The sequence below is a fragment of the Paenibacillus sp. LBL genome (genome assembly GCF_029893715.1).
GTDB classification, from domain to species: Bacteria; Bacillota; Bacilli; order Paenibacillales; family Paenibacillaceae; genus Paenibacillus_AQ; species Paenibacillus_AQ glucanolyticus.
This window is the reverse complement of the sequence record NZ_JARXYU010000009.1, coordinates 1-115,343: the sequence shown is the minus strand read 5'-3', so window position 1 is coordinate 115,343 and position 115,343 is coordinate 1. Positions and strand designations below refer to the sequence as shown.

104 protein-coding genes and 1 riboswitch are annotated in these 115,343 nt (G+C 50.2%); of the genes, 32 read left to right on the top strand and 72 right to left on the bottom strand.

The genetic code is table 11. From position 1 onward, the window contains the following. Window positions 1-62: 62 nt before the first annotated feature. The 4 genes from M2277_RS19300 to M2277_RS19285 all read right to left on the bottom strand — a co-directional run bounded on the left by M2277_RS19300 (window position 63) and on the right by M2277_RS19285 (window position 3,216). A complete protein-coding gene (locus M2277_RS19300; protein WP_040680246.1) occupies window positions 63-623 on the bottom strand; it encodes a hypothetical protein in 561 nt (186 codons plus the stop codon). A gap of 172 nt (window positions 624-795) precedes the next feature. Continuing rightward, window positions 796-993, bottom strand: coding sequence for a YwbE family protein (locus tag M2277_RS19295; RefSeq protein WP_006208161.1), 198 nt, complete (start codon window positions 991-993; stop codon window positions 796-798). A gap of 189 nt (window positions 994-1,182) precedes the next feature. Then, window positions 1,183-1,938: a C40 family peptidase gene (locus tag M2277_RS19290; RefSeq protein ID WP_235187332.1), complete on the bottom strand. Its 756-nt coding sequence runs from the start codon at window positions 1,936-1,938 to the stop codon at window positions 1,183-1,185. Between the two features lie 513 nt (window positions 1,939-2,451). After that, the gene (locus tag M2277_RS19285) at window positions 2,452-3,216 is read right to left on the bottom strand and encodes a pirin family protein (RefSeq protein ID WP_036638711.1); all 765 of its coding nucleotides are present in this window, start codon (window positions 3,214-3,216) and stop codon (window positions 2,452-2,454) included. Between the two features lie 237 nt (window positions 3,217-3,453). Here M2277_RS19285 and M2277_RS19280 point away from each other — a divergent pair, with 237 nt between their 5' ends. Together M2277_RS19280 and M2277_RS19275 are read left to right on the top strand one after the other, a co-directional pair. Next, window positions 3,454-4,140, top strand: a complete 687-nt coding sequence (locus M2277_RS19280) for a response regulator transcription factor (RefSeq protein WP_036638709.1) — start codon at window positions 3,454-3,456, stop codon at window positions 4,138-4,140. Further along, window positions 4,137-5,630: a sensor histidine kinase gene (locus M2277_RS19275; RefSeq protein ID WP_036638707.1), complete on the top strand. Its 1,494-nt coding sequence runs from the start codon at window positions 4,137-4,139 to the stop codon at window positions 5,628-5,630. Before M2277_RS19280 ends, M2277_RS19275 begins: the two co-directional genes overlap by 4 nt. On the opposite strand, the gene M2277_RS19270 is transcribed toward M2277_RS19275, so the two are convergent. Beyond that, window positions 5,627-5,842: a nitroreductase family protein gene (locus M2277_RS19270; RefSeq protein ID WP_280755381.1), complete on the bottom strand. Its 216-nt coding sequence runs from the start codon at window positions 5,840-5,842 to the stop codon at window positions 5,627-5,629. The genes M2277_RS19275 and M2277_RS19270 overlap by 4 nt on opposite strands. Then, on the bottom strand, window positions 5,830-5,973 hold the full coding sequence (locus M2277_RS19265) for a hypothetical protein (protein WP_234972781.1): 144 nt from the start codon (window positions 5,971-5,973) through the stop codon (window positions 5,830-5,832). The genes M2277_RS19270 and M2277_RS19265 overlap by 13 nt, the downstream gene beginning before the upstream one ends. Window positions 5,974-6,301: 328 nt before the next feature. Here M2277_RS19265 and M2277_RS19260 point away from each other — a divergent pair, with 328 nt between their 5' ends. The 6 genes from M2277_RS19260 (at window position 6,302) to M2277_RS19235 (ending at window position 12,860) form a co-directional block, all read left to right on the top strand. Then, the gene (locus tag M2277_RS19260; protein ID WP_076150655.1) at window positions 6,302-7,003 is read left to right on the top strand and encodes a response regulator transcription factor; all 702 of its coding nucleotides are present in this window, start codon (window positions 6,302-6,304) and stop codon (window positions 7,001-7,003) included. Continuing rightward, complete coding sequence (locus M2277_RS19255) at window positions 7,000-8,007, top strand: sensor histidine kinase (protein ID WP_280755380.1); 1,008 nt, start codon at window positions 7,000-7,002, stop codon at window positions 8,005-8,007. Before M2277_RS19260 ends, M2277_RS19255 begins: the two co-directional genes overlap by 4 nt. Before the next feature lie 198 nt (window positions 8,008-8,205). Continuing rightward, entirely contained in the window at window positions 8,206-8,976 is a 771-nt protein-coding gene (locus tag M2277_RS19250) for an ABC transporter ATP-binding protein (RefSeq protein WP_036638703.1), read from the top strand. Next, window positions 8,951-10,900: an ABC transporter permease gene (locus tag M2277_RS19245; protein ID WP_036638701.1), complete on the top strand. Its 1,950-nt coding sequence runs from the start codon at window positions 8,951-8,953 to the stop codon at window positions 10,898-10,900. Before M2277_RS19250 ends, M2277_RS19245 begins: the two co-directional genes overlap by 26 nt. Before the next feature lie 43 nt (window positions 10,901-10,943). Then, window positions 10,944-11,555, top strand: a complete 612-nt coding sequence (locus tag M2277_RS19240) for a DedA family protein (protein ID WP_280755379.1) — start codon at window positions 10,944-10,946, stop codon at window positions 11,553-11,555. A gap of 462 nt (window positions 11,556-12,017) precedes the next feature. Continuing rightward, window positions 12,018-12,860, top strand: coding sequence for an undecaprenyl-diphosphate phosphatase (locus tag M2277_RS19235; protein ID WP_006208144.1), 843 nt, complete (start codon window positions 12,018-12,020; stop codon window positions 12,858-12,860). Window positions 12,861-13,998: 1,138 nt separating this feature from the next. Here the strand turns inward: M2277_RS19235 and M2277_RS19230 are convergent. The 3 genes from M2277_RS19230 to M2277_RS19220 form a co-directional block, all read right to left on the bottom strand. After that, window positions 13,999-14,901: a helix-turn-helix domain-containing protein gene (locus tag M2277_RS19230; protein WP_006208142.1), complete on the bottom strand. Its 903-nt coding sequence runs from the start codon at window positions 14,899-14,901 to the stop codon at window positions 13,999-14,001. A gap of 211 nt (window positions 14,902-15,112) precedes the next feature. After that, window positions 15,113-16,108, bottom strand: coding sequence for a Gfo/Idh/MocA family protein (locus M2277_RS19225; RefSeq protein ID WP_063478546.1), 996 nt, complete (start codon window positions 16,106-16,108; stop codon window positions 15,113-15,115). After that, a complete protein-coding gene (locus M2277_RS19220; RefSeq protein WP_280755378.1) occupies window positions 16,105-17,103 on the bottom strand; it encodes a Gfo/Idh/MocA family protein in 999 nt (332 codons plus the stop codon). The genes M2277_RS19225 and M2277_RS19220 overlap by 4 nt, the downstream gene beginning before the upstream one ends. Before the next feature lie 270 nt (window positions 17,104-17,373). Here M2277_RS19220 and M2277_RS19215 point away from each other — a divergent pair, with 270 nt between their 5' ends. Then, window positions 17,374-18,837 (top strand): carboxylesterase/lipase family protein, encoded by a 1,464-nt coding sequence (locus tag M2277_RS19215; protein WP_063478544.1) that lies wholly within the window; start codon window positions 17,374-17,376, stop codon window positions 18,835-18,837. Window positions 18,838-18,936: 99 nt separating this feature from the next. Here the strand turns inward: M2277_RS19215 and M2277_RS19210 are convergent, their stop codons facing one another. The 3 genes from M2277_RS19210 to M2277_RS19200 all read right to left on the bottom strand — a co-directional run bounded on the left by M2277_RS19210 (window position 18,937) and on the right by M2277_RS19200 (window position 22,009). After that, window positions 18,937-19,755 (bottom strand): carbohydrate ABC transporter permease, encoded by an 819-nt coding sequence (locus M2277_RS19210; protein ID WP_006208139.1) that lies wholly within the window; start codon window positions 19,753-19,755, stop codon window positions 18,937-18,939. After that, window positions 19,755-20,621, bottom strand: coding sequence for a carbohydrate ABC transporter permease (locus M2277_RS19205; RefSeq protein WP_006208138.1), 867 nt, complete (start codon window positions 20,619-20,621; stop codon window positions 19,755-19,757). Before M2277_RS19205 ends, M2277_RS19210 begins: the two co-directional genes overlap by 1 nt. 167 nt (window positions 20,622-20,788) lie before the next feature. Next, window positions 20,789-22,009, bottom strand: coding sequence for an ABC transporter substrate-binding protein (locus M2277_RS19200; protein WP_280755377.1), 1,221 nt, complete (start codon window positions 22,007-22,009; stop codon window positions 20,789-20,791). A gap of 207 nt (window positions 22,010-22,216) precedes the next feature. On the opposite strand from M2277_RS19200, the gene M2277_RS19195 reads away from it, so the two are divergent. Continuing rightward, complete coding sequence (locus M2277_RS19195) at window positions 22,217-22,969, top strand: RNA polymerase sigma factor (protein ID WP_036638683.1); 753 nt, start codon at window positions 22,217-22,219, stop codon at window positions 22,967-22,969. Window positions 22,970-23,036: 67 nt separating this feature from the next. After that, on the top strand, window positions 23,037-23,447 hold the full coding sequence (locus M2277_RS19190; RefSeq protein WP_036638681.1) for a VOC family protein: 411 nt from the start codon (window positions 23,037-23,039) through the stop codon (window positions 23,445-23,447). Window positions 23,448-23,539: 92 nt separating this feature from the next. Here the strand turns inward: M2277_RS19190 and M2277_RS19185 are convergent, their stop codons facing one another. From M2277_RS19185 to M2277_RS19160, 6 genes are all read right to left on the bottom strand, one after another. Next, window positions 23,540-24,763: a sn-glycerol-1-phosphate dehydrogenase gene (locus M2277_RS19185; RefSeq protein ID WP_280755376.1), complete on the bottom strand. Its 1,224-nt coding sequence runs from the start codon at window positions 24,761-24,763 to the stop codon at window positions 23,540-23,542. After that, window positions 24,760-25,527 (bottom strand): glycerophosphodiester phosphodiesterase family protein, encoded by a 768-nt coding sequence (locus tag M2277_RS19180; protein WP_036638677.1) that lies wholly within the window; start codon window positions 25,525-25,527, stop codon window positions 24,760-24,762. The genes M2277_RS19185 and M2277_RS19180 overlap by 4 nt, the downstream gene beginning before the upstream one ends. 25 nt (window positions 25,528-25,552) lie before the next feature. Further along, window positions 25,553-26,866 (bottom strand): ABC transporter substrate-binding protein, encoded by a 1,314-nt coding sequence (locus M2277_RS19175; RefSeq protein WP_036638676.1) that lies wholly within the window; start codon window positions 26,864-26,866, stop codon window positions 25,553-25,555. 62 nt (window positions 26,867-26,928) lie between these two features. Further along, window positions 26,929-27,762, bottom strand: a complete 834-nt coding sequence (locus M2277_RS19170) for a carbohydrate ABC transporter permease (protein WP_280755375.1) — start codon at window positions 27,760-27,762, stop codon at window positions 26,929-26,931. A 31-nt stretch (window positions 27,763-27,793) separates the two neighbouring features. After that, complete coding sequence (locus M2277_RS19165; RefSeq protein ID WP_006208128.1) at window positions 27,794-28,672, bottom strand: carbohydrate ABC transporter permease; 879 nt, start codon at window positions 28,670-28,672, stop codon at window positions 27,794-27,796. After that, the gene (locus tag M2277_RS19160; RefSeq protein ID WP_280755374.1) at window positions 28,665-29,720 is read right to left on the bottom strand and encodes an ABC transporter ATP-binding protein; all 1,056 of its coding nucleotides are present in this window, start codon (window positions 29,718-29,720) and stop codon (window positions 28,665-28,667) included. The genes M2277_RS19165 and M2277_RS19160 overlap by 8 nt, the downstream gene beginning before the upstream one ends. A 363-nt stretch (window positions 29,721-30,083) precedes the next feature. On the opposite strand from M2277_RS19160, the gene M2277_RS19155 reads away from it, so the two are divergent. After that, window positions 30,084-30,845, top strand: coding sequence for a DeoR/GlpR family DNA-binding transcription regulator (locus tag M2277_RS19155; protein ID WP_036638670.1), 762 nt, complete (start codon window positions 30,084-30,086; stop codon window positions 30,843-30,845). Between the two features lie 106 nt (window positions 30,846-30,951). Here the strand turns inward: M2277_RS19155 and M2277_RS19150 are convergent, their stop codons facing one another. The 3 genes from M2277_RS19150 to M2277_RS19140 form a co-directional block, all read right to left on the bottom strand. Then, the gene (locus tag M2277_RS19150) at window positions 30,952-32,181 is read right to left on the bottom strand and encodes a sensor histidine kinase (RefSeq protein ID WP_280755373.1); all 1,230 of its coding nucleotides are present in this window, start codon (window positions 32,179-32,181) and stop codon (window positions 30,952-30,954) included. 144 nt (window positions 32,182-32,325) lie between these two features. Further along, window positions 32,326-33,363 (bottom strand): lytic polysaccharide monooxygenase, encoded by a 1,038-nt coding sequence (locus tag M2277_RS19145; RefSeq protein WP_006208124.1) that lies wholly within the window; start codon window positions 33,361-33,363, stop codon window positions 32,326-32,328. 378 nt (window positions 33,364-33,741) lie between these two features. Then, window positions 33,742-34,041 carry a hypothetical protein gene (locus M2277_RS19140; protein ID WP_040680245.1) on the bottom strand — a complete coding sequence of 100 codons (300 nt, stop codon included), beginning with the start codon at window positions 34,039-34,041 and terminating at the stop codon, window positions 33,742-33,744. 204 nt (window positions 34,042-34,245) lie between these two features. On the opposite strand from M2277_RS19140, the gene M2277_RS19135 reads away from it, so the two are divergent. The 3 genes from M2277_RS19135 to M2277_RS19125 all read left to right on the top strand — a co-directional run bounded on the left by M2277_RS19135 (window position 34,246) and on the right by M2277_RS19125 (window position 36,852). Further along, a complete protein-coding gene (locus M2277_RS19135; RefSeq protein WP_280755372.1) occupies window positions 34,246-35,661 on the top strand; it encodes an NAD-dependent malic enzyme in 1,416 nt (471 codons plus the stop codon). Next, window positions 35,654-36,259, top strand: coding sequence for a class I SAM-dependent methyltransferase (locus M2277_RS19130; RefSeq protein WP_063478533.1), 606 nt, complete (start codon window positions 35,654-35,656; stop codon window positions 36,257-36,259). Before M2277_RS19135 ends, M2277_RS19130 begins: the two co-directional genes overlap by 8 nt. 77 nt (window positions 36,260-36,336) lie before the next feature. Next, window positions 36,337-36,852: a DinB family protein gene (locus tag M2277_RS19125; protein WP_280755371.1), complete on the top strand. Its 516-nt coding sequence runs from the start codon at window positions 36,337-36,339 to the stop codon at window positions 36,850-36,852. Between the two features lie 105 nt (window positions 36,853-36,957). Here the strand turns inward: M2277_RS19125 and M2277_RS19120 are convergent, their stop codons facing one another. The 7 genes from M2277_RS19120 to M2277_RS19090 form a co-directional block, all read right to left on the bottom strand. After that, entirely contained in the window at window positions 36,958-38,022 is a 1,065-nt protein-coding gene (locus M2277_RS19120; RefSeq protein ID WP_280755370.1) for an anti sigma factor C-terminal domain-containing protein, read from the bottom strand. 126 nt (window positions 38,023-38,148) lie between these two features. Further along, entirely contained in the window at window positions 38,149-39,573 is a 1,425-nt protein-coding gene (locus M2277_RS19115) for an alanine/glycine:cation symporter family protein (protein WP_063478531.1), read from the bottom strand. A gap of 237 nt (window positions 39,574-39,810) precedes the next feature. Next, window positions 39,811-40,584, bottom strand: coding sequence for a MerR family transcriptional regulator (locus M2277_RS19110; RefSeq protein WP_280755369.1), 774 nt, complete (start codon window positions 40,582-40,584; stop codon window positions 39,811-39,813). 224 nt (window positions 40,585-40,808) lie between these two features. Then, a complete protein-coding gene (locus M2277_RS19105; protein ID WP_280755368.1) occupies window positions 40,809-41,576 on the bottom strand; it encodes a hypothetical protein in 768 nt (255 codons plus the stop codon). 261 nt (window positions 41,577-41,837) lie between these two features. Next, a complete protein-coding gene (locus M2277_RS19100; RefSeq protein ID WP_006208115.1) occupies window positions 41,838-43,034 on the bottom strand; it encodes an acyl-CoA dehydrogenase family protein in 1,197 nt (398 codons plus the stop codon). Between the two features lie 85 nt (window positions 43,035-43,119). Beyond that, on the bottom strand, window positions 43,120-43,899 hold the full coding sequence (locus M2277_RS19095) for an alpha/beta fold hydrolase (RefSeq protein ID WP_063478529.1): 780 nt from the start codon (window positions 43,897-43,899) through the stop codon (window positions 43,120-43,122). A 25-nt stretch (window positions 43,900-43,924) separates the two neighbouring features. Beyond that, window positions 43,925-44,518, bottom strand: coding sequence for a TetR/AcrR family transcriptional regulator (locus M2277_RS19090; protein WP_006208113.1), 594 nt, complete (start codon window positions 44,516-44,518; stop codon window positions 43,925-43,927). Between the two features lie 187 nt (window positions 44,519-44,705). Between M2277_RS19090 and lacZ the strand changes: the two genes are divergently transcribed. Next, complete coding sequence (lacZ, locus tag M2277_RS19085; RefSeq protein ID WP_280755366.1) at window positions 44,706-47,828, top strand: beta-galactosidase, LacZ type; 3,123 nt, start codon at window positions 44,706-44,708, stop codon at window positions 47,826-47,828. Window positions 47,829-48,021: 193 nt separating this feature from the next. On the opposite strand, the gene M2277_RS19080 is transcribed toward lacZ, so the two are convergent. The 10 genes from M2277_RS19080 to M2277_RS19035 form a co-directional block, all read right to left on the bottom strand. Next, complete coding sequence (locus tag M2277_RS19080) at window positions 48,022-49,089, bottom strand: hemolysin family protein (RefSeq protein ID WP_006208111.1); 1,068 nt, start codon at window positions 49,087-49,089, stop codon at window positions 48,022-48,024. Window positions 49,090-49,169: 80 nt separating this feature from the next. Next, on the bottom strand, window positions 49,170-50,468 hold the full coding sequence (locus M2277_RS19075; RefSeq protein ID WP_280755364.1) for a hemolysin family protein: 1,299 nt from the start codon (window positions 50,466-50,468) through the stop codon (window positions 49,170-49,172). Window positions 50,469-51,004: 536 nt separating this feature from the next. Further along, window positions 51,005-51,499 (bottom strand): pyridoxamine 5'-phosphate oxidase family protein, encoded by a 495-nt coding sequence (locus tag M2277_RS19070; protein WP_063478526.1) that lies wholly within the window; start codon window positions 51,497-51,499, stop codon window positions 51,005-51,007. A 239-nt stretch (window positions 51,500-51,738) separates the two neighbouring features. Next, window positions 51,739-53,772, bottom strand: a complete 2,034-nt coding sequence (locus M2277_RS19065) for an alpha-L-arabinofuranosidase C-terminal domain-containing protein (RefSeq protein ID WP_280755362.1) — start codon at window positions 53,770-53,772, stop codon at window positions 51,739-51,741. Between the two features lie 68 nt (window positions 53,773-53,840). Beyond that, entirely contained in the window at window positions 53,841-54,734 is an 894-nt protein-coding gene (locus M2277_RS19060) for a carbohydrate ABC transporter permease (RefSeq protein WP_063455983.1), read from the bottom strand. Between the two features lie 16 nt (window positions 54,735-54,750). Beyond that, window positions 54,751-55,713 carry an ABC transporter permease gene (locus tag M2277_RS19055; RefSeq protein WP_006208107.1) on the bottom strand — a complete coding sequence of 321 codons (963 nt, stop codon included), beginning with the start codon at window positions 55,711-55,713 and terminating at the stop codon, window positions 54,751-54,753. A gap of 33 nt (window positions 55,714-55,746) precedes the next feature. Continuing rightward, window positions 55,747-57,318 (bottom strand): extracellular solute-binding protein, encoded by a 1,572-nt coding sequence (locus M2277_RS19050; RefSeq protein ID WP_036638633.1) that lies wholly within the window; start codon window positions 57,316-57,318, stop codon window positions 55,747-55,749. Between the two features lie 197 nt (window positions 57,319-57,515). Then, complete coding sequence (locus M2277_RS19045) at window positions 57,516-59,162, bottom strand: response regulator (RefSeq protein ID WP_063478524.1); 1,647 nt, start codon at window positions 59,160-59,162, stop codon at window positions 57,516-57,518. A gap of 3 nt (window positions 59,163-59,165) precedes the next feature. Further along, window positions 59,166-60,965 (bottom strand): sensor histidine kinase, encoded by a 1,800-nt coding sequence (locus M2277_RS19040; protein WP_280755360.1) that lies wholly within the window; start codon window positions 60,963-60,965, stop codon window positions 59,166-59,168. 88 nt (window positions 60,966-61,053) lie between these two features. Next, complete coding sequence (locus M2277_RS19035) at window positions 61,054-61,908, bottom strand: AraC family transcriptional regulator (RefSeq protein ID WP_006208103.1); 855 nt, start codon at window positions 61,906-61,908, stop codon at window positions 61,054-61,056. Between the two features lie 125 nt (window positions 61,909-62,033). Here M2277_RS19035 and M2277_RS19030 point away from each other — a divergent pair, with 125 nt between their 5' ends. From M2277_RS19030 to M2277_RS19010, 5 genes are all read left to right on the top strand, one after another. Then, window positions 62,034-63,572 (top strand): sulfatase family protein, encoded by a 1,539-nt coding sequence (locus tag M2277_RS19030; RefSeq protein WP_280755359.1) that lies wholly within the window; start codon window positions 62,034-62,036, stop codon window positions 63,570-63,572. Then, window positions 63,572-64,219 (top strand): chromate transporter, encoded by a 648-nt coding sequence (locus tag M2277_RS19025; RefSeq protein ID WP_006208101.1) that lies wholly within the window; start codon window positions 63,572-63,574, stop codon window positions 64,217-64,219. Before M2277_RS19030 ends, M2277_RS19025 begins: the two co-directional genes overlap by 1 nt. A 26-nt stretch (window positions 64,220-64,245) precedes the next feature. Next, entirely contained in the window at window positions 64,246-64,776 is a 531-nt protein-coding gene (locus tag M2277_RS19020) for a chromate transporter (protein WP_006208100.1), read from the top strand. 20 nt (window positions 64,777-64,796) lie between these two features. Continuing rightward, complete coding sequence (locus M2277_RS19015; protein ID WP_280755407.1) at window positions 64,797-65,774, top strand: formylglycine-generating enzyme family protein; 978 nt, start codon at window positions 64,797-64,799, stop codon at window positions 65,772-65,774. A 122-nt stretch (window positions 65,775-65,896) separates the two neighbouring features. Then, window positions 65,897-68,068 carry a peptidase G2 autoproteolytic cleavage domain-containing protein gene (locus tag M2277_RS19010; protein WP_280755357.1) on the top strand — a complete coding sequence of 724 codons (2,172 nt, stop codon included), beginning with the start codon at window positions 65,897-65,899 and terminating at the stop codon, window positions 68,066-68,068. Window positions 68,069-68,673: 605 nt separating this feature from the next. Here M2277_RS19010 and M2277_RS19005 read toward each other — a convergent pair. From M2277_RS19005 to M2277_RS18945, 13 genes are all read right to left on the bottom strand, one after another. Then, window positions 68,674-69,978, bottom strand: coding sequence for an ABC transporter permease (locus M2277_RS19005; protein WP_280755355.1), 1,305 nt, complete (start codon window positions 69,976-69,978; stop codon window positions 68,674-68,676). After that, window positions 69,971-70,873: an ABC transporter ATP-binding protein gene (locus tag M2277_RS19000; RefSeq protein WP_006208095.1), complete on the bottom strand. Its 903-nt coding sequence runs from the start codon at window positions 70,871-70,873 to the stop codon at window positions 69,971-69,973. Before M2277_RS19000 ends, M2277_RS19005 begins: the two co-directional genes overlap by 8 nt. Window positions 70,874-70,894: 21 nt before the next feature. Continuing rightward, entirely contained in the window at window positions 70,895-71,797 is a 903-nt protein-coding gene (locus M2277_RS18995; protein WP_280755354.1) for an ATP-binding cassette domain-containing protein, read from the bottom strand. A gap of 6 nt (window positions 71,798-71,803) precedes the next feature. Then, a complete protein-coding gene (locus tag M2277_RS18990) occupies window positions 71,804-72,205 on the bottom strand; it encodes a GntR family transcriptional regulator (RefSeq protein ID WP_006208093.1) in 402 nt (133 codons plus the stop codon). A gap of 74 nt (window positions 72,206-72,279) precedes the next feature. Continuing rightward, window positions 72,280-73,005 (bottom strand): hypothetical protein, encoded by a 726-nt coding sequence (locus M2277_RS18985; RefSeq protein WP_006208092.1) that lies wholly within the window; start codon window positions 73,003-73,005, stop codon window positions 72,280-72,282. Window positions 73,006-73,321: 316 nt separating this feature from the next. Beyond that, on the bottom strand, window positions 73,322-73,786 hold the full coding sequence (locus M2277_RS18980; RefSeq protein ID WP_006208091.1) for a DUF420 domain-containing protein: 465 nt from the start codon (window positions 73,784-73,786) through the stop codon (window positions 73,322-73,324). A 25-nt stretch (window positions 73,787-73,811) separates the two neighbouring features. Further along, the gene (gene ctaG / locus M2277_RS18975; protein ID WP_280755352.1) at window positions 73,812-74,720 is read right to left on the bottom strand and encodes a cytochrome c oxidase assembly factor CtaG; all 909 of its coding nucleotides are present in this window, start codon (window positions 74,718-74,720) and stop codon (window positions 73,812-73,814) included. A gap of 100 nt (window positions 74,721-74,820) precedes the next feature. Continuing rightward, window positions 74,821-75,150, bottom strand: coding sequence for a cytochrome C oxidase subunit IV family protein (locus tag M2277_RS18970; RefSeq protein ID WP_006208089.1), 330 nt, complete (start codon window positions 75,148-75,150; stop codon window positions 74,821-74,823). A 3-nt stretch (window positions 75,151-75,153) separates the two neighbouring features. Then, window positions 75,154-75,774: a cytochrome (ubi)quinol oxidase subunit III gene (locus M2277_RS18965; protein ID WP_006208088.1), complete on the bottom strand. Its 621-nt coding sequence runs from the start codon at window positions 75,772-75,774 to the stop codon at window positions 75,154-75,156. Further along, complete coding sequence (gene ctaD, locus M2277_RS18960; RefSeq protein WP_051449340.1) at window positions 75,771-77,618, bottom strand: cytochrome c oxidase subunit I; 1,848 nt, start codon at window positions 77,616-77,618, stop codon at window positions 75,771-75,773. Before ctaD ends, M2277_RS18965 begins: the two co-directional genes overlap by 4 nt. An 83-nt stretch (window positions 77,619-77,701) precedes the next feature. Then, window positions 77,702-78,751 carry a cytochrome c oxidase subunit II gene (gene coxB / locus M2277_RS18955; RefSeq protein WP_006208085.1) on the bottom strand — a complete coding sequence of 350 codons (1,050 nt, stop codon included), beginning with the start codon at window positions 78,749-78,751 and terminating at the stop codon, window positions 77,702-77,704. A gap of 445 nt (window positions 78,752-79,196) precedes the next feature. Next, complete coding sequence (gene map / locus M2277_RS18950) at window positions 79,197-79,946, bottom strand: type I methionyl aminopeptidase (RefSeq protein ID WP_063479737.1); 750 nt, start codon at window positions 79,944-79,946, stop codon at window positions 79,197-79,199. Between the two features lie 262 nt (window positions 79,947-80,208). Next, a complete protein-coding gene (locus tag M2277_RS18945) occupies window positions 80,209-80,397 on the bottom strand; it encodes a hypothetical protein (RefSeq protein ID WP_006208082.1) in 189 nt (62 codons plus the stop codon). A gap of 383 nt (window positions 80,398-80,780) precedes the next feature. Here M2277_RS18945 and M2277_RS18940 point away from each other — a divergent pair, with 383 nt between their 5' ends. The 4 genes from M2277_RS18940 to M2277_RS18925 all read left to right on the top strand — a co-directional run bounded on the left by M2277_RS18940 (window position 80,781) and on the right by M2277_RS18925 (window position 84,728). Beyond that, a complete protein-coding gene (locus M2277_RS18940; RefSeq protein ID WP_152824785.1) occupies window positions 80,781-81,830 on the top strand; it encodes a serine hydrolase domain-containing protein in 1,050 nt (349 codons plus the stop codon). Window positions 81,831-81,986: 156 nt separating this feature from the next. Next, the gene (locus M2277_RS18935; RefSeq protein ID WP_006208080.1) at window positions 81,987-82,265 is read left to right on the top strand and encodes a hypothetical protein; all 279 of its coding nucleotides are present in this window, start codon (window positions 81,987-81,989) and stop codon (window positions 82,263-82,265) included. Between the two features lie 65 nt (window positions 82,266-82,330). Continuing rightward, window positions 82,331-84,289: an electron transport protein gene (locus tag M2277_RS18930; RefSeq protein WP_280755351.1), complete on the top strand. Its 1,959-nt coding sequence runs from the start codon at window positions 82,331-82,333 to the stop codon at window positions 84,287-84,289. 100 nt (window positions 84,290-84,389) lie between these two features. Beyond that, window positions 84,390-84,728: a DUF4870 domain-containing protein gene (locus M2277_RS18925; protein WP_006208078.1), complete on the top strand. Its 339-nt coding sequence runs from the start codon at window positions 84,390-84,392 to the stop codon at window positions 84,726-84,728. A gap of 851 nt (window positions 84,729-85,579) precedes the next feature. On the opposite strand, the gene M2277_RS18920 is transcribed toward M2277_RS18925, so the two are convergent. From M2277_RS18920 to M2277_RS18895, 6 genes are all read right to left on the bottom strand, one after another. Beyond that, window positions 85,580-86,944 (bottom strand): nucleobase:cation symporter-2 family protein, encoded by a 1,365-nt coding sequence (locus tag M2277_RS18920; protein ID WP_063478516.1) that lies wholly within the window; start codon window positions 86,942-86,944, stop codon window positions 85,580-85,582. Between the two features lie 38 nt (window positions 86,945-86,982). Beyond that, window positions 86,983-87,552, bottom strand: coding sequence for a xanthine phosphoribosyltransferase (locus tag M2277_RS18915; RefSeq protein WP_006208073.1), 570 nt, complete (start codon window positions 87,550-87,552; stop codon window positions 86,983-86,985). Window positions 87,553-87,694: 142 nt separating this feature from the next. Next, a riboswitch (purine riboswitch) is annotated at window positions 87,695-87,795 on the bottom strand. Between the two features lie 196 nt (window positions 87,796-87,991). Further along, on the bottom strand, window positions 87,992-89,089 hold the full coding sequence (locus M2277_RS18910) for a metallophosphoesterase (protein ID WP_006208072.1): 1,098 nt from the start codon (window positions 89,087-89,089) through the stop codon (window positions 87,992-87,994). A 126-nt stretch (window positions 89,090-89,215) separates the two neighbouring features. Beyond that, window positions 89,216-89,521, bottom strand: coding sequence for a hypothetical protein (locus M2277_RS18905; RefSeq protein WP_370511138.1), 306 nt, complete (start codon window positions 89,519-89,521; stop codon window positions 89,216-89,218). 234 nt (window positions 89,522-89,755) lie between these two features. Then, on the bottom strand, window positions 89,756-90,658 hold the full coding sequence (locus M2277_RS18900) for a TrmB family transcriptional regulator (protein ID WP_063478514.1): 903 nt from the start codon (window positions 90,656-90,658) through the stop codon (window positions 89,756-89,758). Window positions 90,659-90,753: 95 nt separating this feature from the next. Further along, the gene (locus M2277_RS18895) at window positions 90,754-91,605 is read right to left on the bottom strand and encodes a zinc ribbon domain-containing protein (protein WP_006208069.1); all 852 of its coding nucleotides are present in this window, start codon (window positions 91,603-91,605) and stop codon (window positions 90,754-90,756) included. A 384-nt stretch (window positions 91,606-91,989) separates the two neighbouring features. Here M2277_RS18895 and M2277_RS18890 point away from each other — a divergent pair, with 384 nt between their 5' ends. Next, complete coding sequence (locus M2277_RS18890; RefSeq protein ID WP_006208068.1) at window positions 91,990-92,358, top strand: hypothetical protein; 369 nt, start codon at window positions 91,990-91,992, stop codon at window positions 92,356-92,358. Between the two features lie 168 nt (window positions 92,359-92,526). Here M2277_RS18890 and M2277_RS18885 read toward each other — a convergent pair whose 3' ends face one another. The 3 genes from M2277_RS18885 to M2277_RS18875 form a co-directional block, all read right to left on the bottom strand. Next, on the bottom strand, window positions 92,527-93,405 hold the full coding sequence (locus tag M2277_RS18885; RefSeq protein WP_063479736.1) for a M15 family metallopeptidase: 879 nt from the start codon (window positions 93,403-93,405) through the stop codon (window positions 92,527-92,529). 186 nt (window positions 93,406-93,591) lie between these two features. Beyond that, window positions 93,592-94,326, bottom strand: coding sequence for a hypothetical protein (locus tag M2277_RS18880; protein WP_280755349.1), 735 nt, complete (start codon window positions 94,324-94,326; stop codon window positions 93,592-93,594). Window positions 94,327-94,394: 68 nt separating this feature from the next. Beyond that, window positions 94,395-97,496, bottom strand: coding sequence for a DEAD/DEAH box helicase (locus M2277_RS18875; protein ID WP_280755348.1), 3,102 nt, complete (start codon window positions 97,494-97,496; stop codon window positions 94,395-94,397). 346 nt (window positions 97,497-97,842) lie between these two features. On the opposite strand from M2277_RS18875, the gene M2277_RS18870 reads away from it, so the two are divergent. After that, entirely contained in the window at window positions 97,843-98,058 is a 216-nt protein-coding gene (locus tag M2277_RS18870; RefSeq protein ID WP_006208063.1) for a PLDc N-terminal domain-containing protein, read from the top strand. Between the two features lie 986 nt (window positions 98,059-99,044). Here M2277_RS18870 and M2277_RS18865 read toward each other — a convergent pair. From M2277_RS18865 to M2277_RS18855, 3 genes are all read right to left on the bottom strand, one after another. Further along, entirely contained in the window at window positions 99,045-100,334 is a 1,290-nt protein-coding gene (locus tag M2277_RS18865; RefSeq protein WP_006208061.1) for an ABC transporter substrate-binding protein, read from the bottom strand. 149 nt (window positions 100,335-100,483) lie between these two features. Continuing rightward, window positions 100,484-101,320: a carbohydrate ABC transporter permease gene (locus M2277_RS18860; protein ID WP_006208060.1), complete on the bottom strand. Its 837-nt coding sequence runs from the start codon at window positions 101,318-101,320 to the stop codon at window positions 100,484-100,486. Continuing rightward, window positions 101,320-102,201, bottom strand: coding sequence for a carbohydrate ABC transporter permease (locus M2277_RS18855; protein WP_006208059.1), 882 nt, complete (start codon window positions 102,199-102,201; stop codon window positions 101,320-101,322). The genes M2277_RS18860 and M2277_RS18855 overlap by 1 nt, the downstream gene beginning before the upstream one ends. Before the next feature lie 164 nt (window positions 102,202-102,365). On the opposite strand from M2277_RS18855, the gene M2277_RS18850 reads away from it, so the two are divergent. The 3 genes from M2277_RS18850 (at window position 102,366) to M2277_RS18840 (ending at window position 106,629) form a co-directional block, all read left to right on the top strand. Beyond that, complete coding sequence (locus M2277_RS18850; RefSeq protein WP_006208058.1) at window positions 102,366-104,150, top strand: sensor histidine kinase; 1,785 nt, start codon at window positions 102,366-102,368, stop codon at window positions 104,148-104,150. Between the two features lies 1 nt (window position 104,151). Beyond that, complete coding sequence (locus M2277_RS18845; RefSeq protein WP_280755347.1) at window positions 104,152-105,768, top strand: response regulator; 1,617 nt, start codon at window positions 104,152-104,154, stop codon at window positions 105,766-105,768. A gap of 96 nt (window positions 105,769-105,864) precedes the next feature. Further along, window positions 105,865-106,629: a tryptophan-rich sensory protein gene (locus M2277_RS18840; RefSeq protein ID WP_280755346.1), complete on the top strand. Its 765-nt coding sequence runs from the start codon at window positions 105,865-105,867 to the stop codon at window positions 106,627-106,629. Window positions 106,630-106,737: 108 nt separating this feature from the next. Here the strand turns inward: M2277_RS18840 and M2277_RS18835 are convergent, their stop codons facing one another. From M2277_RS18835 to M2277_RS18795, 9 genes are all read right to left on the bottom strand, one after another. Further along, window positions 106,738-107,781: a serine hydrolase domain-containing protein gene (locus M2277_RS18835; protein WP_280755345.1), complete on the bottom strand. Its 1,044-nt coding sequence runs from the start codon at window positions 107,779-107,781 to the stop codon at window positions 106,738-106,740. Between the two features lie 150 nt (window positions 107,782-107,931). Next, on the bottom strand, window positions 107,932-108,312 hold the full coding sequence (locus M2277_RS18830) for a RidA family protein (protein WP_006208053.1): 381 nt from the start codon (window positions 108,310-108,312) through the stop codon (window positions 107,932-107,934). Between the two features lie 68 nt (window positions 108,313-108,380). After that, complete coding sequence (locus tag M2277_RS18825) at window positions 108,381-109,055, bottom strand: NAD(P)H-binding protein (protein WP_006208052.1); 675 nt, start codon at window positions 109,053-109,055, stop codon at window positions 108,381-108,383. Between the two features lie 74 nt (window positions 109,056-109,129). Next, the gene (locus M2277_RS18820) at window positions 109,130-110,389 is read right to left on the bottom strand and encodes an MFS transporter (protein WP_387799724.1); all 1,260 of its coding nucleotides are present in this window, start codon (window positions 110,387-110,389) and stop codon (window positions 109,130-109,132) included. A gap of 173 nt (window positions 110,390-110,562) precedes the next feature. Further along, the gene (locus M2277_RS18815; protein ID WP_006208050.1) at window positions 110,563-110,835 is read right to left on the bottom strand and encodes a hypothetical protein; all 273 of its coding nucleotides are present in this window, start codon (window positions 110,833-110,835) and stop codon (window positions 110,563-110,565) included. 32 nt (window positions 110,836-110,867) lie between these two features. Then, window positions 110,868-111,071 (bottom strand): CsbD family protein, encoded by a 204-nt coding sequence (locus tag M2277_RS18810; RefSeq protein ID WP_006208049.1) that lies wholly within the window; start codon window positions 111,069-111,071, stop codon window positions 110,868-110,870. 256 nt (window positions 111,072-111,327) lie between these two features. After that, window positions 111,328-111,543 carry a twin-arginine translocase TatA/TatE family subunit gene (locus M2277_RS18805; protein WP_006208048.1) on the bottom strand — a complete coding sequence of 72 codons (216 nt, stop codon included), beginning with the start codon at window positions 111,541-111,543 and terminating at the stop codon, window positions 111,328-111,330. A 91-nt stretch (window positions 111,544-111,634) separates the two neighbouring features. Beyond that, the gene (locus tag M2277_RS18800) at window positions 111,635-112,180 is read right to left on the bottom strand and encodes a RidA family protein (protein ID WP_148248268.1); all 546 of its coding nucleotides are present in this window, start codon (window positions 112,178-112,180) and stop codon (window positions 111,635-111,637) included. Between the two features lie 19 nt (window positions 112,181-112,199). Next, the gene (locus tag M2277_RS18795) at window positions 112,200-113,810 is read right to left on the bottom strand and encodes a flavin monoamine oxidase family protein (protein ID WP_006208046.1); all 1,611 of its coding nucleotides are present in this window, start codon (window positions 113,808-113,810) and stop codon (window positions 112,200-112,202) included. A gap of 282 nt (window positions 113,811-114,092) precedes the next feature. Here M2277_RS18795 and M2277_RS18790 point away from each other — a divergent pair, with 282 nt between their 5' ends. After that, entirely contained in the window at window positions 114,093-114,338 is a 246-nt protein-coding gene (locus M2277_RS18790; RefSeq protein WP_006208045.1) for a MerR family transcriptional regulator, read from the top strand. A gap of 22 nt (window positions 114,339-114,360) precedes the next feature. Continuing rightward, window positions 114,361-115,128, top strand: coding sequence for a twin-arginine translocase subunit TatC (gene tatC, locus M2277_RS18785; protein WP_152824796.1), 768 nt, complete (start codon window positions 114,361-114,363; stop codon window positions 115,126-115,128). The last annotated feature ends 215 nt before the right edge of the window (window positions 115,129-115,343 follow it).

Sequence of the window (115,343 nt, the reverse complement as noted above, 5' to 3'; positions counted from 1 at the left end):
CGACTCGCATGTAAGATCTCTCTCTATGAAATTCCGTCATCCTTGTTCATTGCTTCTTGTTTCTACTTCGATTCATCGCTTACACTGAATTCGATCTCTGCTTGAATCTTGTACCTCTTCGGCTCTTCCCTGTTCGAATCACGCTGCGCCTTCGAATCAATCATAAAGTCCGCAGATCCGTACACCACATACTCTCCTTCAGGAAAACCATTCCTCAGGGAATGAATAAACGCTTTAAACTGTTTATCATCCCCGCCGTTGTATCCGCCACCGCCGCTATAATACTCGCGCAGGGGCTCTCCCTTTTTCAACGTGGTCGTAATATACGGTTCATTCATCGCATAGCTGATGTTATAATCCCTGATGAGCTCCTTCATCGGAAAATAAAAAGCGGAGGCTGCATGGCCGATCGTAATCTCAGCCTCTTCGCCCACATATTCCAGTTCCCCGTATACTTGAACTTTTTCATTTGGCTCGTAATGCTCCTTCTCGCTAACCAGGCGATACACAAAATCCCCATCGGGAACCTCCGCATGACTATCCCTGTCCGCTTTATTCAATGAAAGATTAGACTGAGCCGCCCCCGACATCTCCTGCTCCGCGCAACCTGTAAGAATAAACATCAATATAAACCCCAAGCAAAGGTATCTTCTCATCTTTGATTTCACCTCAACCTCCAGACGGCTCGTGTGGTTACAAAGTTGCATAGATATGCAAAAAAGCCGTTTCCAATAGTCCGCATATCTGCGAAGTTTTGGAACAGCTCCTCAACTGGTGCATATCAATAAACCGAATCTACGATTCGTAAATGTTCTTAACCCGTCCAACCTGGCCGTCTTGAAGACGTACTTTGATGCCGTGCGGATGGTTCGGCGAATTGGTCAGGATATCCTTAACCACTCCACGGGTTAGCTTCCCCGTTCTTTGATCCTGCTTCAATACAATATCAACCTCAAGTCCCGGTCTGATGTTGGAACGCTGCCCACCATTCATCATCGTCCCTCCTGTTCTCATCATTCATGCTGTTCATTGCGCTATGTCCACCTTACTGAAATCAAAAGCCAAAAGCAAATCTCAACAACAAAGGACTGCCCGTTACGGATCCTTTCAGATCTCATAACTGGGCAGTCCCTCTATCTCATTCCAAGTATGGGGTAACCCCCTATGAATGGATTGGCATTGTTACAGCACACTTCCGCCATACAGGAAGCGGTTTTTCCAAGAGTCGCCGAAGCTGCCTACCAGGACGCCGCCGGATTCTTTCGAATACGTATGCAGCAGCTTGTTGTCTCCCAGATAGATAGCAACATGCGTAATTCTCTGCTTGGACTTGTCCAGTCCCGCATAAGCCGAAGCTGATGATCCTTTATAACTCATGAAGAATACTAGATCTCCGCGTTTCAGTTGATTTACGTTTGTAACCGCTGTTCCTTTATCTTTAACATATTGTCCTTGAGTACGTGAATTACTTGGCAGCGTAATGTTAGCCCCATCCATGAATGCGCGGCGGACAAAGGCCGAGCAGTCAAAAGTTTTCGTTGAACTGCGGTTAGAACCGAATTCATACGGCGTGCCCAGATACTTCATGCCTGCACTGATAACTTTTTCAACGCTGGCATTGGTAGAAGGGGTAGTTGTTCCCGAATTGCCGGAGTTGCTGCCCGAGTTATTTCCAGAGTTGCTGCCGGAATTGTTTCCGGAATTGTTAGAAGAGCCGTTGCTTGGGGTAATCAATTTAGATGAAGCGTACCCTTGCTTGCCACTAGAAGTTTTAATCTTATACCAGCCGGAGCTGCTGCCCAGAATTTGAACGCTGTCTCCTTTATAGACACGATCAACGACTTTACCGGAAGTCGAAGGCTGACTGCGCATATATACATTCGAGCTTGCTACACCTTTGGTTACAGACTGCGCAGTGGCAGCAGAGACTTCATTCACAGACCCATATCCGTAAGAACCAAGAACTGCTGCTGACAGAAGCGCTCCGGCCATCAATTTTTTAAAGCTTTTTTGCGAGAAAATAAGTATCTCCCCCATCTCGTTAGATTGTGGGATGACGAAATTGTCATTTTTCGTGATCCCACAATCATTATAGACAGGCTATGTCTTGGGACGCATGCTACCATTCTCACAAAAACGCATGCCAACTATTGGTAAAGAGTAGGACTTTAGTCTCTTTTTATACTTTAATTTAGTATATATAGATTATAATAGAAATAAAAAACGCCAAAATAACCCAACGGGCCCGGTGAATAAACTTCCGGATCGCTCTGTTGGGTCTATCTGCTTATTAAATATACGAATGTATTTCTTACATTTGTGCATGGGGCACCTGATTCAGGTTCTCTTACACCTAAAAAAGAGCCTGTCCAGACGGTATCCCATCTGACAGACTCTAGTTTATCGTACATATTAAATTTCATTCCACTACAATATTGTAAACTTTTCGCTTTACGGTCTCTTGGAATAGAGCGGATATCCAGGGTTTTCCGGTACATCGATCAGAATGACCCGTACATTCTCTTGCGCCTTAAGGTTTATCGTCTCCCCCTGCTTCGTATCCATTACCATAAAGTCCCGATGTTCAAATAGAAGTTTCTCCTCTTCGGAGCTAAAACTGCCGGACCCCCTGACTGCGAGCGCAGCAGCACGTCTGCCGGATTTCAATTCATACTGGGCCTCATGCCCGGCCAGTATCTGGATATCCAGCATCCTCACGTCTACGGATAGATCCGTTGGGGCAGAACCGCCAATCATCGTTTTGACCAGTCCGCCCTGAATGCGGGTTACCGGAAATGAATCCGGTCGATACTGACGACAGGCCGGATTCTGTTTCAACGAATCCCTAAGATACGGCTCGAACCATAATTGGAGCCCTTCTGCATCAGGTCCGGTCAAACGTTCCTCATGCGTAAGTCCAGATCCGGCCCTCATCAACTGCAGGCCTCCAGGCCCCAATTCGCTGTGCATTCCCTGTGAATCCTTGTGTACACCCTTACCCTGCATCATATACGTCACGATTTCAAAACCTTGATGGGGATGGGGTGCAATATAACCTTCAACAGGCGAGCGGAACCAGGACCAATAGAAAAGAGGTCCCACCCGGGTCACAGCCGACCCTTCTCCAGAGAAACCGATCGGCTTCAGCTCTGTTATCCTTCCTCCGTCGAGAGAGCCCTTGCTCTGATTCTCAGGTGGATATACATTTCCTATCATGTCCAGTCTCCTCCTTTCACCCATCCATGATTGACCTTGAACAGGTGTTCACCTTGATATCTCGGCTTTAAGATAGTATTAACGATAACAGAATATATATCAACATCCTTATTTTCCCTGATTGAGAATGCATATTTGCGAATCACCTTCAGTTTATTTTCAGTTCGCTTTCAGACTTCATTCAGTTAGAGAACGTATGATACAGTTAAAGGAACGAAATAAGAGGAGTTTTGAGTTATGGAATCTGTTCACCGTATTCGCATTTTGCTTGTCGATGACGAGCCGCATATCCTGCAATTTTTGGAGTTGGGATTAAGAAATGAAGGCTTTGAGGTGCGCTCGGCCCCCGATGGAGAACAAGCAGTTATAGTAGCAAGCAACTTCGAGCCGCATGTCGTCGTGCTGGATGTGATGATGCCGGGGATGGACGGTCTGGAGGTGTGCAGACGCTTGAAGGAAGAGGGCAAGGATGTCGCGGTGATTATGCTAACGGCCAAGGATGAGATTGATGACCGGGTAAAGGGGCTAACCATCGGTGCGGATGATTATATGGTTAAGCCTTTCAGTTTTGAAGAGCTGCTTGCCAGAATCCAAGCACGGCTGCGCAATCAATTTCCAAACCTGCTGGGTGAAATCCGGCTGGGTTCCTTCACCATTGATGACCGCAAGAAGGAAATTGCATACCAGGGTGAGGCGCTGGAGCTGTCACCTACGGAATACAAGCTGTTGAAGCTGCTTGTGACCAAACACGGCAGCGTTCTGAGCAAATCCAACATTTTGAATATTGTGTGGGATTATGATTTTGGCGGAGAGGATAACATTGTTGAGGTCTATATCCGTTCCCTGCGCGAGAAGCTTGGAGATAAGGAGCACCGGGTTATTCGCACCCTTCGCGGTGCCGGTTACCGGGTGGACTTGTTATGAGAATCCGCGACCGGATACGCTCATCAGGTCCTGGTTCTCTAAGGACGCAGCTGCTGTCGCGTTCCCTTATCGTATTGGCGCTTCTACTGGTGCTGATCGGTGCGCTGCAATATGTATTGATGAAAAATGCCATGTTCCGTAATCAAGCCGAGGCGCTTGCTCTTCAGGTCCGCTCGCTCCCCAAGGAGCTCTGGGAACCTGACCGCGAGCCTCGTAACCGGCCTGCACTTCCGGATAAAGACACCGATCAGGAGAACCCTCGCCAGCAAGACAAACCCCTGTTCTTTCTGCCGAATATGTCGCTTGCCAAGATTGATATCGATGGGAGCTACTCGGACTTGGCCGCCGACAACGGGCTCATCGCCCCGCAGCTGCCCTCCGAGGATTATACAGCAGTCCTGGCCCAGCTCAAGGAGCGCCACCCCCTTCGATATGAAGTGATCGAAAATGCCGAAGGCACAGAGCAGATCGTTGTCTTTCGCCCTTACGGCAGCCCTGACAGCCCTTCCGGCCTGCTGCAGCTTGGTATGGATACGCAGCCGCTGCACGCGGTTCTTATGCGGCAGCTGATGATTTTTGCTCTTCTGGCCTTGCTTGCCATGGCGGGTGGAATCGCGTTGTATCTGCCTTTACTGCGCCGAACGCTCAATCCGCTCAGCCGAATGGTGGAGACGGTAGAACGCACCGATGCCGGAAATCTGGCCGAGCGTTTTCCCGTTATGCAAGGGCAGCAGGAGATCGACCGCTTGGCCGAGTCGTTTAACGGCATGCTGGAAAGGCTTGAGGATGCATTTCAGGCCGAACGTGAAGCCAAGGAGCAGATGCGGAGGTTTATTGCGGATGCTTCCCATGAGCTGCGGACGCCGCTCACTTCGATTCACGGGTTTCTGGAGGTGCTTGGCCGCGGCGCTGCCGACAACCCGCAGCAGCTGCATGCTGCGTTATCCAGCATGCACGGTGAATCCAAACGCATGAAGAAACTGGTCGAGGACCTGCTGCTGCTCGCCAAGCTTGACCGCAAGCCTGAGCTGCACCTTCAGGAAACCCGGCTCGATCAGCTGCTGCATGAGATGGAGCCCCATCTGAAGATGCTTGCCCAAGGACGGGAGGTATTCTTCCAATCGGCCCCCCTTCTATGCCGATGCGATCCCGACAAGATCAAGCAGGTTATCTACAATCTGTTCCTTAATGCGGTGCAGCACACGAATCCTGACAGGGGGCAGATCCATGTGACGCTTGATAGGGCTGCGGATCATGCCGTACTGCTGGTTCGCGACAACGGGACCGGGATTCCGAAGGAGCATCTTCCCCATCTGTTCGAACGTTTCTACCGGATCGATGAATCCCGGACCAGACAGCAAGGCGGATCGGGTCTTGGACTCGCCATAACCCAGTCCATCATTGCCGCGCAGGGCGGCTCGTTGAGTGTGGACAGTACAGTTAACCTAGGTTCTGAGTTCCGTGCCGAATGGCCGGGGATTATTCCCTAGCCTAAAAACACAGCTTCAAACACCAGCTCATTCAAGGAACGGCGGCCTGTAGGAACCTCGCGCTCCTGCAGCGCCTCCGGAAGTGCCGATTTGTCTCCCGGATAACCAAGCGTAATGACCGCGAGAAGCTCATATTCTGCCGGAATATGCAAAGCTTCGCGGGCAAGCTCACGGTCATAACCGCCAATGGCGCGGGTGTTCAGGCCGAGCAATGCTGCCTGTGAGGCGATTGTGCCCCAGGCTGTTCCCTCATCAAATGCATGACTGCCGCTGGGCGTCCGGCGGGACCGCCGCCGATCACGAGGACATCCGCCGTCAGTTTCAGCTCATCAATCGCGTTCAACTCATCATCTCCCCGCTCCCTTTTGTCAGTTAGATAAACCTGGATAAAACAACAAAAGGAGATCATGAATAGGGCTCATGATCTCCAGTGGACTGGTCGTTTGCAAATTTATCATAGTTATTCGATTGGAATTATCAAGAATTTTATCAGGTGAGGACACCAGCGTCAAAATATTTTTTTGCAGTGAAGCATTGGTTATACGAGGTATGAACTCCACCCAGTCACCCCTATGTACGCTGCCTTGACTCACGCGTTTTTTCCTTATATCCCGACAATTTGGTACAATACAATCGGTAGTAGAATGTCAGATGAAGGGACTATTAACGATATGTTCAAAATTTTCATTGTCGAGGACGATGCCGGGCTGGTCAGCCTGCTGAAAGAGCATCTTCATAAATTCGGTTATATGACGGAGTCCGTTCATGACTTCGAAACGGTACGTGAGCAATTTGAATCGTATGACCCTCACCTCGTGCTTCTTGATATCAATCTGCCGAAATATGACGGCTATTACTGGTGCCGCCAGTTCCGCAGCCTCTCCACCTGCCCGATCATCTTCATCTCCGCCCGCGACGGCAAAATGGAGCAGGTGATGGCACTGGAGAACGGTGCGGACGATTATATTACCAAACCTTTCGATTATGAAATTGCGATGGCCAAAATCAAGAGCCAGCTGCGCCGCGCCTACGGCTCGTATGCCGCCGGACAGAACGAGCGCATCCTGAGTGTCGCCGGACTAACGCTCGACGTTGAACGCCTCTCCCTTTCACTGGAGCAAACACAGACGGAGATCAGCCATACCGAGGCCAAAATATTGGACGAGTTAATGAAGAAACCCGAGATGGTGGTCAGCCGCGACAGGCTCCTGGAGAAAATATGGGATGACCAGGCCTTTGTAGACGATAATACGCTGAATGTGTACATCACCCGGGTCCGCAAAAAACTCGCCAACCTCGGGATCGAGGAAGGCCTTCAAACCGTGCGGGGACGCGGCTACCGGCTGATTCCGAACTGGAGGGATGAAGCTTGAGATTATTTCTGCAGGAGCAGCGTCCCCTAATCATTGTTTATATTGCACAGCTTCTTGTCGTATCGCTGATCTACAGACTTGACGGCTTCCGGAATTTCACGGTCACCCTGTACGCCGGCATCATCAGCCTGCTGCTGCTTCTCGGCTACCTGATCTTCCGATATATTGCCAACCGTTCCTTCTATAAACGACTGGAGCAGCCTCTCCCGGGAGAATCTCTCACCGGCGAATCCTCTGCAGAATCCTCCCACACTCCGCTCGCCGAAGCACTTCATCAGTTGCTTAGAACCCAGTTCCGGCAATACACAACGGATCTGCATAACTACAAGCACAAAATCGAGGGCCATCTTCAGTTCATCAACCAATGGGCCCATCAGATGAAAACACCGATATCGGTCATTCACCTGATTCTTCAGGATGACGATGATCCCCGTTTTGCAGCGATTGGCGACGAGCTGGATCGACTCAAAAAAGGGCTTGATCTGGTGCTGTATACCGCCAGGCTCGATACGTTCGAGCACGATTTCTATGTCGAGAACCTGCCGCTTGAACGCATCGTCCGAGGTGTCACCTCAGAGCAAAAACGGCTGTTTATCCGGCGCCGAATTTACCCCTCCATCCGGATGGAGAGCCGATTAACGGTCGCTACGGACGAGAAATGGCTCTCTTTCGTGCTGACTCAGCTGCTGACTAACGCAGTCAGGTATACCCTGGAGGAACAAGGGCGCTTGTATTTTGACGGTTATGCCCGGGAGGGTAAGGTTGTGCTTGAGATCCGGGATGAGGGCATCGGCATCCCTCCAAGCGATCTGCCCCGGGTGTTCGATCCCTATTTTACCGGAGAAAACGGGCGCCGATTCCGGGAATCGACGGGCATGGGGCTGTTTCTGGTCAAACAAATATGCGATAAGCTCGGACATGCCTTCGAGATCGAATCCAAGTTGGATGAGGGAACGACGGTGCGCCTTATTTTTGAAGGTACCGGCAGCCATAACTCGCACTGATCCCGTATCTGAAGATAAGGGATTGGCTTTGTGCCGGTTCAAATCCTGGTTAAGATGCTTTAACTCAGGTTCCCGAAGCACCGGCTTGCGATGCAAATAGAAACCTTACAAGGTTGTAAGGTAACTGTAAGTTACGAACATGGCATGGACGCGGTCAATTATTTTACAATGATACCATCGTATTAGAGGAGTGAAGATATGCCCATCCTGAGCGTCAAGCATCTATCCAAAATCTACGAGGGCAAAGTGGCGTTTCAAGCGCTGAGCAACATTCACTTCAACGTCACCCAAGGGGAATTTGTCGGCATTATGGGTCCTTCGGGCAGCGGGAAAACCACGCTCCTCAATCTGATTGCCACCATTGATCAGCCCACCGCGGGCGAAGTTATCATCAATGGACGAAACCCTCATCTTCTCAGCAGAAGTGACACCGCTCTGTTCCGGCGCCGGGATCTGGGTTTTGTCTTCCAGCATTTCAATCTGCTGGATACGCTGACAGTTGAGGAAAATATCGTTCTTCCGCTAACGCTGGAAGGTATGGCTCTAGGTGAAATGGACAGCAGGCTGGGCCGGATTGCCAACCAACTCGGCATCGAGTCTATTCTGAACAAACACACATATGAGATCTCCGGCGGGCAGATGCAGCGAACGGCCATTGCCAGAGCGCTCATTCAGGAGCCCTCCCTGATTCTTGCCGACGAGCCCACGGGCAATTTGGACTCCAGGGCTTCCAAAGAGGTCATGCAGACGCTCTCTGCTTCAAGCAAAGAGGCTTCTGCAACGATCCTCATGGTCACTCATGATCCGGTAGCAGCCAGTTACTGTGATCGCGTCTTGTTCATTAAGGACGGACAACTATATAATGAAATGTATTGCGGCGACAACCGGCAAGCCTTTTTCCAGAAAATCATCGATATGCTGGCTCTGCTGGGAGGGGGAAGTCATGACCTTTCGACAATTCGCTTTTAGGAATGTCCTGAGGAATAAGCGGACCTATGCAGCCTATTTCCTAAGCAGCGCATTCTCCGTCATGATTTTCTTTGTCTGTGCTTTGTTCCTGTTCCATCCTGCCATTGCAAATGAGATGTTCTATCCGGTTGTAATTCAGGCCATGGTCGGAGCAGAGCTGATTATGTATGTGTTCTCGTTCTTCTTCGTGCTGTATTCCGTCGGGGCTTTTCTCAAGACACGCAAACGCGAGTTCGGCATTCTGTTCATGCACGGGATGACAGACCGCCAGTTTAACAAGATGGTGTTTCTCGAAAATATGATCATCGGCTTAAGCGCCATAGCAACGGGTATCGTATTCGGCATCATTACAGGCAAGCTGTTCCTGATGGCCGGTTCGGCATTCCTTGGCATTCCGCCCCTGCCGTTTCGATTGCCGCTGCGCGCGCTTGGGCTGACCGTTGCAAGTTATGTACTGCTGTTCATCATTATCTCGCTGTGCACATCCTGGCTAATTCGGCCCAAAGCGTTAATCGAATTGTTTCAATCCGGGCAACGTCCGAAAACCGCACCCGAGACATCACCATGGCTATCGGCACTGGCCGCTGTCCTGCTGATCGTCAGCTACAGCCTGGCGGCCACGACAACGGCCTCAACCCTCGAGCTGCGCATGTTCCCGGTAACCATAATGACGATAATCGGCACCTATCTGATCTATTCTCAGCTCGGGGTTGCTCTCGTTCGCAGGCTGAAGCGGAGCCGCAGGTTAACCTGGAGGCGAACCAAACTCATCTCGCTTTCGAGCCTGCAGTATCGGCTCAGGGATCACGCCCAGATGTTCTCGATGGTGACCATCGTGCTGGCCGTGTCTTTTTGCTCGGTTGGCGTATTTGCCTCCATCCCGGTGCTTACGAAACAATTCAACGAGGATTATCCTGCCGCCATCGGCTATCTTGCCAAAGCAGGTGATACCTTCGAGAAACAGCATTTGAATGAAATCAAGCAGGAGCTTGAATCTAAAAAAATACCGTTTGAAACGCTATCGTTTCGCGTTAAATATACGGAAGCCACATCGGCCTCCGCTCTGGATCAGCCTGTGGAGAATCCGTTAGCCTTGATATCCTTCTCCGACTACAAGGCAGCGGTGCTGATGGCGGGGCTGCCGTTCGACGAACAGCCGCTTCGGGGCGAAGATGCGCTTGTTCTGATTGCTTCTCAAAATGACAGAGCCTATACCCGCAACCGGGAGCACGCCTCTTACCAGCTTCAGGATTCCGGAATCAGGGTGCACGAAATCGGTTATTCCGATCATGTCGGCGTGCCGGAATATTTGCTGCCGGAGATGGATGACGATTCCCGCTTCGGCGGGCTTGTCGTCCGTGATGCGACCTTCGCCGCCATCACGGACCCGGTACGACAGGAACGGTACACCGGCTTTTACGTGGATGATTTCACGAAAACGGAAGGCATCGTTCCCCATCTCGCGCCGCGAGGGGCCGTACGTTATGAGATGGGCCAGCCTTACGCGCTGGCGGTCAGCGGCACGCTGTTTGCCCTGCGGGACAGCCTGTATAATATGCTGCTCTTCGCGGCACTGCTTGTGGGCACGGTGTTTTTTATTGCGGCAGGCAGTTTCCTGTATTTCCGCCTCTATGCCGACCTGGATTATGACCGCAGGCATTATGCCACGATATCCCGGCTCGGGATGACCGATAAGGAGTTCCGGCGAATCGTAACCGGACAGCTGGCGCTGCTGTTTTTTGTGCCGATTGGCCTTGCGATTGTGCACAGCATCTTTGCGTTTATTGCGCTGCAGAGCTACTTCTATCTATCCATTGCAGCTGAGATGGGGATTGTGCTGATCAGTTTCCTGATGATGCAGGTCCTGTACTTCTTCTTCATCCGCAGTCAATATCTGCGCAAGCTGAAGCAGTCACTTATATAAAGGGTGGAAGAGACGTCCTTATCTTTTGAAAGAGGTGTAACTTTTGGAAAACTGGATTACGGATATTATGGAGCAATTCGGCTACATCGGCATTCTGCTCATGATTGCTCTGGAAAACGTGTTTCCTCCGATCCCCTCCGAGGTCATTCTTACCTTCGGCGGATTCATGACAACCTATACGAAATTGACGGTGCCCGGCGTCATTATTGCCGCTACGATCGGCTCTGTGGTCGGTGCGGTTATTCTGTACGGCATTGGCCGTCTGCTCGATGTCGAGCGGCTTGAGAAGATTGTGGATCGCTGGGGACATATCCTCCGCGTGAAAAAAGAAGACATCCGCAAAGCGGATGCGTGGTTTGATAAATACGGCTACTGGACGGTGCTGTTCTGCCGCATGATCCCGCTGATCCGGAGCTTGATCTCCATCCCGGCGGGCATGTCCAACATGAAGTTCGGCATGTTCCTGCTCTTCACCACCATCGGGACCTTGATCTGGAACATCATCCTGGTGTCCGTTGGAGCCGCCGTCGGCGATTCATGGGAGAATATCGTGGCCTTCATGGACGTCTACTCCAATATCGCTTATGCTGTAATTGCTGTGGCAGTTATTGCGTTTTTGTTCTTTTTCTTCCGCAAGCGGAGAAAATCCGCATAACGTCAACTTGGGATTACGACATGAAATGACCATGAGATTCGATTGGGCTCGTGTTTGAGTGCGAATTGATCAAGCGTTGGTGATTACGTATTTGGTCGCATGGATCACTTATTCGGCAAAATATTAGTCAGGCGTTTGGCGCGCAGTTCGCACGCATGGGTCGCGTAATTGATCATGCATTCGGTCGTTTTGTTCCACGCATGGGTCACGCGTTCGGTTGGCATTCGCGTTCGATCGCATTGATTCACGCATGGGTCACACGCATTTGATCACGCACTCGGTCGTTTTGATACACTCATGGGTTACGCATTCAATCATACATTCGGTCGTTTTGATCCACGCCTGGGCACGCACTTGTCGCACATTCGATCACCCATTGCTCAGGTTATTTCATGCCATACATCATTAACATCATTACGGTTTAACATTTTATATTATCATGTAAGGGAGAGGCTGTAGGTCATGGATTTTTTAACCATCCTCAAAGCAATTATTCTGGGAATCGTCGAGGGACTGACCGAGTTCGCTCCTGTATCCTCAACCGGTCATATGATCATCGTTGATGACATGTGGCTTAAATCCGAGGAGTTTCTGACGAAATACGTAGCTAACACATTCAAGGTTGTCATTCAGCTTGGCTCCATCCTGGCGGTCATCGTTGTGTTTAAAGACCGTTTCCTGGACCTCTTGGGACTTAAGCGCAAAAAGCCTGAAGCTGGCGCTCCGGCTGATACAGGCAGACTGAAACTCAGCCAGGTTATCGTAGGATTGATTCCTGCGGGTATCCTCGGCGTATTGTTCGAAGATTTCATCGATGAACATTTATTCTCTACCGAAACAGTGCTTATCGGACTTGTGATCGGGGCCATTTTCATGATCGTTGCCGACAAAGTCAGCTCGAAAAAAGAACCGAAGGTTGTGTCCGTCGACCAAATTACGTACAGGCAGGCCTTCAGCGTCGGACTGATCCAGTGTCTGTCGCTCTGGCCGGGCTTCTCACGCTCCGGCTCCACCATCTCCGGGGGCGTCATGCTCGGAATGAGTCACCGCGCGGCAGCGGACTTTACCTTCATCATGGCTGTACCGATTATGTTCGGGGCCAGCTTCCTGTCGCTGCTGAAGAACTGGGAATACTTCACCCTGGAGGCCCTTCCGTTCTTCATCGCCGGATTTGTAGCGGCCTTCGTATTCGCTCTGATCTCCATCCGCTTCTTCCTGAAGCTGATTAACCGGATCAAGCTGGTACCGTTTGCGATCTATCGGATCGTGCTCGCTGCTGTAATTGCGTTGGTGCTGTATCTGTAAGTAAGTTGGGTAACTCTGTGGGTGATTTGTGGGTGATTGGTAAGTCTCTGCGTTTGAGTCTCTATGAACCCGTTAGACTGTGGAGACGCTTAGCAAACATACCGTTGCTCCAACTACTGTAGTTCCCCGGATTGCTGATATGACTCATCATACGAAGAAATCCGGGGCAAAGGTGACCACTCCGTTTTTCCGGAATCGATTCGTTCGCTTCGCTGATTCATGTGAGTTACGCTCTTTTTAGAGTAAAAAGGCAGGTCAAGATCTAAAAATCTTGCCCTGCCTTTTGTTATTTCAGCTGCCAGGTTCCCACGAGTTATTGGGTTCCTCTATTCGAACACCTTGACCTTGATTACTGATAACCGTGATTCCTAATGCGTACTGTGCCTAATGCATACTGTGCCTAATGCATACTGTGCCTGCTGTGTTACTGTGCCTAATGCGTTACTGTGGACGAAGGTATGGAGACTGGAGTATTGCAAGGCTAACAACGGAGGCTGTTCCGGACCAGAGATCCGTTATTTTCGAAAAATCGACTCATTTTTAAAATGAGCGGACACCAGAGCCGTTATTATACAAAATTATGCTCAACAACTGCTCGTTTTCGGGGAATAGCGGATCTCTTGTCCGTAACCTTTGCGAAAATGCCTAGTTTCCACCAAATAAGGTACTCTGTGTCCGCTAGCGATTCACGATTTTAATTTTGCCTATTAGGGTGTATTGTTCCCATACACAAGCTCGTGGTCCGGAGCATGCGTGGATGGTTGTTGGTCCCACACAGCTTCAGGACCTCGATCATACCAACCACACGTCTATAGCTCCACCTATAACAACAGGCTGTTTCCCCATACAAGGCCATATTGTGCCCCCCCCATACTGTGCCTCGTGCATTATTATCCCCTGTACAGCTCCTCGCACTGCTCCTGTACCGTTTACCGCACTACTCTCCTTGCATAGCTACATAACTGCCTGTACACTCCCGGTGTGCCAACTCCTATCATCATGATTGCACACTCCGAATAACGGCTACGCTTGTCCCCCATCCCCATCATCCATCAATAAGAACAAACCTTCCCCTTCGGGAAGGCTTCTGTTTCTGATCTCAAGGATCTAACATGAATTCACGCTGGTCAGCCTCGCTTCACTCTTCAAACGATAAATTGGCGGGCTCCTCCAGCATCTCGTATTGAACCTCGAGGTTGGTCGTTGGTACACTCCGATCCACCTCTTCAAAGCGGAAGCTGTCCACCCATACCTGACCTGCTCCCATCAGCAGCACACCGATCGAGATCGTGGCACTATCTTCTGGCACGTCCAGCACGATCGCATAGTGATTCCAGTTCGTGCTGCCAACAATGCGCCGATCGTTCATATTGTCGAATTGAAGCACATCCTCTGAATGGCTGTCGACACGCATCCACAGCCCGCAATATTCCTTGACATTCTCGGTTTTGACAAAACCGGAGAATCGCATCCGTTTGCCGACGAATTTCCCGGCTTTAAACTGCTGCATCATGGTCGCAAAAGCACCCATGTCCATGGGCGTGACAGCTTTAAGATAGCCCGAAGTGCTTCCTTGATGGACGGTGGTCCGGTCGATGCCGATTTCATAATCCTGAGGATGGCTTCCGCTCAGGAACCAGCCCTTTAATGCGGACTGAGACTGTTGCTGCTGCATAGAATCATCTCCTTGTTCAAAAATGGAATGGTGAGCGTGCGCCGCGAAGATTTTCCGATAACGTCCCGGGGGCATGCCGTACAATTTCTTGAAGGCTCTCGTAAAAGACTCCTGGCTCTCGAAATGGCAGTGAAAGGATATGTCGATGATCGCAGCCTCGGAGTGCAGCAGAAGCTGCGCCGCATAACAAAGCCTTCGTTTTCTAAGGTAATCCGCGATATTCATACCGACCTCCTTCCGAAACAAACGGTGGAAGTGATATGGAGAAAAACCGGCATGAGATGCAATATCTGCGAGGGTCAGCTGCTCCTCCAGATGCTGCTCCATGTACGCTATGCTCTTTTGGATGATTAGCTGGGTACTCAAGGTTAAGCCCTCCTTTGTTTATAAGGATACCAAAAGGAACCAGCGCGGTTTTGATCTTTTTTGCCAACATAACAAACCCCTTCGAATATACGTTTCGAAGGGGCTTATTTAACGATTTATTCAAGTCACTCCGGTCCTGATAATGGAATGACTCCTTATAGCGCCAAAGACTGCGCCGTGAACAAAGGCACGGCCCTATCTACAAACCATATTACCCCTGCGCCTTCAGCTGGACGGTGCGCTTGGTGCTTGCGGACTCGTACGCTGCAATGGCGACACGGGCAGAGTAGTAACCGTCCTCACCGGTTATTTCAACCGGTTTGCCGTCGCGGATGCTTTCCACAAAGCTGTTCACAAGACCTTCGTCCATATCGTCGCCCCAGAAGCTCCATGCGGCCTTACCTGTCACATCGCTGTAAACGTCGTTCTTCTGGGCGAAGGAATCGATGTTCAGCACACCCTTGGTGCCAATAATCTCAAGTGTCACATCTCCCCAGGTCGGGAAGGTGCGGTTACGGGACCAGCTCGGGTCCAGCACGGCTACAACGCCATTCGCGAATTTGACGTGCACCATGCCTGCATCATCAATCTCCGTGTCATTGAACAGGGTCTCCGCATGGGCATAGACTTCCTCTGCTTTGCTGCCGGTAAACCAGTGCATCAGATCCATGACATGGACGGTATGATCCAATACGGCTCCGCCACCCGATTTGTCCCGTTCAATAAACCAGCCCCCGGGCATGCTGCCCCGGTTGGTCCCCTTCATGGCCAGAATATCGCCGATCTGTCCGGCGTCAATCGCTTCCTTGGCCTGACGTACGGACGTAATGTAACGGCAAGGAAAAGCGGTCATAAGCTGAACACCGTTATCCTGGCACACTTGGATCATCTCCAGCATCTCCGATTCAGACAAGCCTAAAGGCTTCTCGCACAGGACATGCTTGCCCGCTGCAGCAGCGTGCTTGGTGATTTCCGCATGACGCGAATTTTCCGAACAGATCACGACGGCATCCAGTTCCTCTGCCAGCAGCTCGTTATAATCCGCATAGTACCGAATCCCTCGATCCACGGAGTATGGTCGCACGCGTTCCGCGTCTTCATCCGCGATTCCGACTACCTCGACATCATCCCGCTTCAGCATGCCCAACAAATAACTTGCTGCATGCATATGGGCGAAGCTGATAAATCCTACTTTTACTTTCTTCATGAAACCGTCCCTCCGATCGTCACGGGCTGTCCGGTCTGAGCCGATTGCTCCGCTGCTTGAGCGATTTGAACAGCATAACAAGCATCCTTGATGCTTACGAGCGGCTCGCTGCCGTCACGGATACACTCGATGAAATGCAATACCTCTTTATAATAAGGGTCATGGAGGCTTGGACTTGCGGGAACCTGTACCGCTGCTCCATCCCCTGCCTCTGCGCTTACCCGTTTAATGTCCAGGGACTGCACCTGATTGCTATCGAATCTGATGATTCCTTGATCTCCTGAAATCTCGAACTGTGTCGTAAACGGTCCGGGATACCCCCAGTAGCCGGTTAAACTCGCAATTGAGCTATTTTTAAAATGAAGCGTCAGCTGGGCGTATTCCATCTCGGGCTCGGCCCGTTTAACGATGGTAGCATATACCGACTCCACCTCCCCGAACAGCCAGCAGGCGAAATCGATGTCATGAATCATGAGATCCATGATAACGCCGCCGCTTTTGCCAGGGTCGTTATACCATAAATCCATGCCCTGCGGATAGGACCCGTACCGCTTAAAGTGAGCCATCTTCGGCGTTCCGATATGACCGGAGTGGGCCTTCCGATAAGCATCCTGATAGTTCGGAAAGAATCGGACGACATGTCCGATAAACAAACGGACTCCGTGCTTTTCGCAGGCCGCCTTCATCTCCTGTGCATCCTCCAGCGTTAAAGCTGCCGGTTTTTCACAGATGACGTGCAGCCCTTTTTCCGCCAACCTCAGTACAAACGGTTTATGGAGATAGGTGGGCAGACACACCGCAACCGTTTCCAAATCTTTTTGCTCCAACAGCGAATCTACATCCGTGTATGCCTTCGCCCCGGTCAAGGCAGCAGCCTGCTCAGCCCGTTCGGCGTTCAGATCGACCACGCCCGTTACTGTTACGCCCGGCATTTTCGCCAAATTATGCGCATAGGCCGTCCCCATCGTTCCACAGCCCAATATCGCTATGTTCATGCTTATCCCTCCAGTATGCCTATAATGACCTGAATCAATAGGTGATGCCGTATCCACGAACCGCGAATACTTTCCACCCTGTTTACATTCTTCATGTGACATGACATTCCTGCCTGTTTTTCAGGATTCGTGCTTTTTTGAACTTATGCCGCTAACTTGGTAAAGTGTATATAGTAAGTAGTAGTAATAATAACATCCCTTAGCGCTGCAAATTCGAAATTGGGATGCGTTCCAATCCAGCACAATAGAGAGAAAGGGTGTAGAGAGAACATGTCAGAACTTGTCGTACAGACGAAAGACGGGCGTATTCAAGGCATTTTGGAAAACGGAGTGCGTGTTTGGAAAGGCATTCCGTATGCGAAGCCCCCGATTGGACCGCTTCGGTTCCGTGCCCCCGCAGCTCCCGAGCCTTGGGACGGGATAAAAGACACCACCGCCTTCAGCCCCATGTGCCTCCAGCCGTTGGAATCCACATCAAGCATGCTTGGAGGAGGCGTAACCAAGACCGTGTCGGAAGATTGCCTTTACCTCAATGTGTGGGCACCCCGGAACGCTCCTGCTGAGCCGCTGCCAGTCATGGTATGGATTCATGGCGGCACGTTTGTCACCGGCTCTGGCAGTTTGCCAAGCTATGACGGTTCGGCCTTCGTTCTCCGCGGCAGCGTTATTATGGTTACCATTAATTACCGCCTGGGCCCTCTCGGATTTCTTCATCTGGCTCCGTTCGGTGAATCTTATGCCTCCAACACCGGCTTGTTGGACCAAATCGCAGCTTTGCAGTGGGTGCAGGACAATATTGGCGGCTTCGGTGGAGACCCGGATCGGGTTACAGTATTCGGCGAGTCAGCCGGCAGCATGAGCATTGCCGCCCTGCTGGCCATGCCTGCGGCAAAGGGGCTGTTCCACCGGGCCATCATGGAAAGCGGTGCTGCCCAAGTTATCACATCGGAAGAGGCACAGATGATTACGGCAGGTTTATTGAAGGAGCTTGATATCCCGCGAGCAGAGATGCATCGGCTGGAATCCCTCACCGGAGAGCAAATATTCGAAGCCGGGGAACGGCTGAAGAAGCGGGTGGGTCCTGGTGTAAGCATGCTCTTCCAGCCCGTCCTGGACCCGGACACACTCCCCCAGGATCCGCTGCAAGCTGTTCAGGAAGGCTCGGCCAAGGATGTACCCATCCTGATCGGAACGAATCTCGATGAAGGCGCTTTGTTCTTCCGGCCGGACATGCCCCTGGTGAAGGAGAGAGATCTGGTCCACGTCGTTGAACGGATGACCGGGATCCCCGATGCGGCTCCCCTTACCAAGGATTACCCTTATACCATTGACGGACATGCCCAGATTATGACCGACCTGTATTTCTGGCGTTCGGCCCTGCAGTTCGCTTCAGCTCAGATCGGACATGCACCGGTATGGATGTACCGATTCGACTGGACACTGCCGAATCACCCGATTCTCGGAAAAGCGATGCATGCACTCGAAATTCCATTTGTATTCAATACGCTGGCGCTGTTCCGGAATATCGGCGTTCAGGTGGATGCTCAAACGCAGGCCTTGTCCGACCGGATGCAGGATGCATGGATTGCCTTCGCACGGGGCGGCTCACCGGATACGGAGGGACTGCCGTGGCCGACTTATGAGCCAGCGTCGCGCTCAACGATGATATTCAACTCCGATTGCTCGATCATCGAGGACCCGGATGCGGTAAAGCGCATGAATATGGGTTTATAGCATATATCACACATCTTGCCGCAGCAAAAAGCTGTACTCCGCGCATCTCGAATCGCGCAGAGTACAGCTTTTCATTTGTCTTCGTCTATTCTTCACTCATTATTTTACGGCACCCTGCGTAATGCCGTTGATGATCCACTTCTGCGCGAACAGATAGATGATAATCATCGGCAGCATCGCCATCAGATACGAAGCAAAGGCCAGATTGAAGTCCGTATTGAACTGCCCTTGGAATATATACTGCACCAGCGGCAGCGTGTAGGAATTCGTATCGCTGATGATGATCAGCGGCAGCAGGAAGTCATTGTAGGTGGAGAGGCAGATCAGAATCCCTACCGTTGCATTGATCGGTGCCATGATCGGGAATATGATTCTCCAGAACGTTCCCCAAGTCGATGTGCCGTCCACTCTGGCCGCTTCCTCCAAGGCAACCGGAATGGATTTGATGTAACCCACATACACAAATACGTTAAATGCCAAAGCATATACGGTATGCAGGATCGTAAGCCCGACCAGATTGGTCATATGGAGCCCGGCCGTCAATTTGACCAGCGGCAGCATGATGATCGGGAACGGAATGAACATCGCGCTGATGAAATAGAAGTACAGTCCCTTGAAGAATCTACGATTCATATTGCGAGCGATGGCATACGCCACAAGTGAATTGGTCAATAGCGTCAGCACCACCGTTGCCGTTGTTACCATCGCGCTATTGCCCAGCGCATTGAAGAAATTGGTCATTCGTATCGCATTGGTAAAATTCTCGAAATGAAGCTCCTTCGGCAAACCGAACAGGGAGGTAAGCATGTCCTCCGGCGTTTTGAGCGCAATAGTGATTGTCATGTACAGCGGGAACAGGATGAGGATGGTACCCAGTGTGATGAGAATCATCACCGTCCAATTGGTTTTGGTCCGCATTACATCTCCCCCTCCCTTCTCTGCAGGAATCGGATTTGCACGATCGAGATCGTGGCAATCAGAATGAAATAGATCACGGAGTTAGCCGATTGATAGGCAAACTCCCCTCCCTCGAAGCCGCCGGTGTAGATCAGATGGGAGATGGACTGTGTCGCCCGTCCCGGCCCCCCGTTGGTGAGGGCAACGATCTGGTCAAACACCATCAGGGAATTCTTCATCGCAAGCACCATGTTAATCGTAAAGAACGGTGCAATCAGCGGGAACGTAATCCTCCAAAACTCCTGCCAGCGGTTGGCTCCATCCAGATTGGAAGCCTCGTACAGCGTATGGGGAATAGTCTGCAGCCCGGCCAGATACAGAATCGTGTTATAGGCAATACCCTGCCATACCGCTACGACTACGATACCAATCCAGGCATGCTGCTCGCTGCCCAGAATATTGGTGGACAGCCACTCGATCCCCAGGTTTTGTCCCCAAATGGTGAATACATTCGAGAACAGGTAATTGAATATGTAGCCTACAATCAGCACACTCAGAATATTCGGCAGGAAGTAGATGCCTCTGAAGAAATTCCTCGCCTTGATTTTGGCATTAAGCCCCATGGCAATCAGCAGGCTGAAGATATTGATGAGGATCGTTACTACCACCGCGAATTTAAATGTGAACCAGTACGCATTGCCCACGTTGCTGTCCTTGAACAGGTTCGCATAATTCTTGAATCCGATGAAATCGAAGTTGTCCCCGAATCCGTTCCAGTTCGTGAAGGAGTAATACACCCCTTGCAGCGCCGGCAGTGTCAGAAATACGAAGAACAGTATCACCGCAGGCACGGTCATCAAATAGTAAGGCATAAGCCGCTTGTTCATGTTGGGTCCTCCTCAGTGCATCTTGGATATCGTGTATGTCACAGAAAACTCGCTTGAGAAGCTTACCGGGGAATGATCGTACTGCAACATGGCAACGTTCCTCCGTCTCTTCATTATGGAGCCCTTCTTCTCATGTTGCCGCACTTCATTCTCTCGTGCTGCAACTGTTAGCGCCTGTCTGCTACCTTGTCCCATTCGGTGTCCAGTTTCTTCAAATACCCATCAATGTCCCGGTTCTGTAAAAAGGACTGGATAACCGAGTTCAGCTGCACTGCGGCAGGTATGTAATGGTCGGCAAAGTCTATCACTTGCCCCCGCTCCAGGTAAGGCAGCAGCTCTGCAACGGCAGGATCGTCCTGCGTTACACCCTCAACGGTGGAGAACAGTGTTTGCTCCGTTATATATTGCTTGCTATTTTCAGGCTCCAACAGAAATTGAATGAACTGCTGGGCCTCCTCTTTATGCTTCGAATCCTCGGATATAGCCAGCAGGGTGTCCACTCCCGAAATCAGCTTGTTCTCTTCCGGATTGTTGCCGGTCGGCAGCGGAAAGAAGCCGATCGGTGCATCCGGATTGGCTTTCCGAATCTCCGGAATCGCCCAGGTCCCTTGGATGTACATGGCGGATTCACCTCTGGCGAACTCCCGGTTACCATCTGCATAATTCTTGCCGATGTTATCCCCATGACCATAATCCATCAGCGCCAGCTGCTTCTCTGCAATCTCTTGGTATTTGTCGGCAAAGGTTACAGTGCCTTCCCGCCGCTCCATATAAAATTCGATGCCTTCCAGGTTGGACGCCAGCGCATTGAACGGAAGCACCGTCTGCCAATCGTCTTTATAGGTAAGATAGAACGGGATTTTGCCAGCATCCTTGGCCTTCTGTGCTGTAGCCAATAACTCATCCCATGTCTTCGGAACGCTAAGTCCCAGTTCTTTAAAAATTTCCGTATTGTACATTACGCCGTTAGCGTTCGTGGAATATGGAATGCCCGTAACCTCGTCCATGCCCGCTACGTCTTTCAGCATCTGAACATAAGTCTCATCCACCTGACTCAGCAGCGGGTTATCTGTCAAATTCATAAAGATGCCGCTCTGTGCCAGCAATGAATAGGTATCCGTTGCACCCATGCCGATAATGTCAGGAATGTCATTCTTGACAACTCTCGTCTTAAGCACCGTCTCTGCATCCGGTGGATTAACCTGTACCACCTTAATCTCGGATTGGGATGAATTAAACTTCTCAATCAGTGCATCAAAAGAGCCCTTCGCCTCAGGTTTATTCTGAAAAAACTCTACCTGTACCCGTCCGGATTCCTCTTTAGCTCCGCAAGCGGTCAGCACCAATACAGTCAACAAACATGCAGCGATATATTTACCAAGCTTCATGGTCTGCCCCCACTTCCTATCCTGATGTAATTTAGGTCAATGCCCATATCTATTTACTACCCTTATTGCTTGGTTGGTAAACGTCCGCTCCCTCACGTGTGGCCCCGTAGACCCATCGCCGTGGAGGCCTTGTCCCCTTGTCTGCCCAGCAGGAAATGGCCTACAGGTTATGGAATGTATAGGGAACCTGATAGGAGTGATCCCGATTTGTCATCCCCATTCTCTGAAGCCATATCCTCTTACCTCCCGGACCTCCGGCGTTACTGCATGCAGCTTGCATCAGGGTCCAAGTGGGATGCAGAGGACATCGAGCAAGAATCCTTAATAAAAATTCACAAAGCCCTTGAGCAGTCCCCTGACCGGCCCATCACCAAAGCCTATCTGTATCGGATAGCGCGGAATACGTGGATCGATTCCTACCGTAAGCACACCGGGAAACCCGTTCTGCTGCCCGATGCCGGCAATGATCGGGAATATCATGAGAGCCGCTTCTTGGTAAGGGAGACGCTGGAGCTGCTCGCAGCCCAACTCACGGCACATCAGACGGTATTGATCATTCTGATCGACATTTTCTCGTATACGGCCAGGGAAGCTGCCCAACTGATACAAAGCACCGAGGGAGCCGTGAAAGAAGCATTGAAACGGGCCCGTAAACGGTTGAAGGGAATTCGGGCAAGCGGAGAAATTCATGGTTACGCCCTGCCATCCGAGCGGAATCAGGAGAGCCGTGACACTTTGGAATGGATGGAATCCTTGATACGCGGCTTTCAATCTGCCAATCCGTACGCCATTGCCAACGCCTATCTGTCCATGCAATCTCGGCGTATTCAGCTGCAGCGGGTGCAGCGTGCCGGGGAGAGGCTTCTTTTTACCTTCCGTGATCCGGACGGTCATCTACTTACCATGACAACAGAAATTTTTTGGGACCCCGTTTCTTATGCACCCTCTTCTTCCGTTTAATTTAATTGAGATCGCATATATAGCGAAGTCCTCAGGATAGAACTATCAAAAAAGGAGTGTATAATCAATGGCAGCAACCCCCCACCGGATAGCTGTAATTCAGTGGCCTGTAAAAAATGTAGAGCGATCGCTAAAGTGGTACCAGGATGTGCTCGGCGTTACGCTGACCTTCCCTTTTACCCCGGGAGATCCTGCGGCCTGGCTCTGCATTGGCGATGCCGGGTTCGGTCTTGTGCAGACAGAAGATGTTCCTCGGCTGGAATTTACGGATTCACAAGGCAATCTTCAATCCATCGTTCAATTGCAGGTGAATGAAATTCACGAGGTATACCAGGACCTGCAAAATAAAAAGGTAGCCGTCAGCGATATGAAATATATTCCGGATGGCGGCTACAGCTTCAGCCTCACCGATCCGGATGGAAATACCGTCAGTCTCTGGGGCGGCTGGCCTTCACCCGGCGAAGAACAAGCGGAATAAATTTCCCAGATGAGCAAAAAAGGCTGTTCCTTCAAAGCAGATTAATCTGCTATGAGGAACAGCCTTTTACTTCTTTAACAACGTTCGCAGCCTTACTTAATCCACGAATAAAACATCTGTTCATTGTATGCACGAAGAAGTGTGTACCGGCTGTACCGAACCTTGTGGGCTTCACGCAGGCTCCGCATCAGCAGCTCGCTCTGGATCGGGAGCTCCGACACGGCTGCTGGGCCGCCCACCATTGACATCAGATCGCCAAGCTCGGACGGTTCCGGGATCCCTTTAATCCCTTCGCTGATATCATCCCAATGACGGGAGATGCGCTCAGCCACAGAATCAACGTCTGTGGCAACATTACGGACGATCCCGAGTTTCTGCTCACCGAGGCGGTGATACAGCTTCGAGATTTCAATGCTGGCAGCGCCTACCTTAGCCCCGTGCAGCAGCTGCTTCTCCCCGAGCCGGATGAACTCCATCTCCCAGTAGTGGGACAGATGATGTTCAGCACCCGAAGCCGGATGGGATTGACCGAACAGCAGCATAGCCAGGCCGGATTCAATGAGTGCGCCCATTAAGGTGCGCACCCCCTCCTCGCTCCGCCGGGCAATCTGTTCCACCCCACTCACACATTGGCTGAGCGCGAATTTCGTAATGTCCGCCGAAAGCTGCAAATATGGCTCCTCTGCCACCAGGCTTCCAAACTTCCAGTCGAACAGGGACGTATACTTGCCCAGCATATCGCCAAAGCCAGCTGCGGTAAGCTCGGTGGGAGCAGACATGAGAATATCGACGTCGGCAAAAATCGCACTTGGCCCAATAGCCGGTATGGTTTTCTTCTGTCCCCGGATCATGATGGGAGCTCCCTTGGAATTGAAACCATCCACTGACGCGGCCGTTGGTATCGAGAGGAATGGAATCCCAGTGGTATAAGCCGCGTACCGGCTAATATCGTGGATCGTCCCTCCGCCAACTGCAAGCACAGCCTTCGCCCTGCTCTGCTGGATATCCAGTATGACCTGGATCAGGGAGGGTTCATCCGCGATGACATCCCCCTTCTGATCCGAAGAAAGCTTGGTAACCTGGACCTGAATAGCGGATTTCGTGAGCAGTCTCTCCAACGACTGGCCAGCCGCATCATAGGTATTGCCATCAACCACGATCACGACCACCGTCCATTGCTTCGTCTCTAGATAACCGGCGACCTCGCGTAGGGCTCCGGCTTGAATCCGGACAGAATCCACTTCATCCAGATTTGCATGCTGATGGACCGGCAAACCTGCCGCCAAGCTTCGGATGTTCGATAATAGATCGGTCATATCAGGGTGTCCTTCTTGCCTGTAACCGCCAGGGCCGGGAGCGGGTCGTTGCAGGTCATGCCGGTAACTCCACACTCCAGCGAGTACCTGACACCCTCCTCTTCGTCCGGGCAATAGCTCCAGACTAACAGCCCCTGTTCCTGGAACCGGGCAACAAGCGCTGGTGTAAGCAGCGACATCTCCACACCGATCGCCCACATCCTGGTATAGGTTCCTGCTTCGCCAGAGACAAAATGGGACATTTTCTCGCCGAGGAACCCTTGCGTCTTCAGACCATACGTATCGTGAATATAGGTCAGAACTTCTGCATCGAAGCAGGTGAATACACAGCGTGGCAGGTATCCGTATCGGCCCAGTATGGCAACGGCCCGATCAGCAGCCTCTATGGCGTCGGGACTTGGCTTAATCTCAATGTTGCACAATACCTCAGGATATTCCTTGAGCAGATCGCAGAGCTCTCCAAGCGTCGGAATTTTCAACCCTTCAAACTCATGTGCGAACCAGCCTCCCGCATCCAGAGACTTCAGCTCCTCCAGGGTAAAATCCCGAACCGCGCCCGAACCGCTCGTCGTACGCTGAACGGTTGCATCATGGATGACCACCACTTCATGGTCCTGTGATAGCCGGAGATCAAATTCCAGCATATCCACACCTAATTCAAGCGCCTTGCGAAAGGCCAGCAGCGTATTTTCCGGATAAGCTGCTTTGTACCCGCGATGTGCAGCCACCATCATACAGGATGGTTCCTGTAGTCGTTCGATCATATGTCCTGCACTCCTTTACCGATTGTTATTGGGCGAGAATCCGCTCCGTCTCTTTCTTGAAGGTATCCAGCGTAGCCGGAATATCCTTGCTATCGTACATAATCGCTTCAATAGCCGAGAAGAACTCATGCATAATTTCTGGCCATGCCACATCCTTATTGGTATCTACGGCAAATTCCAGCTGATCATAGGCGACTTTGCGATTCGGTTCTTTGGCCCACAGCGCTTGCATCTTCTCCGACTCCACCATCTTCTTCGTGAAGGGCAGGTATCCCGATTGCAAAATAAATTCCAGACCGCCTTCCTCCTCCATCTCCATCCACCGGATGAACTCCCACGCCGCTTCCTTGTTCTTGGAAGAAGAGAGCATTGTCACATTCGCGCCCCCGGTCGGATTCGCGTACACTTCGTCCTTCGGCAGGAATGCCGTCACGTAATCAAAATCCACCGTGCTGGACAGCCCGCCGATCGACCCCGTGGATTGATACATCATGCCGACCTTGCCTTCCACAAACATGCTGTTTACAATGTTGCCGGAATCCTGTGCCGGCGGATAATACAGTGCGCCCGTGCTTTGCAGGTCTTTAAGGTATGCAAACATTTTGGTGCCGGCTCCGTTATCGCCGAATCCTATCGACGAATGGTCATCATTGAAAAAGGTGCCGCCCGCCTGCGAGATCATGGCAATGGGATACCAGGTGTCATAAGGCATCGTAACTCCGTAACGTTTATACTCGCTGCCTTCTTTGACAACCAGCGCATTTGCGACTTCCTTCATCTCCTCCCACGTGGTCGGAATTTGCAGCCCCAGCTCATCCAGCAGCGTTTTATTCACATGCAAAATCGGGGTGGAACGGTTAAGCGGCAGTGACACCAATTGATCATTGAAGGTGGAGTGCCCCATCAGCCCCGGCGTGAAATCATCGACACTGATGCCGGAGCCTTCAAGATAAGGCGTCAGATCCTCCAGCACCTCCGAATCGGCGAACATCTGAACGTAGGCGCGCTCCAGCATGCTGACATCGGGACCGGTACCGGAGGCAATCGCCTGCTGGAGCTTGGTAACCGTCTCGTCATAACTTCCCTGGAACGTGCCGACAACTTCAATATCTTCATGGGATGCATTGAAGCGCTGAATAAGCGCGTCCATGTACTCCCCGTTCTTGCCTCCGAGCGAGTGCCAGAACTGAACCGTGGTCTTCCCCTTATCACCGGACGGAGCTTCGGTGCCCCCGCCTCCCGGCGCTTCGCCAGTCTCCCCGGAACCTCCTCCACTGCACGCGGCAAGCAAACTGAACAGCAGGATGACGGATAGCAGTGAATACCATTTGGATTTCATTCGATTCATTCCTCCATTTAATTATTCGATTATGATTTGTATAAACCTGTCATTTCCTGTAATTATTTAATGCCTGAATAAACAAATGCCTTCACGATATGCTTCGAGCAAAACAAATACACAAGCAGGATAGGCACCACCAGAATGACGTTTCCGGCCATAATGATATGCCAGTTGCTGATGCCCTCCGTCTCCCGGAGCATGGCAATGCCCAAGGTCAACGGCCGGACAGCAGCCGAATCCGTCATGACGAGCGGCCAGAAATAATCATTCCAGTGACTGACAAAACTGAACAGCGCAATGGTAGCAAGTGCCGGCTTCGACATGGGGATCATAATTTTCCGCATAATTTTGAATTCATTGGCGTTATCAAGACGGGCCGCTTCGATAATCTCTTCCGGGATCTGCATGAAATATTGCCGCAGCAGGAAGATGCCAAAGGCATTCGAGATGAACGGTATGATCTGCGGCAGCAAGGTTTTTACCAGGCCCCAGTCCGCCATCATCAGATACACCGGAATGAAGGTAACCTGTCCCGGAATCATGAACGCCAGCAGAATCATGCCAAACAGCAGGGTTTTGCCAGGGAATTTGTATTTGGCAAAGGCATATGCAGCCGGAATCATGATCAGGAACTGCAGAACGATGATGGAACCCGTAACCACAACGGAGTTCTTAAAATAGGTCAGGAAAGGACCGGCATTCATGGCCTCCATGAAATTGCCCCATTGCGGCGAAGCCGGAATCCAGGTCGGCGGAAACGTCATCGTCTCCCGAAATGTCTGGAGCGAGGTGGAGATCATCCACAGAAACGGGAAGATAAAAATCATGAGAACCGCAGCCTTCAGTACATAGCCGAGCATGATCCATACGGTTTTTAATTCAAAGGTCTTCAAACTGTGCCTCCTTTCTGCATGGACGCGCCCTTTATTGATAGTGAACCTTCTTGGACAGCAGCCGGAAATAGATGAACGTCAGCAGACCGATAATCGCCATGAGTACAACGCCGGTTGCTGCCGAGTACCCGATATTGGTCGTTCGGAAGCCGTATATGTAGTACACAAGCGTGGTTGTTGCATTGTTCGGTCCACCGCCTGTCATCACCTGAACCGTATCAAATACCTTGAAGGAACCAATCGTCATGATGATCAGGATAAAAAACAGCTGTGGCGAAATCATCGGCAGTGTGATTTTATAAAACACCTTGAACTTACTGGCGTTATCCAGCGCAGCCGCTTCATAAATGCTCGGCGAAATGCTCTGCAAGGCCGCTACGATAATCAGCGTGTAGTAGCCGATGGCCTGCCAGACCGATACGATAATGATCGAGATTAATGCTGTCTTGGAGCTTTGCAGCCATGCAGACGGCGGGAGCCCGACCAGCTTAAACACATAATTAAGCAGACCTTGATTCGGCTCCATCAGCCACAGCCACACCAGCGAGATCGATACGATGGATACGACATGAGGCGTGAAAATCCCGGCCTGAACGACGGAGTTGAAACGGCTTTTTTTGTTAAGCCATACCGCAATCAGCAGAGACAGCAGCATGGTCAATACCACAACGCCGGCTGTATAGATGGTCGTGTTCCAGAGCGCCTTGTAGAAATCGCCGCGGCCCAGAATCTGCGTGAAATTATCCCATCCGACAAACTTGCTCTTGTCTTTGTTCATCAGATTGTATTTGAACAAACTTAAGTAAATCAGATACCCTACCGGATACATCACGAACAGCATAATGCCCGCCATCGCCGGTGCGATCAGCACATAAGGTCTGAGCCCCTCCCATATTCGCTTCTTATCCATGTACCAGCCCTCTCAGCCGCTCCATGAACTCCCGGTAACGAGCATCCTGCTCCTCGACCCGCTTCTCGTCTGCACCGAAAAAAAACAATTTATCGGCTGGCACGCCGAGATAAACCTCCTGATCCACATGGAACTCATCTTCCAGGCACTTCACCATGAATGCCTGACCCTCCGTCGTTTTCACCTGATAAATGGTCTCGGCGCCCAGCATTTCACGCGTGATGATCTCACCCTTAGCCTTATAATGAAACGAGCCGGGCTCTTTACCAACCACGACACTCTCCGGACGGAAGCCGAATGTTGTGTTATCGTTGCCAAGCGGCGCAATGTTCATCGGAGGAACCCCGATAAACTGTGCGGCAAACCGATTGCTGGGCTTGCGGTATACTATCTCCGGCGGCGCCTCCTGCTGAATGACGCCTTTGTTCATAAGCACGATGGTATCGGCCATCGACATCGCCTCTACCTGATCATGGGTCACGTACACAAAGGTTGTTCCGAGCTTCTTGTGCAGCTCAATCAGTTCAATCCGCATCTGAACCCGCAGTTTTGCATCCAGATTAGACAGCGGTTCATCCATTAGGAATACCGACGGGTTCTTGACCATCGCCCGGGCTAAAGCCACCCGCTGCCGCTGTCCGCCGGACAAGGTGGATGGCCTGCGGTCCAGGTAATCGTTCAATCCGACGGTTTCTCCAATGGTCTCTACCAGACGTGTCCGCTCCGCTTTGGGAACCTTGTTGTTCACAAGACCGAACTCGATATTTTCGCGGACCGACATGGTCGGATAGATTGCATAGTTCTGAAATACCATGGCCACGCCACGTTTACCCGGTGCAATCCGTGTAACGTCCTGGCCATTGATGAGAACGGAACCGGAGGTTTGAGGGTCAATGCCCGCAATCATCCGCAGGAGCGTGGTTTTCCCGCACCCTGACGGACCTACCAATACGGTGAATTTGCCATCCTCAATGGTTAGATCCAAATTCTGAATGACGGGTTGACGATCAAACCACTTGCTTACTTTCACAAATTCAATAGATGCCAAGAGCGATCCCCCTCACGAAAATGTAATGATGCTATCATGACAAGCAAATAATGAACAAAATTCATTGAAATGAAAACCTTTACATGCTCTCGATAATAAATACGCATCAAATGCACATGTAATGATCATTTTTGCTCATTTTTATTTAGTTTGATTGTAAATCTGCAATATTAGGGGAGTGTTAGGCCTTCGTACGGATTTTGTAAATTCGCATAGCATCAAGGGGTTTAACATTGCGTTAACATAGTGAGGGTACACTGTAGAGACATGGAATCCATAAGCATAAAAGAGCAAAAGTGCGCATTGTATGTACAAACGCATCTAATTCATTCATCGTCTTAATAGGAAGGGAGATATCATCGATTGCTGGCACATGAACGAAAAAAAAGAATCATTGATTATGTAAGACAATACCGTACGGCAACGGTTGCTGCACTGGCATCGGAATTCGGCGTTCATACGGCCACCATCCGCCGGGATCTGGCGGAGATTGAACAGGAAGGCGCTTTAAAGCGTACGCACGGCGGCGTCATCATGGAGCAATGGACGCATAACGAGCCATCATTTAATGAACGAACCAACTTTCATCGGGATGAGAAGATTCGGATTGGCCAGCTCGCGGCATCACTTGTGGAGGACGGCGAGAATATCATCATTGATTCGGGGACAACTACCCTTCATATTGCTACACATCTGGTACACCGCTCGGACATTACCGTCATTACCAACGACATGAACGTGGCTGTCGAACTTCGCGATGCTCCAGGCATCAAGGTTATTCTGACCGGCGGGGAGCTCTACCCGTCCAGTTATATGCTGAATGGCATGTTCACCGATCATGTACTGAAATCACTGCATGTGGAAAAAGCGTTCATCGGGACCCCTGCCCTTCATCCGCAGTATGGCTTAATGCACCCGGAGGCACTGCTCGTCCCGGCCAAGCAGAGCATGATTCAGGCTGCCGGTGAGATCGTTGTTGTCACAGACCACAGCAAGATTGGCAAGCTGTCCCTGCATACCGTTGCACCCAACAGCGCCATTCACACCCTTGTAACCGGCGCTTCGGCATCCGACTCGGATATTAAGCCATTTCAAGAACGGGGCATCACGGTATACCGGGCTTAAGGATGGTTTCCTTCTGGTTCACCTGCGAAAAACACAAAAAGCACCCGTATGGGTGCCCTGATTAAGCTGCTGCCAGCCAGCAGCTTTCCTATTTATTATTATGAAATCATGTATTTACCGGTTCCATCATGCCTATTAAAGGGATTGTAAAGGTAAAACATGCTCCTTCGCCAGAAGTCTCCTCCAGCCAGATTCGACCATTCATCAGCTCCGTTAGCTGTTTGCAGATCGACAGGCCAAGACCCGTTCCGGTGTATTCCCTGGTCACTTCAGCATGGTGGGCTTGAGAGAAGGACTTGAACAAGCGATGTCTCCGGTCAGCTGGAATGCCTATTCCCGTATCTCGAACGGATATCTTGATGGCTTGCGTTTCTGGAGAGATCCCAACAGCGACCGATACCTCTCCTTCACTCGTGAATTTGATGGCGTTGGAGATCAAATTGATAAGCACCTGCCTAATCTTATTGGCGTCTGCTGTCACCTTCTCAGGCACTTCATCGCCAATAACGACATGGAGTCGGATCCCCTTACGCTGCACGTCATTCATAAATAGGCTGGTCACCTGCTTCATCAGCGGACGGAGGTAAAACGGCTCCATAACCAGCTCCATCTTGGTATTCTCGACCTTGGAATACTCCAGGATATGTTCGATCATGGAGAGAAGCGATTCGCCGCTCTGCTCAATCAGCTCCACGTATTCCCTCTGCTCCTCATCAAGCGAGGTCAACTGCAGCAATGCCGACATCCCCATAATCCCGTTCATCGGAGTGCGGATTTCATGACTCATCACGGCCAGCAGCTCTGACTTCTCTTGCAAAATTCGGTCGTTCTCATCTTCCATCTGCTTCAATTCATCGATGGTGGACTCCAATTCAAGCATATCTCCAAAGAATGCCGAGAGTGATAACAGCAAATCAATATCCTCTTGGCTGTACTCGTAAAAGTTATGATCGAAAGCACACAAAGAGCCATAGATCTCGCCCGAGCTTGTAACGATCGGAACGCCCATAAACGAGCATCCGCCAACAAACCGCGTGGCATCCATGTCCTTCGTCAACGCATGCGTCAAATTATTCGGTATCACAAGCGGTCCTTCCGATTTCTCAATAACAAGATGACAATAGGAATCCTCGTTCGCTACGATCAAGCCTTCCTCAAGCATAATCGTTTCCCGGTTAAACGATTTCAAAACGGTTGTTGTATGCCGGTCGTTCAGTGCGATGCAGAAGGTATTGGCCTGCATTAATCGGCTGGAAGTCTGGATCACTCTAGCTGCAGAATCATATAATTTCGTGGATATTACGGTCAGTACATCAACATAATCCGTCTTTAACATGATTCTCCTCTCGTTCTAACAAAATGCCGCCTTCTTACCTTCATATCATAGCATTCTCATAACAAAAGTAAAGTTTGGACGTTTCTGCCATTGCATAAAAAAAGATCCGGCAGTCATAGGACGCCGGATCTCTCGTACTGTTGGTTAAGGGATTACCTTCCATACTTCGGCAGATCCAGGAGTTTCACCTTGTGTCCACCATTTCGCTTCATAGTTCACGCCATTGTGGCTGACTTTATTGCCATTGGTATAAACAGCTGTTGCACTCCAAGCCGGGTAGGCCGTTGAGCCTCCGGACGTTGACACCGTAAGCGGTGCCGATGCGGAGGATTTGCTGCCTGAGCTGTTAACAGCTACCACAGTATACGTATAAGACGTGCCTGCAGTTAAACCTGTATTGTTGTAAGACGTTGTAGTGGATGTACCCACAAGTGTTCCGTTACGGTAGATTTCATAGCTGGAAGCCCCTGTGGAAGCTGTCCAGGCCAAGGAAACACTACTGCTTGTTTGGGATGGGGAAGTCAGTCCCGTCGGTGCCGGTACGCCTGGATTCGGAGTTCCGCCGCCGCCACCGAAGTCAACATCGATCGCGTTATAAAAAGCATTAGGTGTATCAGCTACTTCCCATACAGCCAGGATTACATGGTATCCGGATTTAGCAGGGACGTTACAAGTGGAAGCATAGTTTGTTGGAGGTTTAGCACCGCCGTAGTCAATGGAGCAGAAAGGCGTCAGATCAAAGGAAGCTCTGCTCAGTGGAGCATTTTGATTCCAGCCGTCTTTCGTGATGTAGTATTTCCAGCTTGCCGTCGCATGGTTGGCTGTCAAATGCCATTGGAACGTTTTGGTTCCCGGGGTAATGCTTACTTTGCTCCAGCGTGTTGCAGATTGCTCATCAAGTTTAGGGAACACACCGCCTGCACTGGCGATTTTGCCATCAGCAGGACCGGCGTTTGGCCAGCCCTTAGGGGCTTCCAAACTTTGCGGCTCATACACGATTGCCCCGCAATCGGTGTTTTGCCCCTGCTTACACAGAATGGCGCGGCTTCCCGGAGAATCGACATACCCGTGGGCAAAAGCCTTATCTGCAAATAAAACCATGAATAAAGCCATCAATAACATCGTGGAACCAGCAATAATCAGATTTTTGAGCCAAGCTTTGTTCGGCAAACTTAAAGTCATACAATATTTCCTCCTCTTAATGTTGAATTTATAATTAAAGCGTTTCCACAACCTCCGGGCTGCGCTTCCCACCTCCCTTCATTTAGACAAGTGTTGCGATCTGAATTGACTGAACTTGGAGATATAATCAAAAAGCGAATGTCCAAGCTTTACCAGTGCTATAATTATTTTAAAGCATATGGAATCGGTATCCCATAATACTAATCAACGATTTATTACACATATCAATGAAATTGGATAAATATGTAACTTGTTATGTAATGAAAAAGCGCATTTTTTGCTGAAAAAGATCACAAAAAAAGCATGCCTCCCATAAGGATTCATGCTTTCGTTCCAAACATTCAGTCCATTCGTACTGCCGGGCAGAACGGAACGGCATTATTCGACTCCGTCCTTAAAGTGCTTCTTGTAATGTTTATCGCCTTTGTGCTCCAAATCCTCAATGGTAAGCTCCAGGGTATGCACAATCTGTTCCTTGACCTGATTCAACGTGTCAAAATACACATTTTCCTCCGCCCCTACGATACGCGTACCACTAAGTGCCTGAACGGCCTGGTAGACCCGGTGCTGTTCGGCCAAATCATCGACTGCCTTCAGTGTATGTTTCATCTGAAGAAACAGGTCTTTATGGTGCTGGGTGGTTAAACGCTTCTCAAGCTCTTCGATTCGGGCATTCACAGCAGATCTCCCCTTCATATTATGATGCTTCCGATTATACTTTGTGCGATCGTCTTTTTCCAATAAATTCTTCTTATATATATCACGGTTTCTTGGTTGCTAAACAGGAAATCGCCCCCTGCTCAGCGAACTATGATAACGTTAACATTCTGCACAATTACATACCTTGGCATTACAAAAATGATCAAACATTTGGAGGTAGCAATGGAAAACAACGGACTCGGCGGAAAAAGCATCATCCTCAGGCTGGAAATGAATACTCAAGAGATTAAATTCGGTCAGGTCGCATCCGCGATATTCGAAGCTGGAGGAGACATGGTCGCTATCGACGTCATTCAGGCGAGCGGCAACATCACCGTGCGGGATATTACCATTACGGTAACGGACAGCGTTGATATCGGCAAGATCACAAATAGCGTGAAGGAATTAAAAGGGGTTCGTCTCGTCAACGTTTCAGACCGTACATTCCTGCTGCATCTCGGCGGCAAAATCGAGACCCAGCCCAAAATTCCAATTCAAAACCGGGATGATCTATCCCGTGTCTATACACCAGATGTTGCCCGGGTGTGTACAGCCATTCAGGAGGACCCGAAAAAAGCCTTCACACTGACGATTAAAAGAAATACGGTGGCTGTTATTTCGGACGGCAGCGCAGTACTCGGTTTGGGAAATATCGGCCCTTATGCGGCCATGCCGGTCATGGAAGGGAAATCCATGCTATTCAAGCAGTTTGCCGGCGTAGACTCCTTCCCCATCTGTCTGGATACTCAGGATACGGAAGAGATCATCGCTTGCATCAAAGCTTTGGCTCCGGCTTTTGGCGGCATTAATCTGGAGGACATCTCCTCCCCTCGCTGCTTCGAGATTGAGCAAAGACTGCGCGATGAGCTGGATATTCCGGTATTCCACGATGATCAGCACGGTACAGCAGTCGTTCTGTATGCCGCACTCATCAATTCCCTGAAAATTGTCGGCAAATCGATTGATAACGTCAGAGTGGTGGTGTGCGGCATCGGCGCGGCTGGTATAGCATGCAGTAAAATCCTGATGTCGGCCGGCGTTAAGGACATCATCGGTGTCGACCGCGAAGGCGCCCTGGTTGCAGGGAAGGAATACGGCAATAAGATGTGGCAATGGTATGCCGAGCATACGAATCCGAATAAGGTTGAAGGTACTTTACGCGAGGTGATTCAAGGCGCCGACGTGTTCATTGGACTCTCTGCCGGCGGTCTGCTGCGCCGCGAGGACGTACAAGCCATGGCCGAGAATCCGATTGTGTTTGCAATGGCAAACCCTACGCCGGAGATCAGACCGGAAGAGGTGGAAGATATCGTCGGGGTGATCGCAACCGGGCGTTCGGATTATCCGAACCAAATTAATAATGTCCTCTGCTTCCCGGGTATTTTCCGTGCTGCTCTTGACTGCAGAGCGACCACGATTAATGAGGAAATGAAGCTGGCGGCTGCCGAAGCCATTGCATCGGCCGTATCGGACGAGGAACGCAACCCATCCTATATCATTCCTAGTGTCTTCAACCAGAACGTTGTAAAAGCCATACGTGATCTTGTCGTAAAAGCCGCCATCAAAACCGGCGTGGCCCGGAGAATCCCGCGTGAATAAGAATTCCCTCATCCGGAAGTTCAACAAGCAGGCTGCTCGATATGAGAGGAATACAAGACAGCGCAGCCTCGGTGAATGGAGACAACGGCTTCTTCAGGATGTCGAGGGACATGTGCTTGAAGTCGCTGTTGGCGCCGGTGCCAACTTCCCCTTTTATAATAGAAGCAAGGTGGACGTAACGGCAGTCGATTTCAGTCCCGAGATGTTAAGCCGGGCACGGCAGATGGCCTCTGAACTTGGCATCCAGGCGACTTTCCAGGAGCAGGACATCGAGACGCTGGAGCTTCCGGAACGGTCTTTTGACTGCGTGGTCTCTACCCTTTCATTGTGCGGTTATAAAGATCCGGTCAAAGCACTCAATCAAATCAACCGCTGGGCGAAACCCGGCGGCCGCATTTACCTGCTGGAGCATGGCATGAGCACGAACCGGCTGCTCGGCTATGCGCAGCATCTGCTCAATCCGGCGGCACGGCGGATATCCGGCTGTCATTATAATCGGGATATGATCGAGATCGTGGATGCCTCGGCGCTGAAGGTCGTTAAGACAGAACGCTACTGGAACGGCATTATCCACCTGATCTGGGCGCAAGCAACCTGACCTTTTCATTCATTCATTTGAACCTGTCTGCATAGTTTTAACGTGAGCCCTTATTAATTGATCTGGAGGAACTTGTTATGAATACAAGGCCTGATTCTCATGAGTATTTGCCCCTCGCTGAACCGTACGTCTCTCTGGTCCCTGAGGGCAGCATAACGGAGATTTTGCAGCAGCAGCATGATGAAACGTTAAAATCGCTCAGCGATCTGACGGAAGAACAAGCCAATTACAAGTATGCAGAAGGCAAATGGAGCTTAAAACAGGTGGTTGGGCACATCGCCGATGTTGAGCGCTTGTGGAACTACCGCATCCTCTACATTGCGCGGGGGGATGCCCGTGAATTCTCGGGTTATGACCGCGAAATTTTTGTCCGGAATTCTCCCTTCGGCAGTCTTCCGTTGAGAGAAGCCCTTAAAGATTACGCCGCTGTCAGGCAGTCCAGCATTACGCTCGTAGGAAGTTTGACGGAGGAAGCGCTGCTGCGCGAGGGCACGTTCAACAATTACCCCCTCTCCGCCCGCGCTGCCGCTTACGTCATTGCAGGTCATGAGCTTCACCACCTGAATATTCTCCGGGATAAATATTTAACGTAATGTAAGACCTGTGCAAGATTCTTCGTCATCTTGGCTGCTTCACGTATCTACATAAACAAAAAGAGGAGGCCCTCTATAAAGGCCTCTTCTTTATCGTTTTCAAACCTAATCCCAATTCCAAACCTCGATGCGGCCCAAGCGGAATTCCCGGAATTGCGGCTGCTCCTTCAGCTTCTCCAGCTCCCGCACAGGTCCCGTCACGGTAGCGCCGTAAACCTGAACCCCATGTTTCTTCAAATATGCCAGCCGCTGTTTGTCTAAGTCCACACCGTTGTATTGAATGCTCTCGGTCAGCCATTTGAGGTCGGAGATCATATTCGCAGTATGCTCCGACATCTTGCCTACATCCTCAGCTGTAAAATAGAGCCCCCACATAGACAGTCGATTGTCCTCCTCGAACGCGTACAGGGGCCGCAGGGTGAGGTGCGGAACATAATAGTCTTTGCCACCGGCAATGTTTGAACCAACCTCGAATTCCTTAAGCTCTCCAGCATATACGGGCATTCCCGTCACGGCCAGGTCATAACCTTCCAGAAGTTTCAGCAGCTGCTCGGGCTGCATTAAAGTCATCGTTGAAAATGACATATCCGCTACATTTCCGTCATCCATTCTGCCTAATTGCTCGATCCCCTCCTCCTTGCGCTGTTGATCAGGCGGCGTCGTTTGTTCAGACATAATCGATGAAGGCAGAATAAATGCCCCCTGCATATCACTGTCACTATTCAGATAAGCCCCGGTATCTCCAACGGAATACGTCAACTCGCCAAACAATGGCTGCTCAGCTCGAACCTCACCGGTAATGACTTGCCATCCCCCGATATCTCTATATAACTTCAGCGTTGCCTTCTGGGTCAGGAGGGGCGTAACCTCAACATTCGGAAGACCCGTTTTCTCCACCTTAACGCCGTTTCCATGCAGCTCTACCGCCGTGATAACAGACCGGATAAACGTATCATTCCTCTCCGGGGTATCAAAAAATATCTGACTGAGCGACAAATACAGCACGTACAAAAGATAGAACAGCAGCAGCGCTCCCACCGCATTCGACAACAGCCTCACGCGCGTCCGCCACACCATCCGGTTAAACTTCTTCTCGCTCCACTCGGGCTGTTCATCCTCGAAATCCCCGTTCCGGAGCACTTGCTTCTCCTGATCCTCATCATTGCGCATACTTCTACGCCTCCCCTTCTCACCTAGACAACGGTTCTAACGCGCAAATGTTACAGGTAAAAATAAAAAAATCGTCACAGCCGCAACAAATGCTGCTGCCATGACGATTCCACATTCATTCATCTATTATTGCGCTTCAGAGGACGACGTGTTCTGTCCATCCCAGCACTCCACATCATGGAGCCCTGGAATGCTGTCCTTGGTGAAGACAGGATCCAGACCTGCCCGCTTCTGCTTCAAGTAGTCCTTAAGCGCAGCGAAGGCCTTCCGGGAAAGGAGTGTGATCGCCACAAGGTTTACGATGACCATCAATCCCATAAATAAATCCGCCAGATCCCACACCAGCTTCACGCTTGTAACCGAACCAAAAATGACCATAGCCAGCACGGCTACCCGATAGATCCAAACCCAAGCCCGGTTCGACTTCAAAAATTCGATGTTGGTCTCCCCGTAGTAATAATTGCCGATCAGCGTACTGAACGCAAACAGGAAGATCATAATCGCCAGGAAGTCGGACGCCCACGCTCCCATCTCCATACCCAGGGCAGCCTGCGTCAGCGCGATCCCGTCAAGCCCGGTCTGCTTGTACGCGCCGGTGAAGAGAATAATGAAGGCCGTGCTTGTACATATAACCAGCGTATCGATCAGCACACCAAGCGCCTGCACCAGCCCTTGCTTCGCAGGATGGCTTGTCGTTGCGGTTGCTGCGGCGTTCGGTGCACTCCCCATTCCCGCTTCGTTGGAGAACAGGCCTCTTTTGATTCCGTTCAGCAGCGCCGCACCGATAGTCCCGCCAGCGATTTGCTCATAGCCAAACGCGCTTTTGACAATAAGAACTAACACTTCCGGCAGTTTGGTAATGTTGGCTAATACGATAAAGAGTGCCGCACCGACATAAACCACGGCCAATACAACAACGATCAGCTCCGACATTTTGGCAATCCGCTTCACTCCGCCAACGATGATCGCCGCAAATATAACCGCCATGATGATCCCAATGGTTAAACGATCCGCGCCAAATGAATTCTCGAAGGCAATCGTAATGGTATTGGATTGAACCGCGTTAAAGACAAGGCCGAATGATAACGTGATCAGGATTGCAAACAGCACACCCATCCACCGTTTCTTCAATCCTTGCTCCATGTAATAGGCCGGACCGCCACGATAACCGCCCGCTCCGTCCTTTACTTTATAAATCTGAGCCAGCGTGCTCTCGATAAAGCTTGAGGCTGACCCGATAATCGCAATAATCCACATCCAGAACACTGCCCCGGGGCCGCCAAGGGAGATGGCCAGAGCAACCCCCGTAATATTCCCTGTCCCGACACGCGCCGCCATACTGATGGCAAATGCCTGAAAGGGCGAAATACTGCCCTTTGTTTTACTTTTGGGTTCGCGGATTACCCGGAGCATTTCACCGATCAAACGAAACTGCAGGAATCTGGTCCCCACTGTGAAATACAGGCCAACCGCAATCAGCAATACGATGAGCAGTTTAGACCAGAGAAAATCATTAAAGATATTAACGGCATGCTGTACAATTTGATCCATATTCTACCCTCGCTATATAAGTCATCACCCATGGTGTAGGTTTGTGAAAAATAGTCCAATTTTCATCTAACCATTACTTCCCCCTCAAATACAAGAGGTTAATTGTGGAAATCAGGGGCTTGATGAACAGCGCGGGTTCTTCTTGGCCTTCCATATAAGAGAAGTCCCTCTCCACTGCGTGTTAACAACAGTGAGAGGGACTTGCAATCAGAGCAGGGCAACTCTCTTCAGCTTGCCTTATATGGATGGAGGTTTTGCGCCCGTATAGATCAGAATCGCATCCCGAAGGAACTCCGCAGTTCCGGGATGCTTCTCATCGTAATGGGCCGTAAAGCGCTCATCGTCGACATACATCTGAGCAAGGCCAGCATGGGCTTCCTTGCTGTAATCGTTCCAATAATAAGTGAGCCACCGCTTGTGAAGATCGGCTGCCTTCTGCGCCAGATCGCTGGCCGGATCGCCTTGCTTGAACGCTTCGGCCAGCGTCTCGTACAGCTCCTCCGCGAGGCGCGTCACCTCATCATGCTGTGCCTGCGTCATATTTTTCAGCTTGGCATTTGATTTATTCACAGTCTCTTCGCCATACTTCGCGCGAATTTCCTTACCGTATTTCTGCTCATTGTCCTCAATCAACCTCTGTTTGAATCCTTCGAATTTCTCTTGGTCACTCATGGTCATTCTCCCTTCCGTGGAGGCGATCGTGTTCTCCACATTGGTAATCAGCATATCCAATTGCTTTCTTTTGTCCAGAAGCTGTGCATGGTGTTCCTGGAGCGCCCGGGATCTGTTGAAGGATGGCGAGGTCAGAATTTCTTTGATACCGTCCAGATGAAGCCCGAGCTCCCGGTAAAATAGGATCTGCTGCAATTGATCGACCTCCTCCTGCCCATAAATCCGATATCCCGACGAGTTGATCCTGGCCGGCTTCAGAATGCCAATCTCATCGTAATACCGAAGCGTCCGGGTACTGATTCCTGCCAACTTCCCAAGCTTCTGCACCGTGTATTCCATGGTTTCACCTCCTGACAACACCACTGTACACCTTCACGTAACGTTAAGGTCAACACATTGCGCGAAAAAAATTCAGAGCCAAACCAAAAAGTCCCCCACACAAGGTGGAGGACTGACTGAAAACTCGCCCCATAGGATAGCGGGCGACCTCTATCATGAATAGCGGCGGGGCAGCATCCATTATCTTAACGTAACTGCACCTGGTTCAAGCAAATGATACATTGTTATACCGCTTCATCTTCGGTATCGGTTTTAGCAGCAGCTCCTGATTTATCCGCGTCCGTATGCTTCTCGTTAATCCACTGCTTCAAGGGCTCGGTCATTTGATCTTTCAGCTTTTGCAGCAGCTGCTCCTCTGTAATTCCCTTGGTGGCAGCCAGCTCGACCAACGATTTACCATCTTCCATGCCTGCCTTGAGCTCGTCCTCCGTTATACCGAGCAGGGCGGCTATTTCCTCCGGATTACCGAATTTCCCGAAGCCATGCCCCCCTCTGCCATGACCTTTCATCCCAAAACCGGGATCACTGCTCGCCACCATTTGCTCCAGACGGGCACTTAGCCCCTCCTTCCACTCGGCTGCTTCGGTTTCCGTAATACTGCCTTCGCTCAGACGTTCCTCAATCTTGGCGGTCTCCAGATCGGTCAGCTTCTGTACCAATACAGCTTTCGTCATCCCTTTACCTTCGGCAATCTCGGCAAATGTACTGCCGCCTTCAAGCGCCGTTCGGATCTCGGCCTCGGTCAGTCCGAGCAGCTCAGCCGTTTCTTTCAAGATGTTGCCTCCGCGGGGACCTCCTCCCTTATGATCCATCCGCTTACCCTCCCATTTCTTTACGGAATCAGATGTGCCTGTCTGCCCTTCCTCAGTAACCGAGGCGGAAGTGTCCGTGCTTGCCGCGGCGTAGGTCTTGCTCTGCAGATATCCGGCTCCTCCCAGCAGAATCGCTGCCGCCATGCTGCCCACTAATACTTTTTTACTTATCGGATTCATCGTAATCTCTCCTTCAGGGTTATAGTTTGTCTTACCATTTGAAGTATAGAGAAGGAAGCTGAAAGTAAACTTAGGGGAAGATTATGCCAGGCTTAGGCCTAGCTGAAGGTTTGCTGAATGCGGGGTCGACAACGTAGAAAACCAGCTGATCCTGCACAAAAAAACCGCCGGGGATGGCCTCCCGGCAGTTCATGTTCATCCATTCTCTTCATGATCATATAGCATGCAATTCCATATTGCCTAACCTATTATGGAGGGCCTTCATTCATCCCCCTCATCCGCAGCTTCCTGAATGGCCCGATTGGCCAGGTTAGTCAGCACCATGTCGTCCATTGGCGGGTTATGAAGCCCTGCCCGAACATCCCTGTACATTCTCTCCAAGGGGAGATTCCGGGATAGACTTAATCCACCGACTATCCGCATAGCCTGATCTACAATCCGAACCGCTGCGTTGGTCACGATGTATTTGGCGAGACCGAGTTCGGGCTTTAGCGAAGCGCGGTTCTCCACTTCCTTGTCCCAGCGGTCGGCCGTTTGATACAAATAGCTTCGGGCTGTGAGCAGATCCACCTCGATTTGAGCGATCTGGCGTTTAATATTCGGCAATTCCGCAATGGGGACTGTCAATGAATTCGGTTTATGATGTCGTGCAAAATCGATAGCAAAATTGCGCGCGGCATAGGCAATCCCCATATAACATGCCGGTATGTGAAGCAGGACGCCTTCTGTAGGTACGGGTTCCTCAGGTTTCTCATAATCAAGTCCACGGATCACTTCCGCATCCGGCACAAATACATCCTCCAGAATCACGTCATGGCTTCCTGTCGCCCGCATGCCCAGCGTATTCCAGGTCTCCTCAACCTTGACACCGGGCCCGCTGCGAACCAGAAATGCACCAACCTTCTCGCTGTGCTCCATTCCCGCCGTAACAACAAACTGCTTCAAAATCGGACTTAAGGTGCTGAAGGTTTTACGTCCCGTAATGCTCCAGCCACCCGTCACCCGCCGTGCAGTCGTCTCCGGCCTTCCGCCCCGGCTGGGGCTTCCCGTCGCAGGCTCGCTTGCCAGCTCATTCATGACGACGCCTTCGGCCACAACGTCCTTGCACAGCTTCTCAAATAACGGCGCCGGCCAGGCACCGGAAAGACGCAGCTGCAGCATTTGCCCAATATGCCAGCCGACGGCCAGCGCAGTGGACCCGTCCCCTCGGGCAAGCCTTTCCTGGGCAAGCACCATCTCGTAGACGGAGGCTTCTTCTCCGCCGAAGGATTCCGGCACGGTCAGCTTCAGATAACCCGATGCCTTCAGGTCTTCAAAATTCTCGAACGGAAACGATCCCTCCAGATCATGCTTGGGTGCTCTTTCCGCGAATTTCGCTCCGAGCTGGTCGGCCCGAGCAACAATCCATGCTTCGCGTTCATTACGTATGAATGGATCTGTAGAACCGAATCGATTCAAGGTCGTCCCCTCCTCATTAACCCATTATTCCGATGGCTATATACATAAAATTGTAGCAACCCTATTTTGGAGTGTCAATGAAGGGCTAAATAACGTTTCCTGCCAGAAATGAAGCGATGGCTTCATTCACCTCATCCGGGTTATCCAGATTCGTGGCGTGGTGGGCGTTCCGGATGATTTCCAATCGCGCATTCGAAATTCTCTCCAGCATGTATTCCTGCTGCCTGCGGATCATCGTGTCGCTTTCGCCCTGAAGAAGCAATGTTGGACACTGGATCTTGTGCAAGTCCTGCCTGCTCTCCATTCGGGTAACCGCATCCCATATCCGAACCCAATCGCGATGCGTTATGGAGCCGAAGGCTTCCTCGATATAGGCTTGATTGTCCTTATTATATTTGGATAACATCTTGCCCTGGATTTTCCCCGATAAAGAGATCGGCATGAGGTAACTCGACCAACGGTTCAGGGGCACAAACATTCGCTCGAACCAATTGAACGCATTCGTGAATGGAGTGCCTATCAGTACCAGCGCTTCAACCTTGTCAGGATAGCGAACTGCAGTCTGTAACGAGATATGACCGCCCAGAGATAACCCGCATAGGATAGCTTTATCTATGTTCAGATGATCCAGCAGATCCGCCAAATCCCGGCTAAAATCCTCCGAATTCACTTGTCCATCGGGCAGGGCAGACGAACCATGTCCCCGAATATCCCACACGACGGTTCTATGAGTTTGCGAGAAACAGTCGATCTGCGGCCGCCATTGCTTATGATTCCAGGAGGCCCCGTGCGTAAACACAAGCGGCTTCCCTTCCCCTTGTACTTCATAATACAAATCGACTCCACTTCCGTTATAAACTGGCATGACGCTCCCCCTTCAACTCATGAAATTACGGCTTATCGCTGTTTGTTAACGAGGCAAATATCACATCAAAGCACTCATCAAACAGTTCGTCCAATGACCGGTTGGACTCTTTAATCCAGATCAGCATGGCACCGCTGATGGCAGCCTGTAATACCCTGCTGAGCGAAGCGACATCACATGGAATGATTTCGTTGTTTGTTATCGCCTGGTTCAGCATCTGCCGGGTAAACTCATCGATCAGCCGCAACCGGTACTGCGTCTTCTCCAGCAGATCGGGATCGGCCGTACTCTCCAAATAGAAGGAAGTGTGGTTAGCCAATTCAACGGGATGGCTCATACGTGAGGTAGAGTGCTTGAACACGGCCTTTAGTGCATCGATTCTGGGTTGATCAGACAGGCTGGCCTCATGGAAGGCTTGCCGGGTTAATTCAATGACATAATCGCTGTATGCCAGGAACATATTCTTCTTCGAGCCGAATCTCTTCATTAAGGCTGCCGGCGAGATATGCATTTCATGCGTGATATCCGTTAACGCTACTTGACCGTAGCCTTTTTTGCACAGCGCTCTGTAGACGCCATCAAATATGGCCTCGTCTTGAAATTCGCGAGGTCGTACCATCCAATACACTCCAATCAATTAGTGAATGATTATTTACTAATCATTATTTCATAGACCTTTTTACATGTAAACCCTTAATTCCCGGCCACTTATCTTAGAAACGTGAAATATGTCTTATTCTCTTAGGCGGGTTTAACCTCTATACTGTCAGTAGAAGGAAACCATAATCTAGGAGGAGCTGAGCAAATTGCGTACGAAGTTCGTTTACCAGGCACCTGCAAACGGTTATCCCGAATGGAATAATAACCCCCATATCTTTCAGCTAAATCGTCACAAGGCACACGCTTATATGATGACGTTCCCATCCGAATCCGAAGCGTTAAACCACGACCACTCCTTGTCCCCCTTATATAAGTCATTGAATGGGACATGGAAATTCGCTTTTGCGGAAACACCGGAAGCACGCATTCGCCATTTCCATGAAACCGATTATGATTCCAGTAGCTGGGCCGATATTCCCGTCCCTTCCCATTGGCAGCTTCAAGGCTATGACTATCCACAATATACGAATGTCAGATACCCTTGGTCCGATTCGGAGCCTGAATTGAAAGCTCCCTTCGCGCCAACCCGATATAATCCCGTAGGCTCCTACATCCGGGAATTCACGGTACCCGATACATGGGAGGGGCAGCCGGTTTATATTAGCTTTCAAGGTGTTGAATCCGCTTTCTATGTATGGGTGAACGGCGAAATGGTCGGGTATAGCGAAGATACGTTCACACCGGCCGAGTTCGATATTACTCCCTATCTGATCAAGGGCGGGAACAAATTGGCTGTTGAAGTATACCGATGGTGCGATGCGAGCTGGCTTGAGGATCAGGATTTCTGGAGACTTAGCGGCATCTTCCGTGACGTCTACCTCTATTCGGTCCCTGCGCTTCATATCTCGGATTTCTTCGTGCGGACGATTCTCGATGATGATTACCGGAATGCCGAATTGCAGATTGATGCAGCCATCACGAATTATTTTAATGAAACCATCGATAAGGACACCCTTCGGCTTGAGGCGCTGCTGTACGATCATGATCATCGACTGGTTCAGAAGCAATCACTCACCATCGCGGATTACATTATTGATGAGGACACCTTCTCCCTGGGCATGGACGTTCATCAGCCTGAACGATGGAGCGCGGAATCCCCCTGCCTCTACACTGTAGTTCTGGCATTGAAAGATTCAGACGGTGCATGTCTCGGAGCCGTAAGCTGCCGCACGGGCTTCCGCCGCTTCGAGCTTAAAAACGGATTGATGCAAATCAATGGGCAGCGCATTCTGTTCAAGGGTGTCAACCGGCACGAGTTCTCCCCTGATACCGGACGGGCTCTAAGCCGCGAGGACATGATCACCGACATCGAACTGATGAAGACCCATAATATTAATGCGGTACGGACGTCCCATTACCCGAATCAATCCATATGGTATGACCTTTGCGATGAATATGGCCTATATGTCATCGATGAAACGAATCTGGAGACACACGGCACCTGGGTGTATGGGCAGCAGGAACTGAAGGATACGGTTCCGGGCAGCAAACTCGAATGGCGCGACAACGTATTGGACCGCTGCAATTCGATGTTTCAACGAGACAAGAACCACCCCTCCATCCTCATCTGGTCATTAGGCAATGAGTCTTTTGGCGGCGACAACTTCATAGCAATGCATGATTTCCTTAAGGAGGTCGATCCATCGCGGCTGGTTCATTATGAAGGGATATTCCACTACAGGGAATCCGAAGCCGCCAGCGATATCGAGTCCACCATGTATGCCAAGCCGCAGGATGTGGAGAAGTATGCAACCAGCAATCCGGGCAAGCCCTACATTATTTGCGAGTACAGCCACGCGATGGGCAATTCATGCGGCGGGCTTCACCTCTATTGGGAGCTGTTTGAGAAGTATGACATCTTACAGGGAGCCTTCATATGGGATTGGATCGATCAAGCGATTCGCACCCAGACGCCGGACGGTACAGAATACCTTGCATATGGCGGGGATTTTAACGAGACGCCGCATGACGGCAATTTCAGCGGGAACGGCCTGATCTTCGCGGATCGCAGCAAAACGCCAAAGCTGGATGAAGTGAAAAAATGCTATCAGAACGTCAAATTCGAAAGCACCGATCCTGCCGCAGGTCGGATTCGGGTCAGCAACCGCTTCTTGTTTACCAATCTGGATCAGTATCTTGTACAATGGGACGTGCAACTAAACGGAGAAGAGAGCCAATCCGGTACACTTCAGCTTTCCCTGCCTCCGGGCGAGCATACCGAATTCTCGATTCCCCGCTTTCCTATGGAACATAATGGAAAGGAAGCGATTCTCACCCTCTCCCTCGTGAGGAAGGAAAGCGTCAAGTGGGCGCCAGCCGGACATGAAGAGGCCTGGGAACAGTTCGCTCTTACACCATACGTTACGGAAAAATCGGAGCACGGCGCTCATGGGCAGACGGATGCCTTGCTGAATGTTACCGAGTCTGAAGAAGACCTCCTCATCACAGGGTCTGCCGTTTCGCTGTGCTTTAACCAGATCACCGGCGATCTGACATCTTACGCGCTGTCCGGCAAGGAATACTTGCGAGCTCCCGTCAGACCTAATTTCTGGCGGGCCGTTACCGATAACGATCTGGGCAACCGCCTCCCTGAACGCTGCGGCGTATGGAGAACCGCCCATAATCAGCGGAAGCTGATATCGCTGAGCTGGCAAACCGAGGGCCCTGCCGTTATCGTCTCCAGTCAATATCAGATGGAGACCCACCCCATATCCAGCCTGACCCTGGACTATCGGATCTTCCCTGACGGAACGCTTCATGTGCATGAAACTTTCATTCCTGGCAGCGGCTTGCCCGAGATTCCGGAAATCGGCATGCTGTTCCTGCTGGATAACGAACTGGACACCCTCCGCTGGTACGGCCGCGGACCTCATGAGAATTACTGGGACCGGAAGACCGGAGCCAAAATCGGCCGATATTCGGGGAAGGTGGCGGATCAGTTTGTCCCCTATCTGAGACCCCAAGAGTGCGGGAATAAAACGGATGTCCGCTTCGCCAGCCTTAACGCAGGAAGCAGCGGCGTCAGCCTCCGCTTCGAAAGCCCATCGCTCATGGAGTTATGCGCTCTGCCGTGGACGCCGGATGAACTGGAACGTTGTGACCATGCTTATAAACTTCCCGCAAGCGATAAAACCGTCCTGCGCATCAACTACAAGCAGATGGGTGTAGGCGGCGACGACAGCTGGGGAGCGCCCATTCATGAGGAATTCACCCTGCCTGCAAACCGTACGTACAGCTTCGGATTCACGATTAGGCCAAGCCAAGGGTGAAATATACGAATGCTGGTTAACCGTGACCCATTGAGCAGCCAGAATATTGCGCAGAGGCCAGAACGCAGGTCACAGTGAGAATTCCGATAGAAACATAGAGAATATAACAAAAAAATGCCCTCTCACCTCCCAAATGGAGGGAAGAGGGCATGGTTATTTACTTTTTCTTGATCGGTTGCGAATCCTATATCACTTACGCCTGTACGCCTTGCAGCTCATTGCGATCCGATTCGTCCCGGATATCCCCGACGATTTCTTCCAGAATATCCTCCATCGTCACGAGTCCGGCGGCAGCGCCCGACTCATTCGTTACAATCGCCATGTGGACGCGGGATTGCTGCATCTTGATCAGGACGTCTTTGATTGAGGACGATTCCGAAAGACGCGGCATCTCATGAATAAATTCATGCACGGCGCAGTCCCTTCCAGCCGCAATGCCTGTCAGCATCTCTTTGGTGTTGATAAACCCGATGAAACGATCGGCATTCCCTGCTTCGGCAACCGGATAGCGGGTATAATCATACTCACCCAGAACCTCAATGATTTTAGCAAGCGGCCAGCCCTGTTCCACCGTAATGATTCGCTCTCTAGGAATCATGATTTCCTGTAAGGTTCGCTCATCAAAAGCGAATATATTCTTCAGGTAATCCAGCTCAGTTTGGTTGATCTCGCCGCTCTCGTAGCTCTGATCCACAATCCACTTCAACTCCTCCTCGGAATGGACCGTCTCATGTCCAGCCGGCTTTACGCCAAATATACGAAGAAGAAGACGCGAAGCTCCGTTCAGTGCATAGATAAACGGGTACATGATTTTACCGAACCAGTATAGAGGCGATGCCAGCAGCAGCGTCATCTTCTCGGCAAATTGGATCGCCAATGTTTTCGGTGCCAATTCTCCGATGACAACGTGCAGGAATGTGATAATCGAAAGAGCAATGACATAGGAGAGCACGGTTGCAATGGCAGCCGGCACATCAAATCTCTCAAACAGAGGATGGAGCATCCGCTCAACCGTCGGTTCGCCCAGCGCTCCGAGTACGAGCGCCGTTATGGTTATCCCGAGCTGGCAGGCAGACAAGTAGTAATCCAGCTCGTGTGCTACCTTCTTGGCCTTGACAGCTTTTTTATTACCCTCTGCAATCAATTGATCGATTCTTGACATCCGTACCTTCAATATCGCGAATTCGGCTCCGACAAAGAACGCTGTCAGTCCTATAAACACAGCTACTAAAAATAAGTTTAACACGATTATTCCGTCCAATGATTTCCCTCAGTCGAGGGATTCACCTCCAAAAAAATGATGGTCTGAATGTATCAACGAGAAGCCCTTAACACGCAATCTCAAGCTTGTCTTAGAATGACTTGTTTAATCTGCAAGTTATCGGTTTCCGATACAACCCATACGTGCTCGCCTTGCTTGATCTCATCGCCGTCCTGAACCGTAGTGCCTTTCTGATACTGAATCCAGCCGCCAATCGTATCCATCTCTTCACGATTCTCGAAGACCAGTCCAAACTGCTTCTCAAGCTCATCCAGGAGAACCCGTCCATTAATCAGGTATTCACGTTCCCCGGTCTTCCGGATATCCGCCACTTCGTCGGCATCGAATTCATCACGAATCTCCCCAACGATCTCTTCCAATATATCTTCCATGGTCAATATCCCAGATGTGCCGCCGTATTCATCGATAACCAGAGCCATATGCATACGTTCCTGCTGCATCTTCAACATCGCTTCATGGATCGGCGTAACTTCAAGCACGATAGGAAGGTCCCGGACAAATTCCGCCAGTTTGCGCTCCCGTCCAGCCACGATATGCGGCAGCATCTTCTTCACGTTGACAACGCCGACCACCCGGTCCTTGCTGCCCTCTTCAATGACAGGATATCGCGTATAGTTGTGTTCATCCAATATACGGACGATATCCGGGTATTTCATATCCTTGTCGAGGGTAACCAGAGCGGTTCTCGGCACCATGATATCCTTGGTCACACGCTCATCGAATGAGAATACGTTCTCCATGTAAGCCAGCTTGGTCTGATTGATCTCGCCGCCCTGATAGCTTTGCGTCATAATAATGCGCAGCTCGTCTTCCGAGTAAGCCTGTTCATGTCCAGCAGGCTTCACGCCAAAGGAACGCAGCAATACTCGTGATGCTCCATTCAATGCCCAAATGAATGGTTTCATGATTTTCCCGAACCCATACAGCGGGGCAGCGAGCAGCAGGGTCATCTTCTCCGAGAATTGGATTGCCAGCGTCTTGGGTGCCATTTCCCCAACCACGACATGCAGAAATGTCACGAGTATGAAGGCAATGGCGTAGGAAGCAATCGAAGCCGTTGAGGCCGATACGTTAAAGAGATCAAATACCGGGTACATGATGCGTTCAACGGCAGGCTTACCAATGGCTCCAAGTCCGAGAGCCGTTACCGTAATCCCGAGCTGGCAGGCCGATAGATAATAATCAAGGTCGCCGGCTACTTTTTTGGCCACAACCGCCTTTTTATTCCCTTCAGCAATTAATTGATCAATCCGAGACATACGAATTTTTACAACAGCAAACTCAGAGGCCACAAAAAACGCTGTCAATGCAATCAGAACTGCAAGTATGAATAAATTAGTGATGGTAATAATGTCCAATGATTTCCCTCTTAAGAGGGATTCACCTCCAGATTTAATTAAGGCTGTATTCAATGTTATTCAGAAGCAAGTACATCATGTATTACAAATACCCAGGCAGAAGAGGCAGCCAATAGAAAAGATGTCACACCCTTTAGTTCCGTAACTTGATCCATTTGCAATAACGCCTTCCCAATGTACTACCTCCTCTCCGAATGTAAATTTTCATAATTACGAAAAAAGTATAACACAATCAGAGCCAAACCATCCAGTTGAACGTCATGGTTTAGAACCAGTTCTGCCGTTTAATTCACACAATTCTCACTTGATTTATGGGTTTAAAATAGGTTTCAGGGTAAATCTGCCTTCTTACGTATTAAAGTTCCCTCTTTCTTCCTTCTTAAACCATTTATCTATCAATACGTATGAGCTGATGACTTGCCCGCATACATATCGATCCGTTACTAGAGGACAGTCATGACCATAGCCAAAATTCCTAAAAAAAACCGCAGGATCGTGGCTTGATCCTGCGGTTTTTATAATTGAATTATTTCCGCTTAATGAAGATCAACGGTTTTGTTAATATCCGAGTTGCCCTCCGGCTGCTGGCCCACCATTTTTTTGAAGAAGGCCTTCACCGTTTTAGTTTTATTTCCGGTTTCCCAGTACTCTGCCGTGTCCGTATTCACCTTAATCAGAATCATGTTGGGATCGTCGTAGGATGTTTGCAGCAGCTTCTCGTATGCTGCATTCCAGAGTGCTTTTTTCCGTTCCACATCCTCTACAACTTCAGCCGTTCCACGAATCGATACGTAGGATTTGCCGACATACGCAATATTCACGTTGGGATTAGCCATGATTTCCGCATATTTGCTGGTATCCCGTTTCGTTAAGAACCAGAGGTCCCCATCAAATTCAATATCCTGTGTCTGCATCGGCCGGGAATTGATCCCACCCTCCGATATCGTGGAGAACATCGCAGTTTCCACATCCTTGATAATATCCTTAACAATCTCAACGGCTTCCTGGTTCACGACGGTTCCGTTTGACATATTGATCACCCCATCCTTCTGTTTAGTCTCTAATTACACTTCCCATAAATAAGTTAAACGATGAATGAAGACCATTTTCCCTGATTCTTGGATAAGATCAGCCTGTATCATTCCATTTCGGGCCGCAGCGAGTTTCGAATGGCTTTATGTCAAAAAAAGAGCCGTGACTGTCAGCGCAGTCACGGCTCTTCGGTTATAATAGATACTTTAGTCTTGATGGTCACAGCCAGCCTAGGTGATTATTCCACTCCACCGGATTCGGGCTTCGCCCTGAATTCAAGCGCATAAATGGAGGAAGGACGCAATGCGTAACCGCGCTGCAGTTCCTCCGCCGAAACCCCGTATTCCTTACACTTGATTTGCTCAGGCTGGAATACGGAATTGATATCATCGTAAAAATTCCCGGTAATTTCATAAACGGTTGTTTCCCCGGAAGCTTCGAAAGCTTGCAGCTCAAGCTCGGCCCGAACCTCCCCCAGGCTTCGGTTCACGATAAGCAGCGTAATCACGCTGCCGTCGTCATTCGTACCGGCCACAATGTCCAGATCCGGAAGCGCATCCAGCTCCACAGGCGTCTTCTTGTGTGACGGCACGGAGAAGGTGCCGCATTCTGCCTTAACAGGAAGGATTCGCCGGATATCCCGATTCGCGTAAAGCTTTAACACTTCATAGGTGGGTGTACCGTATATTTCGAGAGGAAGCCCGCTCCAGCCAGGTTCTTTGCCGCAATACTGGTCGGCATAATAATCCCCCACTCTGATGCATCCCCCCAGCCAGCCGTTAACAAGATCGGAGAAGCTGCCGATATGCACCATATCGCTGCAACGAATCATTTCATTCAGGTTGGCGGCATTGGCCACAGCTGCTCCCAAGGTATGTTCGTTCGGCAGCCCTTTTCTTACCGTGTTCGGATAGTACATCGTGTTGTATTCGGTGATCGCCAGCTTCACGTGGCTATGCTTCGACTGGGACCGAATAAGCTCCGTCGTCTGCCGGATATAATGCCGGGTCCATTCGGGATAAGAGGCGATCGCTTTATAGCGGTCCTCTGCCGGGGTATCCCGGTTCATGCCGAAGGGACCGTAGCCGTGGTACAAATGCAGTGTCAGATAGTCCATATACTCACCGGCCAGATCGAGGACCGTTTGATTCCAGTCCTGATCATAATGCCCGCAGGCCAGCAGCACGATGGAATCGTCCGCCTCCTTCATGGCCTTGGCAAACGATATCGTCCGCTCCGCAAACCTGTCAGCTGTGCAAGTGCCGACCTGCCATTGCCCCCAAACCTCGTTGCCAATCTCCCAGTACCTTACATCGTATGGCTCGGGTGATCCATTCTTTGCTCGCAGAGCTCCCATCGGTGTATCCACGCTTCCATTGCAGTATTCGATCCACTGGGCAGCCTCTTCTGGCGTGCCGGAACCATCGTTCACGCAAATGAGGGGCTCAACCCGCAGCTCGCGGCAAAAGCGGATGAATTCGTCCGTTCCGAAATATTTGCTGGTCCACCCTCCCCACGCTTCGTTGTACATGACAGGTCTCTCCAGAACAGGGCCGATCCCATGCTCCCAATGGTAAGCGCTGATATAATTGCCTGCCAGTCGCATCATCCCCGCGTTCAGCTCGCGGGTCATGTCTACCACTTCGCGCTTCACCATGGCAATGCTGTCAACTGGCAGCATTGACACATGATCGATCCAGAGCATGCCGGTGGATACGTGGTCGACCCACCTTGGGTGCTCGGCCGGGATATACACCCGAATTTCCGCATCGGCACAAGCACGGGTTATGGACAGCTGCCCCTCGTATTCCTGCCAGTTATGGCTGCCCAGCTCGACCCGCAGCTGCCCCAGCGTTTCTTCCGTACGCCGGTCCACCGCTTCGATCATCAAATAACGAAGCTCGATGGAAGCCCTTGCAACCATCCGAACGGTGTAATCCTTCGGCCCTTGCAGCGATGTGATCTGCGTTATGCCGGCATAGGCCTCATCATCGCTCAGAATGCGGATGCGCTGGGCGCGGCCCGAATGCTTGGGTGCCGGCGCCTCCATGGCATACCTGGTGTTCCGTCCGTTGGTATACGCGCGCCAGCTTCCCGATACCGCGGTCTTTGATTCCGTCTCGCTTTCGAAATCCATGTCCTTCAAGGGAAATGCGAGCATGCCCTCCATATGGTCCCGTATATCCTCCACGAAATGTCCGAACAGGTAGGGGTTGACCGTATGCTCGCTCGGCCTGACGCAGTCAATGGTAATCTTGGCGTTTGTTTTCAAGATAAATCCTCCATAAGCGTGATATATTAGGGGAATTAATTCGTGCGAAAATGGCATGTGAGCTGAGCTCACCCTTTTACCGAGCCAATCATGACGCCTTTAACAAAATGCCTTTGCACAAACGGATACATAAGCAGTACAGGCAAACTGGAGACAATAATGACCGCGTATTTAATGCTCTCGGCAAGCAGGATTTTGTCTTCCAAACCAATGCTGCCGTCCACCGCATCAGATTGACTAATCAGCAGAATTTCGCGGAGCACCAGCTGAAGCGGATGCAAATTCTCGTTACGAATATAGATGAGCGCATTAAAAAATGAATTCCAGTGTCCTACCGCATAGAACAGCACCATGACCGCCAGAATCGGCTTGGATAAGGGCAGGATGATGCTCAGCAGCAGCCTCCAGTTGGAACATCCATCGATATGGGCAGCCTCCTGCAGCTCCCACGGAATGCTCGATTGGAAATACGTTCTCATCACGATCAGATTGTAGGTCGCGATGGCACCGGGAACAATCAATGCCCACATCGTATCGACCATTCCCAGGTCCTTGACCAACAGATAAGTCGGAATCAGCCCTCCGCTGAAAAACATGGTCAGGGTGATAAACACCATAATTGTATTGCGTCCTGGAAGGTCAGGTCTCGATAGCGGGTACGCTGCCAGTATCGTCATGATGATATTAATTACCGTCCCTACAATCGTATAGAAGATCGTATTGCGGTAACCGATCCAAATCTTATCGTTATGCAAAATATTCGTGTAGGCATCGAGCGTTACGCTCTTGGGCAGCAGCCAAACCTCCCCGTTCAGCACCCTTGCCGGATCACTGAACGAAGCGCTGACAATAAAGATTAACGGATACAGCACAATGAGAATAATGATGGCGGCGACCGCGTAAATGATCACATCGAATACCCATTCATCCGAGGTTCTTTTTATGGCCGATGGCTTGGACATGTCGCGTTTTCCCCCTTTACCATAAACTCGTCTCCGACGTTTTACGCGCAATTCGGTTTACAAGCAGCAGCAAAATCAGGTTGATGATCGAATTAAACAGCCCGATTGCTGCCGTGTAACTGTACTCACCCTTTAAAATGCCTGTCGTGTAAACAAACGTGGAAATGACATCACTCGATTCGAGATTCAAATTATTTTGCATCAGCAAAATTTTCTCAAAGCCAATGTTCATGAAATGGCCGATATCCAAAATCAGCAGAATGATAACAACAGGAGCGATGCCGGGTAAGGATATATGCCAAATCCGCTTCAGTCTTGTCGCTCCGTCCATCTTGGCAGCCTCATAAAGCTGCGGGTTCACCCCGCTCAATGCCGCAATGTAGATAATGGACTGCCAGCCCATGTTCTGCCATATGTTAGAGCCGATAAAAATGGTCTTAAACCAGCCGGCTTCCTCCATAAAACGGACCGGCGTGCCTCCCATTGCCTCGATCAGCAGATTGACCGGACCGCTGGTAGGCGAGAGGAATACATTCAATATGCCGACAATCACGACTACGGAAATAAAGTGCGGAATATACGTAATGTTCTGCAGCCATTTGCTGAAGGTCTTGTTACGGATTTCATTAATGATCAACGCCAGCAAGATGGGAATCGGAAAAGCGATCAACAGCGAGAACAGATTAATGGACAACGTATTCCACAGCAGCCTCCAGAAATAATACGAATCGAAGAAGCGTTCGAAATGCCCGAAGCCCTCCCAGCTGCTCCCGAGGATTCCCTTGGCCGGGTTGAAATTCTTAAACGCAATTTGCAGCCCGTACAACGGACCATAGTGAAAAACCAGATACCAGACGACCGGCACAAGCAGCATGAGGTACAGGTCATACCTTTTGGCCATTTGTCTTAGCAAGCGGGGACCTCGCCTTCGTTGACCTGGAGGCATAGTGATCGTTGTATCGGCTTTGACACTCTTCATGGGCATCCACTCCTTATCCATGATGTGGCAGCATTATTTCTGCATCTTGTCATAAGCATCCTGATACAACTTCTCCAGCTCATCGATTTTCATCTTCTTCAGCGTAGACTGGAATTGTTCCCACTTGTCGAAGCTAAGCGCGCCCACAATGAATTTCGTGCTCTGCTCTTCGTAGTATTTATCGATATCGTTACGCAGAATGTTCACTTGCTGAGCGGTTTGCTCGTCAAACATGGGAGCCGCGTAGCGAACCTCCGGCATGAATGGATCCAGCTTCTGCTGCGCCTCCTGTACCTGCGGCGGATTGATGAAAGAGGCGACCTGCTCGCTGATGAGATGAGGCGCTCCTCCTCCGGCGTAAGGCGTGATTTTTGCCTGGTTGGTAATATCCTTCAAGAAATCCTCTGTATAGTAGGGAATTCCGTCCTTCATCTCGTAATGCTCTCCTTCTCTGCCGAACCGGAGAAGGGTAGATCCTTCGTCGCTATAGAAGTAATCGATCCAGCGCATCGTGACTTCTGGGTATTTATTGACGGACGTGATGGCAAAAGCTCCAAAATCCCGCGCAATCGGCAGCGCCTGACTTTGCATCCGGTCTCCGTCAGGCCCTGCCGGAGGCGCGATCCCGGTATATTGATCCTGGATTGACAAAAAGTTGTTGTTTGTCTGGTCAAAGAAGAATCCCGCATTCCCTGATCCCTGCTTGGCCAAATATTGCGCTTCAGTGTGCGAGAATATCTCGGGATCCAGAAGCTTTTCCTTGTAAAGCTTGTTTAGATACATCAGCATCTCTTTATTCTTGTCGCTGCCCATCCAGATGCTTGCCTTGTCATTTTCAATGTTGATGTTGTAGCCGAGCTGTGTGTCCAGTCCGAACGATCCGCTCATCGCGCTCACAACCGATAACCCGATTCGGGCGGTCATCGGAATCTCATCCTGCTTGCCGTTGCCGTTCGGGTCCCCGTCACGGAAAGCAAGCAGCACCTGATACAGTTCTTCGGTTGTCTCCGGCACCTCCAAATTCAGCTTATCCAGCCATTTCTGATTAATCCATTTCTTATCCGTACGCGCCGCGCCTAGCGTGACGATGCCCGGAATCGCGTAAATGTGGCCCTCCGGCGTTGTGATGCCCGAGCGGATTTCGGGATATTCCTCCATCCATTTCTTCAGGTTCGGAGCGTATTCATCGATAAGGCCTTCCAGCGGGATCAATTGGCCTGCCGACCCGTAGCGGACGGTTTCAAGCGGCGATAGCCCCGAACGGAACAGCGCATCGGGCAGCTCATTCGACGCGAACAGCAGGTTTTTCTTCTCCTGGAAGCCGTCTGTCGGCGCTTCGATGAACTCCACCTTTACATTGCTCAATTTCTCGTAATCCTGAAAAACCGGCATCTCCTTAAACGGACCATTAACGGGGGCAATCCGGGTGAACATCTTGAGTTCCACCGCCTGCTCTACGATCGGAAATCCCGTGGTGTGAACGACATTCTCCGAACCTTCGGGTGCGGCTTCCTTCTTCGAACCTCCATCTGAACTGCATCCGGCCAGCATCAAGCTGGAAACGATCATGGTCATGATCGCGTTTCTTCCCCAGTGTTTACGCATGAATAGGTGACCCCCACATTTCTTAATCACCACACGCTTAGTGTAAGCGTTTACCGTTGGTGTGTGATTATTATAATTCAACGGCCCTGGCAGCCAATTACAATAATATGATCATTTACTCCACATATTTTACGGTTTTTTTATACTGGCTGCTTCCGAAACACGGTTTCTGCCGATCCGAATGCTTGGTTTTTCTCTTATCCTTTTCCCAGACTGTTCAAGTACTCTTGCGGTGTCATTCCCGTAATCTCCTTGAACACTTTAAAAAAATAGTTATGAGTCGTGAACCCCACTTGATTGCTGATTTCCTTGATGGTATAGCGCCCGCTTTCCATCAGTTTACACCCTGCGTCGATTCGTACCCGATTCAAGTATTCCGAGAAGGTCCGCTGCGTCTCCTCCTTGAAAATTCGGCTTAAGTAGGATGAGTTCAACCCGATGGCGCCTGCCGCTAGCTCCAATGTGACATACCCCGGATATCTCTCCAGGATGAAGTGGATGGCTTGCGTGACATGACGAGAATAGGCCCCGCTCACACGGTGCTGCTTCAGCAGGCCCAGCAAGTCGGCATAGAAGGATAACAGCCACTGCTCCAATTCCCCGACACTGCCCATCCTTCCGAGTTCGCTTCTTGCAGGAAGCCTGTCCCCTGCTGCTTCAATGGATGGCATCCATGTTTTCAATGCCTTATCACCGGTCTGCATCAGCTCACTGACAATGATCTGAACCGTATGCGAATGGATTGGCTGATGGGAGATCGAAGCAAATATGGATGAAATTAAAGCCTGCACATCTTGGGTGTCCAGTCTTTCGATGGAGAGCAGAAGCTGCTTGTGCTCTTCGATCGTCAAAGAAACGCGCTCTTTGTACCCTCCGGCAAATCCGACAGCGTGGTCCATTATCCTTGGCGGCGTATTCTCGGCGAACGGCACCTTGACGGATGAAGCATCTAGTTCCCGCTCAGCTGAGCTGTAACTGGATCCAAGCTGGGATAAGCTGGTGCACACATGTCCTATAGCGGTTACACATCTTAAATTGAGGAATAATTCAAGGGCGTGCTGAATCTTCCTTATTCGTCCATCTGCCTCGCTCATCACGGCAAATTCACTTCGTTCCTTGTTCGCAAACACAACAACAAACCGCCCATCCTCCACATAAGCTGCCGTCCGCTCATGGATATCCCCCAAACTCTGCTGCATCATATCCACTACCTGCTGAACCAGCCGATTCGTTTGCACATCGCTGTACGATTCCGTCAGCAGCCGAAACGGGATAATCTGCACAGCCGCAGCCGTATAACTGAAGGTCTGGGGATACAGGTTATTCCGCTGGGAGAAGGTTTCTGACTCCAGGCTTGCTTCCATCCCTCCCCGGATTAAATGCACAACATAATCGCGGATCAGGACAGGGTTTATCCTCTCTTCCAGGGCCTGCCGGGCAATGCGTTCTTTAAACAGCCGATCCTCCTGCCGCAATGCCAGGACCGCTTTATTCAGCATGGCGATCAGCGTTGCCCCGTCCAGCCGATGCTTCAATACATAATCGATGGACCCGTTCTTCAGGGACTCCCGCACGTAGTCATAGTCATCAAAGCTGCTGAGCATGATGGTCTTAATGGCCGGGAAGCGTTCTTTGATCGCTCGGTTGAGCTCTACACCGTTCATGCCGGGCATGTTCACGTCAATAATTGCAATATGAGGAGGGGACTGCTCCATCATCGCCAGAGCCATGAATCCGTTATGCGCTTGGCCGCACAGCTGAAATCCATGCTCATTCCAGTCGAGTAACGTCCACAGATTATGCCGCACCAGCGGCTCATCGTCGACAAGCAGCACTTGGAACATCGCTTATATCACCTCTTGTTCGGATTCTCCCTTACACTCCGTAAGTTTCGGCAGCCGGATCTCGACCTTGGTATACAGACCTGGCTCACTGTACAGCTTGACGCCGTATGAATGACCATACAGGTGTACGATCCGTTCATGCACGTTACGCACCCCCATTCCGCTAAAACGGGACGTATTCCCGCTCTTTCCCCTTTCACCCAACAAAGCAGCCTTCTGCCCCTCTGTCATACCCTTGCCATGGTCGATCACTTCAATCTTGAGGTCGCCCCCCTCTTCGCATACGCGGATCAACACAAGTCCCTCCCGCTCCAGCGGTCCGATACCATGAATAATGGCATTCTCCACAAGAGGCTGCAGCATCAGCTTCAGCACCCGGCATTCCAGCAAAGCATCATCCTCAACCTGGGCAACCATCCGGATCGGCTCCATATACCTGTACTTGACGATGGAGATATAGCGTTCAACATAATCCAGTTCCTCCCGCATCGTAAGAAATTCGCTTGAATTGCCCAGAACCCCGCGCATGAGCTCAATCAACGATCCCGACACTTCTTCGATGTTAGGCACGCCGTTCATCTTGGCCAGATACTTAATGGTGTTCAGCGAATTGTATAAAAAATGAGGATGAATCTGCGCCTGAAGGGCCGTTAACTCGGCTTCCCGCTTGGCCCTCTCACTGACCCGGATTCCTTCCATCAGCCGCTTCAAATCCTCCACCATGCTGATAAAGACGCGGTACAGCTGCCCGGTCTCATCCTCGCCCTTGATCTCCTTTCTGGGAAACGTTAAATTCCCCTCCTTCACAAACATCATCAACGATTTCAATCGCCGGATATTAAGGGTGATTCGCGAAGACACCTGCAGCGACCCGATGAGAACCACAACAAAGACGATAACCGACACCTCCGCCAGCAGCTTGCGCAGCCTTGCCGATTCGCTCAGCAGCGAATCCATCGGAATCAACGCCAGCGTGGTCCAGCCCGTATAACCGGATCGGCGGCTGACCACGATATAGTCTCTCCCGTCAATAACTTGCTTGATAGCATCACCATTACCTGCAAGCTCCTGATTGAGTCCGACAATCCTATCGGATGAAGGGGCAAAAGACGGTGCCGATTCGGCCTCATAAACGAACCCGCCCTGCATGTCCAACACATAGATCATGCTGTCCGTAGTCGGCTTCACGCCGTATGTTTTTTGGATAAAATCATAATTCAAGTCCACCATGACCACCCCGATCGGTTCACGATTGTAGCGGATCTCCCGCCCTACCGTGATGGCGTCCGACACCCCCGTCTGCTTGAAATACGCATGGCGGGATCCATTCTGCAGCATATAATCCAGCATCGGTGACCCCAGCACCGTCCTGTCCAACCACGGCCCACCGGAGAAATACACCTTTCCGTTCAAACCGACAACAGCGATCCGTGTAATGTAGGGCTTATAATCGATCAGAACGGACAGGAACTCATCGATCCGCTTCTGCTCCTGAAACCACTCGTAACTGATCTCTTCATTCGGGCTTAACAGGGTGTCAATCACCGTGTTTTTGTTGGTCACCACAACGGTGTTCAAGCGATCGATCTCTTCCAGCATCATATTCAGCGATTCATCCGCCTGCCGAATGCTGTCCGATACCGAGGTGACCGCATTGTGCATGATCGTCTCACGCATGCTCATGTAAACAATGACCGTAATCGAGACAATGGACACGAGGGTAACCGCACTAAACGCAATGAATATTTTCCCTTGAATGCTTCGACCGGGCGATATCCACCTCTGAATCGTAGAAAGCTTCATAGCGGAATTCTCCTTTTTCAAGATCAACCGAAATAAAAAGTAACCGTTTACAAAATGTCGTTCACATGAGCATTCCCATGGTACGCACTCAGCATTGGGTTCCCCGCATGGTAATGGGAGGCACCTTGTAATAAATCTTGAAGGCTCTCGTGAATGAGTATAAATTGGGATAGCCAAGAGACAGGGCAATCTCCGTGATCGTTGCGTCCGTTTCGGTCAGCAATCGTTTCGCCTTCTCCATCCGTATTTTCTGCATGTATTTTAACGGAGGCATTCCTACCTGACTGGTGAACATATTGGAGAAGTACGAACGGTGCACCCCCGCAAATTCAGCCACCTGCTGTACTGAAATCCCTTCGGTCGCGTGAAGTTCCATGTAATCCAAACACTCATGAATCCATCCCGCAAGCTCTGTCGGCTGCAAAGAAACCGTGTCCGGCACCAGTCCGGCAAGCAGTCCGTAGATCAAGCCATGCAGTTCCAGTGAAATTGAAGGCTTCCAGCGTTCCACGCCAGCCAGGGCATGAATCACGCTTTCCGACGACTCTTTGACCCGGGCGGATAACATTTGTTTGCCAAACGGGCTATCCGGAAGCAAACCGGCAAGCTCCAATAACGGCTTGACCCTGTTGCCGTCCAATGCGAGCCAGCTCATTTGCAGCGGAGAATCCGAGGGAAGCATGTGATAGTAATAGGTCCGCCCCGGAAACAGGCAGAACACATCGTTCTTCTGCAGATCCACCCATTTACCATCAAACTCAAGCCGGACCATGCCTTCATGCACAAAATGCAGACTGTAACACTCGATCCGTTTCGGTCCGACCTTGTAATTGGGCTTGGCTGCAGTTCGTCCTGCCCGAACCGGCCAAATTTGTTCCTCCTTATCCAAATATCCCGGCGTATAGTAGATGAATTCCGCATACTCGTATTCATATTCCTGCATTTGGCGACGCCCCTCCTTTCCTTCATTTTTTGCTTAATCATAACAAAATGACAACAAAAATATAACACTAAGCTATTTTTATAACTGATTTTTTTCAATATTATCATACTAGGAGGGGATTACACTTGTCGAGAACACCTAACATTTTGCTAATAACTAGTGATCAACAGCATTGGAACACCATCGGTGCATTTCAGTCTGAAATTTCCACACCGAATCTGGACCGTCTCGCCCGGCAAGGGACAACGTTCGATCGGGCCTATTGCCCAAATCCCACCTGCACCCCCAGCAGAGCATCCATCATTACGGGAATGTATCCCAGTCAGCATGGAGCATGGACGTTGGGTACAAAACTGCTGGAAGACCGCCACACCGTGGGTCAAAGCTTCCAGGAAGCCGGATACCGAACGGGTCTTGTCGGCAAAGCTCATTTTCAGCCACTGAAATCCACGGATGTTTATCCTTCGCTGGAAGCGTACCCGATCCTTCAGGATTTGGAATATTGGAGAAATTTCCACGGGCCATTTTACGGATTCGACCATGTTGAACTGGCCCGCAACCACACCAATGAAGCCCATGTCGGTCAACATTATGCACAATGGCTGGAAGAGCAAGGGTGTGCCAACTGGCGGGAATACTTCCTGCCGCCGACGGGAACCATGGATCCTTCCCGGACGTACACATGGCCCATCCCGGAGAAATACCATTACAACGCCTGGATTGCCGAACGAACCGGCTCCCTTTTGGACCAATACCAGCGCTCGGATGACCCTTTCTTTCTGTGGGCCAGCTTCTTCGACCCGCATCCGGAATATCTGGCCCCTGAACCGTGGGACTCGATGTATGACCCGGACGAGTTGACCATTCCATCCGTAATGCCGGGAGAGCATGACCGAAATCCGCCGCATTTCCAGTTGACGCAAGAGGACGATCCTGATTTCTCGCATCTTGCAGAGACCGGGTATGGCATACATGGCTACCGTTCCCATCACTATTACGAGTATGGTGCAAAGGCACGACTAACGGAGTATGACAAGAAAAAGCTTGTTGCCGTGTATTACGGCATGATCAGCATGATGGACAAATATATCGGCAAAATCCTCGATAAACTGGATGATCTGGGACTGGCGGAGAATACCGTCGTTGTATTCACAACGGATCACGGCCACTTCTTCGGCCAGCACGGCCTTCAAGCCAAGGGAGGGTTCCATTACGAGGATTTAATCCGGATTCCGTTCATGGTAAGGTACCCCGATCAGGTGCCTGCCGGAAAAAAATCAAATGCCATGCAATCCCTGGTCGATCTGGCCCCGACCTTCCTATCGCTCTGCAACGTTCCGATTCCGCACGCCATGACGGGCGTCGACCAAAAGGAAGTGTGGCTCGGCAAGAAGGCGGCCGCTCGGGAGCATGCCCTCTGCGAATTCCGGCACGAGCCGACAACGATTCATCAAAAAACATATATCGAACAGCGTTATAAGATCACCGTCTATTACAATCAATCCTACGGTGAGCTGTTCGACCTTGAGACCGATCCTAACGAGCTGCATAACCTGTGGAACGAGCCGGAGCACGAGCAGCTGAAGGCCGAGCTATTGCTCAAATATATCTGGGCCGAGCTTGGCAAGGAAGCGATGCCGATGCCCAGAATCCATCATGCGTAATGGAAATCATGAGAGATCGCATCAAGGGACTGAAGCATAAATTCAAGCTGCTGAACCAGCTATTCTGGACCTTCTTCCGCATCGGGCCCTCCACCTTCGGAGGCGGGTATGCCATGCTGCCAATTATTGAGCGCGAAGTGGTGAGCAAGAAAAAATGGATGCAAGAGGATGAAATCGGTGAGCTTATATCGCTCGCCGGCTCAGCTCCCGGAGGCGTTGGCGTTAATGCGGCTGCCATCATCGGCCACCGTCAGGCTGGCGTTGCCGGAGCTGTGTCGGCGGTCATCGGAGTGACATGTCCCACGTTTCTGATTGTGATTCTGATCAGCATATTTGCCATGGTGTTCCGAAACCAGCCTAAAGTCGAAGCTGCTCTAAAGGGGATGAACGGTGCCATTATAGCGCTAATCCTCATGGCGGCATATCGGATGGCCAAGTATTCCGTCTTTGACAGGACGACAGCGATAGCTGCCCTTGCTACCGTCTCCGTGCTGTTATTTGCTGGTGTCCACCCCCTCTATCTTATAGCTCTGGGTTTGTTATGCGGCATGACGGTCATCCGGATCAAACTACGGCTTGGACTTCGGGCCCGGACCGAGAAGCAGACCGCAACCGGCAGCCCTTCGGAGCTGGAGTATTACATTTAAGCGAGAGAAATCGGGGCGATCGAATCATGTATTGGGACTTGTTTATCATGTTTATAAGCGTAGGCCTTGTGTCGTTTGGCGGCGGTTATGCAGTCATTCCGATGATTCAGTATGAGGTCACGGAAAAAGGATGGCTGACAGCCGCGGAGTTCCAACAGACAGTGGCGCTGGCTGGAATGGCGCCCGGCTCGATTGCAACCAATGCCGCCACGCTGATCGGCTATGAAACAGCAGGTTATCTCGGAGCCGCCGTCTCCACCGCTGGGATCATTATCCCGTCGTTGATCGTTGTTGTGCTGCTATCTGCCTTCTTCTACCGCTTGCATGACAACCCATGGCTGAAATCTTCCCTGTACGGCTTGCGGCCTGTAACGACCGGGCTCATTCTATATGCAGCCATTCACTTTGGCTTGTCTAATGAAGGCGCAGCGATAACCTGGGGCATCGTCCCCACGCTCCTTATCAGTGGTGTTTGCCTGTATCTCTTACTGAAGCACAAGCTCCACCCGCTGCTCCTTCTCATCGTCGCCGGCGCTGCCGGCATTGTTTTATTCTAACTTGAACTGGGAGGTGCATGATGGAATCCAAACCGTCCTGCTGCACCGCAGCACGAAACAGGCTGAACGTCACGGCCCCAACTCCTGCTGCAGGCCAGGCAGCGTTACCTGGCATTACGATTGCCGAATCCGAGAAGGACCGTATGGTTCAGCTTCCTGGCGGTCTATTTCTGATGGGCACCTCCGATCAGGAAGCCAATCCGTATGATGGAGAAGGACCCGTTCGGGAAGTAAATGTCAACGCTTTTGCGATTGCTCCCTATACGGTGACCAACAGCGATTTCGTCCGTTTCATACAAGCGACCGGATATAGGACAGATGCTGAGCAGTTTGGCTGGTCGTATGTGTTTCACTTGTTCTTGACCGAACAGGCTGCTGCGGCAACACAGGCCCCGGCCCATACGCCATGGTGGAGAGCGGTACCCGGTGCGGACTGGGCTCATCCGGAAGGCCCCGGGTCAAGTCTCGTTCATCGTATGGACCATCCCGTCGTCCATGTGTCCTGGAACGATGCCGACGCCTACTGCAAGTGGGCCGGAGTCAGGCTGCCCACGGAAGCCGAATGGGAATATGCCGCACGCGGCGGACTCGTGCAGAAACGATACCCTTGGGGCGATGAATTGAAGCCTGCTGGAGAGTTTCGCTGCAATATCTGGCAGGGGAGGTTTCCCGTGAAGAACCATGCCAGCGATGGTTATCCTGGCACGGCACCGGTTGGAGCCTATCGGCCGAACGGGTACGGTCTGTATCAGATGTCGGGCAATGTGTGGGAGTGGTGCTCGGACTGGTATGACCGAAGCTATGATGTGACTGGACACATGGACAATCCCAAGGGACCACTGCAAGGACAAGAACGAGTCATGCGCGGCGGCTCCTATTTATGCCATCGATCCTATTGCAATCGCTATCGCGTTGCCGCAAGGAACAAAAATACGCCGGACAGCTCATCCAGTCATGTCGGGTTCCGCTGCGTCAAGGATATGGGTTACCTATCGTAGTCTCGAGGGGTCAAGACATATCGTGTACAATAAGTCCACTCATGCTCCTTAGACACACATATCCTGTATCATAGGAAAGTTTGGTGACATTACCACACCTTATAGATAAAGGAATGAATACGATGGCTGAATGCAATCGAAATCCAATCGGTGAATGCTCGGAGGCTGAAGGTTCGAATACGACAGCCAGTGGATTCGCCTCCCATTCGGAAGGAATTCTGACGACAGCTAGCGGAGCCGTTTCCCATGCGGAAGGCAGTACGACCAGAGCGTCCGGGGACGCTGCCCATACGGAAGGCTATAATACCGAAGCGCTGGCCGACAGTTCCCATGCCGAGGGATCGACTACTATGGCAAGTGCAACAGCTTCTCATGCCGAAGGTTTTACAACGATGGCCTACGGCGAAGCCTCCCATGCCGAAGGCAACGCAACGACAGCTCTGGGCCATGCCTCTCACACCGAAGGCTATCTGACGGAAGCGATAGAGGATACCGCCCACGCGGAAGGCTCAAACACCGTAGCAGGCGGAACCGCATCTCATGCGGAAGGGTACAGAACCATGGCCAGTGGAGAAGCCTCCCATGCCGAAGGCATCTCGACAACGGCGAGCGGGTTTATATCGCATGCCGAAGGATTGTCTACAACGGCGAGCGGCCTCGTATCCCACGCCGAAGGAACCAACACTACTGCGCAGGGTAATTATTCTCATGCCGAGGGCGCATATAACACAGTAACCGGCAATTACGGTCATGCGGAGGGCGCAAACAACACGGTGGACGGGAATTATGCCCACGCGGAGGGCGGAAGTAATACGGCTCAGGGAAATTTCTCTCATGCAGAAGGATACGATAATTCGGCAACCGGCAATTATGCTCATGCCGAAGGTTCGCTTACGACTGCAAGCGCCTTTAATTCCCATGCCGAAGGCTACACTACGATAGCGGAAGGTTACGCTTCGCACGCGGAAGGAAATACAACGATAGCTTCAGGAAACAATTCGCACGCCGAAGGTTTTACTACGACGGCGGGTGGTTATGCTTCGCATGCAGAGGGAAATACCACCACCGCATCGGGCGGAAATTCCCATGCGGAAGGAGTCAACACCCTCGCCGAGGGCAGCAATTCCCATGCCGAGGGGTCCGGCAGCCAGGCATTAGGGATCAATGCGCATGCCGAAGGCTCCAATACGCTGGCTTCGGGGAATAATGCGCATGCCGAAGGTGCAAATACGGTTGCTTCCGGTGTATATGCCCATGCCGAGGGAGCAGACACAACGGCATCGGGCAATTACTCCCACGCGGAAGGTTCAAGTACGCAGGCAACCAACAACTATGCCCATGCCGAGGGCTCCCTCACCACGGCCAACGCCTTTAATTCGCATGCGGAAGGCTACACGACGTTGGCATCCGGATATGCTTCGCACGCGGAGGGCAATACCTCCACTGCCTCAGGCAATAATTCACACGCGGAAGGATTTACGACTTCGGCAGAAGGCTATGCCTCCCATTCTGAAGGGTCCAACACCGTGGCATCGGGCAGCAGAGCGCATGCCGAAGGAGTCCAAACGACGGCAAGCGGAGATTTCTCCCATGCGGAAGGCCTCCAAACCACCGCCACCCATAACGGAGCCCATATTATGGGCAGATATGGGGCGTCGCTCTATACCTATTCCTGGCATGTCGCGAACGGGACCTCCGCTGATGCACAGGGTCTGGCCGCTGTTCTGCAAGGGTCAACCGGCAATATGTATATTGACGGCAACTATTTTTCCGGTGGAGCCGATTATGCCGAAATGTACGAAACACTGGATGGCACCGGCATAGAGCCCGGCTATTTTGTAACCCTGGATGGAGATAAGGTCCGGATCGCTACGCAAAGCGATGGTTACTTGCTAGGGATTGTCACCTCCACTCCCTCTATTGTGGCAGATGCCGCAGAACTGCGATGGAAGGATTACTACCTCCGTGATGAGTGGAGAAACGTGCAGTTTCAAGAAGTTACGATTCCTGAAGAACGGGATGAAGAAGGAAATATCATTGCACCTGCATCCACCGAACAACAGCCGATCTTGAATCCGGAGTGGGACCCTTCGATGGTCTATATTCCAAGAAGCCAGCGCGAGGAATGGGTAACCGTCGGTTTGATTGGAAAACTGCTCGTTCGTGATGATGGAACGTGCACGGTTAATGGCTATTGCATGCCCAATGACGATGGGGTTGCCACCAATGCCGATAGCGGATACCGTGTAATGAAGCGCACCGGACCCAATCAAATCATGGTGCAGTTTAAATGAGGGTGGAATGCACCGTGATCTGGCTGAGCGTAGAAGAACCGACTTCTTGGAGTCGGTTCTTTGTACATAAGAATAATAATCGATCTGATTGGGATACAACATTCTTAGGAATAGAGACAATGCAAAGGGTCAAATTGATATAATACACTCTATAGTTTAAATGATGTGACTAATTTCCTGATCTAACCTATGTGATTGGTGGAACAGAATATAGATTGCTTCATTCCGCTAGTAACTTAGTATAGTTGTTGTTTAAATCGGTCTCTTGTTCTGCCAAAGAAAAAGACTAGTAAAATCAGCAATCTGATTTCACTAGTCTTTTACATTCGCCTCATTTAAACCATTTCTTTTTAAACTCTATTGTTTTCGTTTACCAAACGCCCACAGACCAACGCAGGCTAATAATATCCCAAAGCCCATCAACACTCCCTGAACGACCTCTTTCAGCATAGAACCTGTAGTGTATCCATGGTCGTTCCAAGCAAAATACGCAGGACCGCTGAGATCAAGACCATCATCATACTTTGGTTTTTATCCATCGTCATGTCTATCTTTACATCCATGTACCTCTTATTTTGGTTTAAAGCCTCTTTTTCGTACTTTGACTACATCTTATAAGCCTTCATCGCTTTTCTAAGCTCCTTGAATGTAGGGCGTTTGCCGTACATCAGGACACCAGTGCGATAGATTTTTGCAGCCAACCAGCCAAACACGAGGATGGATACGATCAGGATAGCAAGGGATAACAGGATCTCCCACATCGCTACGTCGCCAAGTCCGATACGAACCAGAATCGTTGTTGGTGAGATGAATGGAATATAACTGGACACCTTCATCAGCATCGAGTTCGGAGCGCTCAGGCTAAAGATTGCGATATAAAATGCCACCAGCGACAGCATGGTAATCGGCATGACAGCCTGCCCCAAATCCTCTGTACGGCTGACAATCGAACCAATGGCCGCGTATAACATCGCGTACAAGAAATATCCGAGAATGTAGAAGATTAAGCCAAACACCAGCAGCATCGGATCAATCGCAGTAAGGTCAAGATTCATTTCCTTCAATGTGTCCATGTTGTGAGGCAGCAACAAATTCGCTGCGGCAACAATGCCGAACGCCAGGATCTGTGACAGACCCAGCAGGAACATGCCGATAACCTTACCGAACATTTGACTCAGCGGAGAGACGCTGGTAATGAGGATCTCCATAATACGGGAGCTCTTCTCTGTCGTCACTTCCGAAGCAATCATGTTGCCGGTCCCCATCAAGGTGAAGAAGAAGAGAATAATCAGTGCATACACCACGATGTAGTTAATAACCTCGGAAGCCCCATCCTTCTCTTCGGATGCTCCTCCAGCACTGCCTGATGGATTCGTGCCAATACTGCGAGCATCAATCTGAACCGGCGCATTCAGCTCATTGATCTGTGCATCAGACAAATCAAGCCCATCTACAATACTGCGAGTCTTTGCCACTTGAAGAGCGGCTTGCAGATTCGATTGCAGCTCCGGACTCATTCCCTCTTCTTCGGAGCTGTAGACCACGGCCGGGAACGTGCTGCCTTCTTGTGCTTCAAATTTTAAATAACCTTCAATAGTGCCATCTTCAATGTCTTTATTCAAGGCAGCTTCATCTGCCGTTTCATATTTCACAAATTTATAGGTAGTTGACGGCAGGCTGCTCCAAGTCGTCTCCAATTGTTCAGCAAGCGCTTGCTCCTGTCCATACACCAGACCTATGCGAGTGGTTTCCTCAGATCCTGCCTTGTCACCCGTGAACATTTGGATCAGAAAAGGAAGATTAATCCCGATTGTAATGATCAGTGCAAAAATCAGGGTTGATACGAGAAACGACTTCGTTCTTACCTTATTCATAAACGTAAATCGGATAACGGTCCACATATTATTCATTAGATTCACCTACCGCCTTTATGAAGATTTGATTGAGTGTCGGCTCCTTCACTTCAAACCGATGGATCACGCTTTGCGACATCGCTGTATTCAAAATATTCTGGGCAGCGTCGATGTGGCTTATGCGGATGGAGTAACCATCCTCTGTCCGCTCAACAGCCGTTACGCCCGGCAGTGAATCGAGCCCCTGAACTTCACCAGAGGTGCCGAGCACCACTTCTTCTCGCGGATACTTGGATTTAATGTCCTTCAGGTTCCCCTTCACTACGGTGTTGGAGCGATGAAGAATGGTAATGTTCCTACATAATTCCTCAACATGCTCCATCCGGTGGGTAGAGAACAGAATGCTTGTGCCTTTGTCGCGAAGTTCTTTAACCGTCGATTTCAACAGTTCAACGTTCACCGGATCCAGTCCGCTGAATGCTTCGTCCAGAATCAGGATCTGCGGATCATGAACCACTGCTGCAATAAAGCCCATCTTTTGTTGATTACCTTTAGACAGTTCCTCAATCTTCTTATCGTAATAGTCAGGCACTTCAAAGCGCTCCAGCCAGTACTTCAAGCTCTTATCGGCGTCTTTGGCTGACATGCCCCGAAGCTGGGCCAAGTATGAAATCTGCTCGCTGACTTTCACTTTCGGATATAACCCGCGCTCCTCCGGCAAATAACCCATAATGTGACGAAGCTCCTTGTTGTAAGGCTTCCCGTTATACAAAATCGTTCCATCATCCGGGTAGATCAAGCCAAGCACCATCCGCATGGTGGTTGTTTTACCGGCACCGTTCGCACCGAGCAGGCCGTAGATTTCTCCTTCCTCAACCTGAAGCGAAATCTGGTTTACGGCTGTTTTGTCCGCATAAATCTTAACTACATCCTCTAATTGCAATCGTTGCATATTGTGAAACCCCTCTCTATCCTAGTTCTGCACGTTGGCAGGAATATTACCTTCAATCCATAGTCGAAGCACTTCATCCAGCTCCAAGGAACGGGCCCGAATAAACGGTATGCCTGCAGACTGGAGGATCTTTTCTACTTCCAAACATTCCGTCGTTATAAAAGAAACCGTATTCGCTGTCTCTTGTTTGCTGCTAAGAATACCAGGCAATTCCTCTACGATGGAAGCATCGCCTTGAATCCAACATTCCTTCCAATTGTCGAGCAGCGAATCCTTCTCCACCATACCCAGCAGCTTTCCATGATGGATAAGGATCACATAATCCGCCAGCCGCCGGATTTCATCCACCACATGGGTGGACAGCACGATGGTCGTATCCATAGATTTCATCACCTTGTGCAGCTGGTCGATCATCAGCTTCCAAGCAAAGGGATCCAGACCGGAAGAGGGTTCATCCAGAAGCAGGAGTTTCGGCTTCGGCGCAAGCGCCGCTGCAATCTCGAATTTGCGCCGCTCCCCTTTGGACATCTTGCGAAGTTTTACGCCCCTCGGGACATCAAATCGTGACAGAAGCTCATCGAAAAAGTAACCATCCCAACTGTCATACCAAGATGCTCGAAAGCTGGCCGCCTCATCCACCGTCATATGCTGTTCTTCTGAGCTCAGCTGTTCGGGAACGAACCCCATCTGTTTACGAATCGAGACGGGGAGCTCTCTCGGATGGGATTCACCGAACCAGGTGATCTCCCCTTCATCTGGAAACACGGTCTGCATCATCATGTTCAGCAGCGTGCTTTTCCCCGAGCCGTTAGGTCCCACCAGCGCAACGATGTATCCTTGAGGTATCGATATTTGGATGGGTCCGATGGTTTTCGTTTTCCGCCGTTTAATGACATTACGAATTTCAATGATATGCGGTTCCATTGATTGCTAGCGACCTCCTCTTGCTTGGTATTTATCCCGAACAACTTCCATGAACAGTTCCTTTAATTCATCTTCATTAAACTGAACAGCAAGCCCCTTATCTACCGCAATCTTTAATGCCTCAACGACCGAATCGCGTTTATATTGTTCACGGGCCCGATCACCGACACCAGCAACAAAAGTTCCCGTTCCTTGTCTCGTTCGAAGCAGCCCTTCATTCTCTAGATCCTGATACACCCTGCGTACCGTAATGACGCTGCAGTTCAGATTCCCGGCAAATTCCCTGATGGACGGCAACAGCGTTCCCTCCTCGATCTGACCGCTGATAATAAGCGAGCGCAGCTGTGATTCAATCTGGTGATATAAAGGCTCTGCGCTATTTTCATTAATCTGAATCGGAATTCGCACCTTGTATCACCTCTCTTCTTCCTTGTACATAAGCGGCGAACCTCCGACACCAACGTGTATGTGTTCTATATAAATCATGTGAGATCCCTTGTCTGCTGCCGGGTGTACGTGAATTTACTCATGAGCAGCATGGCCGCCAGTCCGATGATGAGTGATCCCCACATGACCGGTGATATCAAGCTCCATCTGATGGATGCGTTAGCAATGAAATCGGTTAGGCTGTAACCCAGCAAATTAAACAGAACGACGGATCCGGTGGTTAGCACCATCACCACAAGGGTGTTTCTGAAGTACGCCTTGCCGCTGCACATATGCTCCCAATAAATATAGGGCCCGGTCATTAAAAATCCGATGCCGATCCATGTCAGCATGAATGCGATATAACTCGGGATATCCATTGCGGATCTGATATGATCACCTATCGCATACATGACCCCAAAAAACACGATGCCGTTTATGGCATAAGCTATCAGGCTGTTTATAATGCGGCTTACGAAAATCGCGGAGGCCGGCACCGGTATGCTGCGGTAAAAATACAGCATCCGCGTATACGAATCCTCGCTCAGATAACGGAAGGATCTTCTGCTGAAGAGGTATCCCAATAACGGAGCGTAAAGCACCAATATGAAGTCAATGAACGGGTTGCTGCGCTCATACAAATGTTCAAACTGATTGTCTATGATAACGCTGGCGGCAAATCCCATGTATACCATGAAGAGAATGGTCCATAAAATCTGCAGCTTGTCGCTTGCAAAATCCTTCTTTACGATCTTCATTGCATTATGGAGTACTTGTTGCAACGCGCCTCACCCTTTCCCTCGTATATACAATCAATTTCTATACAATCAATTTCTATACAATCAATTTCGTAATCATTGCAGTTGTGCACTTCCACTGTGCTTAGTGTGATTACTGTGCTCACTGTGTATATCTTTATATACAGTATATAGTCTGTATCTAAACAGTGTCAATAGAATTTGTAAATATTTATGATTCCTGGTTGATGGCAGCGACCGGAGCGGATCCACTTCCCCACTACATCCTGCAAATGAGTCACCCCGCCGGCCTCCATAAAAAAACACCCGCCAGATCTCTCTGACGGGTGTTCTCCCACACTTACATTCCAAATATGACTTTCCATACAGGCTGAGTATGACCGCCTGGATACAACAGATACAGCAAGGTGTACACGGCCACACCGGTAATTGCTGTAAAGAACCAAATAATGGACGTAACTCTGCCCCATTTACGGTGCTTGGAATATTTTTCCTTGAGTCCAAGAGTCAATGTCGTAATGCCAAAGACCGCAGCGACGGTAGCCAGCACAATATGGAAGATCAGGAATACCTGATAATAAGGCTTCAGTTCATCCGGTCCGCCCCACGACGTATTGCCAATGAATATAGTGCGCGATGAATAGATGATAAAGAAGATCACCGCTGCCACCGCTGCCCAGATCATCACTTTTTTGTGAGCTGCGCGTTTGCCTTTAATAATAAGTCCCCAACCGATAGCTACCAGCACGGCGCTTATCACGATAAACGTAGTGCTGACCGTGGGAAATATAAAATACCAATCCATATGGATCCTCCTTCATTAATCCTTATTAAGCTTGATTCAGGTTACCCGAAGGCACCTCACCAGGCAAAGGATCGTCTTCCTGATTCTCTCGTTTGTACCAATGGAAGAACACATAGGCCAGCATCGAAGCGAAGATGATCTCCTGGAAGAATTTCATGATAATCCCGCCAACACGCTGGTCAATGGCCGGCTCCAAGTAGCCGAAAAATTCGGGTCCTCCGAATTGGCTGAGTAATGCTGAGGTGTCACCAGACACACAATAACCCATCGCATTCGCCCATACAACCGGGTCACTATATGTAGCGTACATCGGCTCGTTTGCGAAAATAATAAGCCCACACGCCGGTGTCAGCAATACCATATTGAGGAAGATATACCCCATCTTCATAAGCCCCGAGGACTTGTCCTTCTCCGGAATCGGATTCAATATGGCCCACCACATGAGCAGTGAGGCAATTAACAGAATCAGATAGTACAACCGATGCACCCAGAAATTCAACATGACAAAGTCATGGATTACTGGAATGTGATAAAACGAAAACAAACCGTTAAACACTACTGCTGCCACAATAGGATGCGTGAGGAAGCCTAGCTTCTTAAATGGATTTACCCTGTCGAAAGCACGCCACAGCCAAACCGGAATGCCCAGAATCAGGAGTGGTGTTGCCATGAGATAAGACATCGCCATACTCACCATATGGAACGAGAACATTGTATGTCCAAGCAGATTAACCGGTCCACCTTGGGCAAGATAGAACGTAATCATCCCCGCAACAAATAAAGATTTCCGCCCAGCCGAAACCGGAGCACTTCCTTGGAATCGATGGCTCAAGGGACCGGTCAGCAAGAAATAGCCAGCAGTCAGGAGCAGCATAAACGCCAGGAACATGGGGGTCCATTTATCTGCAAAACTAAAATATTCTAAGCCCAGCATGCAAAAACCTCCCCTAAACGGGTTAAATTCTGTCGAAATTGTGACACCTTCCTACGACTTAAAAAAAGAGGGGGCTGAAGTAGCCCACCTCTTTTTCATTTTACCACCAAACCCAGAACAGTGCCATGACAATACAGGTACTTGCTACGAAGAAGCCGCCAATCATGAACAGGATTGGCATCAGATGCCCTTTGTCCTTTAAGTGCATCCAGTAACCCATTTGTACGAACACCTGCAGCACAGCCATAACCAGCAAGATGATGATCGTAAATGCTGTGTTGATGCCACCGGCTGCGACGGCTGCGAAGGCAATTGCCGTCAGCACGATGGAGAAGATAAATACTACAATGTGTTTCTCAGGGCCCTCCACGCGATGGCGGTGTTTAACTGTCGGCCCCTCATTAGCATTAGATGATTGGTTCGCAGTCATTCCTTAGCCCACCTTTCCAAGAAGGTATACGACCGAGAAGATGAACACCCATACAACGTCGATAAAGTGCCAGTACATGGCAGAAACATATACCTTGGGTGCTGTAACAACGGTTAACCCTTTTCTGTACAGCTGAGCAATCAACAGGCTGATCCACACGACCCCAAAAGCAACGTGAGCACCGTGGAAGCCAACCAGCGTATAGAATGCAGACGAGAATGCACTCGTCTTCATATTAAATGATTCATGTACAATATACTCGTAGAACTCATAAATCTCAAGGCCAAGGAATCCAAGACCCAGTGCTACGGTTACGATGAGCCACAACTTCAGCTTCTCGATATTGTGACGGTGGAGCGCCTGAATGGCGAACACACTGGTCAAGGAACTGACAAGCAATATCAGTGTTGCTGCTGCCGTAATCGGCAGCGAGAACAGCTCAGAAGCCGTTGGACCTTCATTGTTCTGGCCGCGAAGTGCCAGGAATGTTGCAAACAACGTACCGAAGAGTACAGCCTCTCCACCAAGGAAGAGCCAGAAACCAAGAACCTTATTACGGCCTTCGAGTGTTGCCTTCTCCGGCTCGTGAGGAAGTTCGCCGTTTACATGTTCAGCGTGACTCATGCTTTCCCCTCCCCTTCCAGTTCTTCAACTTCGATGTGATATCCATGATCATCGTACAGGGAACGAGCGATCATTGCAGCGAACGTAATCAGAAGACCAACAATCAGAACAATGTATTTATTGAAGATTAAGCTCATGAACGAATTCGAGAAGTCCTCCGTGCTAAACATGAAACCAAGACCCGCGATAAACAGACCCAGTGACATCACAAACGGAAGGATGCTTGGCGAAGGCATATGGATCGGACCAACCGGCTCGGATGGTGTCATCTCTTTATTGCCTGCCATCTTCTCTTTCCAGTAAGCATCGATACCGCGAACGAGCGGAATTTGCTTAAAGTTGTACTCTGGTGGTGGAGAAGGAATGCTCCACTCGAGCGTACGGCCATCTTCCCATGGATCCGCTGCTGCACCCACCGGTTTTCTTGAAGTTGCAACAACGTTGGCCAAGAAGGCCAACACACCGATACCCATCAAGATTGCACCGATGGTACTGATGAAGTTGAGTTCATCGAAATTCTGATTCGGCAAGTACGATACAATCCGCCGCTGCATACCGAGCAAACCAAGGAAATGCTGTACAAAGAATGTCATATGGAAGCCGATAGCGAACAGCCAGAACGTCCATTTGCCCAGCGTTTCGTTCAGTACGCGACCGAACATTTTAGGCCACCAGTAGTGCAATCCGGAGAACAGTCCGAATACCAGACCACCGACGATTACGTAGTGAAAGTGAGCTACAACGAAGTACGTATCATGGAACTGGAAATCTGCAGGAGCAGATGCCAGCATGACACCGGTAACGCCACCCATAACGAAGGTTGGTACGAAACCGATCGCGAACAGATTGGCACTGGTGAAACGGATTTGACCGCCCCACATCGTAAAGAGCCAGTTAAAGATTTTGATACCCGTAGGAACCGCAATCAACATCGTAGCGATGGAGAAAAGTGCATTTGCTACAGGTCCAAGACCTGTCGTAAACATATGGTGAGCCCAAACCATGAAGCCCAAGAAGGCAATCAGGATGGTTGCAAATACCATCGAGCTGTATCCGAACAAACGTTTACGAGAGAATGTCGGGATAACTTCTGAGATAATACCGAATGCCGGCAAAATCAGAATGTATACTTCAGGGTGACCGAAAATCCAGAAAATATGCTGCCACAATACGGGGTTACCGCCGCCCGCAACATCAAAGAAATTGGCACCTAGCAAACGGTCAAAGCTGAGCAATACAAGGCCTACTGTAATTGCAGGGAATGCGAACAGGATCATAGCCGATGTAATGAACGCCGTCCATGTAAACATTGGCATTCTCATGAAGGACATTCCAGGTGCACGCATTGTAATAATGGTTGCCAGGAAGTTGATACCGCCGATCAACGTACCCAAACCTGCAATCTGCAGCCCGATGGTATAGAAATCCACACCGTGTGTAGGCGAGTAGTCCGTTGAGGATAGCGGTGGATAAGATGTCCATCCCGCATCAGGCGCACCGCCCATAATCCAGCTAAGGTTAAGCAACAGTCCACCGAACAAAAACGTCCAAAACCCGAGTGAGTTCAAAAATGGAAACGCAACGTCCCGCGCACCGATCTGAAGCGGAATGACCGCATTCATCAAGGCGAAGATAACTGGCATTACACCCAGGAAGATCATCGTCGTTCCGTGCATCGTAATTAATTCATTAAATACTTGAGCCGATACCAAATCGTTCATCGGCTTGATCAGCTGCAAGCGAATGAGAATCGCTTCAATACCGCCAATCCCGAAGAAAAAGCCGCCCGCTATCAGGTATAATATACCGATTTTCTTGTGGTCAACGGTTGTTAGCCAATCCATTATCCCCGTGTAGCGTTTGACGCTATGGCTATGAGCATGAGCGTGAGCCAAGGTTTGTACCCCCTTTTAAAGTTCCTGCTGTATTAATAATCCAACTTATAATTGGCTAAGTAATCGGCAATTTGCTCGATTTCTTCATCACTGAAGCCGAGATCCTTCGGATTAGGCATCGTGTTACCAGGTTTTACAGCCTGTGGCTCCATCAGCCATTCCACCATGTTGTCTTTTGTCGGCTTTGTCCCTGGATTGCCGCTTATGTCGTTCAGCAAGATACTCGCTACCGTCTCACGCGATCCAATGCCAGTCAAGTTAGGACCCATGGCTCCGCCTTGATCGCCAACAGCGTGGCAGGAGAGACAGTTGGTCTTAAATTTCTCAGCAAGCGCAGCGTCTGCAGGAAGCACGGCAGGTGCTTTCATTGCAGTGACCCATTGCTCAAACGTTGCATCATCAACCGCTTTCACACGGAATTCCATGAAGCCATGGGAAGGGCCGCACAACTCTGCGCATTTACCAATGTATGTATCCGCTTTGTCAGCAACCAGAGTCATGTAGTTAACGCTGCCTTCTGTGTTCGTATCCATCTTGCCGCCGAGCGATGGTACCCAGAAGGAGTGAAGCACATCATTCGTTTTTAATTGGAAGGCAATTTTCTTGCCTACAGGAACAACCAGCTCTTGAGCGGTTTTCACACCGTGGTCCGGATAAGTAAACTCCCACCAGAACTGGTGAGAAGTAACTTCCACCTTAACTGCTTCCGGATCGTTCCAATCGTTCGCTCCGTACGCAAACACCTTTTGAATAGTAGGAACTGCAAGCACGAGCACCAAGAGCAGCGGAATCGCCGTCCAGATAATCTCCAGCTTATGGTTCCCTTCCACTTGTTCAGGAATTTCATCTTGTCCCTTTTTTCTACGGAACTTAACAAGCACGTATGCGGCAATTCCAAATACCACAACCATTACGACGATCATAATCGAAATGGAGAGCTTAATTAAATCCAGTTGACCTTGTGCTACCGGACCTTGTGGTCTTAAGACCGACAAATCCTCTCGGCCGCAGCCGGATAACACCAAAGCAAACATGGCCATCAAAGGAAGAAGACGCTTTACAGCCTGCCACCGTTTCATCATTGATCTACCCCACTTTTCCGATTTTCGTAGACTACCATCCGGCGCAAACAGCGGTAATCTACCTGCACAATCACGGATGAAGTAATCCTGTCAATTAAAGCAATCACTTATTAAATATAAGTTCATGGGTTGCTTTTGTCAATCATTCACAGGGAGTTCACAAATTGTTCGAAAAGTCGTCAAAGTCGCGCCGTTACTGATTTTGCAATCGCTTTCAAACTCGTTTCACACTCCCGTGGCCCATGATTCGACATTCTGCACAATGCCTCAGCGACAGTCTTTATAGCTATATATACAGTCATTTCCGTCTTTTTGAATCTGTATGCAGCGGCTGTGCAGGAGCTACATTCACCCCTGAATCTCCATACTAAAGGAGGTGTTCCAGGCAAGCTGCATCATCCCCGCCAGGAATACCTCCTATTATTATGCTATATTTCTCTGCACTTTAATCCGTCAGAATGACTGGCCCTTCACGTGTGATAGCTATCGTATGCTCATATTGAACACCTATCGACCCGTCTGCGCTGGATATAGTCCAGCCATCATCCCCCCAGAACACTGCACCTGTGCTTCCCAGAGTGAATACCGGTTCGATGGTAATGACCATACCTTCTTTAAGCTTCAATCCCCTTCCAGGAACTCCATAGTTCAGCACATCAGGCGGCTCGTGTATGGCACGGCCGATTCCATGGCCAACCAGCGATTTTACGATCCCGTACCCTTCCCTTTCGGCAACCTGCTCGATGGCATGACCCACATCACCCAACGCAGCGCCGTGACGCGCCGCCTCGATCCCTCTAAACAGCGCTTCGTGCGTATGCTCCATCAATTTTCTTACCTTGGGAGAAACCTCGGCTACCGCATAGGTCCATCCTGAATCCGCCAGCCATCCGTTCTTATTCACCACCATGTCGATGGTCACCACATCACCCGCCTCCAGCGGCCGCTGGTCGGGAAATCCATGACAGACTACATCATTAACCGATGCACAGGTTGCGTAGGGAAATCCTTTATACCCCTTTTGCTCAGGGACAGCTCCGTTCTTCTCCAGAAACTTCTCCACCCTAGCATCAATCTCGCTTGTCGTAATCCCTGGTTGTATGATCTTAGCTATTTCACGGTGGCACGCAGCCAAGATGCGTCCCGCCTCGCGGATATATCCGATTTCTTCCTTTCGTCTCAGCTGTATCCTCACATCTGCCACTCCCCTATATCCTTATCGGATCGACTGCTAACAATATATGAAGGGACAGATGCAAAATACCCTCAAAATAGTGGACTTTGCACGGAAGTTCGAGCCCGATGTCTATCATCGACCGCAAACGCAAAAAAACCGCCTTCGGGACATTTGTCCCAAAAACGGTTTAACCATATTCTCTAAATGGTTCATATTATTAGTTGATAACAAGATGAACATGCTTGTGATATTTCTATAGATATCAGGTGCTTATTACAGGTTACGAAACGGAGGAATTCAGCTTGCCAAGTTCATGCTCAACAACAAGTGTAAGCTCTTCTTCATAGCCCCCCATAATATGGTACTTCCGGACATACTCCTTTACAAATTTTTTCGGATCTTTAGGCCGGAAAATTCGTGTCATTTCCCGCAGACTTTCCTTAACCTCATTGTGACCTTTCGTTGCCATGATGGATCCCTCCCAAAACGTGTGGAATAAAATTACTCCGTTTAAAGAGAATGCCGAAAAGATCTACCTCATTAAGTTGAAGCCATATTGCAGTTCTAACGGTGATGATTAGGTTGATATTCAGCAACTTACCAATGCACCTGACACTATACATACCCTTACAGCATGCAACTGAATCATTAATATATTATATCATATTCTTCTGTTTGTTTCATCTTTCCCAAAAAATGTTTTTTTGTACGATGAATTTCATGGATCATCAATTACGCCCGGAATTGGTTAAGATACATTCATACGATCCATAAAACGCAATCAAATCGCAGATTTTTATGACCACGCAATTAGCTATTATCATAAGATTCCAACATAAGGAGGCCCTTCCTATGGCAGAAACACGGTCTATCCTGCACTCCCCTTATTCTTCCGGCTCCCCGATTCCTAGTGCGGAACCGCAAGACTTGGGGCTCCAGCATGAGATTCTGGATCAGGTCGACAAGATCATCCAGAAACAATATCCGAAAATGCGCAGCTTTCTGCTGCTGCATAGCGGCAAGCTCGTATATGAACGCTACTATGGCGGGCACAGTGTTTCTTCGCTCAATGATCTCAGGTCAGCCACAAAGAGTTTTACATCCATATTATTTGGCATTGCCCTCTCGCGCGGCGAATTGCCCGATCTGAATTCATCCATTAAAGACATCTTCCAGCGGTATATTCCCGAACGCGCTCATCCTCTCCTGCACAAGGTTTCCCTTCATCATTTACTGACTATGACCTCAGGCTTTGCATGGCAAACAGGCAAGAAGCTGGGAGAGCCCCTCATTCACCGCTTCCACCGCAACCGGAAATGGACGAGCTTTGCGCTTTCCCTGCCTGTGGTTGAGCAGGAGATGGGGCTGTTTCAATACCGGAGCACGGATTCACATCTGCTCTCCGTCGCCATTAGCGAGGCCACGGGAATGGATGCTTACGCCTATGCCAGGCAGCATCTATTCGGTCCCCTGGGCATTCACCATGCTGCATGGTCTCCAAGCCCTGAGGGCCACAGCATGGGTCACGTCGGGCTCTATCTCACGTCAAGGGATATGGCCAAATTCGGTTTATGCTGCCTGGACGGAGGACGATGGGAAGGTGAGCGTCTCATTCCGGAATCATGGCTGGAGCAAGCACTTACTCCCCAGGTTAAGGGCTATCCCGCTTTTGGCGATTATGGATTCCAGTGGTGGAACGGCATGCAGAACGGTACGCCCTTTGCACTCGCACACGGCCATGGTGGACAGCAAATCTATCTTTTTCCCAAGTTGGATACGGTCGTTGTATTTACTGCCGATAGCAAGGTCAGCCGCTGGAAGAATCCTCGCGTGCTGCTGGAACGCCATATCCTTGATGCTATCCAATCCAAATCCTCACCATCGTCGGATGACTCTAACTAGTTCGTTAAATTGGGGCGGCATATTTAAAGAAGCGACCATTATTTTCAAGCCTGTATTTGACTTTCATGCACCTTTTAGCGGATAGTACCTTCTCTTTCTGGTTACTTTATGCGATATGAATCATTTCTAAAATCAAGCCTGAGAGGAGCATGCGACATGTCCGGTAAAGACAAAGATCTCCATCCGATTTCAAACGAAGAGGTTGAAGTGGACGGAACGTACACCAATGAATGGGGTCGGGAGGAATATTTGAAGCGCGGCGAGGAGTTCCCGTTTGATCCGCAGAAGGGCTCTACGGAGTGGAGACTGGCTGAATATGATTTTGACAACCATCATCAAGGCAGAACAGACGAACGTCTGGTTCCAAAAGAGAAGGGCCCGGATAAACAGGTGAATGCCGAATCTCCGCTGCGCCATGATGTCGAAGTTGATTAATCCCTTGTATACCGGCAGTGTACAGAGATGGTTCATCAAGTCCTGACCATAAAGGGTGATACCACATGCGAAAATCGAAATGGGTTCTGCTGCTTATCCCCATTATAGCCGTGGGCGCCCTATGGCTTGCAGCTTATATCGGGAAGCCGGAATACGCCTATGTACCGCCTGAACACAAGTTGGAAAATGCACCACAGCTCCAGGCCCAGCAACTGGGCTTCATTCGCCAGTATGATCTCTGGGGCAAAACACTTACGGTTCCCGGTTCTGCCCTTCAGGACCAGGATTCTCGCTTATCCGCGGCTAACGGAGCTATCGAAATAACGAAAGACATGCTTGCTCTGGGGCGCCGCACCCTTTATGAGGAGACCTTTGGTAATGAGGTATTCTTAACCGATATTCTGGGGATTGTTGATGGCCCAATGAAGCTGGGTAAAATCGCCAAGGCTATCGCTGAGCTGAAGGGAAAGGGCACGAACAATTTACAAATCGAGCTTGATCAGGATGTTACAATTGGTGGCAAATCCTTCCGCAAGGGAGATAAGATTGACACTGGCTTTGATGTGGCCAAAGGAGCTTATGCCCCGATCGGTGTCAAAATAAAATATGACCAGGGTAAAGCCCGTATCGGAGTCACCTGCATGGCCTGTCATGCTACCGTCAACCGCGAGACGGGAATGGTGGTGGAAGGCGCACCGAACTCTGATCTAAACTTGGGTTTCATGCTGGCGCTGGCACCTAACAGCTCGGCATATTTTACCCATACGGATGTCACGAAGCTCGTGGATTTTATTAAGAACGAGAACCGTACCGTCATCAATTCCAAAGGAAAACCCGAGGCACTACCCGATCCAGCAGCACTGGAAAAGGCGGTTGACGACAATCTCATGAAATGGGCACCCGGCAATTTCGATACTACCGTTGATCTTATCAGCGATGTGACCCAAATTCCCGATATGTTCACGAAGGGTGATCATCCGTTCAGCTGGAGCGGCTTCGCTATTGCGGGCCCTTTCAAGGGGCTCAGCACCTTCAGCAACAATGTGCATGCACAGAATACGGATACCTTGAGCCAAAGCGAGATCAGCGAGCCTTTATGGGGGATCGACAAGGAAATCTATGTGGGCACCATTTTGCAAAATGCAGCTCATCGCAAGTTCCGCTACGACCCAAAGAGCGGGCTGAAGCCAACCGAATTCTTCAACCGGCTGGACCCGAATCCCGGCACCCCCGGTGTCAATGAAGTAATCAAGATTCCGAACTTCCCGAAGGTTTCGGCAATTGCGCCCAATGGACTGTACATCAGTTCGCCCGGATTTCATGCCGGGGAGCAGGTTAATGCCATGTCTGCCTATCAGAATACGGTGCGTCCGCCAGACACGGATTCTTCGGCAGCCACCAATGCCAAGACCATCCATCTCGGAGCGGAGGTATTCAAAAAAGCACAGTGCATCTCTTGCCATGCAGGTGATTTTTTCACGAATAACCGGATTCTGCCTGCTGTCGAAATCGGCACTGAGCCTGCAAGGGCCAAAGCCTTCCACACCACGCAAAACGCTTTTGGCGAAGCAGAGTTCTATCCTCCCAATACTCCCGTACCCCTCCCTTCGGATGCGAAGGTGGTCAAGATTCCCCTGGACGGAATCGACCCGAAGCAGATCGAGCTGGGTTTCGGCCATTATCAATCCGGAGGCGGTTATAAGGTCAAGGGGCTGATAGGGCTGCGCTGGTCTGCACCGTATTTGCATGATGGCGGAGTGGCCGTTGGCCCGGAACTGGGACAAATTGGCGTAGCCGAAAGCGTTATGAAAGGCATTCAGCCGGATCCTTACAACAGCCTGAAGGCCCTGATCGACCGGAAGCTGAGAATGCAGGTCATTGAAGCGAACCGCAAAGATGCACGGCTAAGGGACACCCACATTACGGGTCAGGGTCATGAATATTGGGTGGACGAAAGCAGCGGTTTTACCAAGGAGGAGCAGGATGCTCTCGTGAAGTATCTGCTGCAATTGAAAATGAAATAATATCGGTGCACAACCATCATACTTTGTCCAATCGCTTCATAAGGTAAGGTATAAAGCTTGCCCTACCCAGAACCGGTTTTTAAGACAAGGAGTTGATGAGATGTCCCCTTTCAAATCGTCCACAGGGCTTCCCGAGAATCTGGCCGCAACACTCTGTTATCTTCTTCCCATGGTCGGAGGAATTCTGTTTCTTTCATTAGAAAAAAGAAGCCGTTACGTCATATTCCATGCCCTTCAGTCCCTGCTGGCCTTCGGCATCCTTGCCGTCGCCCACCTGCTGTCGAGCGCGGTGCCCATCATCGGCCTCCTGGCTTCCGCCCTCCTCGCACTGGTTGGCGTGCTGATGTGGCTGGTGCTTATGGCTAACGCCATTCAGGGAAAATGGTTCAAACTGCCCTGGATCGGCAATTTTGCCGAGAAACAAATGCAGCGTATCTGACGTGAGCTGCTCCCATTACGACTGGATACATTATTGCATATGTGAACAACAAAAAAACGGCCTCGCTCCTGCATCTGGAGCGAGGCCGTTTTGGTTGTTCGGGACCGCTGCTGGGAACGCTGTTAGAGAGCAGGCTGAATTCGACCCGTATGCTGGAGCGAAGTTGTTCTTAAGTTCGGGACTTTTTTTAAATTGACCCTCTTAAGGGTGCAGTTCACCCTTTATCCGTGCTAGTGCTATAGGTAAATATGGCGTAACGGACCTAGTAGACGTTATTTTCAAAAAGCGAGCATGTTTTGAGATGTAACGGACCCTGGAAGCGTTATTTGACAACTAACGGTGGGGATCAAGCCCATATGTTTAACGACTACTGTGTCCGTTAGAGTTGAGGAAGTGGCGATATCCTGTAAATAACGGATATGAGGTCCGTTAGCTAATAGCTCCTGATCGAGGGGACAGCAACTATCACATTAGTTACTATTCATGCAGCAGCGATCACTTTAGTTACTATGCAAATCAAGCAGCATTCTATTGTGTTAGTTACTTATTACATTCAGATCACAACAATCCATCACATTAGTTACATTCATGCAGACACGGAGCAGCCATAGCCCCCAACCCATCATTCAAAGAAACCCACGGGTCCGCATAACACCGGGTAACGGCCATAACCAAGATAACCGTGAGTAATATTGAAGAGAATCACGGATAGCGACTCGCCGTCGCTATCCATCTGTAATGCCGGTGCAGCGATCCCGTCAGTCCATAATAAAAGGCAGAGCAAGATATGGAATCTTGCTCTGCCTTTTTTTTTGAAACCCGAGTTATCCAGCTGCTTACACAGGCACTCCTTATGCGGCATGCCCTTCCGCAGTATCACCTTGCTCTGTACGAGTAGGCTTCGTATAGTTCAACCCGTTAAATATCAGGTTCAGCACGATTGCTGTCAAGCTGCCTGCAACAATGCCGTTATCTGCAAGAATACGGATGCTGTCCGGCAAATTAGCGAAGAGATCCGGTACAGTCGTCACGCCAAGTCCCATACCCACAGAACAAGCAATGATGAACAGGTTCTCATGACGGTTCAAGTCAACCTGATCCCCCAGCATGCGAATACCGGAAGATACAACCATTCCGAACAATGCAACCATGGCCCCACCGAGCACAGAAGGAGGTACCAGTTGAGTCAAAGCCGCAATTTTCGGAACAAACCCGATCAGGATCAGCATACTGCCTGCTACAACAATCACGTCCCGTGTCTTCACGCGACTCATCTGGATCAAACCAACGTTTTGAGAGTAAGTGGTATAAGGGAACGAGTTGAAAATACCACCTACCACAATAGCGATTCCTTCTGCACGGTAACCGCGCGAAAGATCTTTGGAGGTAATATCTCGGTCTACGATTTTGCCAAGCGCCATAAATACGCCCGTGGATTCGGCCACACTGACAATCGCCACGAGAATCATCGTTACGATCGGAACGATCTTAAACTCCGGAGTTCCAAAATAGAATGGCTGCGGAGCACGGAACCATCCCGCTTCACGCAGTGGCGTCAGATCCAGGCCCCCGAACATAGCAGCAGCAATGGTACCGATAATCAGACCAAGGAGGACGGAGATGGAACGCCAGAACCCTTTTGCAAAACGGTTCATAATAATAATGAAAACCAGCACCCCAAAGCCAAGGCTAAGGTTCAGCATACTGCCAAATTCTTCGCCGGCATTCGCACCGCCCCCTAGATCCGTCAAAGCAACAGGTATCAGCGTCAAACCAATGATGGTTACAACAGAGCCTGTAACGACAGGCGGAAACACCTTAATCAGCTTGCCAAACAGACCGGAGAACAGAATTACAAATAAACCGGAAGCAATGATCGCTCCGTAAATAGCCGACATCCCGTGCTGCTGTCCGATAATGATCATCGGACCCACCGCCTGGAAGGCACAGCCCAGCATGACCGGCAAGCCGATGCCGAAATACTTGTTGCCGAACACCTGCAGCAGAGTTGCCACCCCGCATGCAAGCAGGTCGATGGCGATCAAATACGTCAGCTGCTCCGTCGTTAAACCGAGCGCCCCGCCAACGATAAGCGGTACGATAATAGCCCCTGCGTACATTGCCAATACATGCTGCAGACCCAGTGAAAAGGTTTTACCCGGATTCCGATTCTTATCAAAGATCGGATCTTGCACCGCTTGTTTCTGCTGTTCCATGACTTCTTAATTCCTCCCAATAAATTGTTGGCTTGGTTCTATGCGAATGTCACTACACCATCATCAAGTGATGCAATACGTACAAGCGATTCGACCCGGTAACCCGCTTCAGCCAGCAATCGCCCTCCGGGTTGGAACGCTTTTTCGATGACGATACCGATGCCTGCCACTTCAGCTCCCGCCTGCTCAACGATGCGCGCAAGTCCAAATGCCGCCTCGCCATTCGCAAGGAAATCGTCCACGATCAGCACTTTATCGCCTGGCTTGATAAATTTCTTCGCTACCGTAATTTCATTCGTTTCCTGCTTGGTGAAGGAGTACACTTTCTCCACGAATATATCCTCACGGAGCGTCAGCGACTTCTGCTTCCGTGCAAAGATGAGAGGCACTTCCATCTCAAGCGCGGTCATAATGCCGGGTGCGATGCCGGAGGATTCGATGGTCAATACACGCGTCACATTCGCTTCCTTGAACAACCGTGTAAATTCCTTTCCAACCTCTTTCATCAATACCGGATCCATCTGGTGATTCAGGAACGAATCCACCTTCAGTACCTGTCCGCTTAATACAATGCCTTCCTCTTTCACTTTGTTCTGCAGTAATTGCATGATGCTCCCCCTTAAATTTTGTTCACATTCCAAGCAAGAAAAGCCCACTTCCTCCTCTCACCGAAACGCCGGGAAAGAAACAAGTGGGCATAAGCAACAAAAACGCACCGTTAGCCAACCGGTCCATTGACCTGGCTTGTCCGCTGCTGCTGCCATAACCCGTAGTCCAATCATTTCCGGTGATCGGGTAGAAACATGCAGGCCTATTCCTGCACCTATACGAGAAAAGTATGATATCCAAATATCTTAGAATGCTTACGTATAAATGTTGAATTTCCGAATGGTTGAATTTCCGAATGAATGAAGTATAACGCATTCCGTATGAAAAAATAAAGTGAAAATTTACGGAAATTAAAAACGTACGCTTCCTGAACTGAAACCTGCAAATGAAAAAGCCACCCTCGGGTGGCTTCCTCAACAGCTTTTCTGCTGCGGTCATTTATTCAAAGGTAACATGGATCTGTACGATCTCGGAACGAGAGCCCAGCCGAATCGGCGGTCCCCAGAATCCATAGCCTGAAGAAACGATGGAATGCATCTGCCCTTTTTGCAGGTACCCCCAATCATTCTCGAACAAGGCCTGGGTAATCAAATGTGCCGGGAAGACTTGCCCGCGATGCGTGTGGCCGGAAACGGTCAGATCAACGCCCTGCTCCTGAGCCTCGCCCAGCGCATTGGGCTGATGATCCAGCAGAAAGACAGGCTTGGACAAGTCCGCACCCTCCATGATCGAGGATAACGCAGCTCGGTCCTGATCCTGTTTGTCACGCCTGCCTACAAGCGTTATGCCCTCCACCGTCTGCTTCTCATCATACAATACGGTCATGCCACTCTGTTCAAGCGCCTCGATCAACTCCGGAATTTCCCCTTCGAAGCGATCATGGTTCCCTAGTGATGCATACACACCGTAAGGTGCCTGGATGCCAGTCAGAATCTGATCAATGCCTTGGTGCAAGTACGCATCCAGATCGTCATCAATAATATCGCCCGGGAATAACACCATATCCGGCTTCAGGTCATTGATTTCCTTCACCATTCGCTCGGCATGGGCCTTGCCTGACAGTACGCCGAAGTGCATGTCGGATGCCATGACGATATTCAGCTGCTGAAGTGCGCCGGCGTCCTTGGCTACGTGAATGTTGTAAGCCCGCACCACTGGACTATATGCATTAAAGGAGCCAAAGCCAATCAGAATGACCATCAACAAAAGCACGATGGAACCAGCAACCTTCTCCATGCCGTCTCTCCGCAAGGCCGTCATTCTCAGCAGCCATAACGTGATATGCATTAACGGTAGCAGAACGATCAACACATAGAATATAGCCATCCAGTAGGAGCCGATAATATTCAGCACCGTAAGGTTACCGAGAAACCGTCCGGATATAAACGATGTCGATACCACGGTCAGCACGGCAATATACACCATTTTGAGCGCAAGGGAGGGGCCGGGTTTCATCCAGCTCCATACGCTTCGCCCGATATAATAAACCAATAAGCCATAAATTATAATCGCTACAATTCCTACAAAAATAAACATCGTCATCCCCTTCCGTAACATCCATTATAACAAGTGGATTTTATAAATCCCAGCGGACGCCGTGGAAGGGGGAATTTCCGATCTATTTAGTTGGGGTACTGATGATGAATGACCCGTATTTTGCAGTTATAGACCTGTTCTTTGTTTAGGGAGCAGCTCATTCAGAAGCGACTTAAGATTGCGATCTTCCGTATACCGCTCTTGACCCAGATCCAGCTCGTTCACCCGGATATACGTATAGGTTTCGGCACTATTCTCCGGTCTAAACAGCAGCTCGTCATGGGGATCAGGCACCACCTGGTATTCCATTTCATGAAACATGTCGAGCAGCTGCTGGCCTGTAGGACTCTTGCCTTTATCAACAAAAATCAATCCCCGCAGCTTCTTAGGCCCTTCCTTGTGTCCGACTGTAAAATGAACGATGCATTCCATGCTCATTCATCCCCCTTCTCTTGGTTGTCGTGGTTGTCGAATAAATCTGTCTCTCTCATGATCTCCTGTCATCTCAACCTTCATTCTAAAACCCATACCGAATCTTAAGCAAATAAACGCCAAGAACCTTCCCGGCGTTCATATCCTAATATGTCTACTTCATTGTATGATAAAAAATGATAGCCATCTGTGAGAAAAGTCACTTCTGGTCAACAGGATATCGCAGCTCAATGCTCAGGCCGTGTTGCGGCTAGCTTCGTCTACGATTTCTGTGGCGTCCGCTTCCAGTTCCTCCAACACATCCGAATGTGTCGAAGTGATGCTCTCCTCCGTGGATTCAAGGTCTGCTTCTGCATTCAGATACTGGCTTTGAATGAGGCCAAAATGATCTCCATAGCGCTCTTCCAGCTGTTCGCCCATATCCTGTTCAAGCTGGAACAAGACCATCTCCTGGGTAAAATGATGCAGCAGCAGTTCTGCCATTACCGGATGCTCCGTGATCACGGCCCCTGTATCATAATCTCCTCCGCGCATGCCGAGTATGCACCATTGCCGGTCTACCACAAACGAAAATTTCCGGCCGCCCCCTCGGCGCTCCGCAAGGCCGTTCCATCCTGACCATGCCAGCGTTCTGGAGAGCCCCTGGTCAGGTCCGTCACAGGCCCACAGAACCTTGACTCCGCGCGCTTCGGCCTCAGCTAGCGGTTCGCGCAGAAGTGCGGCTTCCTCACGCCATACGTCAACTACAATCTCTCGCTGGGCCCGCTTTAATTCCCGGGCTAGAACATCCAGCACGGCTTGGTCGCCTTCCATGCTAAGGAAGGGAGCTGCCGTTCCGCTGCCCCGCGGCAGGCTCTTCTCCACAAAAGCCAGTGATGCTTCCACGCGCCCGGATATCATCCGCGTCAATTCCTCCGGCTTCAGCGAACGGTAACGAACAGGTTCTCCGCTCATACGCTCCAGTGCCCCCTGCCGCTCCAGGCGCTGCATGGCTGCATATACGTTAGAGCGCGAGGCTCCCAGGCGTTTAGCGACCTCATAACCACCCGCAGGCCCATACTCGGCCAGGTCCACCATAATCTTCGATTCAATCTCCGTAAATCCCAAATTGCGCAGATGATGCAGCAATTGTTCCATAATATTAGTCCTCCCATAGATGCTCGAACGCTTGCTCATTCATATATAAAAGTCTTCTCTCGCGCGCAAGGGCATGATTGTCCGATCCCTACATCTTAAATCTGTTCAGCGCCGCAGCGCGGGCACCATTTGGAACCCTTTGGCAGGTCGACACTGCAGATTTGACATTTCACCATATCGCGGGTTTCCTCATCGTCGCCTACATAGTCCTGACTTTGGTTATTCTCCTGCCAGAAGCGTATCCTGCGATCAAGCTCCAGCTGTCTCTCCCGCTCACGCTCAAGCTCCTCCCAGTGACGGCGCTCCTTCTCCTGCTCTTCCTGCTCCAAGCGCAGCTGATCTCCATCTACCTCCGGTTCAGACAACTCGATATCCTCAAGCTCACGTCCACGATCGCGATCATGTTCCGGCTCTGGCTCCGACTCATACGAATCGACCTCGTATGGATCCGGATTCTGACGGTATTCATAGGAATGAAGCTCTTCCCGTTCCTGTTGTTCTTCGGCAGCTGCATATTCATGATCATCAAACAACATGCTCTTGCGCTCCTGCTGCTCTTTAGGTTCTTCCGGAGCCGATTCTTCCGGATTCATCAGATTAGCAAGCTTGTTCCCGCAATAAGGACAGAAATTGGCATCCAGCGCAACGACCCGGCCGCATTCGCAGACACGCTCATTCTTGAGCACCGCAATCCGGTTCCGGATCGCTTCGATTTGTTCCTGCAAACCATCGCAGGTCTGGGCGAGCTCCACCATTTCCTTTTCCGCGATGGTCATATCCTGCAAGCGGTAGCCTTCATAGAAAACTTTACCCATCTGCAAGTAATAGGAACTCCGCTGTTGTTCAATTTCCGCAATTTGGCTGTTCAGTTTATTCACTTCCACCACGTGCTGGGCTTTTTCAGTTGCACGATTGGCACCATCTTTTAGCTTTTGCAAAATATTCATTCATGAATCCTCCTCTTTCGCATATCCCGAGTCTTTCGACAATCGTCGGCTCATTGCCATATCTCTTCATTATGGTTATAAACGATTTGTAGTTAGCCATAAACCGGGCTATCCCATGTTTCTATGCAGTTCACAGACTGAACCTCAAGCCATCATATGATCTCTTATCGTCCAGTATACTGCCGTCATGGTTATACTATCATACCAAATTCCATGCCTCATGTGAAAAAGGAAGGGCCTTCCAATCCTCTCTCTTGATTCATCCACGTCCTGAACGTGTATATGATTAGAAAAATGCACCGCACCCTAAAGGATACAACTTGCCTCTTAGCCACACCCTATTTCCGTGCAGTGCATGCTGCCGAAGTCTGGAGGGATATTATTATGACAAACGATAAGAAGACCTATTATGTTTCAGTCAATCACAACCTGATCCAGGATGTGCCGAACGATTCGAATGAATATGTTGTATATATGGATGATGAAGAGGTTTCGAAGCTGCGGGGGCTGCTCCATGAGGTCAGCAGCAGTGACCGGTACGCTTTTAAACGCACCTTTGTCCCTTATAAATCAGCAGATCATGATGACGCCGCGGAGGAATACGATGAACGAACGATAAACCTCTATATCTTTCTCCATGAACATGGGGATGAAACCACTCGCAAAACCATCGAGGATATGAACATCATAGGCAAGCTGAAGGATACCGGTTACGATGATCCTGGTTACGAAGACTCGCCACTGAATAAATAGCCGTTAAAATCCACTCAACACGAATGAATCCCGGAGCAGCCGCTCCGGGATTCATTCACGTAACAAGAACATTGCCCGGCCTTCCTCAGGTCCTGTTCTACTTTATAGATTTGCAGGGCGGGGGACAAGGATAAAAAGTCCCGTTTATCCTACGACTATTAGCACAGCTTACAGTTTAATGTTCGCCTCATCGAAGTATTCCTCCAGCGTCAAGCCGCTATCGGCGATGTCAGGCGCCAAGTCCTTGCCAACATAACGAATATGCCACGGCTCGTACACATAGCCCGTAATGTCCTCGGCCCCGTCCGGATATCGGATGATATATCCGAATTCAGGCGCGCGGCGTGCCAGCCATTGGCCTTCCTCCGTATGTCCGAATGCTTCCTCCAGCGCATTGCCTGCGCTTGGACTGGACACATCAATGGTTAGACCCGTTTGATGCTCGCTCGTACCTGGCACTGCGCTAACACGGTTAGCCTCTGCCTCCCCTTTGGTACGAACGTTATTCTCATATATTGTTTTCTGACGGTCATAAGAACGGTATCCCGATACGGCGCGAAGCTCAATACCGTCCGCTTTGGCTGCATCGAACAATTCTTCGAGTGCATCCGCCGCTTCTTTTCTCAGGTTCCGCTTCTCATGCGGCTCATCAAAAGAAAATGGAACATTCGGCTCCACGAGATCACTGGGTTCATAACCATCCGGCAGGCTGCGCTGTTTATTCACAACCACCGTCACGGCCTCCGCATTCGTTACGACTTGCTTGCCATTGCTCTCCTGAATGGTGGCCTGAAGTGCATTCTCGCTGCGCTTCGCCATCACCGGATCTGCTGGCTGATTCTCAGGCGATGTCTCTCCGTCACCCGAGCCGCCTTCAGGAAGCGTATTTCCTTCCTGACCTTCCGCAGGCGATTGCAGCTCCTGCCCCTGCTCCTTGCCGGAACCCGCATCATCCGATTGACACCCCGCCAGAATGGCCCCTGTCAACAGCATCGATGACAGCATCACGCTTGTAAATCGTATTCCTCTTCCCGAAAATGCATTCATCTCTGCTTCTTCCTTTCCCACAGTTTGTCCTGACCTCATTGTACCTTATCGGGAATCAGCGGGACAAACGAGCGGCTGGCGAATCATGGCGGATATACTCCGATTATGTCAGTTATACAGCAGCTTATCGCGTTTTACGGCGCCATCCTTAGCTAATCCCATCCAAATTTATGATGGATTCCCCAGCTAAGGCAACCTCAAACTGCGGCGCTTCTGCTCGGCTTGCTTGGCCGCCCCGCGGGCGATCAGGCCGAGCGCCTTGGAAGCGCCGCGGACGCCGGGCAGCAAGCTTGTCCAGTCCCCGACTGGGCCAAGCTGATCTGCCGGAGGCGGCGGTGACAGCTGCACCGCCAGCTCGCCAAGCTGCGGGCCGGGCCGGTGCAGCCGGCCCTCGGCCGCGGCTTCGGCCACCCATTCGCCGGGAGAAGGGCCTGACGGCCCCTTCTCCTTCGCGCGCGTGGCCGTGTCTGCGGCAGAGCCGCCTGCCGGCGGGGCTGCTTTGGCCCAGGCAGCGAAGACGCCGGCCAGCAGCGCTTCCCGCGGCAGCCCCAGCAGCGTCAGCTGCTGGAGCGGCTCTGCCGCGATGTGCGACGCTGCGGCAGCCAGCAAGGCCGCAGCGTGCCCGCATGCCGACTGGCAGCAGGTGCAGTCGGCAGCAGCGGCGAGCGCAGCGCCCGGCAATGGCGAAGGTGCCAGCTCATCGAGCCAAGGGGCACCTTTGCCTGCTAGCAGGCGGTACAGTGCCTGCGGGTCTTCCTGAAGATAGGCCAGCACCGCCTCACGCGCAGCAGCGTCCAGCATTTTTACATGAAGGCTGACTTCGCAGTCATCTGGTGATTCTTCGGCTCGCTTCACCTTACCCTTGAGCAGCCCCGGTTCGAACACCAGCTCCATCGGTTCGGATGCTCCTATCGGTTCCATAGCCCACACCTCCTGCAGCCCATCCTTATACTTCAACAGGCTGATTATTACGCTCTATTTAATCCAGGTTACATCCAATCCTGCTCCTGCAGCTCAATAAGCTGGCGGAGCTCGCCGTCTGACATTTCCGTCAGCCATGTTTCTCCTGATCCGACAACCTGTTCGGACAATGCCTTCTTCTGTTCAATCAGTTCATCGATGCGTTCCTCCAGCGTTCCTTGAGAAATCAGCTTATGCACCTGCACATTGCGATGCTGACCGATCCGGAATACACGGTCCGTCGCCTGATTCTCGACCGCCGGGTTCCACCATCGATCATAGTGGAGCACATGATTCGCACGGGTCAAATTCAAACCGACACCGCCGGCCTTCAGCGACAGAACAAAAAACTCCGGCCCTTCGCCTGCCTGAAATGCCCTGACCATCTCATCCCGTTCGCGTTTGGGTACCCCTCCATGAAGAAAATACGGTCGTTTCCCGTATTTGCGACCAAGCATGCTGACCAGCAGCTCCCCCATACCAACATACTGGGTAAAAATCAGCGCCGATTCGCCGACATCTGATATGCTGTCGAGAATCTCGAGCATGCGTTCCATCTTGCCGGAGGACTCTGCGCGTACCGCGCGGCCTTCATCCCGTCGAAGCAGCTGCGGATGATCACATATCTGCTTCAGCTTGGTAAGGGATGAGAGCACAAGCCCCTTGCGGGCCATGCCCGTCCGGCTCTCGATCTGCCCCATCATGTCATCGACGACCGCTTGATACATCGCACCCTGAACCTCGGTCAGCGGACAATATGATTTCAATTCGAGCTTCTCCGGCAGATCCTTGCGAATATCCGGATCACTTTTCAGTCTGCGCAGCATAAATGGAGAAACGAGTTTGTGAAGTTCACGGAATTTCTCCTGCTGTCCCTCGCCCGGCGCATAGCGCTGACGAAAGTTGTTAAACGATCCCAAATACCCCGGATTGAGAAAATGGAATATGGACCACAGTTCGGCCAACCGATTTTCCACCGGCGTTCCCGTCATCGCTATGCGATGAGGTGCAGACAATTTCATGACACTCTGTGCCTGCTTCGTACGATAATTCTTAATATATTGAGCTTCATCAAGCACTACACTCGACCACTGGATTGCGGATAAATCACTGCCGTCCCGGCCCGCCAAATGATACGTGGTCAACACGACATCATGATCAGCTGCCTCCTTCAGGAAATCTTCCCCGCGCAGACGGCGGACGCCATGGTGCACATGCAAGGTGAGACCAGGGGCGAACCGCTGAATTTCCCGCTGCCAATTGCCCAAGAGCGAAGTCGGACATATGATCAGCACCGGACCGCCTGCGGATTCGGTTTGAAGACGCTCGAGCAGGCAGGTAATGACCTGAACCGTTTTTCCAAGTCCCATATCATCCGCGAGGCAAACCCCGAATCCCAAATCGCGCATCACGCTAAGCCACTGATACCCCCGCTCCTGATACGGTCTTAATTCCCCGTGGAGCGAGGAAGGAATCGGCCGGGAAGGCAGCTTGCGAACCGTATCTCCATCCAACAAGGATGAGAGCAGTCCTGTCGTCTCCACTTCCTCGATGAACAAGCCCTTCCACAGGCGTTCCCCATCCATATCTGCGCTAAGATGCATCCATTCTGCAAGCTCCATCTCGCCCTTCTCATGGCGTTTCATGAAGCGTAACACCTGATGGATTTCCTTCAGATCGACCTCGACCCATTCACCGCGAAACTCCACATAAGGCAGATTCTGTTCGGCAAGAGACTTCAATTCTTCCCGTGTGAGGGATTGACCTCCCATCGCCGCCGATATCTGAAAGCTGACCAGATGTTCCATGCCCAGCACAGGCAGGGGATGCGCTTCGCCAGGCAGCCTGGCCTCGGGCATCATTTTGAGAGATAAGCCGACGCGGCGCCGGCCTTCCCGGCTCCAGCGAGACGGCATTTGAACCGTGATACCGCTTGCCGTTAGCTTGGGAACCGACTCCTTCATAAACGTGGACAAGCACTCGAGCGTAAGTGTTACGCTATCCGGAGCGCGTCCATACAAGCCTTCGGCCAGCTCAGGAGCCAGCTCTGCGGCTTCTCCCAGCTTCATTAACAACTGGAGCTGAATCGAAGTATACATACGGCCGCGGATCACTTGATCCGGCTCCGGGTTCCCCCAGATGCTGCGAACAGGCATTAATAAACCTTCATCCTCCTGGCTGCGTACCCAGAAGGAAACCTTCCAGTCCTTCCGGCTGTCTTCGAGCGGCGGCTCGAGCCGGAGTCCAAGCGCGAACGTTCCGTTCTCGGGAGTCTGATCCTCCCCTGTAGGGTAAGGGAACGCCGTTCCCCCAACACGTTCCACTGCTTCCTCCAGTTCACTGACTTCCTCCGCCGTGCCTTGAATGGGAATATCCCGGCTGACCGTCAGCAGACCGTTCCACCACAGCTCAGCCAGTGGAGATTGTCCCCGCCGGTAGTTCGCCAGATAGGTCCGCAGCTTATCCTCCGAATCCTGGACAGCGACTCTGGCCTGGCTGTCGATGATTCCGCACAGGAAGGAATACAGCACAATGGCCCCTGCTTCCTCCCGGGTAGATGGATCGCTCCCGGCAAGAGCAGCTGGCGTCCCAATCCCGATGGGCGGAATATTCGCCGCAAGCAACAAAAAGCGCGAAGTATCCTCCGCAGACAGCTGCGGCTTCCATACCGCTTTTATATTCTGCATCGTTGTCCGGCGCCTTCCTGCTGAAGGCACCTCCGCTGTACCCGGTGCAAACTTCCCTTGCAGGAGCAGCTCCAATGCAAACCTGCTGGCTTGTACCCAATACTCCATCTCTTCACCGATAGTCAGACCCTGAGCCTGATAGTACTCGGTGTCCAGTGAGAGAAGCATCTGAAATGCGTCTCCCGGTGTGAGTGCGAGCCCTTCCATTGTCCGTCCGCCAAGCGTCTTCCGTTCCGGACGCCGCGTGCTTTTCGATCCGATGACTTTGGACGGATATCTGAGCTCGGCAAGCCGGAGGGAAGCGTTAGCAAAGGGACGGGTTCCATCCGGTCTGTGAAAGGTACGGACCACGCGGCTCCATGCATCCACTCTGGGCTCCGAAGTCTCACCGGAAAAACAAAAGAATACGTCACCTAACCATACGCCATAGAGCGGTTGATTCATCGTTGTCTCCCGTCTTTTCCTGCTTTATAGATATTATTACTATCTTATACGATAGCTGCATAATTTCAAAACGATCAGGAATTTTACTTACTCAAAATAACATCATCCTTTATCATACCATGTATTGGCTATTGCGTTGTGATCTATGTATTGCAGAATTCTTCTATTATATAGGTTCAGGAAATATCCTAATTATATAAGTTTGTGAAAGATCCGCCTTCTTATACAGTACAGATACCCTCATCATCAAAAGGCAGAATTTCGAATCGCGGGTAATTTTATGCGACCCCTTTTGCCTGACACTCGTATGTAGATCATACTTTTTCAATTTTGGGAGGTTATTCATATGAGCAGTGTTGCTGGTGTCGGCATATTCGGTATCGGAGCTATGCTGGTAATGTTATTATTCTTCGTTCTTCACATTGTCATCTGCGTATGGGGTTACAACGATGCCCGTCGGAAAGGCCGCAGCCCGGAGTTTGCGCTCCTGGTTGTGCTCGGATTACTGTTCTTCCCCGTTGTTGGTTTAATTATTTATTTACTGATTCGAAATCATTATTAACAATGCCACTTGATGACTTGGTTGGTGATAGCTCCCCGCGCTTCCACCCTACCTGATCTGGCCCTGCTCATTGGCTGTTAAGCTCTCAGATAGACGTAAGCTGCAACGGACCAAGAAGACGTTAATTCGTGAATAATAGCTCTCGTGAAATTCTAGCGGACTTAAGCGACGTTATTCCGGGTAAAAAGCGGCGTTTGAAGAGGAAAACAACACATTAACAGCTACTGAGTCCGTTAGAGCTTAAAAAAAGCCCAAAAGGGTGAAATAACGGCTAGGTGGTCCGTTAGCGTGGAAACAAACCAAAGGGATGGAAAAGGTGATGGAATAAGCCCTGCTAGATAGCACCGTAGCGTGGAAGCAAACCAAGGTGATGGAATAAGCCCGGCTAGATAGCACCGTAGCGTGGAAGCAAACCAAGGTGATGGAATAAGCCCTGCTAGATAGCACCGTAGCGTGGAAACAAACCAAGGTGATGGAATAAGCCCTGCTAGATAGCACCGTAGCGTGGAAGCACACCAAAGGGATGGAATATTCTCAGCTTGATAGCACCGTAGCGTGGAAGTACACCATGGTGATGGAATATGCTCAGCTTGATCGCCCCTAAAAGTGGAAACAAGCAAAGCGATGGATTAACCCACCAGATAGTCCGTTAGTGTAGACTGCTATTTAACTTCCACTACTGCGCACGCATGATCCTCTGCCAGTCAGTCAATGCGAGGCTCTTCATTCTTAATCAGATGCTGCTCGCTCGAATGAAACTTGATTACACATGCCATTGTGCTCAATAACCGAGCCCTGGGCTCAGGAATAGCCCCATTGTTACTCTAATTTTCATTCCCTCATATGCCGCTATTGGTGCAATCTTGTCCTTGACTCGTTTATTTTAGTTTTCTTCGCATCCAAAAACCAAAAAAGCGTTGCAGGGCTGAGCCCTGCAACGCCTTTTCAATGGATTTAACCCTCAATGACCAAGGTCATCGTCATTATTACTTCGCTTTCAGGCTTTCCCACGATTTCTGAATGCCTTCAAACAATTGATTCTTGTCCACATTGCCGGCTACGTATCCTTGCATCTGGCTTCCGAACTCATTCATGCCGCCATCCGGGAATTTATTGAACTCCCAGCTGAGTGCTTTGTTCTCTTGGCTGTATTTCATCACATCGTTACCCAGGTCGCCAAGCGTCTCGCTGTTCGCTTCAATGCTTGTCAGTGCCGGAATGAATTTAAATTCTTCCGTAATGTAACGTTTACCTGTCTCGGAAGTCACGAGCCAGTTCAAGAATTCTTTGGCTTCATCCTTCACTTTGGACTTATTGTTCACTACCCAGTTGTTCGGCACGCCGATTGGGAGTTTATCGTTCTCTTCCGCATTATCGTTGATTGGCATTGGCAGAAGGCCAATGTTCAGATCCGGGTTGATTCCGTCGATTTGCACTTGCGTCCAGTTCCCGTTCTGCGTCATCGCTGCTTCGCCACTGGCAAAGGTTGTGATCTCTGTATTGTAGTCCGTTGTCAACGGGTTCTTCTGCCCATATTGAATCGTCAGGTCGAACAGACGCATCCATTCGTCAAATTTCGCGTTGCCTACCAGCTTCTCCGTACCTTCATTCAATCCTTTAACAAAAGCATTAGGATCTGGCTGATGCGCAAACGGAATGTTCAGCAAGTGGTTTGCCAAGATCCATGTTTCCTGGTAACCATTGGCGAATGGAGTAATGCCAGCCGCTTGCAGTTTTTTAGCCGCTTCCTCAAGCTCGGTAATGGTCTTAGGAAGCTCGGTGATTCCTGCTTTTTCAAACAGATCTTTGTTGTAGATGAACCCGTAACCCTCGATGGTCATGGGTTGACCGTACAATTTGCCGTCTTTGGTCATCGGCTCTTTAGCCACGTCAACAACGTCTTTCACCCACGGCTGATCTGACAAGTCTTCCACGTTCTCGAACCAAGTCTCAAGATCGCGATATCCGCCTACGTTGAAAATATCCGGCTCATCGCCAGAAGCGAATTTGGCCTTCAGTGCTGCACCATAGTCGGAGCCGCCACCAACCGTTTGAATGTCCAGCTTGATGCCGGGATGCTCTTTCTCATACTCGGCCTTCAGCTTGTTCAGAGCCTCGGCTATTTCTACTTTGAATTGGAAGATCTTAATCGTTTTTGTTCCACCCTCAGTTCCGCCTTCAGCGCCTTGATTCTCCTCTTTGTTGCCTCCGCACGCTGCAAGAAGCGTGGAGAAAGCCAGAACCATGACCAGGAGCAGCTTACTGTATTTCTTCATTGGTGAATCCTCCCTTTTGTCTTCTCTAATCAATTGGTTTACATCGTTTGATGATAGCGTTTACTTTTTCAGTATAATGAACCTTTTTTCGTAAGATCAGGTATTATATTGATCTATCAGGGGGAAGGAATTGACCGATTGATTCCGCCTTATCCCTTCACCGCTCCCTGCGTGATTCCCTCAATGATGTATTTCTGCATAGCCAGGAAGAAGATAATGACCGGCATGATCCCCAGCACAAGCGCCGGAAGCGCCAAATCCCACTGCTTTGTATATTGCCCAAAAAATGCGAAAGTAGCAATCGGAATGGTCCGGAGCTCCGCGGACTGCAGAATCAGGGATGGAAGCAGGTAGTCATTCCAAATCCACAAGGTATTCAGAATGATGACTGTAACAAACATCGGTTTCATCAACGGGAACACCACCCGGAAGAATACCCCATAGCCGCTCGCTCCATCCACCGTTGCGGCTTCTTCAATCTCTACGGGGATCGACTTCACAAATCCATGGAACAGGAAGACACTCAGCGGGACCCCGAATCCAAGGTAACAGATAATCAAGCCGTACAAGCTGTTGTTAATGCCGAGCGTAGCCGTCACTTTCACGAGCGGGATCATGATCGACTGGAATGGAATAACCATGGCTGCAACAAACAAGGCAAACATGAGCTGATTAAAACGCGTGTTGCGGCGCACCATTTGATACGCAGTCATCGCGCTTAACATCGCCAGCAGCAGGTTGCTTACAACCGTAACGACCAGCGAGTTCCAGAAGGCCAGCGGAAAGTTAGTAATGTTCCATGCCCGTGAATAGTTACTCCATTCAAACGCGGTCGGAAGACCCGCGGAATCCGTCAACAGCTCGCCAAAGGTTTTGACGGAGTTCACAAACAGGAAGTAGAACGGGACCAGGAAGAGCAGTGCCACGATGATCATAATGATCTCGGTGGCCAAGGTGTTCAGCCGGTATTTTTTCATAGTCTCCATTAAGCCTCAACCTCCTTGCTCTTGGTGAATCGAACCTGCAGACTCGTGATGATGGCAACCACGATGAAGAAGATGACCGCCTTCGCCGTTCCGAGTCCGAGACGGTTATTCGTGTATGCCTCGTTGTAAATATTCATGGCCACCGACTCCGTAGAGCCAAACGGTCCGCCCTTCGTTAGGGAAAGGTTCAGGTCAAACATCTTGAATGACCAGGAAATCGCCAGGAACAAACATACGGTAACAGCTGGCATCACCAGTGGTATAATGATCGATCGCAGCACTTGTCCTCTGCTTGCGCCATCAATCTCGGCAGCCTCCAGAATATCCTTGGGCACGTTGTTGAGCGAGGAAATGTAGATAACCATCAGATAGCCCGCCGTCTGCCATACGAAAACGATTACAATTGCCCAGAACGCAGTTCCTTTTGTTCCGAGCCATGGCAGGTTGAAGAATCCAAGATTCGTGGCATTACCGATAGCGGCAAACCCTTTTACAAAAATAAACTGCCAGATGAAACCAAGCAGCAAGCCGCCGATTACGTTAGGCATAAAGAAAATCGTCCGCAGCACATTCCGTGTCTTAAGCGGTTTGGTCAGGAAATACGCAAGTAAAAATCCGAGCAGATTCGTAAGGATGACACCCAGCACCGTAAATCGGGTAGTGAACCAGAAGGCATCACGGAATTTATCATCATTGGTAAAAATGGTAACAAAGTTATCAAAGCCGACCCAGTCGATTTTGCTTGACACGCCATTCCAGTTCGTGAAGGAATAATAAAGCCCCAGCAGGAATGGAATGATCATGATCAGGATGAAAAAAATAGTGGAGGGTCCCACGAAAAGAAACTGCTGAAGCAGCGCCGAAGATTTTTTTCGATTCATCCCTTGATCTCCCCTTTTCGTTAAGTTTGTTGTATGATGTATAGCCATTATGCGGTAACCTGTTAACAATAAACACGGAGAATCATGAACCGTTAGGTGTAAAATATTGACCATACGCGCTTATGCCCATTCGATCATATTCGATAATCCAGAGGTGATCCATCATGAAATATCGCAGCATCCAGACCCGTCTTATCCAGTTCATGCTTGCAGTCACAACCATTCCCCTCCTGCTGTCGCTCTTCATCACGTTTACGCATACACGTGAATCAGTGAAGGAACAGACTGTGAATGAAAATGTTCGGCTGATTTATCAAGGAGCTACCAATCTGATGAACTATTTACGCGGCATTGACCGGGCATCGCTCTCTGTATATTCCGATCCCCATTTTCTGCGCAACCTTGCCCTAGACCCCGATAATTACCGGGTAATTGCCGAGCTGTACGCAACCTTGCAGGCTATCCAAACCGGCACACAGGACGTCCATCAGATTTACCTTCATAACGATTTGACGGGACAGTCCACCCAAATATCAAGCAACCTGCCTCGCAGGGAATTTCGGCAGGCTCCTTACCGCACCATAGAGCAATTTGGTCAGGGCAATACCGCCATCGAGCCTGTACATCAGGTGCACAGTTACGGGTTTCCGCCGCGGCCCGCGGATATCCTGGATTTTGAGGTCATCACCTTCTATCGATCCATAACCAACGTACCGTCACCCGACCAATATGCCCTCATGGCCATTGATGTGAAACTTGACAGTATTTTGGCCATTTGCGATCAACTGTATGCTAAAGAAGAAGAACAGTTATACTTGATTGATGACAATGGCAGCATCATATATAGTCCGGATCCGGCACAAAGAGGCCAATATTTGAACGATCCGGAGCTGATGAATGTAATCGCTCAAGCGGACAAGGGATATTATGACGGCAACGATGCGATGATCATTTATGAAAAGCTTGATCTGCCTTATGCTCCCTGGACACTGGTGAAGCAGATTCCACACCAGACCCTGTACAAGAACTCAACGGAATTAACAAGCATCAACGCGATTATTGCAATATTCGCGCTATTGATTGTCATATTCGGTACGTTATGGATTTCTATTCGAATTACCAAGCCCATCAAGCAGCTCACAAGTTATATGAATCAAGTAAAAACAGGGCGGCTTGACGTGAATATCGATGTGACAAGCCCGGATGAGATCGGTGTTCTCTCCCGCCGCTTCCGGAACATGATGGATACTATCAACAACCTGATCCTTCGTGAATACAGACTGGAGATCGCCAATAAAACCAATCAGCTGAAAGCGCTGCAGGCCCAGATTGATCCGCATTTTCTCTATAATTCGCTTCAATCCATCGGCACCTTGGCACTCCAGCATAATGTACCGCGAATTTATTCCCTGCTCTCTTCGCTGGCGAACATCATGCGTTATAACATGCGCAACAGCGAAGCCAAAGTAACATTGCAGGATGAAATCAATCATGTACGGCTCTATCTTGAGCTGCAGAAGCAGCGGTTCCGGGATCAACTGGAAGTGATATGGGAGCTTGATCCGGAGAGCCTAACAGCTCCGGTTCCGAAAATGATCCTGCAGCCGATTGTGGAGAATTATTTCAAACACGGCATGAATACCCATGCCGGGGTCGGCCTCGTATCGATTTCTTCCCGTATATCCGAGGATAGCCGCTTAATCGTTGTGATCGAAAATAATGGTTCCTCGATCGATGAGGAGGAGCTTGCCTTGATTCGGAGCAAACTCGCCGCCGCTTACGATCACTATGATCGTAACGACAACGGGAACGATTCTATCGGGCTGTTGAATGTGTTGATGCGATTGAATCTCTACACCAACAACAATGCTGAATTAATAATAGAGAACGCGTTGCCACACGGCGTCATTGTTACGCTCAATATCAACGCATGGGAGAGTGAACAGTAGAATGAGAGTATTGATTGTAGATGACGAGCAGCATGTACGGGAAGCGATCGGGCTTCTGGCTGACTGGGAGCGGCATGGTATAACCGAAATCGATCAGGCCTCTGACGGCGAGGAAGCCGTGAGATTAATTGAGCAGACCAACCCGCAAATTGTTATGACCGACATGCGAATGCCCCGTAAAAACGGACTGGAACTTCTGACCTGGCTGCATAGCACCAAACCGGATATCAAGGTGCTTGTCATTAGCGGCTATGACGATTTTGAATATGTACGACATACGATTCGCTCCGGAGGCATTGACTATATCCTGAAGCCCGTGGAGCCGGACAGCTTGAACGAGGCGTTAAGCAAAGCGGTGCATACCTGGCAGCTAGAGGAAGAGAAACGGCAGCGCATCACCACTCAAAATATTGAAATGAATCAGATGACCCCGTTCTATATGGACCGCCTGCTTTCGGATCTCGTGAGCGGATACGGGAACAGGGAAAGCGTCGTCTCCCAATTACGGAACCGGATTAGGCTGCCCGAGGCCGGTACTGTATGCAATGTAGCGGTGCTCAGCGATGTTCAATTTGACGAAGCCTTGCTGTCGAAATTTCGCAACAGGCGGCACCTGCTCTCTTTCACGCTTATCAATATCTGCAATGAGCTGCTGAAGGATCAGGGGGTTGCCTTCAGACACAGCGATAAGCCCGGCGAAATCATCCTGCTCTGCTGGCATCCGAGGCTTCCCTTCAACGACCTGCTGGGGAGGATTAATGACGGCTTTTTCTCTACCCTTCGCAGGCGCTGCCATTTCGGTGCGGCGGAAGCAAGCGCCTTTCCCAATGATCTCCCGAAGGCTTATCAAAATGCCGTCCAAGCCTTGTTCAGCCGCAATCTGCTGACGGGAACATGCCGAATACACCGTGAACGCGCCGTCGATAGCGAAGGCTCACGGACGCTGCGGCTCTCTTCCTATGAGGAGAAGTTCAAGCTGGCCGCTCTTAGCGGAAGCAAGGAACGCATGGAAGCTGCCACGGAGGAATGGCTGCAGGATGTACGCGATCGGGATCTTGTATCCCCGGAGCATCTGCTCCGGTGGAGTTCAGAATGGGACTGGATACAGTATCACTGGACAGAGAGTGAGGTGAAAAGCACGCAGGAGCCGATCGAAGACGCTGAAATCTCGCAGGATCTTCCATCCGCTCTGCCCTTTAGCGAGGAAGGAATGATCTGCTGGGATCGCTGGCGTGAACAGATCAGCGGCAGGCTGCATGCGGCATCCAGGGTGCTTACCCAGATCCATTCAAAGGATAACCATATCATCCATGACATCGCCCACTATCTGGAGCATCACTATCACGAGGAGATCTCGCTGCAGCAAATCGCGGGGAGATTCTTTCTGAGCAGGGAATACATTTCGCGCAAATTCAAACAGGAGTTTGGCGTAACGCTATCCGATTTTCTCGGTCGGATTCGCATCAACAAAGCCAAGACGCTGCTGCTTAACCCCCAAATCCGGATTGCTCAAATCGCCGAGATGGTCGGTTATCAGGATGAGAAATATTTCAGTAAAGTGTTTAAAAAAATGGAAGGCTTCACGCCGAACGAATACCGTAAGAAGCATATGAATTAACGAGTTGCCTGCTGCCTCTCTCGGGAGGCACTGGCTCGATATCGATTCTTTTGGGTATATTCTATATATTCCAGACTGATACCAGGAGGAGATCGTATGTACCGCAACAATCCATACCGCTGGTGGAATCTTCTGTTTTTTGCCGGGGTTATCACCGTGAATGTGTTATCGGGAATTCTGCCGCTTGGCGGCAGAACAACCGGGGAAATATCGGATAAGTATTATACGGCGATCACTCCCGCGGGTTATGCCTTTACGATATGGTCCGTCATCTATGTGCTGCTGCTCTTTTTTGTCATCTACCAGCTGCGCCGTGATACCGGAACCCGGGATACTGTCAGATCCATCGGACCATGGTTTATACTAAGCTGCGTCTTCAATATGGCATGGCTAGTATTGTGGCATTATCTGTATATCGAGTGGTCTGTCATTGTGATGTTATTGCTGCTGTTAACCTTATGGGTACTCTATGTCCGCACGCACTCCATAAGCTATCCAGCAACAGGGGAGAAGCTGTTTCTCCAATTACCGTTCAGCCTTTATATCGGATGGGTGTGTCCTGCCTTTATCGTGAATGTTGCAATCGTGATTCAGAAGAATGGCTGGAGCTTTCTGGGTCTGAATGAGACCCCCTTGGGGATTGTCCTGCTCTGTATCGGGGCTCTGCTCGCCATTCTCATCGGCCTCCGTTACCGTGACAGTATCGTACCGACGGTCTTTACGTGGGCATATATCGCCATTGCAGCCGAGCATCGGGAGACGGACGCCATCTTGATGACAGCCTTTATCCTTTCTGTTGTCTTGTTCGTATATGCCGTATGGCTCTTCTTTACACGAAACCGGAGAAGGTCACGGTATTAAGTGAACCCCCTCGCTAAGCAGTTAAGGCGTCTTGCTACCAATAAATCGAGGGTATGTCATAAACTTGGGTTGAATTGATCAAGCCAAGGGGATTCCATTTCGAGAGACCTATTCAAGCGATCTTAGAATTTCTCCAATAATCCCCTTGGATTGATGAACACCGGAATCGATGTTTGTCATAATGATGCTGCCCTTGCCTTGATACGGCTTCGCTGTCAACAGGCATTGGAATCCCACACCCCAACCAAGTGACGATATTTCAACTTCCTGCTCACTCCCATCCAGAAAAACTCCAAGCCCTGTCCAGTCTCTGCCACCTTGAGGAGTAATCCATTCTTTTGCCTTGCCCTCAGAAATCCCTAGTATACTCTTGCTCTTTAACGAATTCATCAATTCGATCACCAGAACGGCCAGATCGGCTGGCGTGGTCCAAAGCCCTGAAGCTGCTGGGTATGGATACATGGGGTACTTGCCTTCAACTAATCTCCCGTTTTTGTGGTGACCGCATGACAGCTGTCCATTCATTGATTTGTAGGAAGACGGATTCATTTTACTATTTCTGATATGTAACGGAGCAAATATAAGTTCATCTAACAGTACCTGAAACGGCTTTCCAGATACGTCCTCTATTACTTGTTGGATGATGCAGAAACCTGTATCGGAGTAAGCAAATTCACTACCAGGCTCATACGTGACATTAATCGCTTCTCTGCAATAGGCTGACCTTCCCTCTAACAGCTCCACCATTGAAGGTGAACCCTGTACGGAATTCCACACGCCAAAACTATCTTCAGGATCCAAGATCCCTGATTGATGACTGAGTAATGTTCGAAGGGTCACTTTATGATGTTGCGTACATTCGCTCTCAGGAACCTTCCAGGAAGAGAGTTTAACATTAACATCTTCATCTATATCCACAATTCCTTGATCAGCCAACTTCAACACGAGCATGGATGTAACAAATTTACTAATGGAGCAAGCGTTAAACATAGAATGGCTAGTTACCCTGCGATCGGTTCCCGCTTCCAGAATACCGTAACTTTCCGTCATACGAATGTGACCCTCCTGAATTCTTGCCATACTCAATCCTGTCACCTGATATCGTTCCATCCATTCACGTATATTCCTGTTGATATCAGACCCCATTCCCATGGTATTCCCCCATTCCATCTATCCTCTTACTAGATTCCAATCCATTATAGAACATACGTTCCTTAAAATCAAGATTAATGGGAATTAATTCATAAAACCAAACAAATAGGAGCTCTGCCAAGGTAGGCAGAGCTCCTATCATAGAATTGCTTATTTCTTAACAGCGATAACTTCGATTTCAACCAGTCCGTCCTTCGGAAGACGGGCAACCTCCACGGCACTGCGGGCAGGATACGGCTCTGCGAAGAAACTGCCGTACACTTCATTCACGGCGGCAAAATCATTCATATCCTTCAAGAACACAGTGGTTTTAACCACCTGTTCCAGGCTTGTCCCGGCCGCTTCAAGAATCGCCTTCACATTGCTAAGGGACAGCTTGGTTTGCTCCTGTACCCCTTCGCCGAATTCACCTGTCTCCGGGTTCAGACCAAGCTGGCCTGATGTATACACCAATCCGTTAATTTCAACAGCCTGGCTGTAAGGCCCGATGGCTCCTGGCGCTTGGTTCGTCGATATGATATTTTTACTCATCGTTCATCACCCTCTCTATGTATTCCTATCTGTGTACATTGTAATCTGCCACGGTGACTCTGGCAAATCTAATCAGCTGCCTCGCCAAGTACATGAATGACTTCGTTGGTGTAGATATGATGGCCTTTCATATCCGTTAGCCCTATGTTGACCATTGACTTGGCTACCTTTACCGCCGGAATGGCGCGGTATGGAGCGAGTTTCGGACCTCTGAACGCAAAATCGAAGGCTGTCATGAGAACCGAAGCGGCTCGCTCCCCAAACCGCTGCTCGGGCCTGTCACCCAGCAATAATGACGGTCTGAACAGATGCAGTCCTCGAAAACCGATCTCGCCCAATCTTTGTTCCGTTTCCCCCTTTGTCCGCAGATAGAAATTACGCACCTTCGGATTGGCTCCAGCGGAGCTGACCGCCATAAACTGTCTTACGCCATGCCGCTTAGCCAGCTCTGCGGTTTTGATGACATAATCCACATCCACTTTGCGGAACTCCTGCTGGGAACCGGCCTTCTTAATCGTTGTCCCCAAACAGCAATACACGCTATGGACGCCGGAAAAAGCATCGCTGTATCGATCCAGCCGATCCCACTCCACCAGGATGGGCTTCAGCTTGGGATGTGTAACATCCGGAAGCCTTCGAACGAGCACGCGCACCTCGTCAAGCTCCTCACGGCGCAGCAGCTCGTCGGTTACCAAACGGCCTACAAGTCCCGTGGCTCCGACCACAAGGGCAATCATTCCCACCTCGAGTCTCCCTCCTTCCGTTCATGATATTAAATATAAATTAGATGAAGGATCACCCGCAAATCGCCACTCTTCTATGGAGAACGAAGAACTCTCCGCCCAACCGTCAATGCGATCAGCACCATCAAGACGCCCACTGCGGTTTGAAATCCGTATTGAGATACCCAGTCCGGCGCATTTGCGATCCCCTTAAATATAAAACCTCCCAGCACAGGGCCCAGGAAAGAAGTAAAACCCGTTATCGCCGAGTATACAGCAATAAACATCGGCCGTTCGCTTTTTGGCGTATCCCCAATCATAAAGTTGAAGGCCAGCTGGTTAAACCCGCCTACTCCGGCACCCAGCAGCATATGCGACAGCAGCAGCACCGGAATAACCGGCAGGACTGACAGCAGTCCCCATGACAAGCATGAGCCTGCAATAAGCGGCAGCGTCCAGTAGAGCAAGGTTCTGTTGCTAAAGCGCGCGTTCAAATTCCCCCACACATAGAAGCCGATCATCATGACCATGGTTTGTGCAACCGTCATGATGGAAACGACCGAATACGAAATATGCAGAACATCTAGCATGGCGTATGAATATAGCGGGACAATCAGCGTCTGCAGAAACAACCAGGCTGCCAGAAATAACGTTGACCTGATGAAGGTGGAGTCCGCAAGTGGCTTTCGGATCATCGCTTTAAACTGACGCTCACTCGAATGCTCGAATGGAGGGTCCGGATACAAGAAGAATAGGGACAAGTTCGCGGAAATTGCAATCCATGAAATGATAAACAGAATTAGGAAGCCCTCGCTGCCAGGATAACGGTCCAGGATCACCCCCCCGACAAACAGGGTCAAGGCCCCCAGCGCATTCAAAATCGTATTGCGTATGCCAAAATAACGTCCCCGTACCTTCGCTGGCACCATATCGCTAATGAGCGAAGTCCAGAGCACGCCGGATACGGTATTGGCTATAAAGGCGGCCATGTACAAAACCATAAACACCGGAATCCACCAGCGTTCCGGGAAAATAAACGGAATAACGCCCGTGGCCCCCCATAAGATGCGGTGCACAAAGACGAATACAATCATGGCCTTCTTGCGGTATTGCAGGCGCTGGATCAGGTACGCTACTAGAATCTGAAGCACGTTGAACAGCGTTGTGACGGCAAGAACGAATCCAACCTCGCTGGACTCCGCGCCCAGGAACAATAAGTACCCTGTAAGAAAAGGCCCTCCCAGCAGCGTCTGCAATATGATCGCCGGGACCCCTTCCCATGTTGCCGCTATCAAATTTCTGCGCTGGTATGAAACCTGTTTACGCGGCTTGTGAATAACCTGGACAGCCTTGATGATGATGCACTCCTTCGATGTCTTAGAATGGGCTGATCAAACTTCCTTTTGACCTCATTCTACACCGCATTACACCTAAGTCAATATGACTTTTCAAATATAAAACTCACATGATTTTCTTCATGCCTAAGGGCTTGATACCCCGGCTTAAGAAGACACAAAAAGAGTGCAAATCAGGCACGATTTGCACTCTTTTTCCAAGCGGTTATGAAACTGGTCAACGGTTTCCATTCCCTGCGGAGCCAGCCGGATGATTCGGCAGTTTCCTCCGCCATAAGCCCCGCGGGGGAAGCCGCCTGTTGACTGTCTTTGACAGGGAGAGCTTCCTCGTTCATCATCTCATAGTATCCCAAATGATAGGTGCTGACCATGTCTCCGTGTAAGGTAAACGCTTTGCCGTCACGAATATCAATCAATTTGCCGGTCACAACCCGGGATTCCAGCATGATCATTCCGCCTCCCTTATCCTCTGAATAGACTAGTCACGGAACCTGGTACTCCAATCTGTATATTCACGCTCTGCGTCATCTTTCGAGTGACCGTAGCGTTCCTGTATCTTCCCTACCAACTTGTCCTTTTCTCCAGCAATCACGTCGAGGTCGTCATCGGTCAATTTGCCCCATTGCTTCTTCGCTTCGCCCTTCATCTGCTTCCATTTCCCTTTAAATACGTTGCTATCCATAAATATCAGCTCCTCTTAGAGTAATGAATGATGAATTCTATAATTGCCTGTACTTGTGTATACCCGTCACGAGTTTCTCTGAATCCTGGCAAAGGATGTCATGCGCAGATTCTTCCTCTTTCTTTCTCCGGTGGCCTGCAATTGTGAAGATATAGAAAAGCTGCCACCGTGGATCTCGACAGATCCACGGGACAGCTTTTTTTACATCTTCCTATTCAAGGCTCCTTGTTTCTTAGGTACCGGATTCAACCGCCTATCATCCTTTCAATTTAATGACCGATGCCTCCCGATCTCTCTCTTTGTCCTTCTCTTCCTCTTTATCATCGCCAACAAGCTCTCTTGCGGAAGCTTTGAATTCGAACAATGTACGGCCTACCGCCCGGCCAAGTTCCGGCAGCTTCGAAGGCCCGAACAGAATGAGGACGACAACCAAGATCATCATTAATCCGACAAAGCCGACATTCTGGAACATTTGGACTCAACTCCTCTAATTAAGTAATAGGACTCTGTTTGACTCCTAAGCGCTGGATTTGTTATTTCTTTTTTTTCAACTATCCTGCTCCCTATTTCTTCTTACTCGGAAACACGGCTACCGCCTCAATCTCAATCAACCAATCGGAATTAACGAGACTGGCTACTCCTACGGTGGAACGAGCAGGCTTAACCGGATTCTCCTTCGTATTAAAGAATTGGGCGTAAGCATCAAACCAGCCGGTATAATCAAAACTTCCATTCTTGGCTGCATCCGGGGTCAGGTACACCCTCAGATAAACAACATCCTTCATTGTCAGTCCCTGCTCCTTCAGCTGCTTCTCAATCTCCTTCAGGATGCCGAGCCCCTGGGTTTTGGTGTCGCCATAACGTTCGTACACCGTTTTGCCATCCTTGTTCAATATAGGGGGCACCGTCCCGCTGGTATAGAGGTAAGAAGACCCTTCCGGCACAATTACCCCGCTTGAGATAGAAGAAGTAGGACTGCCGTAAAATTTAGGAGCGGGCGCTGCCTTGGATGGCTTCTTATGGACAGTGGCACTGTCTGCATACGCGGTGACGCTTACGGCACTGAATAACATGGTCAGAGCCAGTAACGTCTTCCATTGGTTTTTCATTGAATAGTCTCCCTTCAATTTAGGCTTTCATGACACGCTTATGGATATCGGTTACGACCTCACGTGCAGATTCGATGGCTCCTGCCTGCCAGGCCGTGATATAACTGATGTGCTCCCCTGCCAAATAAACGCGGTTATCCGGCTTGCACAAGGTAGGATAGTAGGTTTTCCTGTCGTTGGCGGAATAGGACACCCAGCCCCCTTCCTGGTACTTGGTCTTCTTCCAGTCGATGGAGTAGGAAGCCTCGAACTCCTTCGGATACTGCGGATGGATTTTGGCCCCTTGCGTCAGCGCTAGTCTCTCGCGCTCTGCGTACGACATGCCCCCAAGTTTGTCGGCAGTCCCCCCGTACGCATAGTAGCCGAGCAGAATTCCCTTTTTCCCGAAATAATCGGTCGGAGGATAGTAGATTTGCGTAATATCCATATTCGTAAGGCTGCTGCCGCCGTAGAGATCATCGTCTTCCTCCCAGAATCGCCGCTTGAACTGCAGACCGATTTTACCCGCGGAGGCGTATCCGACACTGCTGATGGCCTTGGACATCTCCGGCGAGAAGTCTGCCGGAATCTTCTTTAGTACCGTCAGCGGTATGGTACAGATACAGTAATCCCCTCGGAGCTCCTGATCTTTGCCGGAATTGCCATCCTTATACACGATCCGCACCCCCGAGGAGGATTGGCGAATCTCCTTCACCTCTGACTTGAACTTGATTCGGTTGCCAAGCCGCTTCTCAAATGCCTTCACGATGGCATCCATGCCGCCGACCGGATGAAACATCATCATCTGCTGGTCATAACTGTACTCATTGCTGAAATATTTACCGAAACCTGAATGAATGATGGCCTTCAGATCGAACGGATCCCGGAGAACCCCCGCATCCAGCCGGCTTCCCGGTTCATCCTTGTAACCGCCGCGTTCCGATCCCTTATAGAACAGGTCCGGATTCAGGTCCCCCTCGGCCTTCAGATAATCTACGAGCTTCAGCTTCTCTTCCGCCGTAAGCGGCAGATCCAGCGCGTTTTGATTCACCGCTTTGGCAAGCATCTCGGCAACATAACCGCGAACATCTGCCTTGGCCGCACGTTTAGGGACCCGCTGCCCGGATAACGCGCCAACATTCTCGTTATAGTAATAGCCACTCTCATTCACATTGTTGAAGGGCTCGATGGCAACACCAAACTTCTTGCAATAATCAAGCGTGACATGAAACTGCGGGATTCGCATCGGGCCTGCATTGAAATAAAGTCCGTTATCAAAGCGGGAGGTCTGACGACCTGAACCAATCTCCGCCACAGAGGTCCCTTTGCGGATTGTCCAGTTACGACCACCGGCGAATTCCTTCGCTTCCAGAATCGTACAGTCATAGCCTGCCAGCCCAAGCTCATAGGCTGCCGTTAAACCCGCTATCCCTGCTCCAAGAATGATGATTTTTTTGCCTCCACGGCCGCTAAGATTTAAGTCATTCTTACCGGGAGGCGTATATTCCGCTGCTTTCAACGTTTCAGGCGATAGGAGCCCCATCGTACCCATTAGACTGAAGACGGCAACAGATCCTCCCACTTTGCCAACGGTCGTCAGAAATTGTCTCCGGGTCATCTCTTTTTCTTTTGGTTGTTCTTTTGTAGCCACCCTCGTTCACTCCTTCGCTAGTTGTGCTGGATTGGACTCATGAGCCGATCTTAGCAAAGAAACCAAAATTTGACGTAAAATTTGTTAGGAATCCTAACATTGTTTTTTTTATTTTTGAAAAACGATTGCTTTTTTCACTTCTTTTTCATAAAATCATGTCATAAATCCTTCCAAACGAAATGCAATTGCCCAATTATTACCGTTTTATCTTCTTTCATTTTTAATCCAAAGCCATTTAACAAAAGCTCAGGGTTAATAATACTTACACAGGAGGTAAAGTTCATGGAGAGTAAGGTGATGAGTATTGGGGTGGTTTGCGAACTGACTGGATTGACGGAACGACAAATTCGGTATTACGAGGAACGAAAGCTTGTTTTTCCGGAGCGTACCAAGGGAGGGAATCGCCGATATTCTTTTGAGGATGTGGAGAGCATCCAGGAAATTCACCGAAAAATGCAGGAGGGATTTAATACGTTTGAACTCAAGGAATTGAAGAAAAAACAGCGATGCACACCCATCTTCCGATGATGAACAAGGAGTGATCAAGACTATGGAGATCAAGAATACCATGACGATGCTGGAACATATCGCCGAGTTAAGGAAACGGATCCTGCAGGTGGCCGCCGTTTTTATACTTAGCATGGTCATCGGACTGATTGCCGCGCCTTACGTCTTATCAGTGCTAAAGCATCATTCGCCGGCATTTCAGGTAACCTGGAATGTATTCTCACCCTGGGACGGCCTGCGCATCTATATGAGCATCGGTATCGTCCTTTCGCTACTGCCCACCCTGCCGTTTGCCCTGTATCAAATATGGCTGTTCGTTAACCAGGGATTGAACAACCGCGAGCAGAAAGCGGCACTCCGGTTCATCCCCTTCTCCGCCTTATGCTTCATCATAGGAGTAAGCTTTGCTTATTTTGTGGTTTTTCCTATGAGTCTTGCCTTTACAACGGGAATCAACAGTCAGATGGAGCTGGTGGAAACATATGGCGTCTCCCAGTACTTCGGGTTTATGTTCAATATTATGATCCCACTGTCACTGGCCTTCGAGCTGCCGGTTGTTGTCCTGTTCCTGACCCGGATCGGATTATTAAGCCCGGCTATCCTGCACACCATGCGGAGGTATGCCTATGTCATTCTGGTGATCATTGCAGCACTGATCTCCCCGCCTGATCTCGTCTCCCACCTCATGGTTGCTATCCCCCTGATTGGCTTGTACGAGATCAGTACATGGCTGGCAAGCCGGATGCACCACAAGCAAAAGCATGCTGAAATCGATGAAACGGAGATAGACGCAGCGAACCAGTTGATATGACGCTTGTGAGCCAATACGGGAGACACTTCCTATGTTAACGCGCCTTGCTGCTGGTCCTGAGTCCAGGGAGGACAGTCTCAATCACCCGCACATCATAAAAAGGAGGCCGTTTACCTAACAGGGACTGACCCCCGTTTGTGAGACAGGGATCAAAACACCTTGCAAGTTTAAGCAGCCAGTTGGCGGAAATGAACCGGCGACTGGTTGTTTAGTTT

Excerpts from the sequence above, each read along its gene's own strand:
- coxB (WP_006208085.1), bottom strand. The coding sequence starts at position 78,751 with ATGATGAAACGGTGGCAGGCTGTAAAGCGTCTTCTTCCTTTGATGGCC.
- M2277_RS19045 (WP_063478524.1), bottom strand. The coding sequence starts at position 59,162 with ATGTTCCAAGTGCTGCTTGTCGACGATGAGCCGCTGGTGCGGCATAAT.
- M2277_RS18870 (WP_006208063.1), top strand. The coding sequence starts at position 97,843 with ATGAGCAGTGTTGCTGGTGTCGGCATATTCGGTATCGGAGCTATGCTG.
- M2277_RS18925 (WP_006208078.1), top strand. The coding sequence starts at position 84,390 with ATGTCCCCTTTCAAATCGTCCACAGGGCTTCCCGAGAATCTGGCCGCA.
- M2277_RS19260 (WP_076150655.1), top strand. The coding sequence starts at position 6,302 with ATGTTCAAAATTTTCATTGTCGAGGACGATGCCGGGCTGGTCAGCCTG.
- M2277_RS19245 (WP_036638701.1), top strand. The coding sequence starts at position 8,951 with ATGACCTTTCGACAATTCGCTTTTAGGAATGTCCTGAGGAATAAGCGG.
- M2277_RS19090 (WP_006208113.1), bottom strand. The coding sequence starts at position 44,518 with ATGGTACGACCTCGCGAATTTCAAGACGAGGCCATATTTGATGGCGTC.
- M2277_RS19015 (WP_280755407.1), top strand. The coding sequence starts at position 64,797 with ATGGAATCCAAACCGTCCTGCTGCACCGCAGCACGAAACAGGCTGAAC.
- M2277_RS18800 (WP_148248268.1), bottom strand. The coding sequence starts at position 112,180 with ATGAAAAACCAATGGAAGACGTTACTGGCTCTGACCATGTTATTCAGT.
- M2277_RS18965 (WP_006208088.1), bottom strand. The coding sequence starts at position 75,774 with ATGAGTCACGCTGAACATGTAAACGGCGAACTTCCTCACGAGCCGGAG.
- M2277_RS18855 (WP_006208059.1), bottom strand. The coding sequence starts at position 102,201 with ATGAATCGAAAAAAATCTTCGGCGCTGCTTCAGCAGTTTCTTTTCGTG.
- M2277_RS18940 (WP_152824785.1), top strand. The coding sequence starts at position 80,781 with ATGGCAGAAACACGGTCTATCCTGCACTCCCCTTATTCTTCCGGCTCC.
- M2277_RS19040 (WP_280755360.1), bottom strand. The coding sequence starts at position 60,965 with ATGAAGCTTTCTACGATTCAGAGGTGGATATCGCCCGGTCGAAGCATT.
- ctaD (WP_051449340.1), bottom strand. The coding sequence starts at position 77,618 with ATGGATTGGCTAACAACCGTTGACCACAAGAAAATCGGTATATTATAC.
- M2277_RS18905 (WP_370511138.1), bottom strand. The coding sequence starts at position 89,521 with ATGGAATGCATCGTTCATTTTACAGTCGGACACAAGGAAGGGCCTAAG.
- M2277_RS18970 (WP_006208089.1), bottom strand. The coding sequence starts at position 75,150 with ATGACTGCGAACCAATCATCTAATGCTAATGAGGGGCCGACAGTTAAA.
- M2277_RS18930 (WP_280755351.1), top strand. The coding sequence starts at position 82,331 with ATGCGAAAATCGAAATGGGTTCTGCTGCTTATCCCCATTATAGCCGTG.
- M2277_RS19220 (WP_280755378.1), bottom strand. The coding sequence starts at position 17,103 with ATGAACATAGCGATATTGGGCTGTGGAACGATGGGGACGGCCTATGCG.
- M2277_RS19175 (WP_036638676.1), bottom strand. The coding sequence starts at position 26,866 with ATGAAATCCAAATGGTATTCACTGCTATCCGTCATCCTGCTGTTCAGT.
- M2277_RS19005 (WP_280755355.1), bottom strand. The coding sequence starts at position 69,978 with ATGAATAATATGTGGACCGTTATCCGATTTACGTTTATGAATAAGGTA.
- M2277_RS19190 (WP_036638681.1), top strand. The coding sequence starts at position 23,037 with ATGGCAGCAACCCCCCACCGGATAGCTGTAATTCAGTGGCCTGTAAAA.
- M2277_RS18910 (WP_006208072.1), bottom strand. The coding sequence starts at position 89,089 with ATGTTTATTTTTGTAGGAATTGTAGCGATTATAATTTATGGCTTATTG.
- M2277_RS19070 (WP_063478526.1), bottom strand. The coding sequence starts at position 51,499 with ATGTCAAACGGAACCGTCGTGAACCAGGAAGCCGTTGAGATTGTTAAG.
- M2277_RS19285 (WP_036638711.1), bottom strand. The coding sequence starts at position 3,216 with ATGATAGGAAATGTATATCCACCTGAGAATCAGAGCAAGGGCTCTCTC.
- M2277_RS19095 (WP_063478529.1), bottom strand. The coding sequence starts at position 43,899 with ATGCCAGTTTATAACGGAAGTGGAGTCGATTTGTATTATGAAGTACAA.
- M2277_RS19150 (WP_280755373.1), bottom strand. The coding sequence starts at position 32,181 with ATGTTAAAGACGGATTATGTTGATGTACTGACCGTAATATCCACGAAA.
- M2277_RS19125 (WP_280755371.1), top strand. The coding sequence starts at position 36,337 with ATGAATACAAGGCCTGATTCTCATGAGTATTTGCCCCTCGCTGAACCG.
- M2277_RS18835 (WP_280755345.1), bottom strand. The coding sequence starts at position 107,781 with ATGGGAATGGGGTCTGATATCAACAGGAATATACGTGAATGGATGGAA.
- M2277_RS19120 (WP_280755370.1), bottom strand. The coding sequence starts at position 38,022 with ATGCGCAATGATGAGGATCAGGAGAAGCAAGTGCTCCGGAACGGGGAT.
- ctaG (WP_280755352.1), bottom strand. The coding sequence starts at position 74,720 with ATGCTGGGCTTAGAATATTTTAGTTTTGCAGATAAATGGACCCCCATG.
- M2277_RS18885 (WP_063479736.1), bottom strand. The coding sequence starts at position 93,405 with ATGAATGCATTTTCGGGAAGAGGAATACGATTTACAAGCGTGATGCTG.
- M2277_RS18945 (WP_006208082.1), bottom strand. The coding sequence starts at position 80,397 with ATGGCAACGAAAGGTCACAATGAGGTTAAGGAAAGTCTGCGGGAAATG.
- M2277_RS19055 (WP_006208107.1), bottom strand. The coding sequence starts at position 55,713 with ATGAAGAGTGTCAAAGCCGATACAACGATCACTATGCCTCCAGGTCAA.
- M2277_RS19050 (WP_036638633.1), bottom strand. The coding sequence starts at position 57,318 with ATGCGTAAACACTGGGGAAGAAACGCGATCATGACCATGATCGTTTCC.
- M2277_RS19145 (WP_006208124.1), bottom strand. The coding sequence starts at position 33,363 with ATGACTTTAAGTTTGCCGAACAAAGCTTGGCTCAAAAATCTGATTATT.
- M2277_RS18995 (WP_280755354.1), bottom strand. The coding sequence starts at position 71,797 with ATGGAACCGCATATCATTGAAATTCGTAATGTCATTAAACGGCGGAAA.
- M2277_RS18865 (WP_006208061.1), bottom strand. The coding sequence starts at position 100,334 with ATGAAGAAATACAGTAAGCTGCTCCTGGTCATGGTTCTGGCTTTCTCC.
- M2277_RS19295 (WP_006208161.1), bottom strand. The coding sequence starts at position 993 with ATGAATGGTGGGCAGCGTTCCAACATCAGACCGGGACTTGAGGTTGAT.
- M2277_RS18840 (WP_280755346.1), top strand. The coding sequence starts at position 105,865 with ATGTACCGCAACAATCCATACCGCTGGTGGAATCTTCTGTTTTTTGCC.
- M2277_RS18860 (WP_006208060.1), bottom strand. The coding sequence starts at position 101,320 with ATGGAGACTATGAAAAAATACCGGCTGAACACCTTGGCCACCGAGATC.
- M2277_RS19060 (WP_063455983.1), bottom strand. The coding sequence starts at position 54,734 with ATGTCCAAGCCATCGGCCATAAAAAGAACCTCGGATGAATGGGTATTC.
- M2277_RS19025 (WP_006208101.1), top strand. The coding sequence starts at position 63,572 with ATGGAAATCATGAGAGATCGCATCAAGGGACTGAAGCATAAATTCAAG.
- M2277_RS19115 (WP_063478531.1), bottom strand. The coding sequence starts at position 39,573 with ATGGATCAAATTGTACAGCATGCCGTTAATATCTTTAATGATTTTCTC.
- M2277_RS18980 (WP_006208091.1), bottom strand. The coding sequence starts at position 73,786 with ATGGATTGGTATTTTATATTTCCCACGGTCAGCACTACGTTTATCGTG.
- M2277_RS18920 (WP_063478516.1), bottom strand. The coding sequence starts at position 86,944 with ATGGAACAGCAGAAACAAGCGGTGCAAGATCCGATCTTTGATAAGAAT.
- M2277_RS19035 (WP_006208103.1), bottom strand. The coding sequence starts at position 61,908 with ATGCAGGAATATGAATACGAGTATGCGGAATTCATCTACTATACGCCG.
- M2277_RS19215 (WP_063478544.1), top strand. The coding sequence starts at position 17,374 with ATGTCAGAACTTGTCGTACAGACGAAAGACGGGCGTATTCAAGGCATT.
- M2277_RS18815 (WP_006208050.1), bottom strand. The coding sequence starts at position 110,835 with ATGCTGGAATCCCGGGTTGTGACCGGCAAATTGATTGATATTCGTGAC.
- M2277_RS19235 (WP_006208144.1), top strand. The coding sequence starts at position 12,018 with ATGGATTTTTTAACCATCCTCAAAGCAATTATTCTGGGAATCGTCGAG.
- M2277_RS18850 (WP_006208058.1), top strand. The coding sequence starts at position 102,366 with ATGAAATATCGCAGCATCCAGACCCGTCTTATCCAGTTCATGCTTGCA.
- M2277_RS19020 (WP_006208100.1), top strand. The coding sequence starts at position 64,246 with ATGTATTGGGACTTGTTTATCATGTTTATAAGCGTAGGCCTTGTGTCG.
- M2277_RS19205 (WP_006208138.1), bottom strand. The coding sequence starts at position 20,621 with ATGAACAAGCGGCTTATGCCTTACTATTTGATGACCGTGCCTGCGGTG.
- M2277_RS19200 (WP_280755377.1), bottom strand. The coding sequence starts at position 22,009 with ATGAAGCTTGGTAAATATATCGCTGCATGTTTGTTGACTGTATTGGTG.
- M2277_RS18935 (WP_006208080.1), top strand. The coding sequence starts at position 81,987 with ATGTCCGGTAAAGACAAAGATCTCCATCCGATTTCAAACGAAGAGGTT.
- M2277_RS18915 (WP_006208073.1), bottom strand. The coding sequence starts at position 87,552 with ATGCAATTACTGCAGAACAAAGTGAAAGAGGAAGGCATTGTATTAAGC.
- M2277_RS19275 (WP_036638707.1), top strand. The coding sequence starts at position 4,137 with ATGAGAATCCGCGACCGGATACGCTCATCAGGTCCTGGTTCTCTAAGG.
- M2277_RS19000 (WP_006208095.1), bottom strand. The coding sequence starts at position 70,873 with ATGCAACGATTGCAATTAGAGGATGTAGTTAAGATTTATGCGGACAAA.
- M2277_RS19165 (WP_006208128.1), bottom strand. The coding sequence starts at position 28,672 with ATGGATAAGAAGCGAATATGGGAGGGGCTCAGACCTTATGTGCTGATC.
- M2277_RS19280 (WP_036638709.1), top strand. The coding sequence starts at position 3,454 with ATGGAATCTGTTCACCGTATTCGCATTTTGCTTGTCGATGACGAGCCG.
- M2277_RS19300 (WP_040680246.1), bottom strand. The coding sequence starts at position 623 with ATGTTTATTCTTACAGGTTGCGCGGAGCAGGAGATGTCGGGGGCGGCT.
- M2277_RS19225 (WP_063478546.1), bottom strand. The coding sequence starts at position 16,108 with ATGAAGAAAGTAAAAGTAGGATTTATCAGCTTCGCCCATATGCATGCA.
- M2277_RS19210 (WP_006208139.1), bottom strand. The coding sequence starts at position 19,755 with ATGCGGACCAAAACCAATTGGACGGTGATGATTCTCATCACACTGGGT.
- tatC (WP_152824796.1), top strand. The coding sequence starts at position 114,361 with ATGGAGATCAAGAATACCATGACGATGCTGGAACATATCGCCGAGTTA.
- M2277_RS18805 (WP_006208048.1), bottom strand. The coding sequence starts at position 111,543 with ATGTTCCAGAATGTCGGCTTTGTCGGATTAATGATGATCTTGGTTGTC.
- M2277_RS18895 (WP_006208069.1), bottom strand. The coding sequence starts at position 91,605 with ATGAATATTTTGCAAAAGCTAAAAGATGGTGCCAATCGTGCAACTGAA.
- M2277_RS18880 (WP_280755349.1), bottom strand. The coding sequence starts at position 94,326 with ATGGAACCGATAGGAGCATCCGAACCGATGGAGCTGGTGTTCGAACCG.
- M2277_RS19185 (WP_280755376.1), bottom strand. The coding sequence starts at position 24,763 with ATGACCGATCTATTATCGAACATCCGAAGCTTGGCGGCAGGTTTGCCG.
- M2277_RS19105 (WP_280755368.1), bottom strand. The coding sequence starts at position 41,576 with ATGAATCCGATAAGTAAAAAAGTATTAGTGGGCAGCATGGCGGCAGCG.
- M2277_RS18790 (WP_006208045.1), top strand. The coding sequence starts at position 114,093 with ATGGAGAGTAAGGTGATGAGTATTGGGGTGGTTTGCGAACTGACTGGA.
- M2277_RS18810 (WP_006208049.1), bottom strand. The coding sequence starts at position 111,071 with ATGGATAGCAACGTATTTAAAGGGAAATGGAAGCAGATGAAGGGCGAA.
- M2277_RS19250 (WP_036638703.1), top strand. The coding sequence starts at position 8,206 with ATGCCCATCCTGAGCGTCAAGCATCTATCCAAAATCTACGAGGGCAAA.
- M2277_RS18845 (WP_280755347.1), top strand. The coding sequence starts at position 104,152 with ATGAGAGTATTGATTGTAGATGACGAGCAGCATGTACGGGAAGCGATC.
- M2277_RS18900 (WP_063478514.1), bottom strand. The coding sequence starts at position 90,658 with ATGGAACAATTGCTGCATCATCTGCGCAATTTGGGATTTACGGAGATT.
- M2277_RS18875 (WP_280755348.1), bottom strand. The coding sequence starts at position 97,496 with ATGAATCAACCGCTCTATGGCGTATGGTTAGGTGACGTATTCTTTTGT.
- M2277_RS19180 (WP_036638677.1), bottom strand. The coding sequence starts at position 25,527 with ATGATCGAACGACTACAGGAACCATCCTGTATGATGGTGGCTGCACAT.
- M2277_RS18830 (WP_006208053.1), bottom strand. The coding sequence starts at position 108,312 with ATGAGTAAAAATATCATATCGACGAACCAAGCGCCAGGAGCCATCGGG.
- M2277_RS19110 (WP_280755369.1), bottom strand. The coding sequence starts at position 40,584 with ATGGAATACACGGTGCAGAAGCTTGGGAAGTTGGCAGGAATCAGTACC.
- M2277_RS18890 (WP_006208068.1), top strand. The coding sequence starts at position 91,990 with ATGACAAACGATAAGAAGACCTATTATGTTTCAGTCAATCACAACCTG.
- M2277_RS19010 (WP_280755357.1), top strand. The coding sequence starts at position 65,897 with ATGGCTGAATGCAATCGAAATCCAATCGGTGAATGCTCGGAGGCTGAA.
- M2277_RS19135 (WP_280755372.1), top strand. The coding sequence starts at position 34,246 with ATGGAAAACAACGGACTCGGCGGAAAAAGCATCATCCTCAGGCTGGAA.